The sequence below is a fragment of the Streptomyces sp. SA15 genome, from assembly GCF_002291145.1.
GTDB lineage: Bacteria > Actinomycetota > Actinomycetes > Streptomycetales > Streptomycetaceae > Streptomyces.
Genome location: NZ_NTGE01000073.1, coordinates 1 through 101759 on the forward strand (window position 1 = coordinate 1; position 101759 = coordinate 101759).

Sequence of the window (101759 nt, forward strand, 5' to 3'; positions counted from 1 at the left end):
GTCCAGGAAGGCGCGCAGCAGCCGCTCCGGGTCGGGCAACCGAAGCGGCCCGGCACCGTCCACGGGCACGGCGTGCGCCTCGGGCGGCATCGCGGCGGCGAGCCGGCGGATGCTCTCCACGTCCGCCGTCCCCAGGGGACCCGTGCGCCACGCATCGTGATCGCTCGGGGACAGGCCGGGCAACAGCAGTCCGCGCGCCACGAAATGCAGGGCCAGCACGGACGCCGTTCCCCAGAACACGGCTGCTCGGTGTCCGTGCCCGCCGGCACGCGCGCGCGTGAGCACCGGCAGGGCGGCGCGCACCGGCAGCACGACGGCCGGCACGCTCACCCGCTCGACACGACCGCCGCCGGGCAGGGCGACGGTCAGGTCCTCGACCGACCCCGCTGCGACGGCGGGCGGGGCTGAGCCATCGGGCCGCCAGAAGGCGACGCCGCCGGAGCGAGCCGGGTCACCGGGCACGAACACGGCACAACAATCGGCCAGTTCGGAGATCTCTGACGAGGGCGCAGCGGGAAACCTCTGCACAGCGATGCTGTACTCCTCAAATTTGACTATGGGGGAACCGGATCGCCGAGGGTACATCACTCCTGCGACCGACCCGTCATGGTTAGGGAGTGGCGTGGGTCACTTCATGGACGGGGTGTCCTTAACCCCCCTGCCCGTGCGGTGCTGACCCCAGGCCGCACACGGGGGGTGCCCTCATGGTCGCGGCAGGTCACCGAATCGTACGTTTCCTCAGGTCAGCCCGTTACCTGAGAGAGCCGGAGTCCAGACATGCCCCAGACCACCGCAGTCGTCGCCGCCCGTCCTCGGCAGGCGCCCGGCTCCTCTCCTGGCGGAAGCGAGTTCACTCCGCTCCTGCGCACGGTCAAGAGCCAGGAACTCCTGGAACGCCGGTACGCCTGGTACGCGCGGGGTATCGCGGTCAACGCACTCGCCCTCGCCGGTCTCCTCACGGGCATCGTGATGGTCGGCGACTCCTGGTGGACGCTCCTGCTGGCGCCCCTGCTCGCCGTGCTCTGCGCGCGTACGGCCTTCTTGGGTCACGACGCGGGTCACGGGCAGATCACCGCCGACAAGGCGGCGGGGCGTGTCATCGGGCTCGTCCACGGCAACCTGCTGCTGGGGATGAGCTACTCCTGGTGGAACCACAAGCACAACCGTCACCACGCCAACCCCAACCACATGGACAAGGACCCTGACGTCGCCGCCGACATCCTCGTCTTCACCGGCGAACAGGCGAAGGACCGCACGGGCTTCCGGCGCTGGCTCACCCGCAACCAGGCCTGGCTGTTCTTCCCGCTCACCCTCCTCGAAGGCGTCGCCCTGAAGATCCAGAGCTTCCGGGACCTGCGCCGGCAGTCGCCCAGGGAGCGATCGGTGGAGGCCGTGCTCCTGGTGAGCCACCTCGCCGGCTACGCGACCCTGCTGCTCACGTCCATGTCTCCCGGCAAGGCTCTGGCGTTCGCAGCCCTCCACCAGGCCCTCTTCGGGCTGCATCTGGGACTGGCCTTCGCGCCCAACCACAAGGGCATGGAGATGCCGGACCCGAGCGGCGAACCCTGGGGTCACCTGCGCCGACAGGTGCTCACTTCGCGCAACATCCGCGGCGGTGCCGTCACCGACTGGTTCCTCGGCGGCCTCAACTACCAGATCGAGCACCACCTCTTTCCCAGCATGCCCCGCCCCCATCTGCGACTGGCCCAGCCCCTGGTGCGCGCCCACTGCCGGGAACTGGGTATCCCCTATGCGGAGGCCGGGCTCGTCGACTCCTACCGACAGGCGCTCCGCCACATGTACGAGGTGGGGGAGCCCCTCAGGGCCGAGTAGGGGCGACGGTCGGGGATGTCTCAGGGATGTCTCAGGGTCGCGGTTCGGAACCGCGGGAAGCGCGGACCCGTTTTCTGAACAGAGAGCGGCAGTGGCCGCGAAGGAGGCGACGCACATGTCGAAGAACGCGAAGATCGCCGCAGGAGGTGTGGCGGCCGGGCTCATCCTGCTGATCTGGCTGCCCTGGTGGGCCGCGCTCCTGATAGTCCTGGGAGTACCGGCCGCCGCATACCTCACGCTGGATCCCTCACAGCGGCGCAGGCTGCGCCGTGTCACGCGCAAGGAGCTCGGCCGCTGACGCACCCGTGTCGGCTCTTCCGGGCCGTCGAGTGCGCAGGAGCCGACGACATCGCCGCCCGCGGGCCTGCCGACGGCATGGTCCGCGGGCGGCCGGACGCCGAGGCCCTACGGCGGCCGCACATCTGTGCGGTCGCGGCACAGCCCGCTCCGCGAGGCCGGGAAGCGCCGGCTGTCCTGGACGCGCCGGCCGGCACCCTCGAGACAGCCGGCCCGCCGACGGCGCGTGCCCCGGCTGGGACGCCGCCATGGACGCCGTACGACTCGGCCGGTACGAGGAACTCGATGGGAGCGGTTCGTGCGGCTGTACCAAGCGCCGCCGGCACACCTGCCGCGACGCCGCATGTGTAGCCGAACTCCACGCGCTGGGGGCGTACCCCGACCACGGCACCGCTCTGGGCGCTCAACTGGGGCGTACGGCCATCTTGTCGAGCGCCTCCAGGAGACCCGGCAGCTCCGGCCCTCGACCCACCGGCAGCACCTCACCGGGCTCTTCGTCGAGCAGCACGAACGCGATGTCGTCGGTCCTGGCCACGAGCGACCAGCCGGGACCGTCGGCGCGCAGCGTCCGGGCGTCCCCCGGCGCGAAGGTCGAGCGGACACGGCCGAGGGGCGGCGGCGTGTCTACGTACGCACGGGCTTCCGCGAGGACGCGCCGGATGCCGGTGCGGAGCTTGGGCCCGCTCTGCTCGGCCTCCTGGCCGTCTCCTGCGGTCCCGGAGGACTCGCCGTTCTCGGAGGCTTCGGAAGCCTTGCCGGCCGGGCGCACGAAGGCCGCGTCGTCGATCTGCTCCCGCCACATCGCCCACTGGAGCGCGATCTCGTCGGCTCCCAGACGCCTCTGGGCCGGACCCCAGGTGCTGGTGTCCGGCGGCGTCAGCGCGGGACGGTCCGCGACCCCGGGGCCGGGATCATGCGGCGCGGGCACGCCCGGGGCAGCGACGGCGACCTCAAGGGGCCAGCCGGGCAGGGCGGCGACGACCGTGCGTTCATCGGGCGACAGATCGTGCTCCATGCCGCAATCCCAGGACGCGATGGCGACGGCCACCAGTGACACGTCGTCGATGACGACCGTCCACCTCGCGCCCTCGCCGTCCTGCCCGAGCACCAGACCGTATCCGTCGACCAGCGGTGCGAGACCGAGCGCAGCGCACGCCGCCGGATAGTCGTCGCCCAGTACGCTCGGGAACTTCGCCGGCGTCAGCAGCGCTGCCGTCAGCACATAGAGCGCATCGTCCGCGGCGGCGACGGCGTCCTCATCCGTCCCGGCCATTCCAGCCTCCCCATCGGTTCGTCCAACGGCGCGCACCCTAGTGCGACCGCAAGGCGCTTGTCACGACTCCCCGACACACCCGGAGCTGCAGCTTTCCGGCCGGACGGGGCGAATCGACCACCTGTCGCCGGTATGTCAGGCCGCCGGCAGCCCGAGGAGCGTACGAGCCACCGTCCGGGTCGACTCGTCGCGTTCCCGCGCGAGAGCGATGACGGCCCGGCAGGCCAGCTCGTTCACCCCGAATGACAGCGCCTCCGGCGACACCCAGCCCGCGGCCTCGTCGATCCGCTCCTGGTCGTCCTCCGCGCACGCCGAGACATACGCGGCGGCGGCCTCGAACAGGTTGTGCGAGCGTGCGCCCCGGCCGGTGTCCGTCTCCACACGCAAGGCGTTGAGGAACCTGGCGACGGACCTGCGGATCCTGCCGAACATGCTGACCACCTTCCCCCTGCGTGGTTGCCATGGCTGAACGGTCATCTTCTGCTCCTCAACGTAGAGTTGGAGGTTCGACAGCAGAAGGGGGACAGTGCCGTGAGACGCTTCGAGCGGCTCGAACAGATCCGGCGGATGGACCCGGAGAAGGACTCCCTGGAGATCCATCGGCTCAGCGTGGCGTACGAGTTCCCCTGGGACTTCACCCGCTCCCTGGAGCTGGCCCTGTACCGCACGTACGCCGTGCCAAGCATCGGCCGGTTGCTGGCCGAGACGGCCGAGCTCACGGACCGGGCACAGAAGCGGTACGACGACACCTCGCTGCTCCTGGACGCCGTCGTCGAGCATGGCTTCGGCAGCGAGCAGGGGCGCACGGCGATCCGCCGCATCAACCAGATGCACCGCAGCTACGACATCAGCAACGACGACATGCGGTACGTGCTGTGCACATTCGTCGTGATGCCCAAGCGGTGGATCGACGCCTACGGCTGGCGCAGGCTGTCACGCCACGAGATCGTCGCCTCCGCCGTCCACCACCGCACTCTGGGTCGGCACATGGGCATCAGGGACTTACCTGAGACCTACGAGGAGTTCGAGACCTGCCTCGACACCTATGAAGAGGCCCGTTTCGCCTGGACCGAGGAGGCGCGGCGGGTCTCGGACGCCACGCTCGCCCTGATGGCCTCCTGGTATCCGGCCCCGCTCGCGCCGCTCCTGCGCACCTCCACGCTCGCCCTGCTCGACGAACCACTCCTGCGGGCCTTCCGCTACCCGCCTCCGAGCCCGCTCACCCGCGCGCTCGTGCGCCGTGCGGTTCGGATGCGCGGACGCGCAGTCCGGCTGCTTCCGCCGCGGCGCGCGCCGCACCACGCGCGGCAGAACTGGGAGATCAAGGGCTACCCGAACGGCTACCGGCTGGACGAACTGGGCACCCGCCCGGTCGCCGGCGTACGGGGCTGTCCCGTGCGCCACACAGGCTCGTGAGCGGTCCCCTCGGCTCTCCGGGGGCTCCTCTCCCCTCGAGTTCACCGCTGAACGCGCCCCTGTAGGTACAGGCGGTCGATCGGCAGTCCCTTGAGGATGTCCCGCATGACCGAGGGCGTCAGCCCTCGCGGACGGCCACCGCCAGGAACCGGTCGTCCTCGTCGACGTACGACGTCATCCGCCACCCGGAACCGGCCAGCAGCGGCCGCAGGTTGTGCTCCGCGCGCAGATCGTCCGGGGTGATCTGCCGGCCTTGGCGCGCGGCGAGCGCCGCCCTGCCGATCGGGTGGAACAACGCCAGCACCCCGCCGGGGCGTACCACGCGCGTCAAATGGCGCAGGTCCTCGGCCGGATGGGGAAGGTGCGCGATGAGCCCCGCGCCGAACACCGCGTCGAGCGATTCCGAGCGCAGCGGCAACCCGGCGACGTCGGCGAGCAGCAACTGCCCGTCCCGGTCCCGTCCGGCCCGTACGGCGGCCTGCAGCATGGCCGGGGTCAGATCGACCCCCAGGACCACTCCCGAGGGCCCCACGGCCGCGCGCAGCGGCGTCAGGGCGCGTCCGGTGCCGCAGCCCGCGTCGAGCACGCGGTCGCCCTCGCGCAGCCCGAGGTCCGCGACCGCGGCGGCATAGGCGGGGCCGTCGTCGGGGAAACGCCGGTCCCAGTCGGCGGCGCGGGCGGTGAAGAACTCCTGGACGCGTGTGTGGTCGTCGCTCATGTTCCGCATGATCCCTCACCGGCAGGGATGACACCCCGGTGCACACGTTCGAGCGTGCCGCGATCGTTCAGGTACATCTCTGGGTCATATTCCAACAGCTTTCGAAATGCGCGCCCTTTGTGAGCCGCTGCCCCGACTAGCGTCCCGGAGCCATGGGACACCTGGACCACGCCGCCCTTGGGTGGCTGACCCCCGTGCTGTCGTACGTGATGGCCTGCATAGGCGCCGCTCTCGGGCTGCGCTGCACCGTCCGCGCGCTCGGCGCCACCGGACGCTCACGCCGCAACTGGCTCGTCACCGCCGCCTCGGCGATCGGCACCGGCATCTGGACCATGCACTTCGTGGCCATGCTCGGCTTCAGCGTCAGCGGCACCGACATCCGCTACGACGTGCCGCTGACGATCGCGAGCCTGCTCGTCGCCATGATCGTCGTCTGCGCCGGCGTCTTCGCCGTCGGCTACAGCCGTGACCGCACCCGGGCGCTCTTCCTGGGCGGACTCACCACCGGGCTCGGCGTCGCGAGCATGCACTACCTGGGCATGGCGGCGGTACGCCTGCACGGCGACGTCGGCTATGACCCCGCGCTCGTCGGACTCTCCGTCCTGATCGCCGTCGTCGCGGCGACAGCGGCCCTGTGGGCGGCGCTCAACATCAAGTCACCCGTCGCGGTCACCATGGCCTCCCTCATCATGGGCGCGGCGGTGAGCAGCATGCACTACACCGGCATGTTCGCGGTGAGTGTGCACGTAACGCCCTCCGGGGCGGCCCTGCCCGGGGCCACGGCGATGCAGTTCATCTTCCCCCTCGCCGTCGGCCTCGGGTCCTATCTCTTCCTGACCTCGGCCTTCGTCGCCCTGTCACCGACGACGGGGGAGCGCCGGGCCTCCGCCTCGGCCCAGCGGCCGGTCGAGAGCACGGCCCACTAGCGGCGGACCCAGCACCGCCCGGACGGGCACGCCCGAACCACTCCCGAGCGAGGAGGCCATGCGTACACCGCGTAGGACCCCCACAGCCGGCGCCGAGACGCCGCCCCCGCCCCCCGTGCGCGGCCGCCGCGCACACGCCGGACCGCCGGCCGACGAAGGCCCGGACGACTCCGTGAGCGCGATACCGGACGACGCACCCGCGCGCGTGGGACGCTGGCACATCCGACCGCGGACCGTGCGAGCCAAGATCGTCTGCCTGCTGATGGTCCCGGTCGTCTCCCTGCTCGCACTGTGGGCGTACGCCACCGTCACGACCGCCCAGGACGTCTCGCGGCTGCTGCAGTTGCAGCGCGTCGACTCCACGATCCGGACCCCCGTCGCTCAGGCCGTTGCCGCCCTTCAGACCGAGCGGGCGGCCGCCGTCCGCCACGCGACCGACCCGTCGGCCGGGCAGAGCGGCGACCTGAAGAAGCTGGCGGAACGCACCGACCGGGCCCTCGCACAACTGCGGCTCGGCGACGACAACACCATCGCCGACAGCGAGGAACTGCCCGCAGGAGTGGCCCAGCGGCTCGAAGCGTTCGTCAGCGGCGCCGAGCGACTGCGCACGCTGCGCACCGCCGTACTCGACCGCCGCGCCGGCTGGGACGAGACCTACGGCCAATACACGAGGACCATCGCGAGCGCCTACGGCGTGGGCGGCGCCCTCACCGGCATCCAGGACGCCGAACTCGGCTCCGACGCGCGCGTGCTGCTCGAATTCTCCCGCGCGGGTGAGGCGTTGGCCCAGGAGGACACCGTCCTGGCCAGTGCGCGCCTCGCCGGCGGCCTCTCGGGCGAGCGGCTGCGGCTGTTCACCGGCGCCGTCGACACCCGTCGTGCCCTCACCGAGTCCGCCGCGGCCGATCTACGGGGCTCCGAACGTGCCGCCTGGCGTGGCCTCGCCGACAGCCGTGCCTACGCCACCGTGACGGCCACCGAGGACAAGATCCTCGCCGCCGGGCCGGGCGCCCGGGCGATCGACGCGGCACCGGAAGCCACCTGGACAGGCGCCCACGCGCGCGTGCAGGACGGGATGCGGACGATCGAGGAGGACGCCGGGCACGGTGTCGCCGAGCAGGCCGATCCGTTCACCCGTGGACTGCTCACCCCCGCCGGCGCCGCCGTCCTCCTCGGCCTCGTCGCCGTCGCCGCGTCGCTCGTGATCTCCGTGCGCATCGGACGCGGCCTGGTCGTCGAGCTGGTGAGCCTGCGCAACAGCGCCCTGGAGATCGCCCGCCGCAAACTCCCCGAGGCCATGCGGAAACTGCGCGCGGGCGAGGAGATCGACGTCCAGGCAGAGGCCCCGCCCGGGCCGCCCGCGGAGGACGAGACCGGGCAGGTCGCCGAGGCCCTGGGCACCGTGCACCGCGCCGCGCTCAGGGCCGCCGCGGAGCGTGCCGAGCTCGCCAGCGGCATCTCCGGAGTCTTCGTCAATCTCGCCCGCCGCAGCCAGATCCTCGTCCACCGCCAGCTGAGCCTCCTCGACAGCATGGAACGCCGCTCGGACGACCCGAACGAACTGAGCGACCTCTTCCGGCTCGACCACCTCACCACCCGCATGCGCCGCCACGCCGAGAGCCTGATCATCCTCTCCGGAGCGGCACCCGGCCGCGCCTGGCGGATGCCGGTCTCCCTGACGAACGTCGTCCGCGCGGCCGTCTCGGAAGTCGAGGACTACGCGCGCGTGGAGGTACGACAGCTCCCCGACGCGTCCGTCATCGGCGCGGCCGTCGCAGACCTCACCCACCTGCTGGCCGAGATCATCGAGAACGCCGCCCAGTTCTCGCCGCCCCACACGCGCGTGCGGATCACCGGCGAGCCCGTCGGCAACGGCTACGCCGTCGAGGTCGAGGACCGCGGCCTGGGGATGGGCAAGGAGACCCTCGCCGAAGCCAACCGGCGCATCGAGCAGTCCGAGGCGCTCGACCTGTTCGACAGCGACCGGCTCGGCCTCTTCGTGGTCAGCAGGCTCTCCGCCCGGCACGGCATCAAGGTGCACCTGCGCACCTCGCCCTACGGCGGCACCACCGCGGTCGTCCTGCTGCCCACGGCCCTGCTGCACACCAGCGGGGCGGAACGTTCCCCCCACAAGGCGGTGGAAGCGGAACGGCAGGCGGAACGCGAGTACGCGCCTGTGCCTGGAGCCCAGCACCAGGACTCCGTCCCGGCGTCGGCGCACCGGCCCGCCCTGGTGGCCCCCGCACCGGCCGAGGCCCGGGCCACGACCGAAACCCCACCTCCCGGAGTCACCGCCTTGCGTCTGCACCGTCCCCCGGACGACCCTCCCGAGGACTCCGACGACCTGCCTCGCCGGGTGCGGCAGGCGAATCTCGCGCCCCAACTGCGCGAGCGGCGCTCCGAGGAGCCGGCACAGGCGTCCGCCGCCCCGGAAGACGACCGGCGCACCCCCGAACTCGTACGGGACCGCATGGCGGCCTACCGCGACGGCTGGACACGCGGAGGCGGCAGGCAGCCGGGCCGCGGTGTCACCCCAGATTTCCCAGCGGGCAGCGACAGCAGCGAAGGAGACCCCGCATGATCCAGGACCCGAGCATGAGGGCCGCCCAGCGGTCGGGCGAACTCGACTGGCTGCTGGACGACCTGGTACTGCGCGTCAGCGAAGTACGGCACGCGGTGGTGCTGTCCAACGACGGCCTCGCCGTGGGCGCGTCGACCGACCTCCGCCGCGAGGACGCCGAACACCTGGCGGCGGTCGCCTCCGGCTTCCACAGCCTGGCCAAGGGTGCGGGGCGGCACTTCGGCGCCGGGGGCGTACGTCAGACCATGGTGGAGATGGACGACGGCTTCCTGTTCGTCGTCGCCGCGGGCGACGGCTCCTGCCTGGCCGTCCTCACCGCCGTGACCGCCGACATAGGCCTCGTCGCCTACGAGATGGCACGGCTGGTCAAGCGCGTCGGCGAGCACCTGTACACGCCGCCGCGCGTCGGTGCTCGACCGCCCGCCGCCGGATGAGGCGAGAAGGCGGTCCACGCACATGACCGAAGACATGACGGGCGCCCCGCGCGAGCAGGGCAGCCAGTGGTACGACGGCGAGGCCGGGCCGCTCGTCCGGCCGTACGCCATGACGGGCGGACGCACCAGACCCGGCCCCACCGGGGTGCGGTTCGACCTGATCGCCCTCGTCACGCTGGACGCGGGCGCGCCCGGCATCGACGACGACACCGCGCTCGGACCGGAACACCGTGCCCTCATCGACCTGTGCCGCCCGGAGACGCAGTCGGTCGCGGAACTCGCCGCCGGCGCCGACCTGCCCGTGGGCGTGGTCAGGGTACTCCTGGGCGACCTCCTGGAACTCGGCTGCGTCACCGTCAGCCGACCCGTGCCGCCCGCGCAGCTGCCTGACGAACGGATCCTGCGCGAGGTGATCGAGGGACTGCGAGCGCTGTAGATGAAAGTTCACCACCACCGTTTGCCGGCACTCCAGAGAGAAGTGATCGATGGTCTCCGATGACTCCGACGCCCAGGGCGACGAGACGGCCGCCCTGGCGTTGAAGATTCTGGTCGCCGGTGGATTCGGCGTGGGCAAGACCACCCTGGTGGGCGCGGTCAGCGAGATCCGGCCGCTGCGTACCGAAGAACTGCTGAGTGAGGCCGGACAGTTGGTGGACGACACCGACGGCGTGGACCAGAAGGTCACCACCACGGTCGCCATGGACTTCGGACGCATCACCATCCGGTCCGGCCTCTCCTTGTACCTCTTCGGCACCCCGGGCCAGGACCGCTTCTGGTTCCTGTGGGACGAGTTGTCGCAGGGCGCCCTCGGCGCCGTGGTCCTCGCCGACACCCGCCGCCTGGAGGACTGCTTCCCCGCCGTGGACTACTTCGAGCACCGGCACATCCCGTTCGTGGTGGCCGTCAACTGCTTCGCGGGCGCCCGGACATACGGCGCGCACGACGTCGCGCGCGCCCTCGATCTCGACCAGGGCACGCCCGTGGTGCTCTGCGACGCCCGTGACCGCGACTCGGGGAAGGAGGTGCTGATCCGACTGGTCGAGTACGCCGGGCGGATGCACACCGCCCGGCTGCTCGACTCGGTGGGCTGACGACCCGAGCACTCGGGACGGCGGGCTTTCTCAGTCGGCGACGGCCTTCTGCGCCAGGACCTTGTCGATCGAGACACGGACGAGGAGTTCACCCGGAACGCCGTTGCGGGCGCCGAACTCCTCGGCCCGCTCCTCGCCCATGTACCGCGCCGCTATGCGGCCGGCCCAGTGCCTGACCTCGTCGAGGTCCTCCGAGATCCGGGCACGGCCCTGGAGCACGACGAAGTCGAAGGGTGGCCGGTCGTCGTCCACGCACAGGGCCGCCCGGCCGTCCCGGGCCAGACTGCGGCCCTTCACACTGCTCTTGCCGGTGTTGAACACGATCTCGTCCCCGTCGAGCAGGAACCAGATCGGCGTCACATGCGGACTCCCATCGGCCCGCACGGTCGAGAGCTTTCCGGTGCGGGTGCCGTAAGAAACGAACTCCCGCCATTCGGTGTCGGTCATCTTCTGTGCCATGTCCCCATCCTCCTTGCTCGGACGCCGGTCGTGGGGAAGGCTGGCGTGGAGATCCTCCGGAGAGGGGGAGACGTCACACGGGGAGACGGGAAACATGGCGCAGAACCAGGGACTTGACTGGCTGTTGGACGATTTGACCGAGCGCATGGAACATGTACGGCACGCTCTGGTCCTGTCCAACGACGGACTGGTCACGGGGGCGAGCACGGGACTGCGCCGGGAGGACGCGGAGCACCTGGCCGCTGTCTCCTCCGGACTGCACAGTCTGGCCAAGGGCTCGGGGCGGCACTTCGGCGCGGGCCGGGTCCGTCAGACGATGGTCGAGTTCGACGACGCGGTGCTGTTCGTCACCGCGGCGGGCACCGGCAGCTGTCTGTGCGTGCTGAGCGGCGCGGAGGCCGACATCGGCCAGATCGCCTACGAGATGACACTGCTCGTCAACCGGGTCGGCGAGCACCTCGGCGTGGACGCCCGACAGCCTGAGCGAAGCCCGGCAACAGATCTCTGACCTGCGCTTTCTCCCTTAGCCGTGGAGTTATCCACAGGCTCGCCACGGAATTCGCCGGACCGGCTACGGTTTTTGTCACGGCGAGCGCACGCAGCGTGAGCATCGACTCCACGGGGGAGACCGACCATGTCAGCCGAGACCATCATGAAACCGCACCACCTCTCCTGCGCGCCCAGCCGCGCGGCGCGAGAACTCGGGTTGAAGCGAGGCGAGTTCGACCTAGCCGTAAACCTCGGACACATCAGGACCCTGCCCGACGAAGGAGGCGGGGGCCGCCGTGTGGCTCGCTCCGAGATCGACCGGGTGAGGTCAAGCGACGGATTTCCCGACTCCCTGCTGGCCCGCGTGAAGGCCGTGGGCACCAAAGAGGGCGCGGCCGTCATGGATGTGCCCGCCGGCAGGTTCACTCGCCTGGCACGCCTGGGGATGGTGGCACCGGCAAAATTTTATCTCAACCGCTACGGCACCGTGGTCTGGCTGTATCTGGCCGACGAGCTACGCCAGTTCGCGACCGACGAGAAGAACACCCCACTGCTGAAGGAGCGTATGCCCGAGGGAATGCGCGACCAGCTGGGCGCGGGACTGGACCTGCGCCCTCGCAACTGGCGCGGACGGCACCTGGGATTCCTGCTGAGGCAGACCGAAGACCCGTGGGGGCACGCCGGGGCCGTGGCCGCCTTCCTTGATCCCATTCAGATCGCGGAACTCGTCCGTGACCCCTATGAGCGCGCCCATCTGAACCGGTTCCGGCCCGGGCCGCCCACGCATGGCGCACCGGGTTCGCCCGCCGCCCACATCGCCGAGACGCTCATGACGGCGGACGCTCCCGACGAGATCGACTGGCGGCGGGCCGAACTGGTGGTGGCCATGGAGGAAGCACGCGAGTACCGGGCAGCCCCCCGCCCCGCACCGAAACAGGCCGGCGCCGCGGCGCTGCCGGCTGCGTCAGTGCCGGAGGACCCGGAACCGTCGTCGCGCGGGCTCATGGGCTGGCTGCGGAGCAGAAGCCACCGCACCGCAGAGCGGTGAACTCCAGGGTTTTGAAGCACAGGGTTCTGATCAGTCGAGGTTCTTGAAGGACCCCATCGGTGGCGCGTCGGCGCGACGGCTCGTGTCATCCACCACTCGCGGGCGTGCCGGTTCCAGATGACGGTGGGGTCCGTCGCGCGGTCGGGAACGGGGTCCCGGAACAGGGGGCGGGCAACGGCTGTCATCGGTTCTTCCCAGGAGTGAGTGCGACGGTGTGGGCCGGCCCGCGGCCAGGAGGCCCATGAGCCGGAGTTGGCGACGTGGACGACGGCCATGGCAGGGCTCATGGGCGGTCACTCGTTCTCGATCGCCCCGAACAGGGCACGGACGACGCGAGCTATGGATCCCACGCCGATGTCGTCACCAGTGAACTCGGCGCGTTCGTCTTCCATTTCACGCACCTCGGGCAATCCGACGAGGGCGCCGTACAGCACAGCGACTACAACGACCGCCGAAGCTCGATCCAGGTCGCCCGCCTGAGGGTGGGCGGAGACACCCTCGTGTGCGACCGCGACGAAGCCCTTGAGGCCCCCATCCTGCCTCTCGAAGGGCCGACCCAGTGGATCGGGCGGACCAGGTCCTAGGCGTGTCCTAGGCGGTGAAGTGATCCTTGCGGATGACCCCATGCACCCCCACGGTACGGTCGACGACCTGCGAGATCTCGAAGTCGGCCGCCGCGGACAGGTAGGCGTAGGCCACCGCTCGGTCCATGCCGAGGTCGTGCTGCAGGAAGTCCAGCGCGTTGACCACCGCGCGGCGCATCGCGATGTTCAGGTCGTTGATCTGGCCGTTCTGGGAGCCGTCCGGGTCGGAGAGCCCGATGGGGACCCAGGCGTCAGAGGTCTCGGCGAACGGGTAGTGAAAGGCGACCGAAGGCGCGTCGCCTGAACCTGCCTTGCACACGGTGAGTCGGAACGTGGCACGCAGGGATCCCTCCATCGCGGTGAGCGCCACCTCGCCGTCGCCCATGGCCATGTGCGAGTCACCGGTGTAGAACAGCGCGCCCTCGGCGTACACGGGCAGGAAGAAGGTGGCACCCACGCCCAGAAGGTTGATGTCGATGTTGCCGCCGCCGAGGGTGGGCGGGATGGAGTTGAGCGACGGGGCGGCAAGGGTGTCGCCAGGGGCGAATGCCACGCCCATCATGCCCATGAACGGGTGCAGCGGGAAGACGACCTCCCCCGACGTGCCGCGTGGCATCACACCGCTGGGCACGCCGCCCCGCCCGCGGCGCACCGGCGTGAAGACCGAGACGTCGCCGTAGTGGGTGGGATCGCCCGTGGCCCGCCCGTCCGTAGCCACCGGCGGCATGATCTCGTCCATGGTGATCCCCGCCGGCACGCCGCCTCCGGCGAGCCGGGGCAGGGCGCCCTTGCCGTGACGGCTGGAGACGACACCGTACGGTACGCGCAACAGCATCGAGAGCATTTCGACCTTCAGGACGTCTCCCGGCTCGGCGCCGTCCACGTGGACCGGCCCCGTGACCACGTGCGGACCGTCCACGTCGAAGTTCCGCTCGGTGCGGGAGTAGTCCGCGGCGACCGCGACGGCGTCGTCGAGCACCTGATCGCGCGGTACGCCCTGCCGGCCGAAGTACGCCACCGGGTCGCGGCCCTGGTCTTCCAGGATGCCCTCGTGCGACACCGTGTCCACGGTGATCGTCTCACCCGACCGCATACGCGCCACGGGCTCGCTGCCCAGGGCCGGCACATAGCCCCAACGCACCTGGCTCGGGAGGGAGGGGAGGTAATGCTGACCGTGGATGGGTCCCTTTCCGGGTTGGAGTATCTCCCGCGGGAACATGGACGGCGCGGCGGTGGACGGAGACCCTGACGCACCCGACGCGGCCTGTGCGCCCAGCAGACTTCCGCCGGCCCCGGTCACCGCTGCCACCGCGCGCAGGAAGCCCCGCCTCCCCAGCCCTGCGATGAGCGCCTCGCGCACGGCGCGGTTCGCTCGTCTGGACGTTTCCATAGGTCCTCCATCAAGGTCTTGGAGCAGGTCGGGGCCCGTCGGACGCACACGCCTGCGTCATTCCCACCCAGCCACCCGGCGGGTGCGACCAGGCTGCTCGACGGTGAGGCGCTGGGCCATCCGACTGGGACGCAAAACTCCGGCGCACGCCCGTACCGGGGTATGAACAGGAACGCGGCGATCTGGTCGCGCGCCCGGGCACAGGGCCCGCCTTCGGGCCGGGTTCCAGGACGCATGCCTCTCCGACGTGGTGTTTCGCGCGGAGTAATGCGGCGGTACGGGGGCGGTAACAGCTTGCCGCTTTGCTCGGCGTCCCCACGGGTCAGCGTGCGATCGGTCCTCCGCGCGTACCCACCGGTCCGTTCCATCCCGAGCCAAGAGGAATCGCGTGACTCGAACCAGCCCCGACCTTCTCGAGCTGCCGGGGGTCTGGCATCGCTCACTTCTCGTCAACGGCGACGGCACCCGTGATGTCACCAGCACCGTCACCTGGGTGCAGGGTGCCACCCGCTACGCCGACCTGCGGCAGACCGCTGACCGGCCGCACCCCCGAGGCAGTCGGAGCCTCGGCGATCTCACGTTCGGACAGCTGCTCGACCTGGCGCGGCAAGAGGGTTTCGCCGGGCAGTTGCACCATGTCGACAGTGCCTTCCACTGGAAACGCGGCATCGACTTCGCGCCCACGTCTGTTCCGGACGCCGGGCTGCTGACCTGGCGGGGACCGATGCTGGTGGAGAAAGGCCTGCACGCACCGTACATCGAGCACTGGCGCCCCGACACGGACGCGGTCACGCCGTGCGCCGCTGTGGAGTTGACCGATCCGCAGTCCGGCAGCGTCGCGCTGCTGGTGCGGACGGGATCGTGGTTCGGCTACGCCCGCAGCCGGTCCGAGCCGCTGCCGAACCATGCCCCGCTGGCGGAACTGGTGGCAGGAGCCGCGGACCTCGGCCGAGTCCGGGAGATGCTCGACTGCGAGGTGTCGCTCGGCCGGGTCGTGGGCGACCGCTGGACCGTCGGACGTTCGACTCTGCCGCACCGCGAAACCCGGACGCTCGCCCCCGGCCTGCTCGGATCCGCCGGGCTGCTGATCAGCGACACCGACGCGAGCGGCGTTCCGTACGCTCGCCGCTGGGAGATCACCGCAGTCGAGGGGCCTTGCGACGTCCTTGCCTCGATACCCGCACCCGAAGCTGGGAGTTGACTGTACGCACGGACCTTCCGGGTGGCCCGGCCTTCCGGATGGCCGGCCCGCCCCACTGCTGCGGCCACCCGGGATTCAGCCGCGGGGCGTACCGCGGCTGTGGACCAGGTCGTGGGCTCGGATGGCGAACCACAGCTCCGCGATGTGGTCGGTCTGGGTGACGCCGCGGCCCGTCAACTGCTCGATCTTGCGCAGCCGGTAGCCGAGGGTCTGTTTGTGGATGTGCAGTTCGTCGGCGGCCAGCTGCCAGGACCGGTTGCGGCGCAGTGTGACCCGGAGGGTGTGCAGGTATTCGGTGTCGTGCTCGGCGTCGTGCGCCATCAGCGCGCCCAGCACCCTGGACACCAGGACCTGCGCCTCGGCAGGGGTACGGGGCAGCGGCAGCGCGGTCTCGTCCCCGTACCGGACCACACGCCGGTTCTCGGCCTTGGCGGCTCCCAGCGCCCAGTGGGCCTCTTGCCGGGCTTCGGGAATGCGCCCCGCCGAACCGATCCGGTCGCTCACGCCTATCGGCGCCGAGGAGCCCCGCAGGATCTGCTCCAGCCGCTCCGGGCGGTCGTCCATCACGATGTGCAGGCTGTCGTCGCGGCGCAGCAACAGGTGGGGGACGCGCAGTCTGGACAGGCGGCGATGGACCTCGTCGGCGACGCTGTCGCACGCGGCCGGGGTGAGGAGGAGGACGGAGTCGGCCAGTGCGATGCCGCTGTCCGCCAACTGATACTCGGCAGCCGTCGGATCGAGCCTGTGCTCCAGCAGTTGCCGGAGCAGTTCGGCGCCGCGACGGCGGCGGCTTTCTCGATCCGCTGCGAGCTGGGTCAGTTCCAGCGCGCCGACCGTCGCGACGTGTTGGAGCAGTCCGAGACTGGGCAGTTGCTCCCCGGTCGGCTCGGCGACCAGCGCCGTCGGCTGGTCGCCCGGCACGGCGACGGCCAGCGCCACGGCCCACCGGCTGCCGGATTCCCGGCGGCGCAGCCGCAGCACGCCCGGCATGGCCTGGGAATGCGCCGCGAACTCGGCGGCCAGAGCATCGGCGAAGCTGGTCTCGGGACCCTCTTCGAACAGCGACAGGCCGGTCGCGGGATCGACCAGGTACAGTCGCGCGTCCAGCTCTCGGCCGAGTCTGCCGAACATCTCCGGTCCGGACAGGCCCCTGGCCATCGAGGTCCGCAGCAACGCGTACAGCCGCGCGACACCTGCCAGCTGCCGGGCCCCCTCATCCTCGTTGACATCGGCCACCGCCCGCACGACCGCGCTGAACGGCACGCTGTAGGGCACGGACACGACCGGTAGCGACAGCTCGTCGGCTCGATCGGTGAGGGCACGGGTCAAGGGCGGACCCCCAGTGCCAAGGCCCAGGCCGAAGGCGCTGGGGCCGGCCTCGGCGAGCCTCTCGATGAAGGAGGCCTGTCCTTGTGAATCGGCGGCCAGTCCCGTGCCGTTGGTCAGCAGCAGCTCGCCCGAGGCGAGCCACGCCCAGGGGTTGGGCAGGTCGGACGGGTGAACCCAGCTGACCTCGCGGTCCAGGCCACGGGCACCGGCGTGCAGCGACATCTGCAGGTGCGGCATGGCGAGAAGTTCACCCACGGTCACCGCCATCGCTTCCTCGCCTCCCAGCTATCCGCCTGCGGGTGCTCTCCGGCGGTGAACCTATTCCCGCTGGTCACCCCACTGATGAGACCGGCGTGAATTCCGTGTTACCGGCATTGAAGGCGTTACCGGCGCTGGGGGCCATGCCGGCTCATACCCCGGTATGACGGCGGGTGGAAGTTCTGCGTCCCGGTCGCATGGCGGATCCGCGCGGGCTGTTCGCATGCTGTGCGCATCGAGTGAACGAGCGGAGTGTGTGGCGATGACCGGACCCGATGCCTATCAGCGTGATGCGAACACGGCGGCCGGACGCATCGGCTGGCCCGAGGGCTTCACGGCGGCCGCCTGCCTGACCTTCGACATGGACGCCGAAGCCGCTGTGCTCAGCACCGACATCTCGTCGGTCGACCGCATGAGTCCGATGAGTCATCAGTCGTACGGACCGCTGGTCGGGGTGCCCCGGATCCTGGACATGCTGGAACGCCACGACATCAGGGCCACGTTCTTCGTCCCCGGGTACACGGCGCACCGCTACCCGGCGACAGTGAGGTCGGTGGCCGAGGCAGGTCACGAAGTGGCCCACCACAGCTATTTCCACGAGAACACCGTGGGCATGGACGCCGCGACCGAGGCCGACATGCTGGACCTGGGGATCAAGGCCCTGCAGGAGGTGGCGGGCGTCACGCCGGTCGGCTACCGGGCGCCGATGTGGGAGCTGAACTACCACACCCCGCGGCTGCTTCAGGAGCGCGGATTCCTGTACGACTCCAGCCTCATGGACGCCGACCACCCCTACCGGCTGGCGGTGGACGAACGGCCGCAGGCAGGCAGCATCGTGCAGGTGCCCGTTTCCTGGGGGCTGGACGACTGGGAGCAGTACGCGTTCCTGCCCGGGCTCATCGGATCCGGAGTGATCGAGAGCCCCGCCAAGGTGCTGGAGATGTGGACCTGGGAGCTGGAGGCCATGCACCGCCTCGGTGCCTGCTTCGTCCTCACCTGCCACCCGTTCCTGTCCGGCCGCCCCTCGCGCGCCGAGGCGCTGGAGCGGCTCATCGAGCGGATGAAGGCGCTGCCCGGCCTGTGGATCACCACCGTCGCGGAGGTCGCCCGCCATACCGCCTCCCTGGACCTCGCCCCGCGCATATGCCCGCGGCCCCGGATCCCCGAAGAGGCCTACTGGGAACCGCGGCACCCCTGAGTCGGGGACCAGTCTGTTCCGCCGGTCCACCGCCGATCGGCTTCACCGCCTGTCTGTCCACCACCGTTCGCACCGCGGGCAAGGGCGCCTGCCGTGTCCTTCCCGTACGCCCACGGCGGCCGAACGGCCGTCCCCTCGACAGGAATCGCCATGCCCGAAGACACCGCGACCGCCCCGCCGGTCCCGCCCACCGCCGAGACCGGCACTCCCACCGAGACCGGCACAGCCGCCGACGAAGGACTCAAGCAGCAGTACACGATGAGATCGGCGTTCGCCCTCGCCTTCTCGGACGTCTCCCCGATCGTCGGTCTCTACGGGGTGTTCGCCCTCGGCATCGTGACCGCCGGTCCCGCCTTCTGGTGGGCGTTCCCGGTGGTCCTTGTCGGCCAGCTGCTGGTCTCCGGTGTCTTCGGCGAACTGGTGTCCCGCTGGCCGCTGCAAGGCAGCGTCTACCAGTGGGCACGCCACCTGATCGGCCCCCGCTACGGATGGTTCACCAACTGGGCCTACATGTGGGGACTCACCCTCGCGTTGTCGGCGCTGGCCTACGCGGCGTCCGGATTCCTCATCGCGGCGATCGGCCTCACCGACGTCAGCGGTACGACGCAGGCGCTGATCGCGCTGGGAGTGCTGCTGTTCGGCTCGGCCGCCAACATGATCGGAGGGCGGGTACTGAAGATACTGCTGTACTGCAGCCTCACGGCGGAGCTCGTCGCCACCCTCGGCATCGGGATCGCCCTGCTCTTCCTCCACCGTGCCCACCCTCTCTCGGTCATCCTGAGCGGCGGGGGCACCGCACACGGCTCGCAGTGGCTCCTCGGACCGTTCCTCGGCGCGGTCGCCATGGCGGGCTGGTCGTTCGTCGGATTCGAGTCGGCCGGCTCCATCGCCGAGGAGGTCAAGGAGTCCCGGCGGGTACTGCCCAAGGCCATGCCGCTGGCCCTGGCGGCCGTCGGCCTGCTCATCATGTTCGCCAGCCTCGGCATCCTGCTGGCCATGCCGGACATCGGAGCCGTGCTGAGCGGTAAGGACTCGGATCCGGTCGCGACCACCCTGCAGGCGCAGCTCGGTTCCTCGACCGGCAAGGCACTGCTCATCGCCCTGGTCGTCGGGTTCACGGCCAGCCTCATGGCGGTGCAGGCAGCGGTGAGCCGGGCGATCTGGGCCGGTGCCCGCGACCGGGCCATCCCCGGCGCGCGGCTGCTGGGCAGGCTGTCCGGCACCGAGCGAGTGCCCCGGAACGCGATCGTGCTGACCGCTGTCATCGCCGGATCCCTGCTCTTCATCAGCGCGTCGAAGGTCTACGTCCTGCTGCTCTCCTTCGCCAACGCCGGGTTCTACCTCTCCTACGCGCTGCCCGTGCTCGGCGCGGTCTACGTTCGGCTGCGCGGTACCTGGGCGCCCGGCGAGGTGTCCATGGGCCGGTGGGGCACACCGGTGACCCTCGCGGCCGGGGTGTGGGTGATCTTCGAGTCGGTGAACATCGCCTGGCCGCGCGCCCTGAACGGAGTGTGGTACCTCGACTGGGGACTGCTGATCATGACGGGGGCGCTGGGAGCGATCGGCGCGATGGTGAGCTGGTGGGTGTTCCGGCCGGAGCGAGATGTGTCCCCTGCCTCCGCCCTTCATTCGGTGGCGCTCGACGAGGGCGGAGCATGAGCGGCCGGGTCGCCCTGATCACCGGCGCCGCCGGCGGTATCGGCGCCGCGACCGCCGAGGTGCTGAGCGAGGCGGGCTGGCGGATCGCCGGGCTGGATCTCCACCCTTCCCGTACGGATCTGCCGCTCATCGCCGATGTGGCCGATCGCCGCGCGGTCGCGGACGCCGTCGACCGCGCGGCCGAGCGGTTCGGCCGACTCGACCTGGTCGTGACCGCCGCCGGGTACTACGAGGACGGCATCGACGTCGGCGACATCACCACCGCCCAGTGGACCCGCATGCTCGACGTCGTCCTGGGCGGCACGGTGAACACCTGCGCCGCCGCCATGCCGCACCTACTCGACGCCGGCACGGGGAGCGTGGTCGTGATCTCCTCCGAACTGGCCCTCGCGGGCAGTACAGGCGACCTGCACTACGTGGCAGCCAAGGGCGCGGTGCTCGGCTTCGCCAAGTCGCTGGCGCTGGAAGTGGCCGACTCGGGGATCCGGGTCAACATCGTCGCCCCCGGCCCCACCGACACACCGCTGCTGGCCCCGGACTCTCCGTGGCGTGAGCCGGCCTACCTGGCCACCCTGCCCCTGGGGCGGCTGGTCACCCCGGCCGAGGTCGCGTACACGGTGCGTTACCTGGCCACCGAGGGGCGCATGTACTGCGGGGACGTGCTGTCCCCGAACGCCGGAGCGGTGATCTGACATGGCATCGGACGCACGCCCCGGGCGCAGTGGCATCGCCCTGGTCACCGGAGCCGTCCAGGGCATCGGCCGGGCCTGCGCGCTGCGGCTGGCCGCGGACGGTCACACCGTCGCCGTGAACGACGTCGCCGACGACGGACGGCTGTCGGAACTTGCCGACCGGATCGGCGGGATCGCCGCGCCCGCCGACATCGCTGATCCGGCCGCGATGGGCACCATGCTCGCCCGCGTGGAGCGGCGGGCCGGCCCGGTGGGGGTCCTGGTGGCCAACGCCGCGGCGATGTCGATGGGACCGTTCCTCGACCAGAAGCCCGAGGACTGGTGGCATCACATCGATGTGAACCTGTCCGGGCATTTCCGGGTCATACAGGCCGTATTGCCGGGAATGCGGGATCTTGGCCACGGCCGGATCGTGGTCATCGCCTCGGAATGGGGTGTGATCGGGCAGCGCAACGCCACGGCCTACGCCGCCTCGAAGGCCGGCCTGATCGCTCTGGTCAAGGGACTGGCCCGTGAACTGGGTCCCCAGCAGATCCTCACGAACTGCGTCGCCCCGTCCTATGTGGACACCGATCAGCTGAGGGTGGACGCCGCCGACGCCGGTGTGACGCTGGAGGAGATGCGGACCCGCTACCGGCGGTTGATGCCCGTCGGCCGACTGGCGGAGCCCGGCGAGATCGCCGCGGCCGTCGCCTTCCTGGCCTCGCCCGGTGCGGGGGCGATCATCGGCCAGATCCTCCAGCCCAACGGCGGCTCCACCCGTGCCCGTGCCTGAGCACTCCCTGAACCCGGAAGAGGAACTCCCATGCCCGACCCGTCCCGTGACCCGGTACGCCCCGTGGACGGCACGAGCGTTCCGCGCTTCGCCGGGAGCGGAAGCTTCGCGCGGGTGCCGGAGATAGACCGAGTCGGCGACTACGACGTCGCCGTCCTCGGAGTGCCGTTCGACGCCGGTACGTCCTACCGGCCCGGTGCCCGGTTCGGCCCGATGGCCGTTCGCCAGGCGTCCCGCCACCTGCGCCCGGAGTACCACGTGGAGCTGGACATCTCACCGTTCACCGCCATCCAGGTCGTCGACGCCGGTGACGTCCCGGTGACCCCGTTCTCGATAGACAGGGCGCTCGGCCAGATCACCGACCACGCCCGGGACGTGGCACACGGCGGCCGCAAGGTACTGGCGATCGGCGGTGACCACACGATCGCGCTGCCGATGCTCCGGACGGCGGTGGCGGAGCACGGGCCTGTCGCCCTCGTGCACTTCGACGCGCACCTGGACACCTGGGACACGTACTTCCACGCGCCGACGACACACGGCACCGTGTTCCGCCGCGCATTCGAAGAGGGCCTGCTGATCGAGGACCATTCCATCCATGTGGGCATCCGCGGCCCTGTCTACGACCGAGCGGACATGGACGCGGACAAGCGTCTCGGCTTCCGTACGATCCGGGCCGGCGACATTGATCTGCTCGGAACGGCCGGTGCGATCCAGGCGATCACCGAACGGGTGGACGACCTCCCGGTCTACCTGTCCGTCGACATCGACGTCCTGGACCCGGCCTTCGCACCGGGCACCGGAACCCCGGAGGCCGGCGGGCTGACCAGCCGGGAACTCCTGCGGGTACTGCGCGGGTTGACCGGGTTGAACCTCGTGGGCGGCGATGTCGTGGAGGTGTCTCCCGCCTACGACCACGCCGAGATCACCTCGATCGCCGCCGCGACCGTGCTCTTCGACCTGATCAGCCTCATGGCCCGCGCCCATTGACGAGGGCTTCGACTTCCTCGGCCGGCGCTTCCGGCGGCACCGGTGCCAGTGATCGATGGTGGCCCCTGGACTCGGGCGCTCAGGCGAGCTGCGCGTGTTCGCCTGTCGAACTGCCAATGGTTCGAGGTGCCGTTCGATGCTGGATGCCGACGTGAGCCTGCCCGCCACGTCGAGCCTCTCTTCGGCATGGAGTAAGTCGGCCGCTCGTTTGCTCGCGGTCATTGGCAGCAGTGGCCCGCCGTGCAAGCCGAAGCGGTCAGGGACTCCTGGCATTGATCACCGAGGCATCTGCCACGCTTACCCCGTGGCTCAACATCTGGGAACCGTTCGGCGGTCAATCCGCCGCCCTGCGCGTACCGCGTCGCACCGGACGGCGCGACGCGGGCCCCAGCTGCATCGGCAAAGGTCAGATCAGGTCAGCCCAGCTTCCTGAACAAGCCCTCCTGCACGACGGACACGACCAGTCGCCCCTCGCGGTCGTAGATCCGGCCGCGTGCCAGCCCGCGACCTCCCACCGCGACCGGCGACTCCTGGTCGTACAGGAGCCATTCGTCGGCCCGGAACGGCCGGTGGAACCACATGGCGTGGTCCAGCGACGCCATGTCGAACCCGCGCGGCCCCCACAGGGGTTCGACCGGGATGCGGACGGCGTCGAGGAGGGTCATGTCGCTGGCGTAGGTCAGCGCGCAGGTGTGCACGAGCGGGTCGTCGCCCAGCGGTCCGACCGCGCGCATCCACACCGCGCTGCGCGGCTCGGCGTCCTTGACCTCCTCGGCGGTCCAGCGCAGCCGGTCCACATAACGGATGTCGAACGGCTGACGGCGGGCCATTCGCTCCAACTGCTCCGGCAGCGTGCCCAGATGCTCCCGGATCTCTTCCGCGACCGTCGGCAGGGACTCAGGGTCCGGGATCTTGCGGGCGGGCGGCAGCTGGTGCTCGAAGCTCCCCTGTTCAGGCTTGTGAAAGGAGGCGGTGAGATTGAAGATCGTGCGGCCCTGCTGCACCGCGGTGACCCGGCGGGTCGTGAACGACCGGCCGTCCCGCACCCGCTCGACCTGGTACACGATCGGCACGCCCGGCCGGCCCGGGCGCAGGAAGTACGCGTGCAGCGAGTGCACCGGACGTTCGCCGTCCGTGGTGCGCCCGGCGGCGACCAGTGCCTGGCCCGCCACCTGGCCGCCGAAGACCCGCTGCAGGGACTCCTGCGGGCTGCGGCCACGGAAGATGTTGACCTCGATCTGCTCCAGGTCGAGCAGGTCGACGAGCCTCTCGGCCGCGTTCGTCGTCATGGGTGGGATTCTCCTGTGTTCACAGCTGGCCGACGTCGGTGACACGGACGATCGCGCGGCCCTCCGCGTCGGAGGCCGCGAGGTCGATCTCCGCGCTGATGCCCCAGTCATGATCGTCGTTCGGGTCGTCGAAGATCTGGCGGACGCGCCACAGGCCGTTCTGCGGCTCCTCCTCGATGACGAGCAGCTTGGGGCCGCGGGCGTCGGGACCGGTGCCGAGGGCGTCGTACTCGTCCCAGTACTTGTCCATCGCCTCGCCCCAGGCCTCGGCGTCCCAGCCGGCCTCGGCGTCCAACTCGCCGAGCTCGTCGACCTGGTCGAGCGCGGCGAGCTCCACGCGGCGGAACATCGCGTTGCGGACGAGGACGCGGAAGGCGCGCGCGTTGGTGGTGACCGGCTTGACCTCGTCGGCCTTCTCCTGGGCCTCCTCGGCGGTCATCTCCTCCGGGTTGGCGAGCTGCTCCCATTCGTCCAGCAGGCTGGAGTCGACCTGGCGCACCATCTCGCCGAGCCACTCGATCAGGTCCTGAAGGTCTTCGGACTTGAGGTCGTCGGGGACGGTGTGGTCCAGGGCCTTGTAGGCGCTCGCGAGGTAGCGCAGCACGATGCCCTCGGTGCGGGCCAGCTCGTAGTAGGACACCAACTCCGTGAAGGACATGGCCCGTTCGTACATGTCACGGATGACGGACTTCGGCGACAGTGGATGGTCGCCGACCCAGGGGTGGCTCTTGCGGTAGGTGTTGTACGCGTGGAAGAGGAGTTCCTCCAGGGGCTTCGGGTACGTGATGTCCTGGAGGCGCTCCATGCGCTCCTCGTACTCGACGCCGTCCGCCTTCATCGCGGCCACCGCCTCGCCGCGCGCCTTGTTCTGCTGGGCGGCGAGGATCTGCCGCGGGTCGTCCAGCGTGGACTCGACGACGGAGACCATGTCCAGGGCGTAGGACGGCGACTCGGGGTCGAGGAGCTCGAACGCGGCGAGCGCGAAGGTGGACAGCGGCTGGTTCAGCGCGAAGTCCTGCTGGAGGTCGACCGTGAGACGGACGATGCGGCCCTCCGCGTCCGGCTTGTCGAGTTTCTCGACGATGCCGCCGTCCAGGAGCGAGCGGTAGATGGCGATCGCCCGCCGGATGTGCCTGAGCTGCTGCTTGCGCGGCTCGTGGTTGTCCTCCAGGAGGTGCCGCATCGCCTCGAAGGCGTTGCCGGGCCGGGCGATCACCGACAGCAGCATCGTGTGCGTCACCCGGAAACGGGAGGTCAGCGGCTCCGGCTCGGAGGAGATGAGCTTCTCGAAGGTGTTCTCCGTCCACCCTACGAATCCCTCGGGCGCCTTCTTGCGGACGACCTTCCGGCGCTTCTTCGGGTCGTCGCCCGCCTTGGCGAGCGCCTTCTCGTTCTCGACGACATGCTCGGGGGCCTGGGCTACGACGAAGCCCGCCGTGTCGAAGCCCGCCCGCCCGGCGCGGCCCGCGATCTGGTGGAACTCGCGGGCGCGCAGGGTGCGGACGCGGGTGCCGTCGTACTTGGTCAGCGCGGTGAACAGCACGGTCCGGATGGGCACGTTGACACCCACGCCGAGCGTGTCCGTGCCGCAGATGACCTTCAGCAGACCCGCCTGCGCCAGCTTCTCCACCAGGCGCCGGTACTTGGGCAGCATGCCGGCGTGATGGACCCCGATGCCGTGCCGTACGTACCGCGAGAGGTTGCGGCCGAACTTGGTGGTGAAGCGGAAGTTGCCGATCAGCTCCGCGATCTGCTCCTTCTCCTCGCGCGTGCACATGTTGATGCTCATCAGCGCCTGCGCCCGCTCCACGGCCTGGGCCTGCGTGAAGTGCACGATGTAGACCGGCGCCTGCTTGGTCTCCAGCAGCTCGGTCAGCGTCTCGGTGAGCGGAGTGAACCGGTACGCGTACGACAGCGGCACGGGACGGGTCGCCGAGCGGACCACCGCCGTCGGGCGGCCGGTGCGCCGGGTGAGATCCTTCTCGAACATCGAGACGTCGCCGAGCGTGGCCGACATCAGGACGAACTGCGCCTGGGGAAGTTCCAGGATCGGGATCTGCCAGGCCCAGCCGCGGTCCCCCTCCGCGTAGAAATGGAACTCGTCCATCACGACCTGGCCGACGTCCGCGTCCTTGCCGTCGCGCAGAGCGATCGACGCGAGCACCTCGGCGGTGCAGCAGATGACGGGCGCGTCGGCGTTGACGGACGCGTCCCCGGTCAGCATCCCGACGTTCTCGGTGCCGAAGATCTTGCACAGCTCGAAGAACTTCTCCGAGACCAGCGCCTTGATCGGAGCGGTGTAGAAGGTGACCTCGTCACGAGCCAGCGCGGCGAAATGGGCGGCTGCGGCGATCATGCTCTTGCCGGAACCTGTGGGCGTCGAGACGATCACGTTCGCACCGGAGACCACCTCGATCAGCGCCTCCTCCTGGTGGGGATAGAGCGTGAGCCCGCGCTCCTCGGCCCACGCCTCGAAGGCTTCGTAGAGGGCGTCGGGGTCGGCGGTCGGCGGCAGCTGATCGATGAGGGTCACCCACCCATCTTGCCTGCCCTCTTGCCCTATAGGGGAATCGGTTGCCGGCAGGAAGATCGCGAACGCTACGCTGTGTCGCCGACGGAGCGTCAACGCACCCGGTCAACTGGACAGCGGCACACGAGGAATGGGGCGGGCAACGGCGATGATGGGACCAGCACACTCACTGTCCGGGGCCGCCGCCTGGCTCGGCGTCGGGGCGGCCGCCGCCGCGGCCGGGCACCCGATGCCCTGGCCCGTCGTCCTGTGCGGCGCGCTGATCTGCGCCGGTGCCGCACTCGCCCCGGACCTCGACCACAAGGCGGCCACCATTTCGCGGGCCTTCGGACCCCTCTCGCGTGGGCTGTGCGAGATCGTCGACAAGCTCTCCTACGCCGTCTACAAGGCCACGAAGAAACAGGGCGACCCTCGCCGCTCCGGCGGGCACCGCACGCTCACGCACACCTGGCTGTGGGCCGCCCTGATCGGCGCGGGCGGCTCGGTGGCGGCGATCACCGGTGGCCGCTGGGCCGTGCTGGCGCTCCTGTTCGTGCACATGGTGCTGGCCATCGAGGGTCTGCTGTGGCGGGCGACCCGTGGCTCCAGCGCCGACGTCCTGGTCTGGCTGCTGGCCGCGACCAGCTCGTGGATCCTCGCCGGTGTGCTGGACAAGCCGGGCAACGGCGCCGACTGGCTGTTCACGGCGCCGGGCCAGGAGTACCTGTGGCTGGGCCTGCCGATCGTGCTGGGCGCGCTGGTGCACGACATCGGGGACGCGCTGACCGTCTCCGGCTGCCCGATCCTGTGGCCGATCCCGGTGGGCCGCAAGCGCTGGTACCCGATCGGCCCGCCCAAGGCGATGCGGTTCCGGGCGGGCAGCTGGGTCGAGCTCAAGGTGCTGATGCCGGCGTTCATGCTGCTCGGGGGAGTGGGCTGCGCGGCGGCGCTCAACGTCATCTGAGGTATGCGCCGGTTCGCCCGAGGGATCCGCGGATTCTTCCGAAGCGTCCGAGGAGGCGGCTCGTCGCAGCCGTCGCCTCACCGTCCCGCCTCGGTGAGCGCTCACGACCCGCCGGGACTCTGGCCTTCCCCGCCGCCGTATCGCCGTTCGAACCGGGCGACGCGGCCCTCGGAGTCCACTGTCCGGGCCTTGCCGGTGTAGAAGGGGTGGCTCTCCGAGGAGATCTCCACGTCCACGACCGGGTAGCTCTCGCCGTCGTCCCACTCGATGGTCTGGTCGCTGGTCGCGGTGGACCGGGTGAGAAAGGCGTAACCGGCGGCGCGGTCGCGGAAGACGACCGGGCGGTAGTCGGGGTGCTTGTCCTGCTGCATGGGTGCTCCTCGTCCGGCGTCGGCGAGACGGCCGACGGCGCGGGGACGGTGGGATCAGCCGGACAGGGCGTCCTCGTCGACGATGTGCACCGCGGCCTCCTCGGCGGAGGCGGCGGCACCGTCGATGCCCACGTCCGTGGCGACCAGCGCACTCTCCTCGTCCTCGTGCGCACCCTCGTCGGGTGCCACGAGGCGGCCGGAGCGGACGGCGCCGACCTCGTTGTCCAGCGGTTCTCCGTCGGTGCCCGCGCAGTCGCCGATGCCGTCGCCGTCGTCGGGGGCGGCGAGATCGGGCAGCTCCTCGGCGAGCCGCTGGTCCAGCGTCTCGCCCTCCCGGCGCTCGGCGGCCGTCACGCCGGTGTGCTCCACGGCCCAGGGGCGTTCCGGAGGGGACCAGCCCCGGTCGAGGGGGTCGCCGACTCCATCGTTCTCCAGGGTGTCCTCCGCGTCGAGCAGCCCCGTGTCTTCCCTCTGCTCGGATGCGTCGGGCTGGTAGACGTCGTCTCCCCATCCGTCGGCGTTGTTCACGGGTACCTCCAGGTGGCGGGGGCGGGCGCGTCCTCCCCGTGGTCGGCGGTCGGCATGCAGTCGTCCGGGGCACGCGCGGCGCCTGACGACGAGCCGGCGCATGCTCCGCGGGTACTCCTCGAGCCGGTGCCGCTATCCAGCCTTCCACCCCTCTTCGGAACCGCGCAACGGCACGGACACGGGCCGAGGATCACACGTCCCGGACCAGGCCCCGCACAGCCGGGACCCCGACGGCCCGGTCCGGCAACACGCACGGCGTCGCCGCAACCCGCACGCCGATCCCGGCGCCCGGCGGCCCGGGCATCGACCGAACGAATCGCACGCCGACCTCGGTGTCTGGTCGTTCGTGGGGTGGTCGAAGAGGTCGCGTGTCGATCCGGTGTCTGGTCGTTCGTGGGGTGGTCGAAGAGGCTGCATGTCGATGCCAGCGCCCGGTCGTCCGCGGGGCGGTCGAACAGGTCGCACGCCGATGCTGGTGTCCGGTCGTCCGGGCGGCGACGCCGCAACCCGCACGCCGTCCCGGCGCCTGCCGGCCCGCGCGGCGACCGCACATCCCGCACACCTGTCCCGCCGCCCGGCAGCCACGCAGCGCCTATACGGTCCGCCCCCGGATTCCCCGCTCAGTTCACCTGAGCCGCGACCGCACGGCACGCACCCCGGTGGTAGCGCCCCCGATGAGAGCGCCCCCGACAGAACCACGCCCGGTGGGGCGACCCCCGAAGAGGCCGCCGCACCACCGCCCCCGCGCCCAGTCAGCCCGTACTGCGACAGCCCCGCCCGGCCGTCCGCCCCCCGCCCGCGGACCCCGTCCCCGGCCCCCGCCCCCGCGGACACCCGCGGCGGAGCTCACCGGTCAGCCGTGCCACGAGCGCCACAGTGCCGCGTACGCGCCGTCCGCCGCGACCAGCTCGTCGTGGCTGCCGAGCTCGCTGATCCGGCCGTCCTCGACGACGGCGATGACGTCCGCGTCGTGGGCGGTGTGCAGGCGGTGGGCGATCGCGACCACCGTGCGGCCGTCGAGGACGCGGGCCAGGGAGCGTTCCAGGTGGCGTGCCGCGCGCGGGTCGAGCAGGGAGGTCGCCTCGTCCAGGACCAGCGTGTGCGGGTCGGCCAGCACCAGGCGGGCCAGCGCGATCTGCTGGGCCTGGGCCGGGGTGAGCGCGAACCCGCCCGAGCCGACCTCCGTGTCCAGCCCGTCGTCGAGGGCACGCGCCCACCCGTCCGCGTCCACCGCACCGAGCGCCGCCCACAGCTCGGCGTCGCCGGCCTCGGTGCGGGCCAGGAGGAGGTTGTCACGCAGGGAGCCCACGAAGACGTGGTGCTCCTGGTTGACCAGGGCCACGTGCGAGCGAACCCGTTCCGCGGGCATCCGGGAGAGTTCGGCGCCACCCAGGGTGATCCGGCCGGCCCGGGGCCCGTAGATCCCGGCCAGCAGCCTGCCGAGGGTGGACTTGCCCGCGCCCGAGGGGCCGACCAGCGCCAGCCTGGTGCCGGGCGCCACCTCGAGGGACACCTTGCGCAGCACATCCACGCCCTCGCGGTAGCCGAAGTGCACCCGGTCCGCGTGCACGTCCCGTCCGTCGGGCGCGAGCGCGTCGTCCCCGGCGTCCGGTTCGATGTCCCGGACGCCGACCAGACGTGCCAGCGACACCTGGGCCACCTGCAGCTCGTCGTACCAGCGCAGGATGAGCCCGACCGGATCGACGAGCATCTGCGCGATCAGCGCGCCGGTGGTCAGCTGACCGACCCCGATCCAGCCCTGCAGGACGAACACGCCGCCGACCATCAGCACCGAGGCGAGGACCGTCACGTGGGTGACGTTGATGACTGGGAAGAGCACCGACCGCAGCCAGAGTGTGTAGCGCTCCCAGGCCGTCCATTCCTTGATCCGGCGCTCCGACAGCGCGATGCGGCGGGCGCCGAGCCGGTGGGCCTCGACGGTGCGCCCCGCGTCCACGGTCTCCGCGAGCGCGGCCGCCACGGCGGCGTACCCGGCGGCCTCCGAGCGGTAGGCAGACGGCGCCCGCCTGAAGTACCAGCGGCAGCCGACGACCAGCAGCGGCACGGCCAGCAGTACGGCGGCCGCGAGCGGCGGCGCCGTGATCACGAGGCCGCCCAGCAGCAGGGCCGCCCACACCACACCGATCGCCAGCTGGGGCACGGCTTCGCGCATCGCGTTGGCGAGCCGGTCGATGTCGGTCGTGATCCGGGACAGCAGGTCGCCCGTCCCGGCCCGTTCCAGGACTCCCGGCGGCAGCCCGACCGACCGGACGAGGAAGTCCTCGCGCAGGTCGGCCAGCATCCGCTCGCCGAGCATCGCGCCGCGCAGCCGCACCTCCCGCACGAACGTGGCCTGCACGGCCAGCGCGAGGGCGAACAGCCCGGCCGTCAGTCCCAGATGAAGTTCACGCGCCCCGTCCGACACGCGCTCCACGAGCCCGCCCAGCAGCCACGGGCCCGCCATAGAAGCCACCACGGCGACCGTGTTGACGGTGACGAGGAGCAGGAAGGCTCGGCGGTGCCGGCGGAACAGTTCGGTCACGTAGGCGCGTACGGTCGTGGCGGCGCCGACGGGCAGGGTGTGCGCCGTCGTCGGGGCCGCCGGGTCGTACGCCGGTGGCGCCACGCCGATCATGCTGTCTCCTCGATCTCTTCCAGTTCGTGCAGTTCGTCCAGCACGCCGCTCAGGGCGGCCTCTTCTTCGGTCTCGCGCGTGACCACGGCCCGGTACCGGGGTTCCTCGTGCACCAGTTCGCGGTGCACGCCGACCGCCGAGACCTCGCCCTCATGGACGAGGACGACCCGGTCCGCGCGGTCCAGCAGCAGCGGCGAGGAGGTGAACACCACGGTCGTGCGCCCTTCCCGCAGATCCCGCACCCCCTCGGCGATCCGCGCCTCCGTGTGGGAGTCGACGGCCGAGGTCGGCTCGTCCAGGACGAGCACTTCCGGGTCCGTGATCAGCGACCGGGCCAGCGCGAGCCGCTGGCGCTGGCCGCCGGAGAGGGAGCGGCCGCGTTCGGTGATGCGGGCTTCCATCGGGTCCTCGGCGTCCAGGGACCCCTGGACGAGAGCCGCCAGCACGTCCCCGCACTGCGCGGCCTCCAACGCCTCCTCGGCCCGGACGTCACCCGAGGCGGGCACGTCGAGCAGCTCGCGCAGCGAGCCGGACAGCAGCACCGGGTCCTTGTCCTGGACGAGGACGGCCGTCCGCGCGGTGTCGAGCGGCAGCTCGTCCAGCGGCACGCCGCCCAGCAGCGCCGATGTGCCCGCCTCCGAGGGATGCCCGCCCAGCCGTTCCGCCAGCCGGCCCGCCGCGTCCGGGTCGCCGCACACCACGGCGGTGAGCCGACCGGCGGGCGCCAGCAGTCCGGTGGCCGGGTCGTACAGGTCCCCCGACGGCAGGTCGGCGGCGCGCGATCCGCCGGTGTCCGTGGCGCGCTCCAGCGACAGTACGCGGGCGGCTCGTTGAGCCGAGGGCCGCGAGAAGGAGTAGGCCATCGCGATCTCTTCGAAGTGGCGCAGGGGATACGTGAGGACCATGACCGAGCTGTAGACGGTGACCAGTTCGCCGACGCCGATCCGGTCCTGGCGGGCCAGATGGACGCCGTACCAGACGACCGCGATCAGCAGCAGTCCCGGCAGCAGTACCTGGATCGCCGAGATGAGCGACCACATCCGGGCGCTGCGCACGGCCGCGTGGCGGACCTCCTGGGAGGCGCGGCGGTAGCGGTCGAGGAAGAGTTCCTCACCACCGATGCCGCGCAGGACGCGTAGACCGGCGACGGTGTCCGAGGCCAGCTCGGTGGCCCGTCCGGCCTTCTCCCGCTGGAAGTCGGCGCGCCTGGTCGCCCGGGGCAGCAGTGGCAGCACCGCGAGCGCGAGGACCGGCAGCCCCACGGCCACCACCGCGCCCAGTGCCGGCTCGTAGACGACCAGGCCCACACAGACCAGCACGATGGTGACCGCGGCCGCGGTGAACCGCGACCAGGCCTCGACGAACCAGCCGATCTTCTCGACGTCACCCGTGGAGACGGCCACCACCTCACCGGCCGCTACACGCCGGGTCAGCGCGGAGCCCAGCTGGGCGGTCTTGTGGGCCAGGAGTTGCTGGACGCGGGCGGCAGCGGCGATCCAGTTGGTGACCGCGGAGCGGTGCAGGAAGGTGTCGCCGAGGGCGTTGCCGACGCAGACCAGGGCCAGCAGCCCGCCCGCGAGGGCGAGCCGGGCACCGGAGCGGTCGACGACGGCCTGGATGGCGAGACCGACGCAGAACGGCAGCGCGGCGACGGACATGAAGTGCAGCAGTCCCCACGCCAGCGACTTGAGCTGCCCGCCCAGCTGGTTCCTGAAGAGCCACCACAGAAATCGGGGACCCGAGCGCGCGTCCGGCACGCCTGGGTCGGGGTACGGAAGGTCTTGAATCTGCATGACGTCCCAGTGGCTCGTGTCAAGGGGTGGAAGGGACCGCGAACGGCGGCAACAAACCGTGACAGGTTCGCGTCGTTGCGTGGTCGAAAGCAAGCGGTTTTCCGCCTGCCGCACAGAACCGGTCGTGCTCGATACCTCCGCTGCAGTCGGTCCCAAAGGGCGGCGGGATCGGGCGAGGCCTCATTGCGGGGGACGCCCGACTCGCCGTAGAACACCGGCCATGAAGAGACGGATCCTCATGTCCATGCTCGCCGGAGCGACCCTCGTGGCGAGCACCCTCCTCGGGGCGAGCCCCGCTCGATCCGCAGACACCCCGGTCCCTGCCGAGTTCGGCACCGACTGGCACGACCCCATCACGGCGGCCCCGCCCGTCACCAAGCCCGCCGGCAAGCCCTGCCACGTCACCGTCGCGGAGGCGCAGTTCCGGGACTTCACCCCGTACAAGGGCACGTACACACCGCCCGAGGGCTGCGGCGACCGCTGGAGCAAGGTCGTGCTGCGAATGGACGGCAAGGTCAAGGGACGGCAGTTCGACCGGCTCGGCCACCTGCACGTCGGCGGGGTGGAGATCTTCCGTACGTCGACGCCCCAGCCCTCGCCCGACGGCATCGAGTGGTCGGTGGAGAAGGACGTCACGCGCTACAGCGACATCTTCCGCGGCGGTCAGGACGTCGAGATGCTCATCGGGAACGTCGTCGACGACACATACACGGGGATCATCGACGTCAAGGTGACCCTGACGTTCTACCCGGGCAAGCCGGCCGCATACGCAGGCAAACCGGCCGCCACGCCCGACCGGGTCCTGACCCTCGACGACCGGTCCACCCTCACCACTCCACGCGACAGCGAACGCATCGTCGCCGAGGTGTACGCCACCGGCTCCGGCGGCGGCTGCGAGGAGTACTGGTACCTGACGGTGCCCGACGCGGCCCCGTACTCCTGCCAGACCGACGACGGCCCCTACCGTGAGGTCCAGATCAAGGTCGACGGACAACTCGCGGGCATCGCCACGCCGTTCCCGACCGTGTGGACCGGCGGATGGTCCAATCCCTTCCTCTGGTACGTCGTTCCGGGACCGCGCGCCTTCGACATCAAGCCGATCGAATACGACCTGACGCCCTTCGCCGGAATCCTCAACGACGGCCGCTCGCACCGCGTAGAGGTCTCCGTAGTCGGCGTGCCCGAGGGACAGAGTGGTTGGAGCGCGCCGGTCAACGTCCTCGTCTGGCAGGACGCGAAGAGCACCCACGTCGGCGGAAAGCTCACCGTGCACCAGAGCGGTGACCTCGCCGACTCCTCGACATACACGCCCGGTTCCGAGCACCGCGTGGACACCGAGGGTCATCACCGGCTGACCGTCGCCGGATACGTCGACACCTCGCACGGCCGGGTGACGACCACTGTCTCGCGTGCGCTGACGAACACCTCCGTGCACCGCTGGACCGACGGCGAGAACGTGGACGCGCTGGACGCCACCTGGCGGGACGACGAGTCGGTCACCGTCGACGGACGCGGTCCGGCCCGTACGACGCGCACGCAGCGGACGTACACGATGGACGGCACGACCACGCTCGGCGCGGCCGACCGGCTGCGGACCGTGCTGACCCTCGGTGACCGCGTCGCGGTGGTCGAGTCGCGCGGCGGCCGACGTACCGCCTGGTCGCGGCTTGACGACACCTACAGCGGCGACGCGACGTACACCGCGAACGTACCCCGGGATCAGCGGCACGCGGTCGGCACGACGAGCGAGCGCTACCGGATCCACGGCTCGGGCGGGTGCTATGACCGCTCCCTGACCACCGTCCAGGGCGTACTCACCGAGGATCGCAGCGACTGCTGAGGCGAGTTGTGTGCGATGCGTCACAGGTGGCGTGATTTACCTGGCTGAAACACGGCGGTCTTGTGCGGGATCAACGGCGCCTCCAAAGTATCGGCACGGAATCCGCTTTCCGTATTGCAGAAGTCCTGTCCCCGGCTTCTGCGTGTCATCAGTCCCCTCAAGGAGTGCCCGTGCCGCCGTCCGTACCGTCGCTGCCGCGACGCGTCGCACGCATCCTGCGTACCTCTCTCTTCGCGCAGGTCGCCTGCGCACTCGTGCTCGGAATCCTCGTCGGAAAGCTGTGGCCCGACGTGGCCGCGGAACTCCAGCCGCTCGGCGACGGTTTCACGCGGCTCATCAAGACGATCATCTCTCCCCTGGTGTTCTGCGTGGTCGTCGTCGGCATCGCCAAGGCCGGTGACCTGAAGGCGTTCGGCAGGATCGGGCTCAAGGCGCTGATCTGGTTCGAGGTCGCGAGCACCCTCGCCCTCCTCATCGGGCTCCTCGCCGCCAACATCGTCCAGCCCGGCTCGGGGATGAACGTCGACCCGTCCACGCTGAACACCTCGGCGGTGGACGCGAAGACGGGCGGCGGTTCGCTGCCCTCGACGACCGAGTTCATCGTCAACGCGATTCCCACCAGCTTCATTGGCGCCTTCGCCGAGAATGAGCTCCTCCAGGTGCTCATCCTGGCCTGCCTGGTCGGCGCCGCGCTGCTCCACCTCGGCCACACCAAGGTGCCGAAGGTGCTGCCCGCCATCGAGCAGGCTCAGGAGATCATCTTCGCGGTCGTCGGCTTCATCATGCGACTCGCCCCGATCGCGGTGTTCGGCGCTATGGCCGTCCTGATCGGCCAGTACGGCCTCGGCGTCATCGAGACCTACGCCAAGCTGATCATCCTGTGCTACGCGGCCGCCGCGTTCTTCATCGTGCTCCTCGCCGTCGCGCTCAAGGCGGTCACCGGACTCAGCCTCTGGAAGTTCCTGCGCTACATCCGCGAGGAGATGCTCCTCGCGCTCGGCACCGCCTCCACCGAGTCCGTCATGCCGCGCGTGATGCAGAAGCTGCGCCGGGCCGGCGCCCGTGACGACGCCGTGGGTCTGGTGCTGCCCACGGGCTACTCCTTCAACCTCGACGGCGCCTCGCTCTACCTGTCCATCGGCACGCTGTTCATCGCCCAGGCCGTGGGCGTGGACCTCAGCCTGAGCCAGCAGATCACCGTGATCCTGGTGCTGATGCTGACCAGCAAGGGCATGGCGGGCATTCCCGGTTCGGCCTTCCTCGCCCTGTCCGCGACCGCCTCCTCGTTGGGTGCCATCCCGGCCGGCGCCGTCGCCCTGCTCCTCGGCGTGGACCGCATCATGGACTCGATGCGCGTCGTGACCAACCTGCTCGGCAACTGCGTCGCCGTGTTCGCCGTCTCCCGCTGGGAGGGCGCGCTGGACGCCGACAAGGCCAAGAAGGTCCTGGACGGCGAGATCGTGGTCGCAGCGGAGGGCGAGGACGACGAGGACGACGAGGACTCGGAGAAGCCGGAGCCCAAGATGCCGGAGCTGAAGAAGCCCGGGTCCGAGCAGCCGGAGTCCGTGCAGCCGGAGTCCGAGAAGAGCGCCACGGTACCGGCCCAGACCACCAAGGAGACCGCCTCCGAGGCCAGTTGAGGTCCTACGCCGAACAGGCGGGCCGCGGCCACCGCTCGAGCAGTACGGAGCGGTGGCCGCGGCCGTTTCGCGTGCTCAGCACCGCTGGGCGGCAGACCCGTCCATCAGTGTGTCCAGCAATCCGCCCAGCACCTCGCGCTGCTCATTCGTCAGCGGTGCCAGAATCTCCTCCGCCGCCGACCGCCGCGCCTCCCGCAGCTCCCGCAGCGCCTTGTGCCCGTCGTCGGTGAGCTCGATCCGGATCACCCGCCGGTTCGTCGGATCGGGTGCCCGCCGTACCTTCCCGCTCGTCTCCAGTCCGTCGACCAGTGTCGTGACGGCACGCGGGACCACCTCGAGCCGCTCGGCGAGGTCGGCCATGCGGGGCGGCGCGTCGTAGTGCGCGAGGGTGCGCAGCAGTCGGGACTGCGCCGGGGTCACGCCGAGGCCGCGCCGCTCCAGATGGCGCTTCTGGATCCGGTGCACTCGGCGTGTGAGTCGCAGCAACTGCTCGGCGAGCACACCATCGGAATCGGGGGTGGTCATACGGGAACAATATCAGGACCCCGTTCATTGTGAGTAGAGGTAACAATGAGCTAAGCTCCGTCAGTCCTCACCGTCTCACCCTCCGTAGGAGCCATGCCCCGCGACGACGTCACCTGGACCCCGACACCCGGCACCTCGACCGAGCAACCCCGGCAGGTGCGCCGTATCCTCAAGCTCTTCAAGCCCTATCGCGGCCGGCTCGCGGTCGTCGGCCTGCTGGTCGGCGCCTCGTCCCTGGTCACCGTGGCGACCCCGTTCCTGCTGAAGGAGACGCTGGACGTCGCCATCCCCGAGGGCCGTACGGGCCTGCTGAGCCTGCTCGCACTCGGCATGATCCTCAGTGCCGTCCTCACCAGCATCTTCGGCGTCCTGCAGACCCTCATCTCCACGACGGTCGGCCAGCGCGTCATGCACGACCTGCGCACCGCGGTCTACGGCCGCCTGCAGCGCATGTCCCTCGCCTTCTTCACGCGCACGCGCACCGGCGAGGTCCAGTCCCGCATCGCCAACGACATCGGCGGCATGCAGGCCACCGTCACCTCGACCGCCACCTCCCTGGTCTCCAACCTGACCAGCGTGGTCGCCACGATCATCGCGATGGTCGCCCTCGACTGGCGCCTGACCGTCGTCTCCCTGGTCCTGCTGCCCGTCTTCGTATGGATCAGCCGCCGAGTCGGCAGCGAACGCAAGAAGATCACCACCCAGCGCCAGAAGCAGATGGCCGCGATGGCCGCGACCGTCACCGAGTCGCTCTCCGTCAGCGGCATCCTGCTCGGCCGCACGATGGGCCGCTCCGACTCGCTGACCCGGTCCTTCTCCGAGGAGTCCGAGGAGTTGGTCGACCTCGAAGTGCGGTCGAACATGGCCGGCCGCTGGCGCATGGCCGTCATCTCGATCGTCATGGCGGCCATGCCCGCCGTCATCTACTGGACCGCCGGCCTCGCCCTCCAGACAGGTGGCCCCCAGATCTCCATCGGCACCATCGTGGCCTTCGTCTCGCTCCAGCAGGGCCTGTTCCGTCCGGCCGTGAGCCTGCTGTCGACCGGCGTCCAGATCCAGACCTCGCTCGCGCTCTTCCAGCGCATCTTCGAGTACCTCGACCTGCCGATCGACATCACCGAGCGGGAGCGGCCCGTCCACCTCGACCGTGTCAAGGGCGAGGTCCGCTTCGAGGACGTCGAGTTCCGATACGGCGAGAAGAGCGGCCCCGTTCTCGACGGCGTCGACATCACCGTCCCCGCGGGGGGCAGTCTCGCGGTCGTCGGCCCGACCGGCGCCGGCAAGTCCACGCTGGGCTATCTGGTGCCGCGGCTCTACGACGTGACGGGCGGCCGGGTCACCCTCGACGGGGTCGACGTCCGCGACCTCGACTTCGACACCCTCGCCCGCGCGATCGGCGTCGTCTCGCAGGAGACGTACCTCTTCCACGCCTCGGTCGCCGACAACCTGCGCTTCGCCAAGCCGGACGCCACCGACGAGGAGCTCCAGCAGGCGGCGAAGGCGGCCCAGATCCACGAGCACATCGCCTTCCTGCCCGACGGCTACGACACCATCGTGGGCGAGCGTGGCCACCGTTTCTCCGGCGGCGAGAAGCAGCGCCTGGCCATCGCCCGCACCATCCTGCGCGACCCGCCGGTGCTGATCCTGGACGAGGCGACCAGCGCCCTGGACACCGGCACGGAACACGCCGTCCAGGAGGCCATCGACGCGCTCTCGGCCAACCGCACCACCCTCACCATCGCGCACCGCCTGTCCACCATTCGGGGTGCCGACCAGATCGTGGTCCTGGAGTCCGGACAGGTGGCCGAACGCGGCTCGCACGAGGAGTTGTTGGCGCGGGACGGGCGGTACGCGGCCCTGGTCCGCCGGGACGCCCAACTGGAGCCGACGAGATAACGATATGTCGGGTTTGTAGACTTTAGCGGGTTACCGTGCCCGCATGCAGATCAACAATCCGCCACGGAGCACGATCCGACTGACGCGCCGGGGCCGTCTCGCCCTCATCGCGACCGGGGCCGTCGTGGCCGGCACCGCCGTGGCGGTGCCGCTGCTGACCCTGGCCGGTGACGGGGAGGACAAGCCCGCCGCCCTGGTGATCCCGGAGGGCTGGCGCGCCGGCCAAGTGTACGAGGCCGTCGACAAGGCCCTCGCCCTGCCCGCGGGCACCACCAAGAAGTCCCTCGGCAAGGCCAGCCTGAAGCTGCCGAACGACGCGGAGGGCAACCCGGAGGGCTACCTCTTCCCGGCGACGTATCCGCTCGAACTCAACGGCCAGAAGGCGACGCCCGAGTCCCTGCTGTCGTTCATGGTCGACACCGCGAACCGGAAGTTCAACGGCGCCCCCGTCGCGGCCGGCGCCCAGCGCAACGCGATGAACGTCTATCAGGCGGTCACCGTCGCGAGCATCGTCCAGGCCGAGGCCGCCACCAAGGCCGACATGGGAAAGGTGGCCCGGGTCATCTTGAACCGCCTGGAGCGCGGCATGCCGCTGCAGATGGACTCCACCATCAACTACGCGCTGGGCCGCTTCGCACTGAAGACCACGGACGCGGACACACGGATCCAGAGCCCTTACAACTCGTACCAGCGCATGGGACTGCCGCCCACGCCGATCGACAACCCGGGCGAGGACGCGATGCGCGCCGTGATCAATACGCCCCCGGGCGACTGGCTGTACTTCGTCACGGTCAAGCCGGGCGACACGCGCTTCACGGCGGACTACGCGGAGCACCGGCGCAACGTCGCGGAGTTCAACGCCCAGCAGAAGGCGAGTCCGCGGTCCGCGACGTGACCGCCGGTCAGGGCGCGCGGCGTGCCGTACGCCTCGCGTCGCCGACCGGGACGGGAGGGGACGTCACGCGGCGACCGTCTCCTCGGCCAGCAGCCTCCTGATGTCCCGCACGGCCGCACGCCCCGCCCGGTTGGCGCCGATGGTGCTCGCCGACGGGCCGTAGCCCACGAGGTGGATCCGCGGATCGGCGACCGCGCGCGTGCCGTCGACGCGGATGCCGCCGCCGGGCTCGCGCAGCCTGAGCGGTGCCAGATGGTCGATGGCGGCCCGGAACCCGGTCGCCCACAGGATGACGTCGGCGTCCACACGCCGCCCGTCCCGCCACTCCACCCCGTCGGGTGTGATCCGTTCGAACATCGGCAGCCGGTCCAGGACACCGTCCCCCAGCCCCTGCCGGATCGCGTCGTTGAGCGGCAGCCCCGTCACCGAGACCACGCTCTTCGGCGGCAGGCCCCGCCGTACCCGCTCCTCGACGAGCGCCACCGCCGTCCGGCCCGCGTCCTCGTCGAAGGGGCCCTCGCGGAAGACGGGCGGCCGCCGGGTCACCCACGTGGTGGCCGCCGCGTAAGGGGCGATCTCCAGAAGGTGCTGGGTGCCGGACGCGCCCCCGCCCACCACGACGACCCGCTGCCCGGCGAACTCCTCGGGCCCCGGGTACTGAGCGGTGTGCAACTGCCGTCCCCGGAAGGTCTCCTGGCCGGGGTAGCGCGGCCAGAACGGCCGGTCCCAGGTGCCGGTCGCGTTGATCAGCGCCCGCGTCGACCAGTCCCCGGCCGAGGTCTCGACCAGCAGCCGCCCGCCCGCCCCCTCGCGCACGGCGCGGACATCGACGGGCCGCCGTACCCGCAGGTCGAAGGTGCGCTCGTACGTGTCGAAGTACTCGGCGATGACCTCCGAGGACGGCCGCGCCGGATCGGCGTCCGTGAGTTCCAGGCCGGGCAGCGCGTGCATGCCGTGCACCTTGCCGTACGTCAGCGACGGCCACCGGAACTGCCAGGCGCCGCCGGGGCCGGGGGAGTGGTCGAGCACCACGAAGTCGCGTTCCGGCTCGAAGCCGGTGCGGCGCAGGTGATAGGCGCCGGCCAGACCAGCCTGGCCGGCGCCTATGACGACTACCTGGATGTTGTTCACGGTTCTACTAACCGCGCCGGGTGCGTGGATCTTCCCGACAGGTCAGCGCCCGCCTGCCACGAGGACCGGCGCACCGGTCGTCGCGTTCTCGACCAGTCCGCGGGCCGCCAGTTCGGGGATCACGCCCTCCCCGAACCAGTACGCCTCCTCCAGGTGCGGATACCCGGAGAGCACGAAGTGCTCCACGCCCAACGCGTGGTACTCCTCGATCCGGTCGGCGACCACGGCATGGCTGCCCACGAGGGCGGTGCCCGCGCCGCCACGGACGAGACCGACCCCTGCCCACAGGTTCGGATAGATCTCCAGCTCCTCGCGGGAGCCGCCGTGCAGGGCCAGCATGCGCCGCTGACCCACCGACTCGCTCCGCCCGAGCGCCGCCTGCGCGGCCGCGACGGTGTCCGCGTCGAGGTCGTCGAGCAGCCGGTGGGCGGTCGCCCACGCCTCGGCCGACGAGTCGCGCGAGATCGTGTGCATCCGGATCCCGAAGCGGACCGTGCGGCCCTCCCGCTCGGCGAGCGACCGGATCCAGTCGATCTTCTCCTTGACCTGTGCCGGCGGCTCGCCCCAGGTCAGATACACATCCGCGTGCCGGGCCGCGACCGGCCCGGCGGCCTTGGAGGACCCGCCGAAGAACAGCTGCGGCACCGGGTCCGGCGGCAGCGCGGTCAGCCCGCCGTCGACCTGATAGTGGGTGCCGTCGAAGTCGTACGGCTCACCGCTCCACACCCCTCGTACGACCGACAGGAACTCGTCCGTACGGGCATACCGCCGGTCGTGGTCGAGCCGGTCGCCGAAGCGCCGTTGCTCGGCGGAGTCGCCGCCCGTGACGACGTTCAGCAGCAGCCGGCCGCGCGTGACGCGCTGATAGGTCGCCGCCATCTGCGCGGCGAGCGTCGGCGAGACAAGCCCCGGCCGGAACGCCACCAGGAACTTCAGCCGTTCGGTGTGCTGGGCGAGCGCCACGGTCGTCAGCCAGGCGTCCTCGCACCAAGTGCCGGTCGGTGTGAGCACCGCTTCGAAGCCCAACTGCTCGGCGGCCTTGGCTATCTGGGCGAGGTACTCGATGTCCGGCGGACGCACTCCGCGCACGGGCCCGGTGTGGTTGGACGCGTACGCGTGCCGGTCGACGAGGGTGCGGCCGTCGCCGCCCGTCGGCAGGAACCAGTGGAGATGTACGGTCATGTCACGAGCCTTCCGAGGGGCGGGGCGAGGTGGTCGACGGCGGGAGGTCGCCGTTGAACCGTGCGTCCGTGAAATCGGCGAAGTCGACCTTGCGCGGGATGAGCTTCAGCTGGGTGAAGGTGTCGGCGATCTCCTGCTCGGAGGCGATGAGCGGCTTGTCGACGGCGACCTCGATCCGGGTCGTGTAGGTGCGCTTCACCGCGGCCAGCGCCACCTCCTCGGGCAGCCCGGTGTCCTTCGCCCAGACCTTCGCCCACTCCTCCTCGTGGTCGTACACCCACCTGTAGGCGCGCCGCAGCCGCTCCAGGTAGTCCTTGATGGCGGCGGTCTTTTTCTTGTCCTTCAGCGCCTTCGGTGCCGCCACCTGGAAGGTGAGCCCGTTGGTCACCCCGTCACCGGTGGTGAGGACACGGCCCTGCTCGGCCTTGAGCACCTGCGAGGTATACGGGTCCCACACCGCCCACGCGTCCACCTTCCCGGAGGTGAACGCGGCCAGCGCGTCGGCCGGCTGGAGATACTTGACCTTGATGTCGCTCACGCTCAGCCCGGCCTTCTTCAGGGAGGCGACCAACTGGTAGTGCGCGGAGGAACCCTGCGCCACAGCGACCGACCTGCCCCTGAGGTCCGCGGGCTTCGTCAGCTTCGAGTCGTTCGGTACGAGGATGGTGTCGCCCTTGGACGTGCCGTGCCAGGCGGCCACCACCGAGATCTTGGAGCCGGCGCCGGCCGCGAAGACCGGCGGGGTGTTGCCGACGCCGCCGATGTCGACGGCGCCCGCGTTGACGGCTTCCAGGAGCGGTGGGCCGGAGGTGAAGGTGGACCACTTGATCTTGTAGTCGAGGTTGTCGAGCTCGCCGGCGGCCCGCAGGATGGCCTCCGAACCCCCTTTCTGGTCACCGACGTTGAGCGTGAGAGAGCCACTGCCGTCGGTGTCTCCACCCGCCGAGGCCGCCGAGCTGCCGCCGCAGGCGGTCAGGAGCAGGGCCAGGGGAAGGAGCATTGCGGCGGGGACGAGGCGTCGTCGCATGGTGGATCCGTTCTTGTGAACCGAGGGGTGGTGGAAGGGGAGTTCAGGCGGCTTCGGCCGCGGTGTCGACGCCCAGGCGTTCCAGGAGGTCGGCGCGCAGCTCGGCGAAGCGCGGGTCGGTGATGTCACGCGGCCGGTCCAGGTCGATTTCCCGCTCGTGGGCGATGACACCGCCGTCCATCACCAGGACGCGGTCGGCGAGGAGGACGGCCTCCTCCACGTCGTGCGTGACGAGCAGCACGGCGCACCCGCGGCGCTGCCACAACTCACCGACCAGACGCTGGGCCTTGATCCGGGTGAGGGCGTCGAGGGCGCCGAACGGCTCGTCGAGCAGCAGCAGATCGGGCTCGCGGACCAACGCTCGGGCCAGCGAGGCGCGTTGGGCCTCGCCGCCGGAGAGGGTCTTGGGCCAGGCGTCGGAACGCTGGTCCAGGCCGACCTCCTTCAGGGCCCGCTCGGCGACGGCGCGTTCGGGCTTGCCCGGCAGTCCGAGCAGCACGTTGCGCCACACCTTCTTCCACGGCATGAGCCGCGGAGCCTGGAAGGCGACGGCCTTGCGGCGGGGCACGAGGACGGTGCCCTCGATGTCCCGGTCGAGGCCGGCCAGGATGCGCAGAAGGGTGGACTTGCCGCAGCCGCTGCGGCCGAGCAGGGCCACGAACTCGCCCGGGCGGACGTCGAGTTGAAGATCGTCGATGACGGCACGGCCGTCGAAGGCGCGGGTCAGCCCCTCGACCCGCACGGCCGACGGTGTGGTGGTCACCGGCCGGTGAACGTCGGTCGCCATTGCAGCAGCAGCCTTTCGAGGGAGCGGACGACGAAGTCGGCCAGCAGGCCGAGGAAGGCGTAGACGATCAGGCAGACCACGATCACGTCGGTCCGCAGGAAGTCCCGCGCCTGGACCATGAGGAACCCGATGCCCGAGTCCGCGTTGACCTGCTCGGCGAAGACGAGCGCGAGCCAGGCGATGCCGAGGGAGTACCTGAGGCCGGTCATCGCCCCGGGCAGCGCACCCGGCAGGACGACGTGCCGTACCAGCCCCCACCGCGAGAGCCCGAGGGACTCCCCGGCCTCGATCAGCTGCGCGTCCACGCCGCGGATGCCGGCGTACACGTTGAGGTAGAGCGGGAAGGTCACGCCGAGCGTGATGATGGCGACCTTGGGGGCCTCGCCGATGCCGAACCAGATGATGAACAGCGGGATGAGTCCCACGAAGGGCACGGTCCGCAGCATCTGGACGGGGGCGTCCACGAGGTCCTCGCCGATCCGGAACAGGCCCGAGACGAGGGCGAGTCCGGTGCCGACGACGGTGCCGAGCAGCAGTCCGGCCGCCACGCGCTGCAACGAGGTGCCCATGGCGGAGGGCAGCGAACCGTCGACGATCAGATCCCGGCCGACCTCGGCGATCCGGCCCGGCGAGGCGAGCACGTCGGGGGTCAACACGCCGGTGCTGCTGAGGAGTTGCCACAACGCGAGCAGCAGGAGCGGGCCGGTGGTGCGGCGCAGCCAGCGGGGGACGCGGGTGCGGCGGGAGGAGGTGGGGAGGAGGGGTTCGAGGTCGGGTGCCGGCTGGGAGGCAGCAGACTTGGATATTTCCGAAATATCGGGTTCGGGAGAGCCGGGCGGGGCATGGCTGATGCTCATGAGTGCTCCACGGGGAGGAGAGCGGCCGGTGAGGAGACACGCCTGGGAGCGCCGACACGCCTCAGCTCAGGGATGAGTCAGGGACGTGCGGGTGTGACTGCGCGAATCAGGCGGGAGGAAAGTGAGAGGGCGTCAGCGGCCGCGACGACACGCGGCGGAGGCCACCCGCAGCAGGTCGATGTGACCGCGCGTGGTGAGCAGGGCTGAACGCAACATGCGCCCGAACGTAGCCAGATGGCGCGGCCGAGGTCAATGGTGTCTCGCGGAGTGGAACTCTCGTATCAGGCCCCGGGCGGAGGGATCGCGTGTGGGCGCGGCGCGTGGGTGCAGGATGGAGGCATGTCAGACGCTTTCACCACCCGAGTCCTGAACGTGGCCACCGGTTCCACGGAACGCGTCGCCGACCTCACCGGCGACTGCGAGGCCTTCCTGCGGGAGATGGCCGCCGGCCGGGACGGCCTCCTGAACCTCTTTGTGCCGCATGCGACGGCCGGCATCGCGATCATCGAAACGGGCGCGGGCAGCGACGACGACCTCCTCGCCGCCCTGCACACCCTCCTCCCCGCCGACGACCGCTGGCAGCACCGGCACGGCAGTCCCGGCCACGGCCGCGACCACGTCCTCCCGGCGATCGTCCCGCCACACGCCACGCTTCCGGTCGTCGGCGGGAGGCTGGAGCTGGGGACGTGGCAGTCGGTGTGTCTCGTGGACACCAACAAGGACAACCCCGAGCGGAAGGTACGCCTCACCTTCCTAGGCTGACCAGGATCACCAGTTCTCGTGGTCCTCGATCAGGCGGACGACGAGTTGGTGCAGGGCTTGTGCCCGGCGGGGCGAGGTCGGGAGCGGCGTACCCGGTGGTCAGGTACCGGGGCGGCTCGGTCAAGCTCCGGCCGGCGACCGCGTCGGCCTGGACCAGGAGCGCTGGGTGACGGGCAGCGGAGTGTCCGTGACCTGGCGCTCAGGGTCCTCGGGAGTAGGTACACGTGCGCGTACCCTCACCGGATCCGGACGGCGTCGTGCCGTCCGCCGCCCGCGTCGCTGCTGGCCCGGTCGAACCCGAGCGTGTCCGGGGCGTCCCACAGCCACTACTGGCTGCCGAAGGTGTCCAGGAGGAAGCGCTCGCTTTCCGCCCGGTTCGCGTACGGCGCAAGGTGCACACCGGGGCTCGAGAAGTCGAAGTGCGGGGTGACGCGCAGGGGTTCGCCCATCACCGTCGCGGTCCAGTCGTCGCCGAGGGTGATCCTCATACCGTGCCGCCTCATCTGATCTGCTCTGCTCTGCCGGAGCCATGTAGCCGTTCTTGCCCGGAATCCTGCCCTCCATGATGTCCTCGGGGGTAACCGGCACAACAGGTGGATGGAGTACGTCAGAACTGCCCCGCCAACACCCGGTCGAAGAGAGCGCCGAGTGCTCCTTGGACCCGTTCCCCGTTCGCCTGGGAAGCGCGTCGGGCCTCCCACCAAGTTTCAGCCAAGGCGTGCTGCCCACTGTGGGAAGGGGATGTGCTTCCTATTGGAAGAGGAGGCGGTCGCGTACCGAAATATGGGGTGTCACCTGGATTTCCATGGTCCCCGTGCACTCGCCCGTGTGGAAATCGATGGAAATGTGCTTGGTCGATTGACCTGAAGTGAAGGAAAGGCGCGTTGCGCTTTCACGGAAGAAATCCAGCATCTCGATTCCCCGATCGTTCATCCAACGGATCCTCACCGACCTCGCCAGCGCATCGTAGGAAAAAATGAGAGATTGTCCCGAATTATCCTGCATGGTGAGGACCCGTGCGCCACTCTCGTCCGAATCCGGCCATTCGCCGATGGCCTCGTAGACCTCTTCGTCGTCGGGGGTGAGGAACTCTCGGTACACGTCCGCCTTCACTTTCCACTGTACGGCGGCCAGTGGTCCAGACTGCCGTGAATGCTTACATTCGGGCCACTGCCGCGGAAGATGACTGTGGAGAGTCTATGCCCGCCGTCCGGCAGGATCTGCCAGGTGCTCTCGACACCAAGTGCTCCGTGCGGGCCGTAGAGGACAGATTCGGTCACGCCGAATTCACCGCTTCCGCCGGGCCACTCCTTGTTGAATGTGCGCCCGAACGGTTGTTGGGCGCTATGAGCCAGATGATCGGTGACGTATTGCCGCATCTCTGGAGTGTCCGGTATGCCGATCCGGTGGAGTTGCAGTTCGTTCTGGAGCGCCCTCGGTGAGTTGTGCGAGTCCGGTTTGATGTCCTTGTTGAACAGGTAATCGAGCTTTCGGGGATCGATCTCCGCGTTTCCTCCCTTATCTTGATAGGGAGAAAGGCCAAGTGGGTCCGTCCAGGTGTGCGGATTGTGGACGTAGGCGGCCGGGTTGGGCGCGGGAGCGAGGCCGAGCGGATCCGGGGTGAGATAGCGGGCCGTGGCGGGGTCGTAGTGCCGGAAGAGGTTGTAGTGGAATCCGGTTTCGGGGTCGTGGTACTGGCCGGGAAAGCGGAGGGGCGTGTAGGCGGTGCTGCTCCGGTTCCAGGCGGTGGTGCCCCAGATGGTGGACCGGGTGCGCCAGGCGATGTCCCCGTTCTCGGCGACCAGTTCGGTCGGGGTGCCGACGAGGTCCGTGACGATGGCGAAGAAGCGGCGGTCGATCTCCCGCTGACCCGCGTCGCGGGCGAGGATGCGTTCGGTCTGCGAGAGGGGAGTCGAGCCGCGATGGTCCCAGGTGAGTGCGACGATGTTCGGCAGGTCATGGGAGACGGTCGTCTGTTCGCACAGGACCATGCCGTCCCAGGTGAAACGGGTTTCCTCCAGGACGGTTTCACCGTCGTCCGCGAGACGCTGCTTGGCGATGCGGCGGCCCAGTGGGTCGTAACGGTACTTCCAGAGGGTGCCGTCCGGCGTGACGACCGAGGTGAGGCGGCTCTCGGAGTCCCATGCGTAACGCCAGGTCCGCGGCTTGCGCGACAGGCGGGTCCGCTGCCTGAGGACCACGCGCCCGAGACGGTCGTGTTCGAAGCGGCTGTCACCGGCACGGGTGATCGTGGTGCCGGTGTACGTGCGAGGGCCGGTTGCCTCGTGGCCCGGATGGGTTGAGGGCCAGGAGGCTTCGGTCTGATTGCCGACGACGTCGTAGGCGTAGCGTTCGGTCCACCCGTGGGCGTTGACGGTGGTGACACGGCCGACGCTGTCGAGTTCGAACGACCGGGTGCCGGACAACTGATCGATCACGGAGGTGAGGTGGCCGTCGGCACGGTAGGTGTACGTACGGCTGTTCAGGGCTTGTCCACCGGCCGTGAGGTGCTGGGCGGAAAGCCTGCCGACTTCGTCCCGGACGGATGACAGAGTCATCGTGTCGCCGTAGGAACGGGACACTTCACGGGCAGCGGCGTCATGGGTGAAGTCGACCTGATGGCCGCTCGCGGCCATCAGGTCGAGGCGGCCTGCCACGTCATAGGCATACGTGGTGACATGGCCGGTCGGGGTCACCCGTCGAGTCCGGCGGCCGAGTGCGTCGTACATGTAGGTGATGGCGCGGCCGTCGACGAGTTCGGTCTTGAGCAGGCCGCGCCGGTCGTACTGGCGGATCAGGTCGCCGTTCGGGCCGGATGCCTGCAAGAGACGTCCCGATGCGTCGTACGCGTAGGTGGTGGTCCTACCTCCGGCGTCCTTCCTGATCATTCGGCCGAGCTGGTCGTGCTCCAGGGTGAGGACGCCGCCGAGGGCGTCGGTCCGGGACATCAATTGCCCTGCGGCATCGAGATGGTAGCTGAGGGTTCGGCCGTCGAAGTCGGTTTCCGATACAAGGCGGCTCGCCGGGTCGTACTCGTAACTCCAGGTGAGGCCCTGAGGGTTCGTCACCCGGGTCAGGCGCAGGTCGGCATCGTGCTCGAATTCGTATCGGGAGCCGTCCGGTTGCGTGCGGGTGGCGAGGAGGTCGAAGTGGGTGTACTCGAAACGGGTCACTCCTCCGGCCGGGTCGGTGTGGGTGAGGCAGTTGCCCTCGCCGTCGTAGGTCCATGACTCGGTGGCGCCGTCCGGGGCGGTTCGGCCAACGAGATTGCCGTCCGCGTCCCAGGTGAAGCGAGTGACTCCGCCGACCGGGTCGGTGATGTGTATGACTCTGCCGAGGGCGTCGCGTTCCAGTCGGGTGACTCCGCCGACCGGGTCGGTGACCTCCGCCGGCAGGCCCGCCGCGTCGCAGACCATCCGTGTCGTGGCGCCGAGGGCGTCGGTGACGGAGGCCAGGCGGCCGTGCTGGTCGTATCCGTAGCGCGTTGTGTGTCCGGCCGACTCGGTGACCGAGGTGCGGTTGCCGCGCTCGTCGTATGTGTAGGTCGTGCGGTGCCCGTCCGGACCGATCGCCTCCACCGGCAGGCCGAACGGGCCGCGCACGGTGCGCAGCACGCTCCCGTCGGGCCGAGTGGCGGACACCACTTGGCCCTCTTCGTCGTAGGCGTAGACGGTGCTGCGGCCCAATGGGTCAGTGCGGGTGAGGAGGTTGCCGTGGGTGTCGTAGGTGGAGCGGGTGGTGTGGCCGAGGGGGTCGGTGGTGGCGATCACCCGGCAGTGGTTGTCGATGACGTGGCGGGTGGTGTGTCCGCCGGCGGTGGTGAGGGTGGTGGTGCGGTGGCCGGTCTCGGCATCCGGTTCGGTGTAGGCCAGGGTGAGCTGGACGTGGCCGGCCTCGCCGCCCTCCGCCACGACGCGGTCGCGGTCGTCGTAGACGTAGTCGTAGCGGCTTCCGCCCGAGTCGATCCAGGCGATGACGCGGCGGCGGTCGTCGTAGACGAAGGCGGTGGTGGCGCCGGAGGGCTTGGTGACGGCGGTGAGGTTGCCGTCCTCGTAGCCGTAGCTCATCAGGGGCAGGTCCGTGCCGCCCTCGCCCGCGCCGGCCAGGGACAGGGCGGTGACCAGGCCGTCGGTGACGGACAGCTTCACCTGGTGGCCCGCCGAGTGGACCAGGGCCAGCGGCAGGCCGTCCTCGCCGCGGTCGACGGTGATCGTGTGGCCGTTGCGTTCGGTGATGCCCGACAGCCAGGCGACGCCGTCGCCCCCCGGTTCGCTGCCGGACGGGGCGGTGAAGTGGAAGATCAGGCCGCTGTCGGGGTCGGTGACCGTGTAGTCGCCGTCGGCGTCGCGGGCCAGCAGGGTGCGGGCCCGGCCCGATTCCGGCGTGGTGGGCGCGCCGGGGACTGGGTGCGGGTACGTGATCAGGAGCCCGTCGGCGGTGACGTGGACGACGCCGACCGCGTCGACCTCAAGCCGCTCATCGACGGTGGACGACCAGGCGGGCCCCAGGAAGCGGCCGGCCGTACAGCCGGACTCTGTGCGGCGAGTGAACGTCAGCGGCAGGATGCCGGGCAGTTCCAGGTCGGTCTGGGGCAGGAACATCCGCCCCGACGCGAGGTCCACCGGGTCGGTGCCGTCGGTGGTGCGTTCGCCGTCCGGTCGGTTGTGGGTGCCGTCCGGGGTGTCGTCGATCAGCTTGCGCGCCCGTGCCGCGTCGGCGGCCTCCTCGGCGATGCGCACGCCCTTCACCGCGGCGCCGCCGCCACCGGTGGCGGCCGTCAGTGCGAGGTCGGGAATCAGCCGGCCGAAACCCTCGGCCGGGTCCTTCATGAAGTCCTTGACCATCTGGGTGCCGGTGCCGATGGGGTCGTTGGCGGCGACCACCAGACCCGCGGCCAGGCTGTTGAGGGACGTGGCGTACTCGGCCGGGTGCGTGAGGTTGTACGGGTCCATGGGGTTGACGCTGCGGACGAAGTTGAGGATCCCCGCGGTGCCCTTGATGATGCCGCCGCCGACGTGGTCGCCCATGATCTGCAGTTCCTGGAGCCCGTCGCTCAACTGGTCGGCGTACGACGGCTTCTGAGGGGCCATGTCGCGGGCAGCGCGGACCGCCGTGCGCGCGGTCTCCGCCGCCGTGTTCCGCTGCTTGCGGGCCTCGGCGAGGATGTCCTGGGCCTCCTGCATCAGCTTCTTGCCGGGGTCGTCGAACGTCGCCGCGGGCCTGGGAGGGAGCGAGGACGGGTTGCGCTTGTCGGCGGGCTGGGCGTTGTAGCGGTCGACGGCGGCGTTGTAGTCGTCGACCTTCTTGCGGTGGGCGTCGGCGGCGTCCTCGGACGCCTTGACACCCTCCTTCCACTTGTCTATCGCCGTCTGCGCCTGTCCCTGCGCCCAGGTGACGGTGCCGGTGAACGCGTCGAGCGCGCCGAGCGCCTTCGCGCAGGCATCGGCGGCGGCGTACCACTTGGGTGGCTGGGTGCTCACCGCGGTGCGCAGAGCGTCGGCCGTCTCGCCCTTGAGCCGGGAGGAGTCCAGGCCCTTGAGGCCGTCGCCGGCGTTGTCGAAGGCCGTCTGGAAGGCCCGGAGTTTCTGGGCGGTGGCGTCCAGCTTGCCCGGGCTGCCGTAGATCAGCTTGGTCTTGTCCTCGGTCTGCCCGAGGTCCATCTCGTCGACCTCGGCGCCCATCCGGTTGGCGACCGAACGGGACTGCTCGCGCACCCAGTCCGCACCGGACTCCCAGCCGACGTCCTCCAGCCGGTCGGCGGTCCAGTTCCCGGCGTCCTCGACGCGGTTGCCGGCCCACTCGACGCCGTCCTCGACCGCGTTCTCGACCGAGTCGGGCGTGATGTCACTGATGAAGTCGCCGATACCCACAGTCAGTTCCCCCCGGACTCACCCTGCTGCCGTGCCTGCTGGGCGCGCTCCTCCGCCGACGGGCCGAAGGTGTCGTCCAGCGCCTGGTTCCACTGGTCGTCGGAGATACCGAGCGTGTCCTTGAGTACCTCCGAGCGCTGGCCGCCCTGGCCCTCGGTGAGGACGGTGCGGCCGGTGTCCTTCCAGGTCTGCTCCATGTCCTGACCGGCCCGCTCGAACGACTCGGCGCTCCAGTCCGGGTTCAGGGCGTCCGGCGTGAACACCTCGCCCCAGTCCTGCTGGGTGATCTCCTCCTCGGTGGCGTGCGGGTTGCCGCCCATCACGGAGTTCACGCCCACCTTCAGTGAGCCCTCGACGTACTGGTCGTGCTCCCACTGGGTGCCCGCCGCCAGACCGAGGCGGTTCGCGAGCGCGCTGGCGTCGCTCACCAGGGCTCGCACCCCCCACTCCCAGCGCTCGCAGAAGTCCTCGAAGTCGACCGAGAGGCCGTGGTGCCCGGCCTCCATCCCGGTCATCGACAGCTCCGAGAAGCCCTTGCCCATCACCGAACCGGTGGCGCCGCCGAGTTCCCCGAGCTGGTCGATGGTCGCACCCACGCCCTGCGTGAACTTCGCGACAGACGCCTTGTCGAACTGCAGGTCGGCCCCGTCACCGCCCATGGCCGCGCCCCTCCTGTGCCTCGCCGGAGTCGACGGCGACGCCGTCCGGAACGACGCCGACGACCGGCGGGAAGAACATCGACCCGTCCTCGGTGGCGATGTCGACGGCGAGGCCGGCGGGCTCGTCCAGGGACGGCACGACCTCGTCGACGATGCGGGCGCCCAGCAGCGCCGCGTAGTCCATGGGCTGGTCACCGGATGAGTGACGCAGGGCGAACCGGGCCAGCGCGGCCTCGTCGGTGAACCCGCAGATCCACCGCACCCCGCCCGACCGCGCCGACCAGAGGCCTCCGTCGGCCGTCGGCACCAGAAGGACCGAGCGCCGCATCTCACCGACCAGTGCGCGAGGGTCGCCGATTCCCCTTCTCCGCTCGGCTATTCGCTCGGCGAGCGCTGTCTTTGCCTGCTCCACGGGCCCCTCCCTCGTCACAGGTCACTGATGGCACCGTAGATCAGGACGCGTGACATGACAGGGTCGGTTCTCGTGGAGATTTCCGCGGGCGGGAGAGGGCAGTTACGAAGTGTGGCGGCCGCGTGGTTGCTTCCGGGTGCCGGGGACCGTGGCCGGGGCCGAGGCGGTGGTAGCTGGGGAGGTGTCCTCCGTGTCCTCCTTCACGGCCGGGGCCTGGAAGGGATTCCTGTGCGGAGGCGGTGATTCCGTCGTGGCCCGGAGGGGGGTCGGCTCCGGGTCGGAGAACAGCGCGGTCGTGTCGATGGGACGACTCACTTTCCGTTGTGGGCATGCCAAGTAGAGCGGTGTGCGGACGAACCGCTTCCGATGCCGGGAAGCGGGCGACCGCCTGCTGCGCCTCGACCGGCGCAGGCGCAGCAGATCTCAGAGATTGGTCAGCTTGGTGTACGGGCTCAAGATCCGTGTCTGTACCGAACCGAAATCGACGAGAACCGCGATCCCCTCCTCGACGCCGGTCACCCGGCCGAGGCCGTACACATCGTGTGTGACGCGGCTTCCTACGGTGAAATGCTTGGGAGTTGGCGCGACCGGGGCCTGGAAGGGGCTGGTCGGCAGATGGCGCTTGGGCATGGGTGACTTTCTCATTGTCACCAGTATGCGCCTGCTGGACCGGCATGGCGGGCGCGTTGCTGCCACTTGCCATGATCGAACCCATGCCAGCAGGCCACCGGCGGAACCGGACCAGGCCGCCGAGCTGTCTTCAGGAACGCCATCCAGCTTGCCGGTACGGGGGACTAGTGATGATGCGTGTACGAGCGTCGGTCTGGGCCGCGGCAGTGGTGCTGACCGCGGGAAGTTTTCTTGTGGGGTGTTCGCAGGAGTACGACGACGAGCGAGGCAAGGGCGACGCCCCGGTGAAGGGCCGCAAGGGCGACGACACTCCGGCCGAGGTGTACAACATGCCGGACGGCTTCGGAAATCTCGCCACGAAGTGCGTGGGCCACGGCTTCCGCGCGTACGTCACGACGAACGCCGACGGTCCTTCGAACATCCAGATCGTCGAGGACGCGTCATGCGCGAGCTGAGCATGACCGCACGGCAGCGGCCGGGGAAGCCCCGCGGGCGGCCGGTGCGAGCGAGCGTCGCCACCTGTGGTGCGCTGCTGCTCGCCCTCCTGCTCACCGGCTGCTCCCGGGACGATGACGAGCGGGGCAAGGGCGACGCCCCGGTGAAGGGGAAGGCGGGCGAGGACACCGCGGCGGAGATCTACAACTTCCCGGACGGCTTCGGAAACCTCGCCACGAAGTGTGTCGGGGACGGCAAGCGGGGCTACGTCACCACCCGGTTCGAGCAGGCGGAGGACCGGAACGACATTGTGATAATTCCGGCGAACTCGGTGATCGTCGACGACCCGGAATGCTCGGCGCCGTGACGGAAGTCGCACCCGCCATGAGCCGTGTCCGCACCCGCCATGAGCCGTGTCCGCACCCCCCCATGAGCCGTGTCCGCGCCCGCCACAAGCCGTGTCCGCGCCACGGCGACGCACGTGGTCGCGTGCGCCGGGGCAGCCTCGCGCACCCGTCTTCGCTCGCGGACGCGGCCTGGGGTAGGGTCCCCACCGTTTCCAGTTACCGACTGGTATGCCGGTGCGGGGAGTGTCGGGAGGGGCGGCAAGACGATGGAATCCCAGTGGGGCGATGGCGGATCCGTGGACCTGGACGACACCCGGTTGGAGGCGATGACTCCGGACCCGCTGCTGACCCGGGACTACGAGACGCGTCCCTCGCTCGTCTACGAGCGGCTCAGGCAGCGGCACGGCCCGGTCGCGCCGGTCGACCTGCTGGGCGTACCCGCCTGGCTGGTCCTGGGCTATCGGGAGTCGCTCCAGGTGCTCCAGGACGACGACGGGTGGCCCAAGGGGCTGGAGAACTGGCGGGCCCGCTCGGAGGGCCGCGTGCCGGCCGACTGGCCGCTCGGGCCGTCCCTGGAGGTCAACCATGTGCTGATCCAGGGCGGTCCCGGATACCGGCCGTTGCGGACCGCGTGGGACGCGGCCCTCAAGCCGTTCCAGGACCCGCGCCACCCCCAGGCGAAGAGACTGAAGACGGCCGTCACCGCCTACGCCGACGAACTGATCACCTTGGTGGGTCAGGCAGGCGGTACGGGCCTGGCGGACCTGTCCGCTCAGTTCTCCCGGCCACTGCCGCTGATGGTGGCCAGCCATCTGCTCGGCTTCCCCGGTTCACAGGGCGACGACGCGCTGATGGACATGTGGCGGGTGCTGGACGCGGGTCCGGACGCGGAGCCCGCCCTGGAGCGGCTGCTGGCGACACTGGCGGACCTGGCGGCGATGAAGCTCAAGACGCCGGGGGACGACTTTCCCTCGCACCTGCTGGCCGCGCACCCCGATCTCTCCCTCGACGAGCTGGCCCGTGAGCTGTTCATGCTGCTGGGCATGACGTCCGACCACGTCGGCATCCTCATATCCAACACGGTGGTCGAGGTCATCTCGGGTGACGGCGGCGCGCGTGCCAGCCTGTCCGCGGGGATGGTCAGGGAGACCATGAACCGGGTGGTCATGCGCAAGCCGCCGCTGGTGAACTTCGTCCCGCGTTTCGCGGCCAAGGACACCCCACTCGGGAACTACACGATCCGGGCGGGCGACCCGGTGTGGGTCTCCTCCGCCGCGGCGCACGCCGACCCGCTCTTCGCCGACAACGTGGCGCCGAGCACCACGGTCAGCAGCCGGGCCCACCTGGCCTGGGGCGCGGGGCGCCGCCAGTGCCCGGCGCGCGAGCTCGCGTCCACGGTCGCGGCGGTGGGTGTGGGCCGCCTGTTCGAGCGTTTCTCCCATCTGGACCTCGCCCTCCCCGTCGACCAACTGCCGTGGCGCTCCTCGCCCTTCATGCGGGGCCTGCGCTCGCTGCCGGTACGGTACGAACTCGCCTCGGTGCCCGACCGGCCGTCGGCGCACGACTCGGCGTCGGAGCCGGCCGAGACGGTGATGCCGGACCCGTCCGCCCGGCAGCGCTCATCGCTGTGGCGCTATCTGACGGGGCTGATCCGCGCCGGCCGCTGAACTCGGCGCGGCGGCAAGGCGGTCCAGGTGTCGTCGTCCAGGACCAGGAACGGTCCGTCTCGCGGCCGGTGCGACGCAACGTCGTGGTCCGGGAGTGACGGCGCCGCGCTGGGCGGGGCGGCCGCGCGCCGGGCCGGGGGCCGCTCACCCGATGTCCACCACACGTGCCCAGGCGGGCGGCGAGTCCGGCACGTAGTCGGGATCGTTCTCGTCCCACGACGGGCCTCCCTGCTGCCGGGCGAACAGACCCACCACCGTCCGGCACGGTGGTCGTGTGTCCGGCCACGGTGTGTGGCCGTCGGTCAGGATCACGACGACATCGGGGCGGGGCCGTGCCCGGAGTGCCTTCGCGAAGCCGGCGCGCAGATCCGTACCTCCTCCGCCCAGCAGCGGTATCCCCTCGGCACGGCACAGCGGATGGACCATTCCGGCCGCCGCGTCGCACGGCACTTCTCTGTCAAGTTCAGCGTGTTGAACTGAATTGAGGCAGAGGGTTCAGTTGCCTCCGCCCTTGACCTGTGCGAGTAGCCGCGGCAGCCATGGCACGGAGCTCTCCTGCGCCTGGCGGTTCAGTTACTGCGGAGTGTCTGGGCGGGCTCAGGGTTCGGTGCTGCTCTATCGGCGTTCCGAGCGAGGTGTGCGGGGCGAGCCTTTCTGGGCGGTGACGATGACTGCGGGGAGGAGGGCGAGGGCGAAGGCGGCTCCGGTGAGGGCGAGGAAGGGGTAGCTGGCCGCTGCGACGACGATTCCGGAGGTCATGCCGCCGGTGGCTCCGGCGATGGCGATGGCGACGTCGACCATGCCTTGGGTCTTGGCTCGCGTGGCCAGGGGGACGGCGTTGGTGATGATGGTGGTGCCGCTGACGAGGCCGAGGTTCCAGCCGATGCCGAGCAGGATGAGAGCGAGGGTGAGCAGAAGGACGGAGTCGGCCGGCGCGGCGGCCGCGAGGGTGCCGGCGGCCAGCAGGGTCAGGCCGGATGCGGCGGCCGTCGCGGTGGGGCAGTAGCGGTCGGTGAGTGCTCCGGTCAGGGGGGAGGGCAGGTACATCGCGCCGACGTGCAGGGCTATGACGAGGCCGGAGGCGGCGGTGCTGTGGCCGTGGTCGTGCATGTGCACGGGGGTCATCGTCATGATCGCGACCATGACGAGCTGGCTGAGGACCATTACCAGTACTCCCAGCGGCAGGCTGGGGCGGCGGGGTGTGGCGGGCTGCGGGACGTCTGGCGCCGGCCCGGTGCCGGTGCGCTCTGGTGCCTCTGGCTCGGTGGGGAGGGTGCGGGCGAGCAGGAGGGGGTCGGGACGCAGCCAGATCAGCAGAGTCAGGGCGGCCAGGGCGAACGCGGCGCTGGAGATGAGGAACAGCCCGCTCAGCGGGGGCAATGCGAGGGTGGTGGCGAGGTGTCCGGCGGGGGCGGTGAGGTTGGGGCCGACGACACCGCCCAGGGTTGTGGCGACCAGGACGGTGGACAGTGCTCGGGCGCGGTGGCGCGGGGCGGCGAGGTCGGCTCCGGCGTAGCGGGCCTGGAGGTTGGCGGCGGTGCCGGTGCCGTAGAGGAAGAGGGAGATGAAGAGCAGGGCGGGGTTGTCGAGGGCGGCGGCGACGACGACTCCGGCACCGCCGAGGGCGCCTGCGAGGTAGCCGGCGGCCAGGCCGGGGCGGCGCCCGCAGGTCTGGGAGATGCGGCCGATGATGACGGCGGCGAGGGCGGAGCCTGCGGTGAGTAGGGCGCTGGGCAGCCCGGCCAGGGTGGTGGAGTGGAGCATGTCCTGAGCCAGCAGGGCGGCAACGGTGACACCGGCCGCGAGTCCCACGCCGCTGAGGACCTGGGACGCCAGCAGGATGACCAGGATGCGCCTTTGCGTCTCAGGCAGAGAAGGCGCAGGAGTGGCCGATGGGGCGTCCGTCGGCCCGCTGGGGGGCGTCGTCGCAATGTTGTGCATGGTGTCTCCGTTACGGGCCCAGCGGTGGTGGGCGTGGTGTTGCGGCGCCTGATGTGGCTGCCTGTCCGACTGCTCGATGGGGTCTGCGCCCACTGCCCGGCAGCGAGGCCGGTTCAGCGCGCGGACGCGAGGACCGGTGTGGAGGGCAGGGTGTAGGCGTCGGCGATGAGTTCGGTCGAGTGCAGGAGCGCCTGAGGGGTGTGGCCCACGCTGGCGATCATGATCTCGTCGGGGCGGGCTGTCTCGTGCAGGCGGTTGAGGTGCGCGGTGACCTGGTCGGGGGTGCCGTGCAGGACGCTGTTGGTCCAGTGGTCGAGGACGTGCTGCTCGGAGGCGGTGTAGGGGTAGGAGGCGGCCTCGTCGGGGGTGGGTACGAGGTAGGACTTGCCGTGGAGCATGCGCATCATGCTGTGGGCGTAGCTGCGTGTCTGGCGCAGGGCCTCGTGCTCGTCGTCGGCGGCCATGACGGCAAAGCTGGCCAGTGCGTACGGCTCGGTGAGTACGGCCGAGGGGGTGAACCGGTCGCGGTAGAGCTGGAGCGCACCGGCGACGTGACCGGGGGAGAAGTGCGCGGCGAAGGCGAAGGGCAGGCCCAGGCGGGCGGCGAGCTGGGCGGAGTATCCGGAGGATCCCAGCAGCCAGACCGAGGGGCGGCCGGTCGTCTGCGGAAGACCGTTCTCCTTGTCCTGTCCCGGTCCGGGCACGGCGTAGACGCGCTCGCGGTAGGGGTGCTCTTCGGGGAAGTCGTCGTCGAGGAAGCGCAGCAGCTCGACGACCTGTTGTGGGAAGTCGTCGTCGTCCGAGCGGCCTCGCCGCAGGGCGGCGGCGGTGGCCTGGTTGGTGCCCGGGGCACGGCCCAGACCGAGGTCGATCCGGTCCGGGGCGAGGGCCTGGAGCAGGCCGTACTGCTCGGCGACGATCAGTGGGGGGTGGTTGGGCAGCATCACTCCGCCCGCCCCGAGCCGCAGCCGCGTGGTGTGGGCGGTCAGCCGGGCCAGCAGGACGGCGGGGCTGGAGGAGGAGACGCCGGGCATGGAGTGGTGTTCGGTCACCCAGTAGCGGGTGAAGCCGCGCCTCTCGGCGAGTTCGGCCAGTGCGATGCTGCCGGACAGGGCGTCGGCGGCGCTGATGCCGCGGCCGGCCAGGGCGGTGTCGAGGACGGACAGTGGCGCGGGAGCGGAGCCGCGGGCCGTGCCCTTGATCGGGTCGTTCACGGGGATTCCTTCTGCGGTGCACCGGCCTGGCGCGGGTGGCCGGGCCGGGGGAATGGGCCGCTGCGGTGCGCTCGTGGCGCACCGCAGCGGCCGGGCGTGCAGGGTCAGGCCAGTTCGACGCGGTCGATCAGTCCGGCGGTGGTGAAGGCGTCCACGAGCTGCTCGCGGCCCTCGGTGAAGTGGGCCCAGCTGTCGAAGTGGAGGGGCACGATGCGGCGGGCGTCCAGGATGCGGGCGGCCTCGGCGGCCTGAGCGCTGTCGAGCGTGAGCAGCGCGCGGTCCAGGACGGGGGTGCGGACTGCGCCGGCGAACAGCACAGCGGTGTCCACCGGGCCGAAACGGTCGGCGATCTCACGGACCAGGGAGAGCTGGGCGTTGTCGCCGCTGACGTAGACGGTGGGCAGGCCGTCACCGCTCAGGACGAAGCCGACGACCTCGCCGACGACGGGTTCGAGGTCCGCGCGTGCCCCGGGACCGTGCAGGGCCGGGACGCCGGTGACGGTGATCGTGCCGCCACCGGGGCGGTCGAGCTCGATGGACTCCCAGTCCTTCAGGGGGCGTGCGGTGCCGCCCAGCCGGCCCGCGCCACTGGGTGTGGTCAGGGTCAGCGGGACATCGGCGAGCAGGGCCCGGCCCGAGGCGTCGAGGTTGTCGTCGTGCTCGTCGTGCGACAGCAGCACCACATCGATACGGCCCAGATCAGCGGGCGCGGCGGAGGCGGGCGCGGTCTTGGCCAGCCCCGAGGGGTAGGTGCCGGGGGCGTCGAAGGTCGGGTCGGTCAGGAACCGCAGCCCGCCGTACTCGATGAGTGCGGTCGGACCGCCGAAGACACGGATGGGGACCTGCTCGCTGGACACGCCGGTTGCTGCCATGACGAGAACCACCTCACGGATAGATTGGCTTACATCCGTGACCATAGGCGTTTGTCACGGATAGAAGCAAGCTGTAGCGTGAGATGCGTGAGTGAGACTGATACCGCCACCACCGTTGACTCTGTCGGCCCGGGGTTGCCGCCGGCACCGGGCGCTGAGCGCTACCCCGCCCTTGACCTCGCCAACAGCGCCATCGCCCTGCCGGGCGGCCAGTTCCTCGATGCGTTGGGCACGCCCTCCGGGGCCAACCAGTGGCTGGTGGACCACAACCTGGCTCCCGCGGACGCCGGTATGCAGGAGATCTGCGCGGCACGTCTGCGCTCCCTGCGCGAGCAGGTACGCGCCTTGCTCGCCGCCCAGGTCGGCGGGCATCCGGCTCCCGCCACCGCGCTGGCGGCCGTCAACGACGCCCTCACACGGGTCCCCACCGCCTCCCCGCTCGGCTGGGATGCGGTCCGCGGCATGCACCGCACCGCCCCGCACCCCATCGACCAGATCGTCGACCAGGCCCTCGGCATCCTCGCCGCCGACGCCGCCGACCTGCTCACCGGGCCCGACGCCGAACGCCTGACGGCCTGCCCCTCCACCCCCTGCAACCGCTACCTGCTCCGTGCCGGGCGCCGCCACTGGTGCTCGGTCCGCTGCGGCGACCGAGCCCGCGCCGCCCGCGCCTACGCCCGCCGCACCCAGACCACCGCCGACTGAGTTCGGCCTCCTCCGCCTCGCCGCCGGTTCACCGGACCCGCGCCGGGGCGCGGTTTCGCACACCCTCGAGCCCCCGGCATGGACGGCACACCTCGCTCTCCATCCGGTCATTCCCCACGATCGACGAAGGACCATCACCTCTCATGACGGCCACATTCACCCTGCTGACCACCGGCTACGACAGCCTCGACGCACGCAATGCGGATCGCGACGGCCGCGAGAAGCCGTGGCACGTCGCCTCGACCGTCGGCCTCCTGCGCGACGGCGACACGATCGTCGTCGTCGACCCCGGCATGGTCGAGGACCGCAAACTCATCCTCGATCCGCTCGCCGCCGCCGGAATCAGCCCCGAGCAGGTGACCGACGTGGTCTTCAGCCACCACCACCCCGACCACACCCTCAATGCCGCCCTTTTCCCCAACGCGCGCGCCCACGACGTCTGGGCCGCCTACCACAACGACCTCTGGTACGACCGGCCCGCCGACGGATACCAGCTCTCCCCCTCGATCCGCCTGATCGAAACGCCCGGCCACACTCCACAGGACATCTCCACCGTCGCGGAAACCGCCGAAGGGAGGGTCGTCCTCACCCACGCCTGGTGGAGCGTCCACGGCCCCGCCGAAGATCCCACCTCCGACGATCACGAGGGCCTGCGCGCCTCCCGCCGCAAGATCCTCGCCCTCAGGCCCTCCCTGATCGTCCCCGGCCATGGAGAGCCCTTCGTCCCCGACGAGAACACCCCCATCTAAAGATCGGCTTCGCCGTCGTCATCCGGTGCTCGCTCGCGGTACGCCTGCTGGATCTGGCCCCGGCATCGGACGATCACCGCAGGCCAGGCGGCCCCGGATTTGCGCTGTCGCGGTCCCGCGGCTGCGTCGGCAGTACCGGACGACACCGGCACGGTCGGCCAGCTGCTGGCGCAGCCGCTTCTCGTTGTCCGGCATTTCGCCCCGGGCGCAGACCTTCTCGTGGAACTCGCTCTTCAGGTCAGTGTGGCGCTGGGTGAGTGCGTTACGGGAACCTGGGCCTCGGCCGCGAGAGCGGCGACGACGGTGGCACCCTGGGCGCCCGTGGCGCCATGAATCACGTAGGTCATGACGCCATTAGTGCACAAAGTGCACCAGTTACATCAACTGCACTAATGGGTACGGTCGGAATGTGACTGATCCTTGCCTCCCCGAGTGCGGCGTTGCCCGGTTCCTCACCCTCCTCAACGGGCCGTGGGCCACCCTGATCGTGCGCGAACTCCTCAAGGGCTCCCACCGGTTCAACCAGCTGCGCGAGGCGCTGCCCGGCATCAGTCCGCACACCCTGACCAGCCGGCTTCGTCAGTTCGAGCGGCACGGCATCGTCACCCGCACGACCTACGCGGAGATCCCGCCGCGCGTCGAGTACGCGCTGACCCCTCTCGGCGAGGGACTGCGCGAGGTCCTGGAGGCCATGGGGACGTGGGCCATGGCGGTGCCGGATCCCGAGTCCGGCGTCACCGCCTGACGTAGGCCTGGCCCGGAGACCCGGTTACGGTCGCTGTCGCGCCGAGGACGCCAGCCTCTCCCGCAGGGCGTCGTTGTCGTCGTGATGGACGACCTCCTCGAACCGCAGCCGCAGCCCGTGCTTGTCCAGCAGCTGGGCCACGATCACGTCGAGCTGTTCGCGATGCTCCTTCGTCCGCGCCTGGAGATACGCCTCCCGGACCTCTTCGGGCTCGCCCGCGAGAACCTGGTCCATGCGCTGGCGGATGTACTGCTTGAGGTTGATGTGCTCCATGAACACCTCGCGCACCCCCGTATCGACCAGGCGGCCGAAGAGGTCGTCGAGGAGTTCGGGCTGGGTGGCGAAGTGGGGCAGGAGCGGGCCGACGAAGGCGTAGGTGGGGATGCCGGCCTCGTTGAGTTCGGTCAGGGTGCGCAGGCGGCGGGAGGCGAGGGGGGCGTGTACCTCCAGCCAGCGGCTGACCTTGTCGTCGGTGGTCGTCACGGTCATCCCTACCTCCGCGCGGGGGAGGCTGGTGAGCAGGTCGATGTCGCGGGTGACGACGGGTGACTTGGTCAGGATGCGAACAAGGCCCGGGTACTCGACTGCTTGCAGTTCGCGCAGGATGCCGCGGGTGAGCCGGTACTTCGTCTCGTGGCCCTGGTAGGGGTCGGTGACCGAGCTGAGGAGCATGGTGCCCCGGCGCTTGTCCTCGGGCATCTTCGCCAGCTCCTTGCGGGCCAGTTCCACCGCGTTCTTCTTCACGTACAGGTAGTCGCCCCATTCCTTGACCGACCGGCCGAACTGGCGCCCGGCGAAGGACGCGAAGCAGTAGGCGCAGCCCAGTACACAGCCGGTGTAGGGGTTGATGACGTAGTCGTTCGACGGGGTCTTCGACTTCTGGATCAGGGTCTTGGCCTCGATCTCGACCGGCTCCATGACGTACTTCCCTCTCTCTGGGCCCGACCGTCCGCATAGGGAGCGCCGGGGTCGTTCCTCTGCTGTCTGCGGGTCGGCCGTGGAGCACCGAACCCTATCCACAGAACAATAATCTGAGGAACTTGCTTCCAAGGAATGGAAATGGTTTGCTGGGTAGCGGCCGGGCCGGGGCCTCGCGGTCTCTTCCCTCGCGGAGTGAGTGCAGGGGCCTGCCGTCCGTGAGCCGTCGTTGCCGTCGCTGGCACGCCTCAGAAAGTCACCGTCGCCCGTCAGGAGTGAGTGTCATGACCGTCCCCGCCTTCAACTCGGTCGCCTGGTTCGAGTTCGGCACCGACCAGCCGGAGAAGGTCAAGGAGTTCTACGGCGAGCTCTTCGAGTGGAAGTACGTGTTGAACACCAACACCCCCGGCGTGACCTACCACTCGGTCATGACGCCGGGCGCCGGGCAGCCGGCCGGCGGCGTGTGGGAGTCCGAGGGCAACTTCCCCAACTACGCGATCTTCTACGTCCTGGTCCAGGACGTCGCCGCGACGGTCGAGCGCGCCCGGGAGCTTGGCGCGGAGGTCCTCATGGAGCCGGTCTCCGACTCCGCGGGCTTCACCTTCGCCCGGCTGCAGGACACCGCCGGCAACCACTTCGGGATCTTCTCCGTACCCGCCCAGTAGCAGACACCACGGGCACGGCCCGTCCTCCCCCATGGCGCATCCGCCGGAGGGCCGACTCCTCTCCCTGATGGCCGCGGGGCCCACGCATCCCACTTGATTCACCCACCCGGAGGTCCCCATGTCCGGCGCCGGCGCCGCCAGCGAGAAGATCCCCGTCCGTGTCTACGGCGGCCCCACCACCCTCTTCGAGTACGGCGGACTGCGGTTCGTCACCGATCCGACTTTCGACCCGCCCGGCGAATACCCCATGCCGCTGCCCGGCGACCACAAGCTCGTCAAGACCGACCCCGCGACCGTCACGGCCGCCGACCTCGGCCCCGTTGACGCCGTCCTGCTCTCCCACGATGAGCATGACGACAACCTTGACGACGCCGGTCGCGCCTTCCTGGCCGGGGTACCGGTCGTGTTCACCACCGTCAGTGGCGCAGGCCGCCTGGGCGGCACCACGCAGGGGCTGGCCTTCTGGCAGAGTGCCGAACTTGAGCGGCCCGACGGCGGCACCGTGACCGTCACCGGCGTGCCGGCCCGGCACGGCCCCGTGGGCTGCGAGCCGATCACCGGTGACGTCGTCGGCTTCATGCTCACCTCCGACGACCTGCCCTCGATCTACGTCAGCGGCGACAACGCCGCCATGAAACACGTCAAGGAGATCGCCGAGAAGTTCGCTCCGGTGGACACCGCGGTCCTTTTCCTCGGCGGCGCCCGCATGCCCTTCGCCTTCGACGGCGCCCTGCTCACCCTCGACAGCACCCTGGGCGCCGAGGCCGCGAAGACCCTCCGCGCACGCAGGGTCGTCCCCGCCCACTACGACAGCTGGGCCCACTTCCAGGAAGGCCGCCACGAGATCGAGGCCGCCTTCGCCGAGGCCGGTCTGGCCGATCGCCTCGACTTCGCCCGATAACCCCGACCGAACCCACGGAGATCGTGATGACCACTGCCAACCTCGACCTGGCCCGCGCCTACTTCCAGGCGGTGCAGACCGGGAACATGACCGCCCTCGGTGACCTCCTCGACGAGCAGATCGTCTGGCACCAGCCCGGCTCCAACCAGTTCTCCGGCGAGCACAAGGGCCAGGGTGCCGTCTTCCAGATGCTCGGCAGCATGATTGAGGCCAGCCAGGGCACCTTCGCCATCGACACGATCCACTCGCTGATGGGCAACGGCGACCTGGTCGCCGCCCACATCCACTTCACCGGCCGCCGCGGTGATGCGTCCATGGCCATGGATGGCGTGGACCTCCTGCGCATCGCCAACGGCAAGATCACCGAAATGTGGCTCTTCTCCGGCGACCAGAGCGCCGAAGACGCCTTCTGGGGCCGCTGAATCCGCGTGTGCCCCGAGACCACCCCGGCCTCGGGGCACACGACGCAGCCGCCTACTGGCAGTGCTGTCCTCCAGCGTGAAAGGCATGGCATGCGGAAGATGACCAGCGAGCAGTGGCGGGCGTTCATCACGCACGGCACCCGCACCGGCAAGCTGTCGACCGTCCGGGCCGACGGAAGCCCGCACGTCACCCCGGTCTGGTTCCTCCTCGACGGCGACGACATTGTGCTCACCACCGAGAAAGACGGCGTCAAGGGCCGCAACCTTGCCCGCGACGGACGCTTCGCCCTCTGCGTCGACGACGACCGGCCCCCCTACGCGTTCGTCGTCCTCCAAGGACGTGCCGAGACCTCCGAGAACCCCGAGGAAATGCTGCGCTGGGGCGGCCTCCTCGGCGCTCGCTACATGGGCGAAGACCGCACCCAGGAGGAGTACGCCGCCCGCAACGGCGGCCCCGGCAACCTCCTCGTCCGCGGTCACATCCACAAAGTCATCGCCTTCGACGGCATCGCCGACTAGAAAACGGCTTCGGGCGGTTGGTGCGGGGCGGGTGAACCATCCTCACCCGGCCCGCACCAACCGCCCGAAGCACTGCCGGAGGCGGCGTGCTTCACGAGGCCGTCGGCCTGCCGGATTGCTTCGGCGCCCGCATCGCCGGCACCGGCTTCTGGCCCGCGGCCTTCCGCTCCGCGTCCAGAGCACGTCCGGCTGCCCGCAGCGTACTGAGCACCGAGGTCACCTCCCGCACGGACTGCTCGGGGATCACCGACCCGATCCGCAGCTCCAACTCCTCCTCGAACACCTTCGCCGCTCCCTCCGTCAGCTTCCGCCCTTCGGCCGTCAGGTCGACGATCGAGGAACGCCGGTCATTCGGATTCGCACGGCGCTCGCACCAGCCCGCCGCCTCCAGGCGGTCGACCACCTTGCTCGTGCCGCCCACCGTGATCGAGAACTCCTCGGCGATGTCCTGGATCCGCGGCCCGGGGCGACGCAACAGCAGATGCAGCACCTCGAACGACGTCAGCGGCAGGTCGTACTCCGTCCGCAAGCGTCCCTCGACGCCGTTCCACAGCTCGATCTCCAGCGAGACCAGCTCCCGGTACAACCGCATCAGGTCAGCCATCTTTAATATTCCTTAGAATTATCTTCCACGGAAATTTCATTGTAGGTCATCGGTAGAGCAGAGCGACCTGGCCTGTGCAAGATCGTCGGCGCCACCGACGGCCCCTCACCACACCCAGAAACAGTTGAACGAGACCCATGTGGCGGGCACGACCGGCGCGGATCCGACACGAAGGAAGGCGCATCGTCCCGATGCCCCACCGCAGGACCCGGACCCATCTCATAGCTGACGGCTGCACGGATGTTCACCAAGCGCTGGCAGGGTGCGATCAAGCGAGGCCGGGTGGCACAGGGTGATCCACCGTGCGGGACGGCAGGGGCAGCATGCTGACGGCGCCGGTACCCTCGGCCAGTTGCTTTCGTAGCAATTGGTTCTCCACGGTCTTCTGGTGGAGCGCGCCGACCAGCGCCTCGACGTCGCCTTTGAGCTGGACGATTTCTTCAGCGTCCGAAGCACGCAGCTCTTTCAGCCGGCGGATCTGCCGGCGCAGCCGTTTCTCGCTGTCCGGGGTCTGCCTGCGGGCCCGGACCTTGTCGTAGAACTCGTTTTTCAGGTCGGTGTGGCGCTGGGTGAGCGCGTTGCGAGGGACGTCTGCCTCAAGGGCGAGAGCGACGATGGTCAGAGCGCCGTTGGAGCGCTGGGGGTGGTCGGCCAGGATGCGGTCCATCGCGGCGCGGATGCGGTCGCGCTCGTCGGGTGCTGGGCTCATGAGGTCGGCTCCTGCGGGTGGATGCGGTCGTGCTCGTGGCGGTCGGCCAGCGCGCGCAGCTGCGAGGCGCGGCGGGTGAGGCGGTCGGCGAGGGGGTCGGGAATCAACTCGGAGGCGGCCTGTTTCTCAAGGGGCCGGGCGTACTGAAGGATCTGGGCGGCATGGTGGTCGGTGCGTGCGATGTTCGCGCACGACGGCCGGCAGCGGTCCAGGCGCGGGGCGTCGTCGGCGTCCAGGCGGTAGCACAGGGCCCGGTCTCGGTTGTAGACGCACATCAGCAAGGAGCGCGGGTTGTCGTAGACGGTCAGGGCCGGGTTGCCGAGGATGTCGCGGGCCTGACGGTGGGTGCGAATCGACCCGGCGAAGGCCGGCGCCTGAGCCGCGGCGTGGATCGCGCGGCGCGCGGCCGGACCGGAGATGCCCACCCCGCTGGTGAGGTCGTCATGGAGGGTGGTGAGGGTGTCGGCGGTGGCCCGGGCGGTTTCGATGTCCAGCAGCTGGTGGATCCCGTCGCGGCCGCGGGCCGCGTACCCGCCGCTGACCGCGGTGCGCATGTGCCCGTACTGGATGGCCAGCGCCACCAGGCCGCCCGGGCGGCGGGCGATGTGCCAGGCCAGGGTGCGGCGAAAGCGGGCCAGGCCGATCGCGCCGTGCGGATCGTCGGGGATGACCTCGCCTTCCCGTCCCAGGCGCAGGGCCAGGTGGGAGGCCCATGCGACGAAGTTCTCGATGCGCGAGCGCAGCCCCGAATAGCGCAGGGAGGTCGTACTGGGCGTGGGCGTGTTCACGAAGGTGTGCGTGGCCGCGTCGAACAGCAGCCCTTCGGCCGGGGCGATCTTCTCCAGCACGCGGATCGCCCTCACCACGGGAGGGATCGCCACCCAGGGCACCTCGCGCAGGCGCCCGGCGGAGTGGTGGTTGCCGTCCTCGTCGAAGGCGTTCTTGAACTTGCGCCCGTAGATGAGGTGCTGGCCGGTTGCGACCTCCGGGCAGCACCCGGTCTGAAGGCCCAGCACTTCAGCCGGGCGCATCCCGGTCAGGTAGGCCAGGACGATGAAGCAGGCCGTGCCCAGATGCCGCATGAGCTCGCGGGTCTCGGTGAAGTCGATGAACGCCGTCCACGGCTCGCCGTCGATGCGGCCGGTGATGGGCGTCTCAAGGGGGCAGGGGCCGGGGTTGGCGTCGACGTAGCTGAGCAGGTGCTGCCACGGCTCGGTCACCAGCAGGCCGTTGATCTGCGAGGACGGGCAGTCGACCCGGGCGGCGATGTAGGTGTTGGCCAGGGCATGGCGGTAGCCGGCGTTGGGCCTCGAGGGCACCGGCTGGCCGCGGTCGATGAGGTCCTGCAAGTAGCGCTTCAGGCGGGCTTTCGACTCCGGCGTGCCCGGCGCGCGTACGACCGCCTCAGCCATCCGCCGGCTTTCTGCCCAGGCGGCGAGCATGTCGTCGGCGAAGTCGTCGACCACGCGCAGCGCCCAGATCAGCAGGGGCCCCATGGTGGCCGGGGAGATCACCTCGGTGGCGTTCTCGCCCCGCCCGGCGCCGGGAGCCCGGGGCAGAAAATCGTCGACGCCGAGACGGTGCCAGGGCGGCATCGCCATCCCGCTCGGAGCAGGCCCGGCCGCATCGAACGCCCACAACCGGGTCAGGGCCACCAGGTCCTTGGTGACGATGCCGCGGCTGGCGCCTGGCTGCCGGGCCAGATGCCCGGCCCACGAGACCAGAACATCCGCGGTGACCGCGCGCAGATCGCCCAGACCCTGCTGGTCCAGCCAGACCGTGAAGCGCTGCCAGCGCAGCACGGTGTGGTAAATCCCGACAGGGCCCAGGCGGGAGTGCCAACTTGGATGACCGACCAGCACACTCGCCGGCAACGGTGTATTGATCATCATCCAGGCGGCCAGCTGCACCTGCGGCAGCACCGGAGCCGGGAACCGTGACCAGTCCAGCCCAGGCCGGGCGGCGCTGGGGTTCGCGACCAGCGGCGCCAGCGACCACACCTCGTCGGCATAGATCGACACCGGCACGGGGCCGGGCGCCAGGACCAGCGACGGCGCGACGACCAGCGTGTCCCAGGGAGGAAGGGCCGGAAGTTCGGCGGGCAGAGCGGTCACAGGTCGAAGTCCCCTTGCAGAAGCTGCTCGATGATCGTGCGGTCGGTGTCGGTGACGGCTTCCAACGCCTCCTGCCAGACCGGCTCGCCGAGCCGGCCGCGCAGGTCGGCCAGCCGGGCATGGGCATCCGCCCAGTCCGCCTCCCAGATGCCCGGCTCCACCACACCGCGCAAGTGGTCCAGGGCGTTGAGCAGGTGGGCCAGGCGCGGGTGATGGGCGGGCGTGACCCGGGCGTTTGGGCAGGCCGTGCACAGCAGGAACGACGCAGCGCACCCCTGACCGGCCGGACTGAACGGACTGTGCTCCCAGCCCGCGCAGGCCGCGGTCACCGTCTGCCGGTCCCCCGCCTCCGTGTCCGGGATCAGGCGTGCGGTGAAGACGGTGCGGCGGGCCGCGTCCACCGCCTCCAGCGCGCCGTCGGCGATGACCGGCACCGCCTGCTGCTGGGCCTGGGGCTCGCCCACCACGTAGATGCTGTCGTGGGTGTCCTGGGTGTTCTGCCCCGGCTCGCGCCGGTGCAGCACGTTCACCGTCTTGCGCATGCGCCGCAGCGGGGAACCTCGCAGTCCGACCGAGCGTGCCCAGTCACCGCCGGCCATCTCGTCCACGCCCAGCCCGAACGGGCCGACCCGCACCGCCCTGCGATATCCATGGCCGTCGTGCGGGGTGGTCTGGCGCCAGATGAGCAGCCGGTCGACGTCCGTATCGAGCTGCTCAAGCAGGGCCCGGGCGTGAGCGGTCGCCTCCAGGGCATCGGTGATGATGCGCCCGGAGGAGTCGGCTCCAGAGTCGGTCACATTGCGGCTCTCGAACCGGCCGCGGTGCCCCGCCCGGCGCCGTTTCTCCAGCCGCAGCCGGTAGACCGGCATGCCCGCCTCCGTCGTGCCCGGCAGCGTCTCGGGCACCGGCATCTCGGAGAGCGTCGTGACGTTCAGGCCTAGCTCCGCGATGATCAGCACGGCTAGCGCGGCCGTCTCCTTGCGGCTCAGATAGAGCCGCCCCCAGGTGCACCGCGCCGAGCCGCCGGCCAGCGCCGCCCGGTAGCGCCTGCGGACCGTGCGTGGCTTGTCATAGACGGGCACGTCACCGGTGCGGGCCAGGACGTCCAGCGCCTCGCCCAGCAGCCATGCGGTGCCGCCCGCCTCGATCCGGCCCGCCCGCCAGGCCGCCAGGTGGTCGGAGTTCTCCCTGATCCGCAGCAGCGCCGTACGAAACGTTCGCCGCGCTGCCACGCGGATGGCCGTGAACTCCTCGTGGGTGTAGGCCAGTTCGCGGCCTGGTGTCCACGCGAACCGCTGGGCCATCGCCTCCCGGCCAGCTGGGTCAGAGCAGCGGTCTTGCCGATCCCCGGCTCGCCCCACAGCAGCACGGGCAGGTCGGCCGCCACGGCCAGAGTCAGGGCCTCCAGTTGAGTGTCGGGGCGCGGTTCGGTGGTGGTGTCGCGCAGGAGGGTCAACAACTCGTCGGCGATGGTGAGTTGGGAGGTGTGGGCCGGGTCGGAGGGGGTGCCGGTGGTGGCGAAGGGCGTGTATGTGGGCATGTGTGATTCACCTTTGGGTTTCGTGGCGAGGCGAGTGGGTGCGGGACCGAGGGCCCCGGGCGAGATGTGAGGCGAGTGGGTGCGGGCGCGGGGCCCTCGGGGTTGAGGTGAGCGAGTGGGTGCGGGGGAGGGGCCCCGGGGCCGAGATGAGTGAGTGGGTCCGGAGACGGAGGGTCCTCGGGGTTGAGATGAGCGAGTGGGTGCTGGGGGGCGGGGGCCCTGGGATCGTGAAGCGGGTAGGTCCGGGGAACCGAGGCGCCCCGGGGACGACATGAACGAGCAGGCGCGGGGAGCGCGGCTCAGCGGAAAGTGCCGTGACGCGGACGCGACCGGCCGACGCGCGGGCGGCGGCGATCCTCAGGGCGGAGACGGGCAGGTGCGGGACCGATCAGGCCCGCCCGGAACAGCCCGTAGGTGATCCGCCGTTGTGCGGCCGCCTCGAGTTCGTCCCGCAGAGCGCCACCGCGCAGCAGTGCGTCGGGACCCAGCAGGCCCTCTACGACGGCCAGCGCGCCGGCGATGTCTCCGTGGTCCAGGCGTGCGCGGACGTCGGAGAGGCACTCCGGATGCCGGTGTGCCTCGTCGATGACCTGGAGGCAGGGAACCGGGGTACCGGTCAGGGCGGCCAGCAGTTCCTCCCGCCTGATCTCGGCCGCGTCGTGGTCGAGCGGCGCCAGCACCCCGTCGACAAGGCCGATCCGGTGTTGGGCTCCCCGGCACTCCACGAGGCGCGGTTGTCCTGCCCGGTCCGGATTCCGGGTCGGGCCGGCCGGTGCGTGATCCGGTACCAGTGCCGAGGCGACCAGCGGGTGCAGCCGGTCGACCTCGATCGAACCGGTGCGGAGCAGTTCCAGATCGGGCAGCACCCAGGTCGCGGCGTCGGGCAGGACCGGCAGCGCTAAGGCGTCGCCCCGCGTGGTCGCCGCCGTAATCCGCAATGAGGGAGGACCGACGCCGTCGCCGACCGTGATCAGGTGCAGGACCAGCCTTTGTCGCGTCCCGACGCGCACGGCGACGGCACCGGTGGTCCGTCCCTCGGCCCGCAGCACAATCCCCGCCTCGGCCGCCCACCGGTCGACAGCACACCGGCTCCTTTGCGGCACTGCCCCCAGCAGATCCGGGTCCGGCGCGGGAGGGTCGGTCGGCCGATCGGCCCCGGACCGGATCCGCAACTCATCGGTCCTGCGCGCGTCCCACAGGTGGCGGTGCAGGTCGAGGCGGAACCGACGGTGGGGATGGGAATGGGAATGGGGATGCGGATGACGGGGGCGCCGGGCCCGGAAGGGGATCCGTCCCACAGCGCGAGGCTGATCCGCTGACCGGCATCCGCCCACGCCGGCGGAGTCCGGACCACGAGGTGCACCGGGCGCCCGCCGTCAGGCCGCACAGTGTCGTACCGCGCCAGAGAGAGGGTCAGACATGGACGCAGCAGCCCGTCAGGACCGACCCTCGGCATGTGCCAGCGCAACAGGTCAGGAGCCAGATGGCGGAGATCGGCCCGCACCTGGGCCGCGAGTTCCTGGCCGTGGGTACGCGCCACGGAACGCAAGCTGAGATCGACATCGATGCCTGCGGCGGCGCACGCCCCCGCCCAGTCCCCGGTGAGGCGGCGCGTGGTCGCAGTCTCGATCATGGACGGCGGCACCGCGAACTCACGCACGCGCTGCCAGAAGGAGAGGCGGGAATTCCCGTTCGCGTCCTGAGTGAGCATCAGCACTCACCTTGCGCGGCCGGGACCCCCAATCTGTCAACAGAATGAGTCATCATCGCGGGGATCGTAGCGCTCCTCACCTCGATCTGTCAGGTGCCTTTTTGCCCCGGCACAGCGGTAACTCCTGGATCTCCTCCGGCCGCCTGTCAGGTGGTGGCCCCGCCGCGGCTGCGGGTGCGGGCGATCAGCCACATCAGATACGGCGCGCCGACCGCCGCGGTCAGCACGCCGACCGGCAGTTCGCTGGGGGAGAGCATGCGCCGGGCCAGCAGATCCGCCGTGGTCACGATCAGGGCACCCGTCAACGCCGAGCAGAGCAGGGGGATCTGGGCGGTGCGGGTGAGACGGCGGGCGATCTGCGGCGCCAGCAGGGCCACGAAGTCGACGGGTCCGGCCGCCCCGGTCGCCACGGACGCCAGCACCACGCCGAGGGCGGTCAGACCCAGCCGTACGCGACCCAGCCCGACACCGAGGGCGGTGGCCGTGTCGTCGTCCAGGGACACCGCCCGCTGTGCCCGGGCGGCCCACAGCAGCGGCGGGACCAGGACGAGCAGGGTCAGGGCGAGGGGCGCCGCCTGGTCGTAGCCGCGTCCGTTGAGGGAGCCGGTGAGCCACACCTTGGCCTGCTGGGCCACCAGGTAGTCGCCCTTGGTCAGGAACAGCCGCGTCAGCGAGCCCAGCGCGATCGAGACACCGATCCCGACGAGAACGAACCGCGTGGCGTGCAGGCCCTTGCGCCAGGCGAAGGCGTAGACGAGCACGGCGGCGGACAGCCCTCCGACGATCGCGACGTACGGCAGCGCGGCGGGGGACGTGACGCCGAAGGTCATCGCGGTCACGGTTGCCGCGCCCGCGCCGTGCGTGACGCCGATGACGTCCGGACTGGCCAGGGAGTTGCGGGCGACCGTCTGGATCAGCGCCCCCGAGATCCCGAAGGCGGCACCGACCAGCAGACCCGTCACCAGGCGGGGCAGCCGCAGCGTGCCGACGACCAACTCGTCGGGGCTCGGCTGCCCGAGCAGGACACGGACGACCTCCCTGGGCGAGACGAACGATTCGCCGATGCAAAGCGAGGCGACGACGGTCACCGCCAGCGCGACCACGAGGACGGTGGCGATCACGACGGCCCTGCGATGCAGCAGGAAGCTGTTGTCGCGTGCGCGGACGACGGAGTAGCCGAAGGGGCGGGCCGCCGCCGTGCCGGCCCGGTCGAGTCGTGTCATGCCGCCACCGTCGCCTTCCGCCGTACGAGCGCGACCAGGAACGGCACGCCCAACAAGGCAGTCATCACGGCCACCGGGACCTCCGAGGGCGGGAAGAGGACACGGCCGAGCACGTCCGAGACCAGAATCACCGAGGGTCCCAGTACGGCGGCCATGGGCAGGACCCAGCGATGGCCGGAGCCCACCAGAGCGCGGGCGATGTGCGGCACGGCGAGCCCGACGAAGGCGATCGGACCGGCCGCGGCCACCGCGACCCCGGTCAGCACGGTCGCGGCGAGGGCGCCCAGGATCCGCACCCGGAGGACATGGTGACCGAGTCCGCGGGCCACGTCGTCGCCCAGGGCGAGCGCGTCCAGGCCACGGGCCATGACGGCGACCAGCAGCAGCCCCGCGACCAGGAACGGCCACGTCTGCGCCACGACAGCGCCGTCCCGTCCGCTGATCGAGCCGACGTCCCAGAAGCGGAACTCGTCCAGGACCTCTGCGTCGGTCGTGACGATTCCGGACACCACCGAGGCGAGGAAGGCGTTCATCGCGGCACCGGCCAGGGCCAGTTTCACCGGGGACGCGCCGCCGCGCCCCCCGCTGGCGACGGCGTACGCGGCCACCGCCGCGAGCCCCGCGCCGACGAAGGCGAACCAGACGTATCCGACGAGCGTGTGCACCCCGAAGAAGGCAATCGCGCAGACGACACCGAGGGAAGCTCCCTGGCTGACACCGAGAACGCCGGGCTCGGCGATCGGATTGCGGGTGAGGCCCTGCATGACCACGCCGGCGACCGCGAGGGCGACGCCGACCATCACACCGATGATCGTGCGGGGCACCCGCAGGGCCCGCACGACCTGGGCGTTGTCGCCGGTGCCGCCGTGCAGCAGGGCGTCGAACACCTCGGTGGGGGCGACCTGGCGGCTGCCGACCGCGAGGCTGAGCAGGACGGCGAGAAGCAACAGGACCACGCCCGCGGCCAACCGGACGACCGGGCGCCGGGTGGCACGGGACATGTGCTGCCTCTTCATGTGATTCACGTGGTTCATGTGGTTCATCTGCACGGACGACCGACCACACCGCGGCCGAAGCCTCGGTCTCCTACTTGGTCAGGTACTCGTCCAGATCCGCGACGACCTGCTCGGCGGCGGTGACACCGAGTCCGAGGTACCAGGTCTCGTCCGGTACGTCATAGGCGTGCCCGGCCTTGACCGCCTTCAGGTTCTTCCACAGCGGGTTGCCCTGCGCACGGGACTTGTCCGTGGCCTTCGCGTCGCCGTACACGCCGGTGAAGATGTAGTCGGCGTCGGCCTGGTCGATGTTCTCGGCGCTGACCTCGGCGGCCAGGTCCTCGATGTCCTGGTTCTTCGGGCGGGGGATGCCGGCGTCCTTGAGGATGGTGCCGATGAAAGAGGCGTTCGCGTAGAGGCGGATCACCCCGTCGGGCAGGTAACGCACCATCGAGACGGTCGGCTTGTCGGCGCCGAGCTCGGTGCCGAGTGTCTTCACCTTGGTGTCGTACGCGGCCAGCTTCGCCTTGGCCTCTGCCGTCCTGTCGAGGGCCGACGCGTTGAGGAGGTAGTTCTCCTTCCACGTGAAGCCGGGCCGGATGGAGAAGACGGTCGGGGCGATCTTCGACAGCTCGTCGTACTTGTCCGCGGCGCGCAGCTGGCTGCCGAGGATGAGGTCCGGCTGGAGACCGGCGATCGCCTCGAGGTTGAGGTTGTTGATCGTGCCGACGTTCTTCGGGGTGCCGGCGTCCTTCTTCAGGTACGACGGCAGCTCCGGGGAGCCTTCGGTGGGGGCGAGCCCGACCGGCTTGATGCCAAGCGACACCACGTTGTCCAGCTCGCCGACGTCCAGGACCACCACGCGCTTTGGCTGGGCCTCGATCACGGTCTCGCCCATGGCGTGACGGACGGTGCGCGGCCATTCGCCCGGCTTGGCGTCGGTGCCCATCGCCGCGGTCTTCTCCACGGCGGACCCGAAGTCCTCACCGCCCTGCGCCACGGCCTTCTTGTCACCGCCCCCGGCGGAGCCCGCGTCCTTGTCGTCGTCGGCGGAGCCGCCGCACGCCGTGAGGGTCAGCGCGGCGGCGACGGCGAGAGCGAGGGCGGCCGGACCGCGACGCCGAGGGAACATGACAGGACTCCTTTGTGACACCACTTTTTGGTCATTAGGCCAGCCTCACCTTATCCGGGAGGGTCTTGCGGCCGACAACGGGACCTGTGTGGCTCCTGTCACGGCACTGTGGCGTCACGGCCTCCGTGCCCGCTTGCGCTACGACAGTGTGTCGGCGACCACGGATGCCGCTTCCGCGATCAGCTTGTTGTCGTAGGTGTCGTCCTTCTCGCTGCGATTCGACATGATCGCCATGACGACGGGGGCTGCGTCGGGGCGCCACACCACGGCGATGTCGTTGCGGCCGCCGTAGCCGCTGCCGGATCCAGTTTTGTCGCCGACCACCCAACCCTCGGGCACCCCGGCCCTGATGAGCTCGTCCCCGGTCTTGTTGGTCTTCAGCCACTTCGTGAGCTGGGCCCGTTCCGGCTTGCGGAGGACGTCTCCGAGGACGTACGCGCGCAGGTCCTCGGCGAACGCTCGCGGGGTCGTCGAGTCCCGCGTCTCGCCAGGAACCCAGTCGCTCAGCCCGGTCTCGATGCGCTCCATCACGGTGACGTCGTCGCCCAGCTTCCTGAGCTCGGCTTCGAGGCCCTTCGGTCCGCCGAGCGCTTCGAAGAGCAGGTTGGCGGCGGTGTTGTCGCTGTAGCGGACGGCGGCGTCGCACAGTTGGCGCAGGGTCATCCCGGTGTCGACGTGCTTTTCGGTGATCGGGGAGTTGCGGACCAGGTCGTCCACGGAGTACCTGATCACCTCGTTCATCCCGCTCAGGGAGTACGTGCGCAGCACGGCAGCGGCGGCCATCGCCTTGAACGTGGAGTGGTAGCCGAACCGTTCGCCGTCCCGGTAGGCGACCTCCTGTCCGGTGCCGGTGTCGATGGCGTAGACACCGAGCCGCGCGTCGAACTCGCGCTCCAGTTCCTTGAGTTCGGCGGTGTACGGCTTCGCGGCCGTGCTCGTGCGCACCGCCGCGGCGGCCGGGGCCGGCGAGGCTTGGGAGCCGTCCTGGCCGCAGGCCATGACCGGGACGAGGGCGAGCGCGGCGAGCGCTCCGAGAACGGTGCGCCGGACACGGGTGTACTGCATGGTTCAACCTCCGTTGGATGGCGGTGAGTTCCGTGACCACCCTCACCTTCGGGCCGTCATGCGGTCCAATACGCTCACGCGCGGTTCCATGCCGATCTGGCATAGAGTGCGGGCCGTGGATCTGGTGGGAGCGTGCCGAGCGTTCGTCAGCGTCAGCGAGTACGGCGGTTTCACCGTCGGTGCGGCCGCTGCCCGGATGTCGCAGTCGGTGGCCAGCCGTCGCGTCGCCGCCCTGGAAGAACGCTTCGGGCAGCCGCTGTTCGAGCGCACCTCGCGGCGGGCCGTCCTCACTCCCTTCGGCCGGGACATGCTGCCGGTGGCCAGACAGCTCGTGCAGGCCGCCGACGTGCTGCTGCACGAGGCGGAAGCCGTCAAGCGCAAACCGTGGCGGCTCGCCGTGCCCGGCGTCTGCTCCACGGTCGGCCTCGCTCGCCTCGTCGCCGAGGCGCGCGGGCAGGGCTTCACGCTCGATCTGCGCGTCGCTGCGCCGCCGCGGCGCAGGGAGCTCCTCCACGCGCAGCAGGTACGGGCCGCCCTGCTCGCGGTGCCGCCGGACGAGGCGAGATGGGCCGTGCCGCTCGGGCTGGCCGGCGCCCAGGACCCCCGAGTGAAACGCGTCTACCTCGAGACGCTGCGGCTCGGCCGGGCCACGACCGGCCCGGCCCGCCGTATCTGGATCCAGCCGGAGGACGACGTGCCGCACATCCGCGACCCGCTGACGCGACTGCGCGACGCGGTCGGCCTGCGGCCCGCACAGCTCGTCGCCGCACCCGACCTGACGACCGCCGCGGCCGAAGTCCTCTGCACCCGTGACCTGTTGCTGTGCACCCCCGCACAGGCCGAGGAACTCGCCCTGAACTGGCGGCCCATCGGCGAGATCACGCTCAGCCGGGGGTTCGCCCTCGCCGCCGCGGGAGACGGCAATCCGCAGCACATCGAAGCGCGCCTGGGCGACGCCGTCGCCCGCTGTCTCGGCGCGGACACCACGGGAGAGGAAGCGACTTGAGCACCGAGACACTGTTACGCGACATGCGCCGGCAGCTGCGTGACGGCGGCCTGCACGGCTGCATGCTCGTGCGGGATCTGCACACAGGGGAAGAGCTGGGGATCGAGCCGGACACCCAGCTGCCGTCCTCGTCCCTGGTCAAGGTCCCGCTCGCGCTGGCGACCTTCGAGCGCATCCGACGGGGCGAACTCGACGGAGCGACGACGCTCGACGTGCCACCCGGGCGGATCACCACGCCCGGCCCGATCGGGCTGAGCCGGTTCCGCCATCCCGCCCGGATCGCCGTCGACGACCTGCTCTACCTGAGCATGTGCCTGAGTGACAGTCAGGCCGCGGAAGCGCTGTTCGGCCTCACTCCGCCCGCCCGCGTGGCTGACATCCTCCACGAGTTCGGCCTGCGTGACATCACTGTCCGGCACACCGTGGACGAGCTGACCGACACCCCCGTCGAACGCTTCGACGCCGCCGACGTGCACCTCGCCCACGCCCTGGCCATCGACGGCGGCACCAGCGGCCGCGGGCACCGGGTTCCGCACCTCGACACCACCCGCGCCAACACCGGCAGCGCTCGCGCCTGGGTCGATCTGCTCCAGGCCCTGTGGACACCGTCGAAGGTCCCTCCCGAGGTGGCCGAGCGGGTACGCGACCTCATGCGGCACAACGTGCTCCGACAGCGCCTCGCCCCGGACTTCAGCTCCGACGCCACCACCTGGTCCTCCAAGACCGGCACGCTCCTCAACCTCCGCCACGAGATCGGCGTCGTGGAGCATGCCGACGGCCAGGCCTTCGCCATCGCCGTCCTCACCGAGTCACTCGTGCCGGCCAGTTTCCAGCCGGGCGCCGAGGCCCTCATGGCGCAGGTCGCGCGCACGCTGCGGGACCATCTTCGGCAGTTGTGACCCCCGGGCCTGCCCGGGAGGACGGTCGCACTCGTGCTTCCGGGCGGCCGGCGGGTCCCCCGTCCTCACGGCAGCTGACGGGGGAAGGACTCCAGGGCCGAGACCAGGCCGGCCGCGTCGGTGCCGATCTTTCGGTACACGGCTGAGAGCAGTTGCCGTACACCTTGCTCCCTCAGCCGCAGTTCCTTCGCGACCACCGCCACCGGGTGGCCCTGGGCCGTCATTTCGGCCGCCTTGTGCTCGGACACGGTGAGCGTGTCCGTCTGCGCATAGCGCAGGGGCAGCGGCCGTAGCCCGGCCGCGGACAGTTCCTCCCGCGCCCGGACGGCCAGGGCCTCGGCACCGCAGTGGACGGCGCCCTCCAGACCCTCATAGAGCCGGTCGGCCGCCTCCTGCAGATTTCCTTTCCGGATGAGTGCGGCACCGTGGCCGACCAGCGCACGGGCCAGCTCGTAGGCGGCCGGTGACCGTTGCAGGTGGTCGACGGCCTCCGCGTACAGGTCGAGCGCCGCCGGTCCGTCGGTCACCGCCGCCAGCGTGTGGAGCGCCTGCCCGATCGCGGAGGCCGCACCGAAGTCCCGGGCCCGCTTGACGGCGTCCTGGGCATGGCGGACCGCCTGGTCCGGGGCGGTGCGGGCGAGTGCGGAGGCCAGATGCAGCTGCCAGGGGCACCAGGTCGGGTTACGCCAGTCCCGCGCCTGAAGCCAGTTCCCGACGTCGGACAACAGACGCGCCGCCTCCGGCAGTCGCCCCTCCGCCAGCAGCAGTTCGGCGTACACCGTGCGGGGATCGGGGAAGATGACCGCGTTCGGCACCACGTCGCCGTAGTGGTGGGAGTCGGCGAGCCGGCGCGCGTCGGCGGTCCGCCCACGGGCCAGCAGGCTCTGGATGAGAATGCCGATGGCGAACCACTGGGCGGGCACCGCGCCTTCGACGCGCTCGGCGGTGTCCAACCCGGCCCGTACGAGTTCTTCCGCCTCGAGGAGGCAGCCGCGGCGGTAGCGGATATAGCCCAGGAGTGTCTGGCCCTGCGCCAGATGGGAGCCGCGCCAGCCCTTGTGCTTGCACTCGGCCATACCCTTGGCGAACAGCTCTTCGGCCCGCCATGGCTGATCGCAGTACATGAACAGCAGGGCGACCGCGACGGGCACCTCGAAGCCATGGTTCTCGTCGGTCCAGCTCATCCCTCCGCGCAGGGCCTGCTCGGCATACCCGAGGGCGGTCCGCCGCGGCTCGCCGCGCACGAGGGTGTCCCACGCCCGCAGGCCGAGGATGTAGCGCTCCTCCAGTCCGCGACCGGTCAGCTTGTCGGCCAGCCGCGCCAGGCGACGTGAGCGGGCGGACGAGTCGGGCTCATCAGTGCGAAACGCGCTCCAAACGAAGTGATCGGCCTGCATGCGCAGTTTGACGCGCGGGTTGGCGGCCCGCCGCGCCTCGTCGGCGGCCACGGTCGCGGCCTCGGTCAGCTCGTCGGTGTGGGCGAGCGCCTGGGTCAGTCGGTAGACGATGGAGGCGCGGAGGTCGGGGTCGATTCCTGACTCCTTCAGCGCCTTACGGAGATGGCGGACCGTGGCCTTGGGGTCGATCAGGAAGGTGGAGCAGGCCAGTTCGTGGAGAAGCTCGGCGCGGTCCTCCGCAGGGGGTGGTTCCCGCAGCGCTCGGGCCAGCACGCGCCGGGCGGCCTCCGGGGCCCCGGCGCGGAGATGCTCACGCCCGGCGGCGCGCAGGCACGCGACCGCCTCGGGGCTGCCGTCGCAGGGAACCTCCAGCAGGTGCCGGGCGGCAATGGTGGGGTCGGAACGGGCCACCTGGGCGGCGTAGGCGGCCGCGTTGTGCATGCCGACCCGCAGGCTCGAGGGGATGGCGCGGTAGATCGTCGTGGCGATCAGCGGGTGGACGAACTGCAGGCTGTCCCCAGGCCCGTCGCCGTCCGCGAGGATGCGACAGGCGCGCAGCTTCTCGATCGCCTCGGCGGCTTCCTCGCTGCCGAGCACTGCCATGTCGGCGGCTTCCTCGCTGCCGACCACCATCATGTCGGCGGCGAGCTCGGGCGAGAAGGACCCACCCAGTACGGCGGCGGCCCACGCGAAGCGGACGGTGCTCGGGCCGAGCCGTTTGAGGCGCTCGATCAGTCCCGGGCCCTTGACCGCTGCGGCGAGTTCACGCATCACGGGCAACTCGTCCTGCGTGCCCTTCACCTGCCGCTCGCGGAGCCTGATGGCGAGTTCGACGGCCTCGAACGGGCTTCCGCCGGTGACCTCCCAGCACTCTGCGCAGAATTCGTCCTCGGCTTCCTCACCCACTTGGTCCCTGATGATCCGCGCCACACCGGCCTCACCCAGCGGAGACAGGAGGTGCGGGCGCTTCTCGTGGCGTTCGACGAGCGTGCGGAAAGAGGTCGCGTCGGACGGGAGTTCGTCGGGCCGGTAGGCGACGACGATCAGGAGCGGGAGGTCCGCGACCCGGGGCGCGAAGGAGGCGATCCAGTCGAGGGATTCGGCATCGGCCCAGTGCACGTCGTCCAGGAGCAGAACGACAGGCGCGTTCATCGTCGTGAGGCGCGTCATGACCCAGTCGAGGCCGTCGCGCACTCCGGTCGGGTCCGGCATCCGAGCGGGGTCCGTCGCCTCGAGACCGAGCGCGGCGCCGACGATGTCGTACCAGCTGCCCAGGAAGGCCCGACGCTCCGTCTCGCTCATCCTGGCCAGGGTGGGCTGCATGAGCTGGCGGACGACGCGGAACGCCAGCCCCTGCTCCTTCTCACCGCCCTTGCCGGAGAACACCGTGAATCCGTGTGCGGCGGCGCGGGCGCGCGCCGCCGCGATGAGTGTCGTCTTGCCCAGCCCGCCCTCACCGGTGAAGGCGAGCAGCCCGCCGCGCGGTGCCCGGGGCACGCCTTCGACGGCGTCACGGAGCTCCGACAACGCGCAGTCGATCGCCTCGAGTTCCTGGTCGCGTTCGAGCAGAGGCCGTTGTTCGGTGATCGGTTGCCGCAGCCCGTCGGCCATGTGGTCTACCGCTTCCTGTCGTTGCTCCCCGCCGGACGGGGCGAGCGTATGCCCTCGTGCACGCCCTTTGGGCGGGTTGGCACAGGAGGTCGACAGGGAGGGTGAATTTTCCGCAGGAGCGGTTCGAGTCCCGACCTTTCGAGTATCCTGCTCGGCTTCGGCCCCTCTCGGGGTCTCTGCGTCGCGGACGGACGGTCGGGCCGAGGATCAGGGCACGGTGGTCGCCATCGTGTCCGCGTACCGCGGCACGGTACGGGACCAGAAGTAGCATCCGCGGATCCAGCCGGCCATGCCCTCCACGTAGCCGACGCCGGCTGGGCTCAACTCCGGCCTGATCTCACCGTAGAGCTCCTCGAACTCGCTGATCGTGCTGTTGATGTGCCGTACGGCCAGTGCGACGGCCACCGGCAGGGAGCACCGGTGCGCGTGCTGGTAGGCGAGGGCCAGGTTGATCACGCCGCCTGCCCGCTGTTCCTTCACCGCGGAGTAGAGGTCGGGTATCCACACCGCCGCGTCGGCCGACAGCCGGCTCAGGCGCCGCATGACCGGGTGATGGAGCTCCTCCGGGGTCAGTTCGCATTGCTGCGCGGCCTCGCACAGCGGGTAGAACGGCTCGACACCCGCGATGAGGGAACGTATGGACCGGCACAGCCCGCTCCCCACCGGCACGGAGTGGTTCTGGGCCACCGCCTCGTACAGCAGGCCGTGCACGTACTCGCGGCTGTTCCAGGCCCATCGTGCGGCCTGAGCGGGCGTGCACCGCTCCCGGACCTGTCGATGGAGATCGGCCAGGGCCGCCCCGAGCGGGGTGCTGGGCGGTTGGTCGTCCCACAGGATCCCGACGCTCTCGCACAGCATGGGCAGCAGCCTGCCGGGCGACCGTCGGCCGAGGTCCTCCGCCCGGTCGTCGAAGATGAACTGGTAGGCGATCTGGTTGGCCATGATCTGGAGAAGGCCGGAATCCATGGTCGGGCTGTTGTAGGCCGCGAGTTCCGCGGGGCGCGTACAGGAGATCATGGCCGCCGTCGCCGGATCATCGTTCAGCCCCCATGTGCTCAGCCATTTCTTGACGCCTGCCGCCGCCGCGGATGCGTGGGGGTTGCTCTGGAACGGGAAGGGCATGTAGAGGTTCGCGTCGATCAGATCCCTGAGATCGACGGCCGGAATTCCATCCTGCGCGGCGAGCGTGATTTCCTCATGCGTCGTCGACATCGTTGCCACCTGCCGTTCGGGAGTCGCGGACGACTGGTACGACAGTTGTCCGGGGCGCGCGGGAGCCCGCTGGAGACGATGTGCCCACCGGCCGCCTCGACCGCGGTTCGCAGACCATGACCAATCCCCTCGGACCCAACGACGCCGCGGGGCGCAGCCGTTCGACGTGCCCGGGCAGATGGCGCAGCCCCCAGTGGCGGGCGATGAACGCGACGGCCACCGTGGCTTCCGCCATGGCGAGCGTCTCTCCGATGCATTTCCGGCTGCCCCCACCGAACGGAATCATCGCTCCGGGCGGGACGGCGACGGCCTGCCCCGGCAGCCAGCGGTCGGGGAGGAAGCGGTCGGGGTCGGGGAACAAGGCGGGGTCGTGGTGCAGGAGGTACGGGCTGAACATGACGGTGGCGCCCTGCGGGAGACGATGTCCGGCGAGATCCGTCTCGCGCGTGGTGACGCGGGTGAAGAGCCAGCCGGGCGGGCGGTGACGAAGGGTCTCGGTGAGGACGCACCGGGTGTGGGCCAGGCGCGGCAGCTCGTCGGGGCCGGGCGGCCGCCCTCCGGCGAGCACGGCGTCGACTTCTGCGTGCAGACGGCGTTCCTCCTCCGGATGCCGCGCCAGGAGCTCGAAGACAGAGGAGAGGCACAGGGAGGTGCTCTCGGCTCCGGCGAACAGCAGCGTGATCACCTGGCCGTGGACTTCCTGTTCGGTGATCGCCGTCCTCTCGCCGTCGCCCCGCGCGGCCGCCAGCAGGGTCCCCAGCAGGTCGTCCCGGTCGTCGGGGGGAGTGCCTCGCCGGCGCTCGGCTATGGCTGCGGCGACGATCGCGCGCAGCCGGTCGGAAGCGTGCCGGTAACGCCGGTTCGCGGGGGTGGGAACACGGAACAGGGCGTCGACCGGCATCACCGTCCGGAGGAACATGCCGCGGACGACGGTGGCGAGGCAGCTGCGCATCTCGGCGGCCGTCGCGGCGTCGAGCGAGTCGGAGAAGAGGACGCGGCTGACCACCCGTGTCGACAGGTCCAGCATGGTCGCGCTGATGTCGACCTCCTGCCCGGCCCGCCACTCGCGGCACACCGACTCCACTTCCTCGCCCATCAGTTCCACTTGATCGGTGACGCGAGCCTTGCGGAAGTCGGGTTGGAGGAGCCTGCGCTGGCGCCGGTGATCCTGATGGCGGCAGGTGCCGACGCCGTCACCCAGCAGCATCCGCAGCCTGTCGTAGAGGGGGCCGCCCTTGTCGAAAGTGCGCGGGTCCATGAGTACCTGGTGCACCAGGTCCGGGTGACACGCCATCCAGGCACGCTGCGGACCCAGGCGTATCTCGACCAGATCCCCATGAGCGGACAAAGAATTCAGAAAGGCCAGCGGCCGACGGGCCAAGTCGATACCGTGGCCGATGAATGGGAATATGCCTGGAGCAGTGCCCACTGTCCAGGCTCGCTCTGGTACAGGAACGGAGTCGCTCATCGAATACCACCCGCCTCAATTGACACACGGGATTTCGGTGCCGCTGACACCGATTTGATGCTCGCCTCATGTCCTGCCCATTCGAATCTGTTGGCGGCTCGCCGAATCCTTTCTCCGTTGGGGCGCACAGATGCACGAGGGGGCGTCGAGCGAATCACGGTTGCTGCACGCACTCAGCCGAATGTTGTTTTTATGTCGCTTGAGTGTCTCGCTGCGCCGCGATGTGAAATCTGTGCCCTGGCGACAAGGTGCACGAAGAAATCCGTGTTCTCCAGAAGTAGTTCTGGAGAACACGGCAGAGGTGGGCCGCGCGAGGGTGACCTGGCCTACTGGTCCGGTGCCTCCACGCCCGGTGCGACGGCGGGGTCGGGATTGAAGGTGCGGTGGTAGCTCTCCGGCGGCGCCAGATAGGTGGCGGCCAGGCCACCGGTGTCGATGACGATCTGGTCCACGGCGATCGCGGGATCGACCATGAAGAGCCTCAGGACGTGCTCGCCCGGCGCGGTGACGGTCACGGCGGCGGTCAGTTTCTCGACGCCCTCCTCCACGTTGCGGGCCCAGGCGTCACCCCTGTTGCCGGTCGCGACGGCCTGCCCCGACAGGACCGTGACCGGCTGGTCGTCGAGGGCGACGGCCACCCGGCGGTGACCGCGTTCGTCGAGGGAGGGCAGCCGGAAGACGGTCACGCGGAAGGTCCCGGTGCCGGCGAAGCGCAACCGGTATCTCAACTCCGCTGCCCGCGCGGCGAAGTCCCCGGTGATCGGTGCCGCCGTCGACGGCACCGCCTCCACGGCGCCGGTACGGCGGCCCAGGCCGCGCACGGTCCGCCAGCGGGTTCCGCCGCGCGCCACCCGCTGGTCGAAGTGCGCGGCGTCGATCGAGACGTACCCGTGGGCCTCCACGAACCCGTGTGCCCGCCGACGCGCCCGCTCCCCGTCGTTGACCACACGCAACGGCACCTCGACGCGCTGCTCGGCACCCGTGAAGGCAACCGTCGCCTCCAGCGTCCCCTCGGGAACGCGCGCCCAGTCGATCTCCACCCACACCCGACTCTGCTCGGTCAGCGAGCCGCCCGCCGCGCTCAGCCGGACCCAGGGGTGACTGGCCTCGGCCGTCCAGTCCAGGGCCACAAAGCCGGTGTTGAAGACGTCCACGAAGCGCCGGTCGCGGGTGTAGGAGGAGAAGGACAGCGGCCGGTCCGCCCCCGTCTCGTTCCCCTCGGCCGCCACCCCGAGCCCGGAGGTCTCCTGCCGGGGGACCCGGGTGACGCTCGGGCGGCCCGGTGCCTTCGGGATCTGTGAGGGGTAAGGATTGACGATCCCGTCCCACTTCCCGCCCGCCACCTCGGTGTTGTACCGCTTGGTGATCGCCGCCTCCCCGGCGTGGGCGGCCTCGGCCAGGTCCGCGAAACGGTTCGTCCCCGCCCCGCGCCCCTGACGGACCGCGAGCGCGTTGCGGTCCGCCCAGTAGTACTTGAGGTTCATCAAGTACGCGCCGTGCACCGGGTATTCGACGAGCTCGTAGTAGGCGTCCCGGTAGGCCTCGGGCAGCTTGGCGCCCAGGGCCCGCGCCCGGTCCAGCAGCCGGGCGTAGGCGGCCAGCCGGCGTCCAGCCTCGTCGCCGTGGTGGACCACGGAGAACATCGCGCGGTCGATGAACTCCGGGCGCCGCTCGGCCGCGAGACGGTAGTACTCCGTACGGATCGCGGCGATCTCCCGGCCGTGGCGGTGCCCGAACTGCCGTCCGGCCCACTCGGCCAGGAAGTCCTCCACATCGTCGGCCTCCCAGCGGTCCACGTCCCATGCCATGTCCAGGGAGAAGGACAGCCCGGTCTCGATCGACTTGATGTCACCGACGTTGAAGATCCACATCCGGTCGACGCCGTGCTCGTACACCCGGCGCAACTCCTGCCAGACCTTGGACAGCTGGGTGGTGTCCAGCCACAGGTAGCTCCTCGGGCGGCCCCAGTAGGAGAGGTGGTAGTAGATGCCGTTGCCGCCCGCTCGCGCGCGCTCCGCCTCGTTCGGCAGCTGGCGCATGTTGCCGTGGTTGTCGTCCGGCCAGATCAGCGTGACGTCGTCGGGGACCTGGACGCCCGCGTTGTACAGCTCCAGAACTTCCTTGTACGGGATGAAGATCTGCGGCTCGGCGGCCTGGCCGACCTCCTCCGCGAGGATCCGGCGCTGGTCGGCGATGATGTCGTTCATCACCACGACCTTCTCCGGAATCGTCGTGGCGTACTTCGTCTCCAGCGCGCTGTCGTGCAGGCCGCGCATGCCGAGTGTCCAACTGCTCTCATAGGCCGCGTTCTGTCTCGCTCGGGCTCTCCAGTAGTCGGAGATGACACCGGGGTTCACCGTGTAGTCGTACAGCGGCAGGGTGCCGTCGGTGGCGGGGTGCTCCTTGGCCCACGGCTCCCACTCGTGGACGCCGTTGCGCAGCAGGGCCTCGGGGTGGCTGGAGCCGACGACGATGCCGTAGCGGTCGGCGAGTTCGGGGTTCTCCCGGTGCTTGTTGAAGAAGTCGGAGTACGGATGCATGGCCGGCCACAGGTAGTTGGCCTTCAGCCTCAGCAGCAGCTCGAAGACGCGCTTGTACGTCTCGGGGCCGATGTTCTTGTCCGGCTCCTGGGTGCGATGCGACCAAGTGGTCAGGTTCTGTTCGTCGTTGATGAAGATGCCCCGGTAGCGGACGGACGGCTCGTACCGCTTGAGGGGTCCCGCCGGCACGGTCACGGTGTCGCGGCGTACGACGGGCACGTCGGCCCACCAGTACCAGGGTGAGACCCCGATGCGCTCCGAGGTGTCGTAGACGCCGTAGATCGTGCCGCGCCGGTCGCTCCCGGCGATGACCAGGGCACGGTCCACCCCGGGCAGCGGACGCTCCACCACCTGTGTCACCGACGCCTCCCAGCGCCCCTTCACCCCGGAGACGTCCAGGCGCCGGTCGGCGACGAGGCGGTCGATGACCGGGCTCGCACCGAGGGTGCCCACGAGGACCAGGCGCGCCGCACGGCCGGGCAGGGTCTGCCGTAACTCGGGCCGCACCCCGCTGACCCGTTCCATGTCCGCGACCAGGTCCCCGGCGGCGCGGACCACGGCCGGATCGTCCGCCGCGTCCACGAACACGTCGACCGCGGTGCCGCTTCGCACCAAGGAAAACGCGGGCCGGTCCGAGGAGGCCGCCGCCTGAGCGGCTGCGGGGAGCACGGCGGGGAGCAAGGGGGCGACCCCGACGGCCGCCATTCCCCGCAGGAACGACTTACGGGTCCACGGCTGCGCAGGGCCCAGTGGTTCGTTGTGCGGCACGAGACGCTACCTTTCCGCGCCGGGTCCGCGGCGGCTCCTCGTGCGGGCCGTACGGCGGGGCCGAGCGCATGGAGCTGAGAGAAGGCCGAAGAATGACGGGATGGCACAGGTGTGTTGGCATGGGCAGGCTAGAAAGCGCTTGCTGCTGCTTGCTACGGCACCTTAGGTCAGGCTTCGACGAGGCGTCCAGAGTCGTGCGTGTGCGGCTGGATCACGCGGTGGCCGCCGCGGGACGGCGGCGCTGTGGATCAGTGGTCAGGCGGGGCTCACGCGGGCCTAACCGCGCCGCGGATCGCGGACTCGCCGGCGTAGAGGATCGACTCCTCGCGTATGTACGCTCCCGGGCCCGGCGCGTGGATCATCATGCCGTTGCCGAGGTGGAGACCGACGTGGCTGATGTCGTCGTAGAAGAAGACCAGGTCCCCGGGCCGCATGTCGCCGAGCGAGACCGCCGTGCCGGAGCCGGCCTGGGCGAGTGCGGTGCGGGGCAGCGCGACGCCGGCGGCCTTCCAGGCGGCCTGGGTGAGGCTGGAGCAGTCGTACGAGTCCGGTCCGGCCGCACCCCAGACGCACGGCCTGCCGATCTGGGCGCGGGCGAAGGCGAGCGCCTTGGCGGCCTGGCCGGTGGGGCCGGGGGGCGGTACTTGGTTGATGTCGAGGGCGGTTGTGGTGGGGAGGGTGGGGGCGGGCGTGTTGACGGCCTGGGCTGGTGCGGTGGGCCGGCTCGGGGCGGTGGGAAGACTCGTGTTGGCGGGCGGGGTCGGGGCGGTGGGAAGACTCGTGTTGGCGGGCCGGCTCGGGGCGGCGGGCCAGGCGGTGTTGCTGGACAGGCCTGTGGCGGCGAGCTGACTCGTGTCGCCGGGCAGGGCTGTGCCGGTGGGCAGGCCGGTGTCCAGGGGTAGGGCCGTGTCCGTGGGCAGGCCGGTGCCCCCAGGCATGCCGGCGCCGAGAGGCAGGCCCGTGGCGGCAGGCAGGCCCGTGCCGCTGGGCAAGCCCGTGCCAACAGACGGCCCCGTGTCGCCGTGCGAGCCCGTGGCGATCGCCATGCCCGTGCCGTAGCCGGTCGGCTCGTACTGCCACGCCGTCTCGGTCGGTTGAGTCTGTACGGCCGGGGCGCCCCAGGTGCTCTCGGTCGGGGCCGGCTCGATCGCTGCGAGCGGGGTGATCGACAGCGCGGCCTGAGACGTGCTGGAGGCGTGGGCGGACAGCAGGTCGCGGGCCGCGGCGAGTTTGCCTTGGATGCGTTGCTTGATGGTCCGCAGGGGCGACTGGGCCAGCTCGGCGTCGGCTGCGGGCAGCGCCTTGAGGGTCTCCTGCGTTGCCTGCGTTGCCTGCGGTGCCTCCGGCGCGGGCGGCAGTGCCGGGACGGACCTGGCGGTCAGCTCCGGGGCGGGGCGGTTGGTCCTCGTCCGCTCAAGGGCTGGGAGGTCGTTGCCCGGACGTGCCGCAGAACGCTCGGCCGGACGCGCGGGCCGGGACTCGGCCGGGCGGGCCGACCTTCTGTCGGCGGGCAGGGCCGCCGGGACGGTCGGGCCCAGTTTCGCGCGCCCCACGTCGAACCATTGCCTGGCGACATCGGCCGGGGCGGGGCCGGTGTCCGCGCGTGCCTCGCCGGTCATCGAACCGGCGGGCGGGGGCCCGTCGCCGGTGGCCGCACCACCGCGCCGGCTCCCGTCATCGGCGACCGCACCACCGCGTCGGCTCCCGTCGTCGGCGACCGCACCGCCACGGGCGGCGGCCGTATCGCGACCGCGTCCGCCGTCGGTGACCGAGCCCGCGCGCTTGCGTGGCCCCTTCGCCGTAGCGCGAGTCGCGCTGTAGTTTCCCGTGGCGCTTTCGGCCGCGTCGTAGAGACTGGCGACCCGCTGCTGGACCTCGTCGCGGCTCGGTCCGTCCTCTCCCGTCGAGGGCGTGGCGCTCGCGTTCTGGGAGAAGAGGGCCACGGAGGTGAGAGCAGCTGTCGCGAGGGCGGAGTTGCGCATGCCCGGGAGGCTGATTCCTCCGGGGCGCTGGTTTCGCTCCGGCGCCATGGAGACGTACTCCTTCCGTGGTTCGCCGATCGAGCCGGGTGTCCGGTGCGGCGGACGATGACTCGACCGAGGTCGCGCGACGCGGCGGGGTTCGCCGGGGGGACGTCGTGCGTTCCGATCGCCAACTTAGCCAATTTGTGTGACTGGTGTGAAGATTGAAGGGTGAAATGTCCGATACGTATCTGTGACCTTCGTCCTGACGTTCCGGCAGCCCTTGAAAGCGACGGTGTTCAGCCTCCGCTCCGCTGCCTCCGCCACGCCTCGTAGTGGTCGAGCACCGTCTGCTCGATCGGGCGGTAGGCGATGCCCAGTTCATGCACGCTCCTGCTGTTGTCCACCCGGAACCGGATGCCGAGGTGCTTGCGGATGTAGTCCTGGGTCAGACCGAAGGCCGGGCCCAGGATCCGTACCGGCCAGTGCGGGAGCGCGGTGCGGGGAAGACGGAGGTCGCGGGGATACCGCGTCCGGATGACGCGGGACATCTCGTGGAACGACGTCATCGTCCGCGCCGCGACGATGTAACGCCCTTTCGCCTCCGGGTTCTCCGCCGCCGCGATGTGCGCGTCGGCCACCTCGCGTACGTCCGCCGTCGTGAAGCTGAAGTCCGGTGCGCCGTAGAAGAAGTAGCCCTTGAACAGTTCCTCCAGGAGGAAGAGGCTGCCCGATTCCGATGCCGGGGCCAGCGAAGGGCCCAGGATCAGACCGGGGTTGACGGACACCATGCGCCAGCGGTCCTGGGCCGCCTCCGCGTCCCAGGCGGCCCGTTCCGCGAGCGTCTTGGCGTAGTGGTACGGATTGTTCTCCACCGTGCTCGTGGTGTTGAAGTACCTCTCCGACAGCACCTGATCGTCCATGTCCAGGACGTCGGCGTAGTCGCCGAAGATCGCGCCGACGGTGGACGTGAACACCACCCGTTCCAGCGTCGGTGTCCTGTCCACGCTCGCCAGCACGTTGCGTGTGCCGAGCAGGGCCGGGTCGACCATGTCCCTGCGTCCGTCCTTGATCTTCTCGGGCATGAAGAACGGCGACGCCACATGGAAGACCACGCGGCAGCCGCTCAACGCCTCGTCGAAGGAACCCTCCCGCAGCAGATCCGCCTCGAACAGGGCCAGCCGGCCGGGAAACTCCTCCTGCATGCGCCGCAGCGGCCGCACCTTCGCCGGGTTCGCGACGCTCCGTACGGTGGTACGGACCTCGTAGTCACGCTCCAGCAGCCTCCGGACCAGATGACTGCCGACGAAACCGCTGCCGCCGGTCACCACGACGGCCTTCTCCCCGCCTCCAGCCACGCCTTCACCCCTCGGAATCAGAACGGGAACCAAGCCCCGAACGGGCGGGCTCGGGACGGTGGATGCCGCGCGGGCGACAGCCGAGTTCGTCGGAGCGGCCCAGCAGGTCGGCGAGGTACCAGATGATGGCCAGCCACATCTCGGTGCCTTGGAGCCCGGGGTCAGGGCCGGGTCCTGCGGTGCCGGGGCCGAAGCCGAAGCCGCGTCCGTCCCGCCAGCGGGGGAGGGCCGCGGACAGCTGCCGTTCGGCCCAGGCGCGGATCTCGGCCGTACGGTAGCCGTCGCCGCCGCCCGTCCCGAGTTGCCGGGTGCACAGCCACAGGGGATGGGCCACGTCCAGTACGTTGCAGGCGTTCTCCTGGCCCGCGCCGAAGTACCGGGCGTCGCGGGAGTGGTCCAGTACGGCGTCCACGACCCGCTCCGGGTGCGGCACGGGCAGCCCGAACTGGGCGAACGAGCCGCGCGTCAGCCGGTAGTAGCCGTTGACGACCTGGAGCCGTCCCGCCTCGGGCGAGGGCGTGCCCGGGGTACCCCACATACCCGTCCACGGATCGGCACGGGTGAGCAGCCAGCCGAACAGCGCCTCCAGGGTCCCCGGTTCCGTGCCGCCGTCCTCGTCGCGCCGCAGGTTCCAGTGGGCGCCCGTGGCCCACGCGTCGATCCAGGCACCGGCACCCCACGCGCCGTCACGCCAGGGCAGCGCCTTCAGCCGGGCAACAAGTTGACGGGCGGTCATCTCCCGTACTCCGCACACCGGATGCGGAAAGGAGACGCCCAGCAGGTCGAGCGCGTATCCGACACAGAGGACGTGGTACAGCGCCGCTCCCTCACCGGGGAAGCCCTCGTCCAGCGACAGCGGCTCGTCGAACTCCGGTACCAGGCCGGTCTGCGGGTCCTGGAGCGCCCGCAGCCGCCCGGCGTGCTCGTCCGCGGCCAGTTGCTCAGGTGCGCGGCCCAGCAGCAGGTCGGCGATCTCCACGGCGTCGCAGTGCGCCCGAACCGTGGGCGCGGCGCCGGGCCGGTCGACGTACCGGTCGCCGTCCCAGCACCGGGCGAGGAGGTCGGCGGCTTGGGCGCGAACGGTGTCGGCGAAGCGGCTCAGATCCGTGCCGGCCGCAGGGGGCGTCGCGCTGTCCCGCCGGTCACGCAGGGGCCGGGCCGGGTTCCCGGCGGCCACCGTCCAGGCCGGGAGATCCTTGGTCACCACCGCCCCGGCGCCGATCACACAGTGGTCGCCGATGGTCACGCCGTCCACCACGACCACGTGGGAGCCGATCCACACGTCGTCCCCGACCTTGATCCCCCGGCTGGTGAGGGGCTGTTGGAAGACGGGCCGGTCGGGAGCCATGGAGTGGTTGAAGCCGAGCAGCGAGGTGTGCGCGCCGATCCGTACGCCGCTGCCCAGGGTGACGGTGCCGCGCACGGTGGTGAACGGGTTCAGCGTGCAGTCCGCGCCGGTGGTCAACTCCCCGGTGACATAGGCGTGAGCGCCGATGTACGAGCCGTCCCCGAGCCGCAGCCGGTCCGGGAACACCGCCGCCGACCCGGCGACGTAACACCGCTCGCCGATCTCGCTGTCGCCGCCGACCGACCGTTGCCGCTCCTGCTGGGCGAGTCGCTGTTCCTCGGTCGCGTCCTCGGCGAACAGCCACGGGCAGTGGTCGAAATGCCGTACGGACTGCTCCTGTTCGTGATCCATGGCCGCACGCTAGGCAATGGGAGCCCTCGAGGGAAGGCGCTCACTGGTCCGCGAGCCCGCCCGGCCTGACCAGCCCCGTCTCGTAGGCGAGGACGACGGCCTGGGCGCGGTCGCGCAGGGACAGCTTGGCGAAGTCGAAGCCCTGGGCTTCACCCCGGGGCAGGTGGTGGGCGTCTACCTGACGATGATCTCTGTCCCCGCTGTCGTCGGCTGTGTGCTCGGCACCGCCGTCGGGAACCTGGTGGCGCGACCCTTCTTCGACTTCGTCTTCACGGGGCCCGACGCCGGAGCACTCCACGGCAACGTCACCGTCGCGCCGTGGGTGAACGTCCTCGCCCTGCTCGGCATGCCCGCCGTGTGCGCCCTCGCGGCGCTCGCTCCAGCCGTGCGCGCCCACCGGTTGTCCGCGGCGCGGGCGATCAGCGCGGGCAGCGCCCCGCGCACCGGGCGCGCCCAGGGCATCCAGCGCCGGCTGGCGGGCAGCGGGCTGCCGCGCTCGGTGAGTCTGGGCGTGGGCCTGCCGTTCGCCCGGCCGGGCCACAGCGCCCTCACACTCGCCGCCGTGGTCCTGGGCGTGACCACCGTGACGTTCGCGACCGGCCTGGCCACGACGATGACCCGGTTCGGCGACGCGGACCGGGACGCCTTCCAAGTCACTGTGTACGTCGGCAAGTACGTCGGCACATACAAGGACGGCAAGGAGATCCGGCCGACGCACGGCGACCTCGCGCTCCAGTCCCTGCTGCGGTCCCTGCCCGGCGCGGCCGAGGTCACCGCACGGGCGAACGTCGAGGTACGCATGGGGCTCCGCGCAGAAGGTGATGCTCGAAGGCCGCCGGGGCGACCGGCCGCAGTTGGACAGCGTGCTGACCGAGGGCCGGTGGATGCAGCGGACCGGCGAGGTCGTCGCCGGCTCTGCCTTCCTCCGCCAGAACGACCTGCGGGTCGGCGACCGCCTCCGCCTGGAGAAGGGCGACCGGCACGAGGCGGCGGTGATCGTCGGGGAGTACATGCACAACGATCGTCGACTCGTCGTCACCGACCAGTCGACGCTGACCGCCCTGGCACCCCAGGAAAAGCCCATCGCCTACCACGTCAAACTCCACGAGGGAGCGGATCCGGCCGCCTACGTACGCGCGGCCGGGGCCGCCGACCCCGGGATCAGCCCGGACCCGGTCGGCCCCAACACCACCACGCAGACCATCGTCGGCTCCGCGTCGGTGCTCACCCTGATGCTGGCCGTGGTCGCCGGGCTCGGCGTCTTCAACACGGTCGTCCTCAACACCCGCGACCGCCGCCGCGACCTGGGCGTGCTCAAGTCCATCGGCATGACACCACGGCAGGTCACGGTGATGACGGTGACCTCGATGGCGGTGCTCGGCGCGCTCGGATCCGTACTCGGCATCCCGCTGGGCATGGCCGGCCACCAGCTGGTCGTCCCGCGGATGGTGAACGCCGTCGACCTCACCCTGCCCTCGTACATGACGGACGTCTGGCAGGCCCCCGCCCTGCTCGCCCTGGCCCCCGCCGGGCTTGCGATCGCGGCCCTCGGGGCGTACATCCCGGCGCGCAGAGCGGCACGGCTGACGATCGCGCAGGTGCTGCACAACGAGTGAACGTGTACGGCTGCTCAGGTACGGCTGCTCCGTCCTCGCCCCGCGACCGCGTCGCCCTCAGTCGGCGCTGACGTTGGCGGTGAGCAAACGGAGCAACTGCTTGGCCAGGGCGTCTTGTTCGGGGGTGAGGCCCATGGCGTCGCCGATGGCGAGCGGAACCGTACGGGCCCGCTCCCGCAGCCGGGCCCCGGCGTCGCTGAGGCGGAGGGAGACGGAGCGCTCGTCGTCCGCCCGGCGTTCGCGGTGGAGCAGGCCGTTCGCCTCCAGGCGCTTCAGCAGGGGCGACAGGGTGCTGGACTCCAGCTGGAGGGCGGCACCCAGTTCGCGTACCGAGATCGAGTCCTGCTCCCAGAGCACGAGCATGACGAGGTACTGCGGATAGGTCAGCCCCAGCTCGTCCAGGAGCGGACGGTAGCGGGCCGTGACCGCGCGGGAGGCGGCGTACAGGGCGAAGCAGAGCTGGTCGTCCAGCAGAAGCGACCCTTCGGCCGGTTCGGGGGCTGGGGTCATGGCGGGGCTCCTGCTTTCCGTGCTGGTCATCGGCGGTCACCACCCTATCGTTCGAGTCCTCTCGATTCTATCGGACCCTAATAAGTTGCGCACGACTTAATCGCGAGCTACTCTCCTTGACGTGCCACTGCTCCCGGCCGGGATTACCGTCGGAAGCCTGCCCGCGGCACCCCTACCGAGGAGGTCGCCATGACCGACACCACCCCCACCCGCCCCGTCCTCGAGCCCGCCGCCCAGGCCTTCGCCGAGGCGACCGCGAACCCGCCGTACCTCTTCGATCTCGGACCGGCCGAGGGCCGCAAGACGGTCGACGAGGTGCAGTCCGCAGAGATCACCAAGCCGGACGTCGACGAGGAGTGGGTCACCGTCTCCGGCGGCCCCACCGGCGAGGTCCGCGCCCGTATCGTCCGCCCGGCCGGGGCCACCGGCGTCCTCCCGGTGATCCTCTACATCCACGGGGCGGGCTGGGTCTTCGGCAACGCCCGCACCCACGACCGGCTCGTGCGCGAACTCGCCGTCGGTACAGGTGCCGCGGTCGTCTTCCCCGAGTACGACCTCTCGCCCGAGGCCCGCTACCCGGTCGCCATCGAGCAGAACTACACGGTCGCCCGCTGGATCGTCACCGACGGCGCCGACCACTACCTGGACGCCACCCGTATCGCGGTGGCCGGCGACTCCGTCGGCGGCAACATGACGGCCGCGCTGACCCTGATGGCCAAGGAACGCGGTGACGTCCCCCTCGTCCAGCAGGTCCTCTTCTACCCGGTCACCGACGCCGCCTTCGACACCGGCTCCTACCACCAGTTCGCGGAGGGCTACTTCCTGCGCCGCGACGCCATGCAGTGGTTCTGGGACCAGTACACGACCGACGAGAAGCAGCGCGCCGAGATCACGGCCTCCCCGCTGCGCGCCACCACCGAGCAGCTCGCCGGCCTGCCCCCGGCCCTGGTCATCACCGGCGAGGCCGACGTGCTCCGCGACGAGGGCGAGGCCTACGCGAACAAGCTGCGCCAGGCGGGCGTCCCCGTGACGGCCGTCCGCTACCAGGGCATCATCCACGACTTCGTCATGCTCAACGCCCTGCGCGAGACCCACGCGGCCGAGGCCGCCATCAACCAGGCCGTCGGCACCCTGCGCACGGCGCTGGGCACGGCCTGACGTGGCCGGCGGCGGTCACCGTCCCGCATGGGTGACTCCACCGACCCGCCGCCGACCCCTTCTCACCAGCGCGGCAGCCTGAGTTCGTACTCCGGCTGGACCCGGCGCATGTAGCCGGTGTCGTCGCGGCCGCGCATCCCGGACTCCACGTACTGCCGGTGCAGCCGGTCGAGGGCGTCGTGGTCGAGTTCGACGCCGAGTCCGGGGCCGGTGGGGACCTTGACCTCGCCGTCGCGCAGTTCCAGGGCACCGGGGACGATCACGTCGTCGGCCGAGTTCCACGGGTAATGCGTGTCGCAGGAGTGGTCGAGGTTCGGGATGGCCGCGGCGACATGGGTCATCGCGGCGAGGCTGATGCCGAGGTGCGAGTTGGAGTGCATGGACAGGGCGATCCCGAACGCCTCACAGACGGCGGCCAGTTCGCGGGTGCGGCGCAGTCCGCCCCAGTAGTGGTGGTCGGTGAGCAGGACCTGGATCGCGTTCTGCTCGATCGCGGGCCGCAGGTGCTCCCAGGCGATCACGCACATGTTGGTCGCGAGCGGCATCGGCGAGTCCTTCGCGACCTCGGCCATGCCGGGGATGCCCTTGGCGGGATCCTCCAAGTACTCGAGGACGCCGTCGAGTTCACGGGCGACGTACTTCGACGTCTGGACCGTCCAGGCCGTGTTGGGATCCAGGCGCAGCGGCTGCCCCGGGAACGCCTCCGCGAGCGCCCTGATCGCGGCGATCTCCTCGTCGGGCGGGAAGACCCCGCCCTTCAGCTTGAACGAGCGGAAGCCGTACCGCTCCTGCATCAGCCGGGCCTGCTCGACGATCCCGGCCGGGTCCAGCGCCTCGCCCCAGTCGTCGCCGATGGCCGCGCGGCCGTCGAGCGCCGGGTGTTCGGCCCACTTGTAGAAGAGGTACGCGGCGAACGGCACGGAATCACGGACCGTGCCGCCGAGCAGATCACTGACCGGGCGGCCGAGCAGCTTGCCCTGCGCGTCGAGGCAGGCCACCTCCACGGCCGAGGTGGTCCAGCCGCGCTCGTGGGAGCTGGGCACGGTCGGCAGCAGGGCGGCGTCGATCGCGGCGGCGACGGCCGTCGTCTCGAAGACGTCCATGCCGACGACGATCTTCGCCGCGGCCTGAAGGCGCTCCAGGCGGGCGGTGCCGCCCGGCGACTCACCGAGGCCCACAGTGCCGTCCTCCAGTACGAGTTGGAGGATGATGCGCAGCGCGAGGGGCTCGTGGACGCCGTTGGAGTTGAGCAGCGGCGGGTCGCTGAAGGCGATCGGAGTGACGACCAACTCCTGGATGCGGGTCATGCCTGCACCACCCCCAGGCCGTGGTCGATGAGTTTCCCGAGCCGGGAGACGTGCTCCGGCGTCGGGTCGATCAGGGGAGCCCGTACGCCGCCGACGTCCAGACCGCGGAGCGTGACCCCGGCCTTGACGAGCGCCACGGCATATCCCGGGACCTCGTCGCGGAGTGCGACGAGCGGGCCGTAGAACTCGTCGAGGAGCGTGGTGACGACGGACTCGTCCCCCTCGGCGAGCGCCCGGTGGAAGGCCAGGGCGATCTCCGGGGCGAAGGCGAACACCGCGGAGGAGTACAGGGCGACGCCGATGCCCCGGTATGCGGGCGCGGTCATCTCGGCGGTGGGCAGACCGTTGAAGAACTGGAAGTCCTCCGTGCCCGGTACGGCGCGCACAGCCCGGACGATGCGGTGCATCCGCTCGATGTCACCGATGCCGTCCTTGAGGCCGACGACGTTCGGCAGCGCGGCGAGCTCGGCGGCCGTGGACTCGGCGAGCCGGGCCGTGCCGCGCTGGTAGAAGACGACCGGCAGGTCGGTCGCGGCGGTGACCTCCTCGACGTACCGCACCAGACCCTGCTGCGGTGCGCTCACCAGGTACGGCGGCAGCAGCAGGATGCCGTCGGCGCCGGCGCGTTCGACACGGGCGGCCTGGTCGCGGGCGACCGGCGTGGGCCCGCCCGCTGCGGCCAGGACGGGCACCCGCCCCGCCGTCGTCTCGACCGCGACCCGGGTGGCCCGCTCGACCTCGTCGGACGTCAGCGCGTGGAACTCACCGGTCCCGCAGGCGACGAAGACGCCGCCCGCGCCGGCCGCGACACCGTTGTCAATGTGCTGGGCGAGCCGTTCCTCGTCCAGCGACCCGTCCGCGGCGAACGGCGTGACCGGAAAGAACAGCACTCCGTGGAACTTCATGTCTCCCTCGTAACTACGAGTGTGGGGGTGGCGCTTGACACTGTGTCAGCCCTTGGTGGCGCCGGCGGCGATGCCGGTGACCAGCGAGCGCTGGAGGAGCAGATAGACGATCAGGCTGGGGATCAGGGCGATGACCGCACCGGCCAGCACCACCCCCGAGCCGACCTCGGGATCGGTGCGCAGGATGGACAGGGCGACGGTGACCGTGTAGTCGGTGGGGTCCTTGGCGGCGATCAGGGGCAGCAGGTACTGGTCCCAGATCATGATGAAGCCGAGCACCCCGGCCACGCCGAGCGCGGGCCTGCACAACGGCAGGATGATCTGCCACAGCATCCTCAGCTCGCCGACGCCGTCGAGGCGGGCAGCTTCCTCGATCTCGGCCGGTATGTCCCGCATGAACTCGGTCAGCATCATCACCGAGAAGCCCCAGGCGCCCAGCGGCAGGATGACGCCCCAGACCGTGCCCTTGAGGTCCGCGTGGATGACGGGCACGTCACCGAGGACCAGCGACAGCGGGATCGCGATGACCTCCTCGGGGAGCATCAGCGTCATCATGAACAGCATCATGATCAGCGCCTGCCCGCGGAACCTGTGCCGGGCCAGCGCGTACGCGGCGAGCGTGCACACCACGAGCTGGAGCAGCAGCCCGCCGCCCGCGATGACGAGCGAGTTGCCGAGGTAGTCCCAGATGCCGCGCTCGCCCGCCACCTTGAAGTTCAGCAGCGTGCTGTCGTGCGGCAGGAACGACATGGAGGAGCCGCTGGGGTTGGTGGTGAAGGCGCCCGAGAAGATCGTCAGGAACGGCGCCGCGAAGACGCCGAGGGCGATCAGGCAGAGCAGGACGCGCAGGGTCCAGGCGAGACCGGGCTTGTCGTTCCAGCCGAGCGCGGTGTCGAAGCGGGACGGGGTGGTCCGCTGGACGTTGGTACTCCGTCCGGCCGGGGTGTCAGGGGCCGCCGGCCGGACGGGGTCGATGACGGGGGCGCTCATCGCGCTTCTCCCCTCTTGCGGAGGTAGTTGACCGTGACGGTGAGCAGCAGCGTCACGCAGAGCAGGACGACGGAGGCCGCGGAGGCGCCGCCGATGTCGTTGCGGGTGAAGCCCAGGGTGTAGGCGCGGGTCATCCAGACGTCGGTGGACCCGGCCGGGCCGCCGCCGGTGAGGACGTAGACCTCGGTGAACACCCGCAGTCCGCGGATCGTGGCCAGGGTGATCACGATGGCCAGGGCGGGGCGGATGGCGGGCAGGGTGACGTACCGCAGGCGCTGCCACAGCGAGACGCCGTCCATCGCAGCGGCCTCGTACAGCGTGCGGTCCACGCCCGCGAGACCGGCGAGGATGATCACCATGTTGTACGGCGCCCAGATCCAGATGCTCATCGCCATGGTCGACCACAGCGCGAGGTTCGGGTTGTCCAGGAACTGGACGGGCCCGAGGCCGAAGAGGTGCAGGCCGCTGTTGATGAGGCCGTCGGAGGTCGGGTAGTACATCAGCCGCCACAGCTCGCCCACGATCGCGGTGGCCGTGACGGCGGGCAGGAAGACGGCGGTGCGGACGATCTTCAGCGAGCGGGCCTGGCCCTCCAGGAGCAGGGCGAGGACGAACCCGAGCAGGATCGCGCCGACCGACTGGCCGATGCCGAGGATCAGGGTGTGCCCGATGGCGTCCTGGAAGCGGTGGTCGGACAGGACCCGCTCGTAGTTGTCGAGGCCGATCCACTTGTCGCCGAGGAAGGGCCGCACGTCGAAGAAGCTGAGCCGTATGCCCTTGGCCATCGGCCAGAACTTGAAGACGAGGGCGAGCAGCAGGCCGGGCGCCAGGAACAGCCAGGGGATGACGGCCTTCTTGCTGATGACCTTCTTGACGGCGTTCTTGTTGAGGACGCTGAAGGCTCTGCGCCCCGCGGGCGTGGTCACGGTAGCGGTCATTTCAACAGGTCCTGGTCCTTGAGGTCGCCGGCGAGGGTGTCGTTGAGCTCCTTCAGCTGCGAGCGGACGTCACTGCCGCAGTACGTGAAGATCGCGTTGAGGGCTTCGGCGGTGTCCTGCTTGATGGGGGCGAAGTTCGGCGCGTTCGGGAACTGCTGGGACGCGTCCTCGTACGCCTTCTGTACGACGCTCCAGCGGGCGTCGTCGCGTACCTTCGCCGCGTCGAGCGTGGCGTTGACGGGGATGCGGACCACGGGCTGGTGCTCGCCGGTCATGGCCATCCGCTGGCCCTCGGGGGAGATCAGGAACGCGGCGAGCGCCCGCTCCTGCTTGTCCTTGCCGGTCTTGGCGCCGAAGTAGATGTTCTCGCCGTCGGCCAGCACATCGGAGCCGGCCGGTCCGGCGGGGGCGGGCACGACGCCCAGCTTGTCCTCGCCGAGCGCCTTGGTGAACGTGCTGATGTTGTAGGGGCCGGTGAGGTACATGCCGGCGTTGCCGTCCTGGAAGTTGGTGGCGTTCGCGGTGATGGCCGTCAGTGCGCCCGGCTGGACGATGTTCTTGGGGCCGCAGAAGAGGTTGTCCTTCATCCACGTGACGGTCCGGACGGCGGCTGCCGAGCCCATCGCGGGGCGGTAGCGGCCGTTGCCGTCCGGCTCGATGATCTTCGCGCCGCCCTGCCACAGGAAGCTGGCGCCCCACCATGCGGTGTATCCGTTCTGGGCGCTGCCGGGGGCGACCATGCCGTAGGTGTCGGCCTTGCCGTCGCCGTCCGGGTCCTCGGTGGCGAAGGCCTTGGCGACGTCGAGCATCTCCTGCCAGGTCGTGGGTGCTTCGAGGCCCAGCTTTTTCAGCCAGTCCTTGCGGATCATCAGGGTCATCGCCTGGCGGGAGTACGGGATCCCGTAGTGCTTGCCGTCGATGCCCACCGTGGACGACCAGGTCTTGGCGGTGATCTGGTCGTGGCCCGCGATGGAGTCCGGGGCGATGGGCTTGAGCAGGCCCTGGGACTGGTAGCTGCCCATGAGAGCGGTGTCGTTGATCATGACGTCGGGCAGGTCCTTGATGGACGCCCGGCTCTGGAGCTGCTGGTCGAAGTTCATGACCGGCTGGTAGTCGATCTTGATGCCGGTCTTCTTGGTGAAGGCGGCGAAGACAGGTTTGTAGGTGGCGGCGGAGTCCGGATCGCTCCGGGTCCACACCTCCAGGGTGTTCGGGTCACCGGAGCCGGCGCTGTCGGAACCGGAGCCACAGGCGGCCGTTCCGAACATCAACCCCGCGACGGTGACCGCGGCAGCCAGGCGGCGACGTCGTCGGCGATCGCCCATGGGCACTCTCCGTTGCGTTCATATTCGTGAACTTGCTTCACGAATCTAAATGATCGCCCAAGCTACGAATCGTTTCGGCCGCATGTCAATACATGGCTGGAACCTTTCACCGGCGTTACACAACCGCCCGCGCGGCCCGTTCTCCGGCGAAACACCGTTGTCGTGCGCGGCCCGGCGGCCTACCGTCGCGGGCGTGCTTCCTATGGGCGAGACAGGCGATGACGACGAGGCATGGGACGCGGTCGTCCCGGACGAGACGGTGATCCGGGCCGGTGCGCAGGACCTCTGCGCACGGCTCGGACTGGCCGGCGCACCGCTGAGCCGCTTCCCCGACGGGTCGCAGCCGGTCTACGCGGTGGGCGACGAGCTCGTCCTCGAGCTGTTCCCCTCGGCGGCCGCCCAGGACGGCGTGGCTGAGGGCCGGGTGCTGTCCCACCTCCACGGGCTGTTGCCCGTCCCCACGCCCAAGGTGCACGACTTCGGCGCGTACGAGAACGGCTGGCAGTACATGCTGATGTCCCGGCTCCCCGGCGAGAACCTCGCCCCTGCCTGGGACCGCATGGCACGGTACGGCCACGCCTTCGAGCCGGCCGGGCTGCTCGCGTACACACTGCTGCACGTGTACAGCAACCTGCCCTGGTACTTGCGGGAACTGGCGGGACCCGCCGACGGAACACTGCCCGCGCTCGCCGAGGCATGGTTCGCAGCAGCATGACGCCACAGGACGACGAAGGACCCGGCGCCACCGCGGAACGCCTCACCGGACGCCCCGTGACGGGAGAGCGCACGCTGTCCGCGACGCTCGCCGAAGTCACCCTCGACGGCGGGCGGACGGTCATGGTCAAGCGGGGCGACGGCCCCCGCGCCGCACAGGCGGAGGCGGCCGGTCTGCGCTGGCTGGCCGACGCCGGTGCGGTCCCTGTCCCGGTCGTCCATGGCCACGACCCACACCGCCTGGTGACCGACCGGGTCCCGCAGGGGCGGCCGGACGGTACGGCGGCGCTCCGCCTCGGCCGCGACCTCGCCGCCCTGCACTCCGCCGGGGCGCCCGCGTTCGG

The 101759-nt window shown here is 70.4% G+C and carries 88 protein-coding genes and 7 pseudogenes; 40 read left to right on the forward strand and 55 right to left on the reverse strand.

The window, feature by feature from the left end:
- A pseudogene (locus tag CLM62_RS11875) lies at nucleotides 1–528 on the reverse strand (ATP-dependent helicase); the annotation flags it as partial.
- A gap of 249 nt (nucleotides 529–777) precedes the next feature.
- Between CLM62_RS11875 and CLM62_RS11880 the strand changes: the two are divergent.
- Together CLM62_RS11880 and CLM62_RS11885 are read left to right on the forward strand one after the other, a co-directional pair.
- Nucleotides 778–1833, forward strand: coding sequence for an acyl-CoA desaturase (locus CLM62_RS11880; RefSeq protein ID WP_095749792.1), 1056 nt, complete (start codon nucleotides 778–780; stop codon nucleotides 1831–1833).
- A gap of 115 nt (nucleotides 1834–1948) precedes the next feature.
- A complete protein-coding gene (locus tag CLM62_RS11885) occupies nucleotides 1949–2131 on the forward strand; it encodes a hypothetical protein (protein ID WP_086731275.1) in 183 nt (60 codons plus the stop codon).
- Between the two features lie 402 nt (nucleotides 2132–2533).
- Here CLM62_RS11885 and CLM62_RS11890 read toward each other — a convergent pair whose 3' ends face one another.
- Nucleotides 2534–3403: a hypothetical protein gene (locus CLM62_RS11890; RefSeq protein ID WP_095749793.1), complete on the reverse strand. Its 870-nt coding sequence runs from the start codon at nucleotides 3401–3403 to the stop codon at nucleotides 2534–2536.
- A 135-nt stretch (nucleotides 3404–3538) separates the two neighbouring features.
- Complete coding sequence (locus CLM62_RS11895; protein ID WP_095749794.1) at nucleotides 3539–3835, reverse strand: hypothetical protein; 297 nt, start codon at nucleotides 3833–3835, stop codon at nucleotides 3539–3541.
- A gap of 99 nt (nucleotides 3836–3934) precedes the next feature.
- Here CLM62_RS11895 and CLM62_RS11900 point away from each other — a divergent pair, with 99 nt between their 5' ends.
- The gene (locus CLM62_RS11900) at nucleotides 3935–4819 is read left to right on the forward strand and encodes an oxygenase MpaB family protein (RefSeq protein WP_179382056.1); all 885 of its coding nucleotides are present in this window, start codon (nucleotides 3935–3937) and stop codon (nucleotides 4817–4819) included.
- Nucleotides 4820–4937: 118 nt separating this feature from the next.
- Here CLM62_RS11900 and CLM62_RS11905 read toward each other — a convergent pair whose 3' ends face one another.
- Nucleotides 4938–5537, reverse strand: coding sequence for a class I SAM-dependent methyltransferase (locus tag CLM62_RS11905; protein ID WP_095750050.1), 600 nt, complete (start codon nucleotides 5535–5537; stop codon nucleotides 4938–4940).
- A gap of 152 nt (nucleotides 5538–5689) precedes the next feature.
- Between CLM62_RS11905 and CLM62_RS11910 the strand changes: the two genes are divergently transcribed.
- Genes CLM62_RS11910 through CLM62_RS11930 form a run of 5 tightly spaced genes read left to right on the forward strand, consistent with a single transcriptional unit; the run spans nucleotide 5690 to nucleotide 10569 of the window.
- Nucleotides 5690–6463, forward strand: coding sequence for an MHYT domain-containing protein (locus CLM62_RS11910; RefSeq protein ID WP_095749795.1), 774 nt, complete (start codon nucleotides 5690–5692; stop codon nucleotides 6461–6463).
- 58 nt (nucleotides 6464–6521) lie between these two features.
- Nucleotides 6522–9044, forward strand: a complete 2523-nt coding sequence (locus CLM62_RS11915) for a nitrate- and nitrite sensing domain-containing protein (protein WP_095749796.1) — start codon at nucleotides 6522–6524, stop codon at nucleotides 9042–9044.
- Complete coding sequence (locus CLM62_RS11920) at nucleotides 9041–9478, forward strand: roadblock/LC7 domain-containing protein (RefSeq protein ID WP_095749797.1); 438 nt, start codon at nucleotides 9041–9043, stop codon at nucleotides 9476–9478. The genes CLM62_RS11915 and CLM62_RS11920 overlap by 4 nt, the downstream gene beginning before the upstream one ends.
- 22 nt (nucleotides 9479–9500) lie before the next feature.
- Entirely contained in the window at nucleotides 9501–9914 is a 414-nt protein-coding gene (locus CLM62_RS11925; RefSeq protein ID WP_095749798.1) for a DUF742 domain-containing protein, read from the forward strand.
- A 49-nt stretch (nucleotides 9915–9963) separates the two neighbouring features.
- Nucleotides 9964–10569, forward strand: coding sequence for an ATP/GTP-binding protein (locus CLM62_RS11930; RefSeq protein WP_095749799.1), 606 nt, complete (start codon nucleotides 9964–9966; stop codon nucleotides 10567–10569).
- Between the two features lie 30 nt (nucleotides 10570–10599).
- On the opposite strand, the gene CLM62_RS11935 is transcribed toward CLM62_RS11930, so the two are convergent.
- Complete coding sequence (locus tag CLM62_RS11935; protein WP_095749800.1) at nucleotides 10600–11028, reverse strand: PPOX class F420-dependent oxidoreductase; 429 nt, start codon at nucleotides 11026–11028, stop codon at nucleotides 10600–10602.
- Nucleotides 11029–11122: 94 nt separating this feature from the next.
- On the opposite strand from CLM62_RS11935, the gene CLM62_RS11940 reads away from it, so the two are divergent.
- From CLM62_RS11940 to CLM62_RS11950, 3 genes are all read left to right on the forward strand, one after another.
- Nucleotides 11123–11536 carry a roadblock/LC7 domain-containing protein gene (locus tag CLM62_RS11940; protein WP_095749801.1) on the forward strand — a complete coding sequence of 138 codons (414 nt, stop codon included), beginning with the start codon at nucleotides 11123–11125 and terminating at the stop codon, nucleotides 11534–11536.
- Between the two features lie 126 nt (nucleotides 11537–11662).
- Nucleotides 11663–12565, forward strand: coding sequence for a DUF6397 family protein (locus CLM62_RS11945; protein ID WP_095749802.1), 903 nt, complete (start codon nucleotides 11663–11665; stop codon nucleotides 12563–12565).
- 260 nt (nucleotides 12566–12825) lie between these two features.
- The gene (locus tag CLM62_RS11950) at nucleotides 12826–13149 is read left to right on the forward strand and encodes a hypothetical protein (RefSeq protein WP_095749803.1); all 324 of its coding nucleotides are present in this window, start codon (nucleotides 12826–12828) and stop codon (nucleotides 13147–13149) included.
- Nucleotides 13150–13156: 7 nt separating this feature from the next.
- Here the strand turns inward: CLM62_RS11950 and CLM62_RS11955 are convergent, their stop codons facing one another.
- Nucleotides 13157–14539, reverse strand: a complete 1383-nt coding sequence (locus CLM62_RS11955; protein WP_095749804.1) for an acetamidase/formamidase family protein — start codon at nucleotides 14537–14539, stop codon at nucleotides 13157–13159.
- A gap of 388 nt (nucleotides 14540–14927) precedes the next feature.
- Here CLM62_RS11955 and CLM62_RS11960 point away from each other — a divergent pair, with 388 nt between their 5' ends.
- Complete coding sequence (locus CLM62_RS11960) at nucleotides 14928–15740, forward strand: hypothetical protein (protein WP_095749805.1); 813 nt, start codon at nucleotides 14928–14930, stop codon at nucleotides 15738–15740.
- Between the two features lie 75 nt (nucleotides 15741–15815).
- On the opposite strand, the gene CLM62_RS11965 is transcribed toward CLM62_RS11960, so the two are convergent.
- Nucleotides 15816–17336: a PucR family transcriptional regulator gene (locus CLM62_RS11965; RefSeq protein ID WP_095749806.1), complete on the reverse strand. Its 1521-nt coding sequence runs from the start codon at nucleotides 17334–17336 to the stop codon at nucleotides 15816–15818.
- Nucleotides 17337–17589: 253 nt separating this feature from the next.
- On the opposite strand from CLM62_RS11965, the gene CLM62_RS11970 reads away from it, so the two are divergent.
- The 5 genes from CLM62_RS11970 (at nucleotide 17590) to speB (ending at nucleotide 22638) form a co-directional block, all read left to right on the forward strand.
- Complete coding sequence (locus tag CLM62_RS11970; RefSeq protein WP_095749807.1) at nucleotides 17590–18525, forward strand: polysaccharide deacetylase; 936 nt, start codon at nucleotides 17590–17592, stop codon at nucleotides 18523–18525.
- Nucleotides 18526–18675: 150 nt separating this feature from the next.
- Entirely contained in the window at nucleotides 18676–20184 is a 1509-nt protein-coding gene (locus CLM62_RS11975; RefSeq protein ID WP_218835587.1) for an amino acid permease, read from the forward strand.
- Nucleotides 20181–20876 carry an SDR family NAD(P)-dependent oxidoreductase gene (locus tag CLM62_RS11980; RefSeq protein ID WP_095749808.1) on the forward strand — a complete coding sequence of 232 codons (696 nt, stop codon included), beginning with the start codon at nucleotides 20181–20183 and terminating at the stop codon, nucleotides 20874–20876. The genes CLM62_RS11975 and CLM62_RS11980 overlap by 4 nt, the downstream gene beginning before the upstream one ends.
- A 1-nt stretch (nucleotide 20877) precedes the next feature.
- Complete coding sequence (locus tag CLM62_RS11985; RefSeq protein WP_095749809.1) at nucleotides 20878–21651, forward strand: SDR family NAD(P)-dependent oxidoreductase; 774 nt, start codon at nucleotides 20878–20880, stop codon at nucleotides 21649–21651.
- Nucleotides 21652–21681: 30 nt separating this feature from the next.
- Nucleotides 21682–22638 carry an agmatinase gene (gene speB, locus CLM62_RS11990; RefSeq protein ID WP_095749810.1) on the forward strand — a complete coding sequence of 319 codons (957 nt, stop codon included), beginning with the start codon at nucleotides 21682–21684 and terminating at the stop codon, nucleotides 22636–22638.
- 416 nt (nucleotides 22639–23054) lie between these two features.
- Here speB and CLM62_RS11995 read toward each other — a convergent pair whose 3' ends face one another.
- Both CLM62_RS11995 and CLM62_RS12000 read right to left on the reverse strand, forming a co-directional pair.
- Nucleotides 23055–23927: an acyl-CoA thioesterase II gene (locus tag CLM62_RS11995; protein ID WP_095749811.1), complete on the reverse strand. Its 873-nt coding sequence runs from the start codon at nucleotides 23925–23927 to the stop codon at nucleotides 23055–23057.
- A 19-nt stretch (nucleotides 23928–23946) separates the two neighbouring features.
- Nucleotides 23947–26460, reverse strand: a complete 2514-nt coding sequence (locus CLM62_RS12000) for an RNA helicase (RefSeq protein WP_095749812.1) — start codon at nucleotides 26458–26460, stop codon at nucleotides 23947–23949.
- A 145-nt stretch (nucleotides 26461–26605) separates the two neighbouring features.
- On the opposite strand from CLM62_RS12000, the gene CLM62_RS12005 reads away from it, so the two are divergent.
- A complete protein-coding gene (locus CLM62_RS12005; RefSeq protein ID WP_095749813.1) occupies nucleotides 26606–27400 on the forward strand; it encodes a metal-dependent hydrolase in 795 nt (264 codons plus the stop codon).
- Between the two features lie 101 nt (nucleotides 27401–27501).
- Here the strand turns inward: CLM62_RS12005 and CLM62_RS12010 are convergent, their stop codons facing one another.
- The 4 genes from CLM62_RS12010 to CLM62_RS12025 form a co-directional block, all read right to left on the reverse strand.
- Nucleotides 27502–27771: a type B 50S ribosomal protein L31 gene (locus CLM62_RS12010; RefSeq protein WP_095749814.1), complete on the reverse strand. Its 270-nt coding sequence runs from the start codon at nucleotides 27769–27771 to the stop codon at nucleotides 27502–27504.
- Between the two features lie 54 nt (nucleotides 27772–27825).
- On the reverse strand, nucleotides 27826–28299 hold the full coding sequence (locus tag CLM62_RS12015; RefSeq protein ID WP_095749815.1) for a DUF5709 domain-containing protein: 474 nt from the start codon (nucleotides 28297–28299) through the stop codon (nucleotides 27826–27828).
- A gap of 853 nt (nucleotides 28300–29152) precedes the next feature.
- Nucleotides 29153–30934: an ABC transporter ATP-binding protein gene (locus CLM62_RS12020; protein ID WP_095749816.1), complete on the reverse strand. Its 1782-nt coding sequence runs from the start codon at nucleotides 30932–30934 to the stop codon at nucleotides 29153–29155.
- Nucleotides 30931–32727 (reverse strand): ABC transporter ATP-binding protein, encoded by a 1797-nt coding sequence (locus CLM62_RS12025; RefSeq protein WP_095749817.1) that lies wholly within the window; start codon nucleotides 32725–32727, stop codon nucleotides 30931–30933. Before CLM62_RS12025 ends, CLM62_RS12020 begins: the two co-directional genes overlap by 4 nt.
- A gap of 220 nt (nucleotides 32728–32947) precedes the next feature.
- On the opposite strand from CLM62_RS12025, the gene CLM62_RS12030 reads away from it, so the two are divergent.
- Complete coding sequence (locus CLM62_RS12030) at nucleotides 32948–34567, forward strand: peptide-N4-asparagine amidase (RefSeq protein WP_095749818.1); 1620 nt, start codon at nucleotides 32948–32950, stop codon at nucleotides 34565–34567.
- Nucleotides 34568–34737: 170 nt separating this feature from the next.
- Nucleotides 34738–36207, forward strand: a complete 1470-nt coding sequence (locus CLM62_RS12035) for a cation:dicarboxylate symporter family transporter (RefSeq protein ID WP_095749819.1) — start codon at nucleotides 34738–34740, stop codon at nucleotides 36205–36207.
- Between the two features lie 75 nt (nucleotides 36208–36282).
- Here the strand turns inward: CLM62_RS12035 and CLM62_RS12040 are convergent, their stop codons facing one another.
- Nucleotides 36283–36732, reverse strand: coding sequence for a MarR family winged helix-turn-helix transcriptional regulator (locus tag CLM62_RS12040; protein ID WP_095749820.1), 450 nt, complete (start codon nucleotides 36730–36732; stop codon nucleotides 36283–36285).
- Nucleotides 36733–36825: 93 nt separating this feature from the next.
- On the opposite strand from CLM62_RS12040, the gene CLM62_RS12045 reads away from it, so the two are divergent.
- Together CLM62_RS12045 and mltG are read left to right on the forward strand one after the other, a co-directional pair.
- Nucleotides 36826–38628, forward strand: a complete 1803-nt coding sequence (locus CLM62_RS12045) for an ABC transporter ATP-binding protein (RefSeq protein WP_095749821.1) — start codon at nucleotides 36826–36828, stop codon at nucleotides 38626–38628.
- Between the two features lie 43 nt (nucleotides 38629–38671).
- Nucleotides 38672–39523 (forward strand): endolytic transglycosylase MltG, encoded by an 852-nt coding sequence (mltG, locus tag CLM62_RS12050; RefSeq protein WP_095749822.1) that lies wholly within the window; start codon nucleotides 38672–38674, stop codon nucleotides 39521–39523.
- A 63-nt stretch (nucleotides 39524–39586) separates the two neighbouring features.
- Here mltG and CLM62_RS12055 read toward each other — a convergent pair whose 3' ends face one another.
- The 6 genes from CLM62_RS12055 to CLM62_RS53015 all read right to left on the reverse strand — a co-directional run bounded on the left by CLM62_RS12055 (nucleotide 39587) and on the right by CLM62_RS53015 (nucleotide 44723).
- A complete protein-coding gene (locus CLM62_RS12055; protein WP_095749823.1) occupies nucleotides 39587–40654 on the reverse strand; it encodes an NAD(P)-binding domain-containing protein in 1068 nt (355 codons plus the stop codon).
- Nucleotides 40655–40696: 42 nt separating this feature from the next.
- The gene (locus CLM62_RS12060) at nucleotides 40697–41836 is read right to left on the reverse strand and encodes an LLM class flavin-dependent oxidoreductase (protein ID WP_095749824.1); all 1140 of its coding nucleotides are present in this window, start codon (nucleotides 41834–41836) and stop codon (nucleotides 40697–40699) included.
- 1 nt (nucleotide 41837) lies between these two features.
- Nucleotides 41838–42863 carry an ABC transporter substrate-binding protein gene (locus CLM62_RS12065; protein ID WP_095749825.1) on the reverse strand — a complete coding sequence of 342 codons (1026 nt, stop codon included), beginning with the start codon at nucleotides 42861–42863 and terminating at the stop codon, nucleotides 41838–41840.
- A 43-nt stretch (nucleotides 42864–42906) separates the two neighbouring features.
- The gene (locus CLM62_RS12070; protein ID WP_095749826.1) at nucleotides 42907–43650 is read right to left on the reverse strand and encodes an ABC transporter ATP-binding protein; all 744 of its coding nucleotides are present in this window, start codon (nucleotides 43648–43650) and stop codon (nucleotides 42907–42909) included.
- A complete protein-coding gene (locus tag CLM62_RS12075) occupies nucleotides 43623–44507 on the reverse strand; it encodes an ABC transporter permease (RefSeq protein ID WP_095749827.1) in 885 nt (294 codons plus the stop codon). The genes CLM62_RS12070 and CLM62_RS12075 overlap by 28 nt, the downstream gene beginning before the upstream one ends.
- 132 nt (nucleotides 44508–44639) lie before the next feature.
- Nucleotides 44640–44723 (reverse strand): putative leader peptide, encoded by an 84-nt coding sequence (locus tag CLM62_RS53015; RefSeq protein WP_313884353.1) that lies wholly within the window; start codon nucleotides 44721–44723, stop codon nucleotides 44640–44642.
- A 123-nt stretch (nucleotides 44724–44846) separates the two neighbouring features.
- Here CLM62_RS53015 and CLM62_RS12080 point away from each other — a divergent pair, with 123 nt between their 5' ends.
- A complete protein-coding gene (locus CLM62_RS12080) occupies nucleotides 44847–45269 on the forward strand; it encodes a YjbQ family protein (RefSeq protein WP_095749828.1) in 423 nt (140 codons plus the stop codon).
- Nucleotides 45270–45595: 326 nt separating this feature from the next.
- Here CLM62_RS12080 and CLM62_RS49960 read toward each other — a convergent pair whose 3' ends face one another.
- The 6 genes from CLM62_RS49960 to CLM62_RS12110 all read right to left on the reverse strand — a co-directional run bounded on the left by CLM62_RS49960 (nucleotide 45596) and on the right by CLM62_RS12110 (nucleotide 52855).
- The gene (locus tag CLM62_RS49960) at nucleotides 45596–45757 is read right to left on the reverse strand and encodes a hypothetical protein (protein WP_179382057.1); all 162 of its coding nucleotides are present in this window, start codon (nucleotides 45755–45757) and stop codon (nucleotides 45596–45598) included.
- Nucleotides 45758–46019: 262 nt separating this feature from the next.
- Entirely contained in the window at nucleotides 46020–46370 is a 351-nt protein-coding gene (locus CLM62_RS12085) for a hypothetical protein (RefSeq protein ID WP_095750052.1), read from the reverse strand.
- Nucleotides 46371–46378: 8 nt separating this feature from the next.
- Nucleotides 46379–51139 (reverse strand): putative T7SS-secreted protein, encoded by a 4761-nt coding sequence (locus tag CLM62_RS12090; RefSeq protein WP_095749829.1) that lies wholly within the window; start codon nucleotides 51137–51139, stop codon nucleotides 46379–46381.
- A 2-nt stretch (nucleotides 51140–51141) separates the two neighbouring features.
- On the reverse strand, nucleotides 51142–51798 hold the full coding sequence (locus CLM62_RS12095; protein ID WP_095749830.1) for a hypothetical protein: 657 nt from the start codon (nucleotides 51796–51798) through the stop codon (nucleotides 51142–51144).
- Nucleotides 51788–52210, reverse strand: a complete 423-nt coding sequence (locus CLM62_RS12100) for a hypothetical protein (protein WP_179382058.1) — start codon at nucleotides 52208–52210, stop codon at nucleotides 51788–51790. The genes CLM62_RS12095 and CLM62_RS12100 overlap by 11 nt, the downstream gene beginning before the upstream one ends.
- Before the next feature lie 423 nt (nucleotides 52211–52633).
- The gene (locus CLM62_RS12110) at nucleotides 52634–52855 is read right to left on the reverse strand and encodes a hypothetical protein (RefSeq protein WP_095749833.1); all 222 of its coding nucleotides are present in this window, start codon (nucleotides 52853–52855) and stop codon (nucleotides 52634–52636) included.
- A gap of 155 nt (nucleotides 52856–53010) precedes the next feature.
- Between CLM62_RS12110 and CLM62_RS12115 the strand changes: the two genes are divergently transcribed.
- The 3 genes from CLM62_RS12115 (at nucleotide 53011) to CLM62_RS12125 (ending at nucleotide 55289) form a co-directional block, all read left to right on the forward strand.
- Nucleotides 53011–53295, forward strand: coding sequence for a hypothetical protein (locus tag CLM62_RS12115; protein ID WP_218835588.1), 285 nt, complete (start codon nucleotides 53011–53013; stop codon nucleotides 53293–53295).
- Complete coding sequence (locus CLM62_RS12120; protein WP_218835589.1) at nucleotides 53283–53642, forward strand: hypothetical protein; 360 nt, start codon at nucleotides 53283–53285, stop codon at nucleotides 53640–53642. The genes CLM62_RS12115 and CLM62_RS12120 overlap by 13 nt, the downstream gene beginning before the upstream one ends.
- A 246-nt stretch (nucleotides 53643–53888) precedes the next feature.
- Complete coding sequence (locus CLM62_RS12125) at nucleotides 53889–55289, forward strand: cytochrome P450 (RefSeq protein WP_095749834.1); 1401 nt, start codon at nucleotides 53889–53891, stop codon at nucleotides 55287–55289.
- Nucleotides 55290–55433: 144 nt separating this feature from the next.
- On the opposite strand, the pseudogene CLM62_RS12130 reads toward CLM62_RS12125, so the two are convergent.
- The 4 genes and pseudogenes from CLM62_RS12130 to CLM62_RS12145 form a co-directional block, all read right to left on the reverse strand.
- A pseudogene (locus CLM62_RS12130) lies at nucleotides 55434–55739 on the reverse strand (VWA-like domain-containing protein); the annotation flags it as partial.
- Between the two features lie 165 nt (nucleotides 55740–55904).
- On the reverse strand, nucleotides 55905–57230 hold the full coding sequence (locus CLM62_RS12135; protein WP_095749835.1) for an MFS transporter: 1326 nt from the start codon (nucleotides 57228–57230) through the stop codon (nucleotides 55905–55907).
- 113 nt (nucleotides 57231–57343) lie between these two features.
- Nucleotides 57344–58444, reverse strand: a complete 1101-nt coding sequence (locus tag CLM62_RS12140) for an LLM class flavin-dependent oxidoreductase (RefSeq protein WP_095749836.1) — start codon at nucleotides 58442–58444, stop codon at nucleotides 57344–57346.
- A 104-nt stretch (nucleotides 58445–58548) separates the two neighbouring features.
- Nucleotides 58549–59316 carry an MBL fold metallo-hydrolase gene (locus tag CLM62_RS12145; protein WP_095749837.1) on the reverse strand — a complete coding sequence of 256 codons (768 nt, stop codon included), beginning with the start codon at nucleotides 59314–59316 and terminating at the stop codon, nucleotides 58549–58551.
- Nucleotides 59317–59403: 87 nt separating this feature from the next.
- Between CLM62_RS12145 and CLM62_RS12150 the strand changes: the two genes are divergently transcribed.
- The 3 genes from CLM62_RS12150 to CLM62_RS12160 all read left to right on the forward strand — a co-directional run bounded on the left by CLM62_RS12150 (nucleotide 59404) and on the right by CLM62_RS12160 (nucleotide 61515).
- Nucleotides 59404–60021, forward strand: a complete 618-nt coding sequence (locus CLM62_RS12150) for an ABATE domain-containing protein (RefSeq protein ID WP_257003814.1) — start codon at nucleotides 59404–59406, stop codon at nucleotides 60019–60021.
- A 143-nt stretch (nucleotides 60022–60164) separates the two neighbouring features.
- Nucleotides 60165–60770 (forward strand): MBL fold metallo-hydrolase, encoded by a 606-nt coding sequence (locus tag CLM62_RS12155; RefSeq protein WP_095749839.1) that lies wholly within the window; start codon nucleotides 60165–60167, stop codon nucleotides 60768–60770.
- 409 nt (nucleotides 60771–61179) lie between these two features.
- Nucleotides 61180–61515, forward strand: coding sequence for a helix-turn-helix domain-containing protein (locus CLM62_RS12160; RefSeq protein ID WP_095749840.1), 336 nt, complete (start codon nucleotides 61180–61182; stop codon nucleotides 61513–61515).
- 24 nt (nucleotides 61516–61539) lie between these two features.
- On the opposite strand, the gene CLM62_RS12165 is transcribed toward CLM62_RS12160, so the two are convergent.
- Complete coding sequence (locus CLM62_RS12165) at nucleotides 61540–62433, reverse strand: radical SAM protein (RefSeq protein ID WP_095749841.1); 894 nt, start codon at nucleotides 62431–62433, stop codon at nucleotides 61540–61542.
- 284 nt (nucleotides 62434–62717) lie between these two features.
- On the opposite strand from CLM62_RS12165, the gene CLM62_RS12170 reads away from it, so the two are divergent.
- From CLM62_RS12170 to CLM62_RS12185, 4 genes are all read left to right on the forward strand, one after another.
- Nucleotides 62718–63098, forward strand: coding sequence for a VOC family protein (locus CLM62_RS12170; protein ID WP_095749842.1), 381 nt, complete (start codon nucleotides 62718–62720; stop codon nucleotides 63096–63098).
- A gap of 118 nt (nucleotides 63099–63216) precedes the next feature.
- Nucleotides 63217–63999 carry an MBL fold metallo-hydrolase gene (locus CLM62_RS12175; protein ID WP_095749843.1) on the forward strand — a complete coding sequence of 261 codons (783 nt, stop codon included), beginning with the start codon at nucleotides 63217–63219 and terminating at the stop codon, nucleotides 63997–63999.
- A gap of 26 nt (nucleotides 64000–64025) precedes the next feature.
- Nucleotides 64026–64421 carry a nuclear transport factor 2 family protein gene (locus CLM62_RS12180; protein WP_095749844.1) on the forward strand — a complete coding sequence of 132 codons (396 nt, stop codon included), beginning with the start codon at nucleotides 64026–64028 and terminating at the stop codon, nucleotides 64419–64421.
- Nucleotides 64422–64511: 90 nt separating this feature from the next.
- Entirely contained in the window at nucleotides 64512–64940 is a 429-nt protein-coding gene (locus CLM62_RS12185) for a PPOX class F420-dependent oxidoreductase (protein WP_095749845.1), read from the forward strand.
- 91 nt (nucleotides 64941–65031) lie between these two features.
- Here the strand turns inward: CLM62_RS12185 and CLM62_RS12190 are convergent, their stop codons facing one another.
- The 10 genes and pseudogenes from CLM62_RS12190 to bla form a co-directional block, all read right to left on the reverse strand.
- Complete coding sequence (locus CLM62_RS12190) at nucleotides 65032–65544, reverse strand: MarR family winged helix-turn-helix transcriptional regulator (protein WP_095749846.1); 513 nt, start codon at nucleotides 65542–65544, stop codon at nucleotides 65032–65034.
- Between the two features lie 268 nt (nucleotides 65545–65812).
- On the reverse strand, nucleotides 65813–66253 hold the full coding sequence (locus tag CLM62_RS12195; RefSeq protein WP_095749847.1) for a hypothetical protein: 441 nt from the start codon (nucleotides 66251–66253) through the stop codon (nucleotides 65813–65815).
- Nucleotides 66250–68367, reverse strand: coding sequence for an integrase (locus CLM62_RS12200; protein ID WP_218835590.1), 2118 nt, complete (start codon nucleotides 68365–68367; stop codon nucleotides 66250–66252). The genes CLM62_RS12195 and CLM62_RS12200 overlap by 4 nt, the downstream gene beginning before the upstream one ends.
- Nucleotides 68364–69671 (reverse strand): hypothetical protein, encoded by a 1308-nt coding sequence (locus CLM62_RS12205; RefSeq protein ID WP_179382059.1) that lies wholly within the window; start codon nucleotides 69669–69671, stop codon nucleotides 68364–68366. The genes CLM62_RS12200 and CLM62_RS12205 overlap by 4 nt, the downstream gene beginning before the upstream one ends.
- 8 nt (nucleotides 69672–69679) lie before the next feature.
- A pseudogene (locus tag CLM62_RS51405) lies at nucleotides 69680–69907 on the reverse strand (AAA family ATPase); the annotation flags it as partial.
- A 299-nt stretch (nucleotides 69908–70206) separates the two neighbouring features.
- Nucleotides 70207–71618, reverse strand: a pseudogene (locus CLM62_RS12215) (hypothetical protein).
- 146 nt (nucleotides 71619–71764) lie between these two features.
- Nucleotides 71765–72841 (reverse strand): iron chelate uptake ABC transporter family permease subunit, encoded by a 1077-nt coding sequence (locus tag CLM62_RS12220; protein ID WP_095749849.1) that lies wholly within the window; start codon nucleotides 72839–72841, stop codon nucleotides 71765–71767.
- Nucleotides 72838–73842 carry an iron ABC transporter permease gene (locus CLM62_RS12225; protein ID WP_095750056.1) on the reverse strand — a complete coding sequence of 335 codons (1005 nt, stop codon included), beginning with the start codon at nucleotides 73840–73842 and terminating at the stop codon, nucleotides 72838–72840. Before CLM62_RS12225 ends, CLM62_RS12220 begins: the two co-directional genes overlap by 4 nt.
- 85 nt (nucleotides 73843–73927) lie before the next feature.
- Entirely contained in the window at nucleotides 73928–74968 is a 1041-nt protein-coding gene (locus CLM62_RS12230; RefSeq protein ID WP_095749850.1) for an ABC transporter substrate-binding protein, read from the reverse strand.
- Between the two features lie 138 nt (nucleotides 74969–75106).
- A complete protein-coding gene (gene bla, locus CLM62_RS12235) occupies nucleotides 75107–76033 on the reverse strand; it encodes a class A beta-lactamase (RefSeq protein ID WP_095749851.1) in 927 nt (308 codons plus the stop codon).
- Nucleotides 76034–76148: 115 nt separating this feature from the next.
- On the opposite strand from bla, the gene CLM62_RS12240 reads away from it, so the two are divergent.
- Together CLM62_RS12240 and CLM62_RS12245 are read left to right on the forward strand one after the other, a co-directional pair.
- On the forward strand, nucleotides 76149–77039 hold the full coding sequence (locus CLM62_RS12240) for a LysR family transcriptional regulator (RefSeq protein WP_257003815.1): 891 nt from the start codon (nucleotides 76149–76151) through the stop codon (nucleotides 77037–77039).
- The gene (locus CLM62_RS12245; protein ID WP_179382060.1) at nucleotides 77036–77938 is read left to right on the forward strand and encodes a serine hydrolase; all 903 of its coding nucleotides are present in this window, start codon (nucleotides 77036–77038) and stop codon (nucleotides 77936–77938) included. Before CLM62_RS12240 ends, CLM62_RS12245 begins: the two co-directional genes overlap by 4 nt.
- A gap of 65 nt (nucleotides 77939–78003) precedes the next feature.
- On the opposite strand, the gene CLM62_RS12250 is transcribed toward CLM62_RS12245, so the two are convergent.
- From CLM62_RS12250 to CLM62_RS51415, 8 genes and pseudogenes are all read right to left on the reverse strand, one after another.
- The gene (locus CLM62_RS12250; protein WP_095749854.1) at nucleotides 78004–80946 is read right to left on the reverse strand and encodes an AAA family ATPase; all 2943 of its coding nucleotides are present in this window, start codon (nucleotides 80944–80946) and stop codon (nucleotides 78004–78006) included.
- Nucleotides 80947–81153: 207 nt separating this feature from the next.
- Entirely contained in the window at nucleotides 81154–82158 is a 1005-nt protein-coding gene (locus tag CLM62_RS12255; RefSeq protein WP_095749855.1) for a (-)-alpha-amorphene synthase, read from the reverse strand.
- Complete coding sequence (locus tag CLM62_RS12260; protein WP_095749856.1) at nucleotides 82142–83626, reverse strand: cytochrome P450; 1485 nt, start codon at nucleotides 83624–83626, stop codon at nucleotides 82142–82144. The genes CLM62_RS12255 and CLM62_RS12260 overlap by 17 nt, the downstream gene beginning before the upstream one ends.
- Before the next feature lie 326 nt (nucleotides 83627–83952).
- Entirely contained in the window at nucleotides 83953–86871 is a 2919-nt protein-coding gene (locus CLM62_RS12265; protein ID WP_095749857.1) for a glycosyl hydrolase 115 family protein, read from the reverse strand.
- Between the two features lie 329 nt (nucleotides 86872–87200).
- Nucleotides 87201–88964, reverse strand: a complete 1764-nt coding sequence (locus CLM62_RS53020) for a C40 family peptidase (protein WP_179382061.1) — start codon at nucleotides 88962–88964, stop codon at nucleotides 87201–87203.
- Nucleotides 88965–89194: 230 nt separating this feature from the next.
- Nucleotides 89195–90253: an NAD-dependent epimerase/dehydratase family protein gene (locus CLM62_RS12275; protein WP_095749858.1), complete on the reverse strand. Its 1059-nt coding sequence runs from the start codon at nucleotides 90251–90253 to the stop codon at nucleotides 89195–89197.
- Between the two features lie 4 nt (nucleotides 90254–90257).
- Entirely contained in the window at nucleotides 90258–91952 is a 1695-nt protein-coding gene (locus tag CLM62_RS12280) for a DapH/DapD/GlmU-related protein (RefSeq protein ID WP_095749859.1), read from the reverse strand.
- 40 nt (nucleotides 91953–91992) lie between these two features.
- Nucleotides 91993–92085, reverse strand: a pseudogene (locus CLM62_RS51415) (DNA-binding response regulator); the annotation flags it as partial.
- A gap of 51 nt (nucleotides 92086–92136) precedes the next feature.
- Here CLM62_RS51415 and CLM62_RS51420 point away from each other — a divergent pair.
- Together CLM62_RS51420 and CLM62_RS51425 are read left to right on the forward strand one after the other, a co-directional pair.
- Nucleotides 92137–92295: pseudogene (locus tag CLM62_RS51420) on the forward strand (hypothetical protein); the annotation flags it as partial.
- Nucleotides 92296–92773: 478 nt separating this feature from the next.
- Nucleotides 92774–93568, forward strand: a complete 795-nt coding sequence (locus tag CLM62_RS51425; RefSeq protein WP_257003816.1) for an ABC transporter permease — start codon at nucleotides 92774–92776, stop codon at nucleotides 93566–93568.
- 57 nt (nucleotides 93569–93625) lie between these two features.
- Here the strand turns inward: CLM62_RS51425 and CLM62_RS12290 are convergent, their stop codons facing one another.
- A complete protein-coding gene (locus CLM62_RS12290) occupies nucleotides 93626–94078 on the reverse strand; it encodes a MarR family winged helix-turn-helix transcriptional regulator (RefSeq protein WP_095749860.1) in 453 nt (150 codons plus the stop codon).
- Nucleotides 94079–94267: 189 nt separating this feature from the next.
- Between CLM62_RS12290 and CLM62_RS12295 the strand changes: the two genes are divergently transcribed.
- On the forward strand, nucleotides 94268–95236 hold the full coding sequence (locus tag CLM62_RS12295; protein WP_095749861.1) for an alpha/beta hydrolase: 969 nt from the start codon (nucleotides 94268–94270) through the stop codon (nucleotides 95234–95236).
- A 62-nt stretch (nucleotides 95237–95298) separates the two neighbouring features.
- Here the strand turns inward: CLM62_RS12295 and CLM62_RS12300 are convergent, their stop codons facing one another.
- Genes CLM62_RS12300 through CLM62_RS12320 form a run of 5 tightly spaced genes read right to left on the reverse strand, consistent with a single transcriptional unit; the run spans nucleotide 95299 to nucleotide 100701 of the window.
- Nucleotides 95299–96543, reverse strand: a complete 1245-nt coding sequence (locus tag CLM62_RS12300; RefSeq protein ID WP_095749862.1) for a glucarate dehydratase family protein — start codon at nucleotides 96541–96543, stop codon at nucleotides 95299–95301.
- Nucleotides 96540–97448 carry a 5-dehydro-4-deoxyglucarate dehydratase gene (locus CLM62_RS12305; RefSeq protein WP_095749863.1) on the reverse strand — a complete coding sequence of 303 codons (909 nt, stop codon included), beginning with the start codon at nucleotides 97446–97448 and terminating at the stop codon, nucleotides 96540–96542. The genes CLM62_RS12300 and CLM62_RS12305 overlap by 4 nt, the downstream gene beginning before the upstream one ends.
- A gap of 45 nt (nucleotides 97449–97493) precedes the next feature.
- On the reverse strand, nucleotides 97494–98438 hold the full coding sequence (locus tag CLM62_RS12310; RefSeq protein ID WP_095749864.1) for a carbohydrate ABC transporter permease: 945 nt from the start codon (nucleotides 98436–98438) through the stop codon (nucleotides 97494–97496).
- A complete protein-coding gene (locus tag CLM62_RS12315; RefSeq protein WP_095749865.1) occupies nucleotides 98435–99376 on the reverse strand; it encodes a carbohydrate ABC transporter permease in 942 nt (313 codons plus the stop codon). The genes CLM62_RS12310 and CLM62_RS12315 overlap by 4 nt, the downstream gene beginning before the upstream one ends.
- Nucleotides 99373–100701: a sugar ABC transporter substrate-binding protein gene (locus CLM62_RS12320; RefSeq protein WP_095749866.1), complete on the reverse strand. Its 1329-nt coding sequence runs from the start codon at nucleotides 100699–100701 to the stop codon at nucleotides 99373–99375. Before CLM62_RS12320 ends, CLM62_RS12315 begins: the two co-directional genes overlap by 4 nt.
- Before the next feature lie 202 nt (nucleotides 100702–100903).
- Between CLM62_RS12320 and CLM62_RS12325 the strand changes: the two genes are divergently transcribed.
- Together CLM62_RS12325 and CLM62_RS51430 are read left to right on the forward strand one after the other, a co-directional pair.
- Nucleotides 100904–101416, forward strand: a complete 513-nt coding sequence (locus CLM62_RS12325) for a phosphotransferase (RefSeq protein WP_179382079.1) — start codon at nucleotides 100904–100906, stop codon at nucleotides 101414–101416.
- A pseudogene (locus CLM62_RS51430) lies at nucleotides 101413–101759 on the forward strand (fructosamine kinase); the annotation flags it as partial. The gene CLM62_RS12325 and the pseudogene CLM62_RS51430, both read left to right, overlap by 4 nt.

Coding starts and splice junctions, on each gene's coding strand:
- CLM62_RS11880 (WP_095749792.1), top strand. CDS start 778: ATGCCCCAGACCACCGCAGTCGTCGCCGCCCGTCCTCGGCAGGCGCCC.
- CLM62_RS11885 (WP_086731275.1), top strand. CDS start 1,949: ATGTCGAAGAACGCGAAGATCGCCGCAGGAGGTGTGGCGGCCGGGCTC.
- CLM62_RS11890 (WP_095749793.1), bottom strand. CDS start 3,403: ATGGCCGGGACGGATGAGGACGCCGTCGCCGCCGCGGACGATGCGCTC.
- CLM62_RS11895 (WP_095749794.1), bottom strand. CDS start 3,835: ATGTTCGGCAGGATCCGCAGGTCCGTCGCCAGGTTCCTCAACGCCTTG.
- CLM62_RS11905 (WP_095750050.1), bottom strand. CDS start 5,537: ATGAGCGACGACCACACACGCGTCCAGGAGTTCTTCACCGCCCGCGCC.
- CLM62_RS11910 (WP_095749795.1), top strand. CDS start 5,690: ATGGGACACCTGGACCACGCCGCCCTTGGGTGGCTGACCCCCGTGCTG.
- CLM62_RS11915 (WP_095749796.1), top strand. CDS start 6,522: ATGCGTACACCGCGTAGGACCCCCACAGCCGGCGCCGAGACGCCGCCC.
- CLM62_RS11920 (WP_095749797.1), top strand. CDS start 9,041: ATGATCCAGGACCCGAGCATGAGGGCCGCCCAGCGGTCGGGCGAACTC.
- CLM62_RS11925 (WP_095749798.1), top strand. CDS start 9,501: ATGACCGAAGACATGACGGGCGCCCCGCGCGAGCAGGGCAGCCAGTGG.
- CLM62_RS11930 (WP_095749799.1), top strand. CDS start 9,964: ATGGTCTCCGATGACTCCGACGCCCAGGGCGACGAGACGGCCGCCCTG.
- CLM62_RS11935 (WP_095749800.1), bottom strand. CDS start 11,028: ATGGCACAGAAGATGACCGACACCGAATGGCGGGAGTTCGTTTCTTAC.
- CLM62_RS11940 (WP_095749801.1), top strand. CDS start 11,123: ATGGCGCAGAACCAGGGACTTGACTGGCTGTTGGACGATTTGACCGAG.
- CLM62_RS11945 (WP_095749802.1), top strand. CDS start 11,663: ATGTCAGCCGAGACCATCATGAAACCGCACCACCTCTCCTGCGCGCCC.
- CLM62_RS11955 (WP_095749804.1), bottom strand. CDS start 14,539: ATGGAAACGTCCAGACGAGCGAACCGCGCCGTGCGCGAGGCGCTCATC.
- CLM62_RS11965 (WP_095749806.1), bottom strand. CDS start 17,336: ATGGCGGTGACCGTGGGTGAACTTCTCGCCATGCCGCACCTGCAGATG.
- CLM62_RS11970 (WP_095749807.1), top strand. CDS start 17,590: ATGACCGGACCCGATGCCTATCAGCGTGATGCGAACACGGCGGCCGGA.
- CLM62_RS11975 (WP_218835587.1), top strand. CDS start 18,676: ATGCCCGAAGACACCGCGACCGCCCCGCCGGTCCCGCCCACCGCCGAG.
- CLM62_RS11980 (WP_095749808.1), top strand. CDS start 20,181: ATGAGCGGCCGGGTCGCCCTGATCACCGGCGCCGCCGGCGGTATCGGC.
- CLM62_RS11985 (WP_095749809.1), top strand. CDS start 20,878: ATGGCATCGGACGCACGCCCCGGGCGCAGTGGCATCGCCCTGGTCACC.
- speB (WP_095749810.1), top strand. CDS start 21,682: ATGCCCGACCCGTCCCGTGACCCGGTACGCCCCGTGGACGGCACGAGC.
- CLM62_RS11995 (WP_095749811.1), bottom strand. CDS start 23,927: ATGACGACGAACGCGGCCGAGAGGCTCGTCGACCTGCTCGACCTGGAG.
- CLM62_RS12005 (WP_095749813.1), top strand. CDS start 26,606: ATGATGGGACCAGCACACTCACTGTCCGGGGCCGCCGCCTGGCTCGGC.
- CLM62_RS12010 (WP_095749814.1), bottom strand. CDS start 27,771: ATGCAGCAGGACAAGCACCCCGACTACCGCCCGGTCGTCTTCCGCGAC.
- CLM62_RS12020 (WP_095749816.1), bottom strand. CDS start 30,934: ATGATCGGCGTGGCGCCACCGGCGTACGACCCGGCGGCCCCGACGACG.
- CLM62_RS12025 (WP_095749817.1), bottom strand. CDS start 32,727: ATGCAGATTCAAGACCTTCCGTACCCCGACCCAGGCGTGCCGGACGCG.
- CLM62_RS12030 (WP_095749818.1), top strand. CDS start 32,948: ATGAAGAGACGGATCCTCATGTCCATGCTCGCCGGAGCGACCCTCGTG.
- CLM62_RS12040 (WP_095749820.1), bottom strand. CDS start 36,732: ATGACCACCCCCGATTCCGATGGTGTGCTCGCCGAGCAGTTGCTGCGA.
- CLM62_RS12045 (WP_095749821.1), top strand. CDS start 36,826: ATGCCCCGCGACGACGTCACCTGGACCCCGACACCCGGCACCTCGACC.
- mltG (WP_095749822.1), top strand. CDS start 38,672: ATGCAGATCAACAATCCGCCACGGAGCACGATCCGACTGACGCGCCGG.
- CLM62_RS12060 (WP_095749824.1), bottom strand. CDS start 41,836: ATGACCGTACATCTCCACTGGTTCCTGCCGACGGGCGGCGACGGCCGC.
- CLM62_RS12065 (WP_095749825.1), bottom strand. CDS start 42,863: ATGCGACGACGCCTCGTCCCCGCCGCAATGCTCCTTCCCCTGGCCCTG.
- CLM62_RS12070 (WP_095749826.1), bottom strand. CDS start 43,650: ATGGCGACCGACGTTCACCGGCCGGTGACCACCACACCGTCGGCCGTG.
- CLM62_RS12075 (WP_095749827.1), bottom strand. CDS start 44,507: ATGAGCATCAGCCATGCCCCGCCCGGCTCTCCCGAACCCGATATTTCG.
- CLM62_RS53015 (WP_313884353.1), bottom strand. CDS start 44,723: ATGTTGCGTTCAGCCCTGCTCACCACGCGCGGTCACATCGACCTGCTG.
- CLM62_RS12080 (WP_095749828.1), top strand. CDS start 44,847: ATGTCAGACGCTTTCACCACCCGAGTCCTGAACGTGGCCACCGGTTCC.
- CLM62_RS49960 (WP_179382057.1), bottom strand. CDS start 45,757: ATGAGGATCACCCTCGGCGACGACTGGACCGCGACGGTGATGGGCGAA.
- CLM62_RS12095 (WP_095749830.1), bottom strand. CDS start 51,798: ATGGGCGGTGACGGGGCCGACCTGCAGTTCGACAAGGCGTCTGTCGCG.
- CLM62_RS12110 (WP_095749833.1), bottom strand. CDS start 52,855: ATGAGAAAGTCACCCATGCCCAAGCGCCATCTGCCGACCAGCCCCTTC.
- CLM62_RS12115 (WP_218835588.1), top strand. CDS start 53,011: ATGATGCGTGTACGAGCGTCGGTCTGGGCCGCGGCAGTGGTGCTGACC.
- CLM62_RS12120 (WP_218835589.1), top strand. CDS start 53,283: ATGCGCGAGCTGAGCATGACCGCACGGCAGCGGCCGGGGAAGCCCCGC.
- CLM62_RS12125 (WP_095749834.1), top strand. CDS start 53,889: ATGGAATCCCAGTGGGGCGATGGCGGATCCGTGGACCTGGACGACACC.
- CLM62_RS12135 (WP_095749835.1), bottom strand. CDS start 57,230: ATGCACAACATTGCGACGACGCCCCCCAGCGGGCCGACGGACGCCCCA.
- CLM62_RS12145 (WP_095749837.1), bottom strand. CDS start 59,316: ATGGCAGCAACCGGCGTGTCCAGCGAGCAGGTCCCCATCCGTGTCTTC.
- CLM62_RS12155 (WP_095749839.1), top strand. CDS start 60,165: ATGACGGCCACATTCACCCTGCTGACCACCGGCTACGACAGCCTCGAC.
- CLM62_RS12165 (WP_095749841.1), bottom strand. CDS start 62,433: ATGGAGCCGGTCGAGATCGAGGCCAAGACCCTGATCCAGAAGTCGAAG.
- CLM62_RS12170 (WP_095749842.1), top strand. CDS start 62,718: ATGACCGTCCCCGCCTTCAACTCGGTCGCCTGGTTCGAGTTCGGCACC.
- CLM62_RS12175 (WP_095749843.1), top strand. CDS start 63,217: ATGTCCGGCGCCGGCGCCGCCAGCGAGAAGATCCCCGTCCGTGTCTAC.
- CLM62_RS12180 (WP_095749844.1), top strand. CDS start 64,026: ATGACCACTGCCAACCTCGACCTGGCCCGCGCCTACTTCCAGGCGGTG.
- CLM62_RS12185 (WP_095749845.1), top strand. CDS start 64,512: ATGCGGAAGATGACCAGCGAGCAGTGGCGGGCGTTCATCACGCACGGC.
- CLM62_RS12190 (WP_095749846.1), bottom strand. CDS start 65,544: ATGGCTGACCTGATGCGGTTGTACCGGGAGCTGGTCTCGCTGGAGATC.
- CLM62_RS12195 (WP_095749847.1), bottom strand. CDS start 66,253: ATGAGCCCAGCACCCGACGAGCGCGACCGCATCCGCGCCGCGATGGAC.
- CLM62_RS12205 (WP_179382059.1), bottom strand. CDS start 69,671: ATGGCCCAGCGGTTCGCGTGGACACCAGGCCGCGAACTGGCCTACACC.
- CLM62_RS12220 (WP_095749849.1), bottom strand. CDS start 72,841: ATGACACGACTCGACCGGGCCGGCACGGCGGCGGCCCGCCCCTTCGGC.
- CLM62_RS12225 (WP_095750056.1), bottom strand. CDS start 73,842: ATGTCCCGTGCCACCCGGCGCCCGGTCGTCCGGTTGGCCGCGGGCGTG.
- CLM62_RS12230 (WP_095749850.1), bottom strand. CDS start 74,968: ATGTTCCCTCGGCGTCGCGGTCCGGCCGCCCTCGCTCTCGCCGTCGCC.
- bla (WP_095749851.1), bottom strand. CDS start 76,033: ATGCAGTACACCCGTGTCCGGCGCACCGTTCTCGGAGCGCTCGCCGCG.
- CLM62_RS12250 (WP_095749854.1), bottom strand. CDS start 80,946: ATGGCCGACGGGCTGCGGCAACCGATCACCGAACAACGGCCTCTGCTC.
- CLM62_RS12255 (WP_095749855.1), bottom strand. CDS start 82,158: ATGTCGACGACGCATGAGGAAATCACGCTCGCCGCGCAGGATGGAATT.
- CLM62_RS12260 (WP_095749856.1), bottom strand. CDS start 83,626: ATGAGCGACTCCGTTCCTGTACCAGAGCGAGCCTGGACAGTGGGCACT.
- CLM62_RS12265 (WP_095749857.1), bottom strand. CDS start 86,871: ATGGCGGCCGTCGGGGTCGCCCCCTTGCTCCCCGCCGTGCTCCCCGCA.
- CLM62_RS53020 (WP_179382061.1), bottom strand. CDS start 88,964: ATGGCGCCGGAGCGAAACCAGCGCCCCGGAGGAATCAGCCTCCCGGGC.
- CLM62_RS12280 (WP_095749859.1), bottom strand. CDS start 91,952: ATGGATCACGAACAGGAGCAGTCCGTACGGCATTTCGACCACTGCCCG.
- CLM62_RS51425 (WP_257003816.1), top strand. CDS start 92,774: ATGCTCGAAGGCCGCCGGGGCGACCGGCCGCAGTTGGACAGCGTGCTG.
- CLM62_RS12290 (WP_095749860.1), bottom strand. CDS start 94,078: ATGACCCCAGCCCCCGAACCGGCCGAAGGGTCGCTTCTGCTGGACGAC.
- CLM62_RS12295 (WP_095749861.1), top strand. CDS start 94,268: ATGACCGACACCACCCCCACCCGCCCCGTCCTCGAGCCCGCCGCCCAG.
- CLM62_RS12300 (WP_095749862.1), bottom strand. CDS start 96,543: ATGACCCGCATCCAGGAGTTGGTCGTCACTCCGATCGCCTTCAGCGAC.
- CLM62_RS12305 (WP_095749863.1), bottom strand. CDS start 97,448: ATGAAGTTCCACGGAGTGCTGTTCTTTCCGGTCACGCCGTTCGCCGCG.
- CLM62_RS12310 (WP_095749864.1), bottom strand. CDS start 98,438: ATGAGCGCCCCCGTCATCGACCCCGTCCGGCCGGCGGCCCCTGACACC.
- CLM62_RS12315 (WP_095749865.1), bottom strand. CDS start 99,376: ATGACCGCTACCGTGACCACGCCCGCGGGGCGCAGAGCCTTCAGCGTC.
- CLM62_RS12320 (WP_095749866.1), bottom strand. CDS start 100,701: ATGGGCGATCGCCGACGACGTCGCCGCCTGGCTGCCGCGGTCACCGTC.
- CLM62_RS12325 (WP_179382079.1), top strand. CDS start 100,904: ATGGGCGAGACAGGCGATGACGACGAGGCATGGGACGCGGTCGTCCCG.